The 111,229-nt window shown below is 65.6% G+C and carries 105 protein-coding genes, 1 other RNA gene and 1 riboswitch (2 of these 107 only partly in view); of the genes, 58 read left to right on the forward strand and 48 right to left on the reverse strand.

Translation table 11 applies throughout. The features are described 5' to 3' along the window. From AC1RUR_RS02200 to AC1RUR_RS02210, 3 genes are all read right to left on the reverse strand, one after another. A protein-coding gene (locus tag AC1RUR_RS02200; RefSeq protein ID WP_492840871.1) for a pyridoxamine 5'-phosphate oxidase family protein crosses the window boundary here: on the reverse strand, positions 1-271 show its 5' end (the start). Its footprint begins 332 nt before the window's first position; 271 of the gene's 603 nt are visible here — the first part of the coding sequence; its start codon is at positions 269-271; the stop codon falls past the left edge of the window. A 76-nt stretch (positions 272-347) separates the two neighbouring features. Then, the gene (locus tag AC1RUR_RS02205; protein ID WP_492840873.1) at positions 348-701 is read right to left on the reverse strand and encodes a hypothetical protein; all 354 of its coding nucleotides are present in this window, start codon (positions 699-701) and stop codon (positions 348-350) included. Between the two features lie 174 nt (positions 702-875). Next, positions 876-1,952, reverse strand: coding sequence for an alpha/beta fold hydrolase (locus AC1RUR_RS02210; RefSeq protein WP_492840875.1), 1,077 nt, complete (start codon positions 1,950-1,952; stop codon positions 876-878). Between the two features lie 125 nt (positions 1,953-2,077). Between AC1RUR_RS02210 and AC1RUR_RS02215 the strand changes: the two genes are divergently transcribed. Continuing rightward, positions 2,078-2,344 (forward strand): DUF2277 domain-containing protein, encoded by a 267-nt coding sequence (locus tag AC1RUR_RS02215; protein WP_492840877.1) that lies wholly within the window; start codon positions 2,078-2,080, stop codon positions 2,342-2,344. Between the two features lie 96 nt (positions 2,345-2,440). Then, on the forward strand, positions 2,441-2,656 hold the full coding sequence (locus AC1RUR_RS02220; protein WP_492840879.1) for a hypothetical protein: 216 nt from the start codon (positions 2,441-2,443) through the stop codon (positions 2,654-2,656). A 9-nt stretch (positions 2,657-2,665) separates the two neighbouring features. On the opposite strand, the gene AC1RUR_RS02225 is transcribed toward AC1RUR_RS02220, so the two are convergent. After that, a complete protein-coding gene (locus AC1RUR_RS02225) occupies positions 2,666-3,184 on the reverse strand; it encodes a collagen-like protein (protein WP_492840881.1) in 519 nt (172 codons plus the stop codon). A gap of 158 nt (positions 3,185-3,342) precedes the next feature. Here AC1RUR_RS02225 and AC1RUR_RS02230 point away from each other — a divergent pair, with 158 nt between their 5' ends. After that, the gene (locus AC1RUR_RS02230; RefSeq protein WP_492840883.1) at positions 3,343-3,624 is read left to right on the forward strand and encodes a hypothetical protein; all 282 of its coding nucleotides are present in this window, start codon (positions 3,343-3,345) and stop codon (positions 3,622-3,624) included. Between the two features lie 21 nt (positions 3,625-3,645). Here the strand turns inward: AC1RUR_RS02230 and AC1RUR_RS02235 are convergent, their stop codons facing one another. Both AC1RUR_RS02235 and AC1RUR_RS02240 read right to left on the reverse strand, forming a co-directional pair. Then, complete coding sequence (locus tag AC1RUR_RS02235; RefSeq protein ID WP_492840885.1) at positions 3,646-3,894, reverse strand: helix-turn-helix domain-containing protein; 249 nt, start codon at positions 3,892-3,894, stop codon at positions 3,646-3,648. Positions 3,895-4,104: 210 nt separating this feature from the next. Next, positions 4,105-4,872, reverse strand: a complete 768-nt coding sequence (locus tag AC1RUR_RS02240; RefSeq protein WP_492840887.1) for an SDR family NAD(P)-dependent oxidoreductase — start codon at positions 4,870-4,872, stop codon at positions 4,105-4,107. 111 nt (positions 4,873-4,983) lie between these two features. Between AC1RUR_RS02240 and AC1RUR_RS02245 the strand changes: the two genes are divergently transcribed. After that, positions 4,984-5,469, forward strand: coding sequence for a J domain-containing protein (locus AC1RUR_RS02245; RefSeq protein ID WP_492840889.1), 486 nt, complete (start codon positions 4,984-4,986; stop codon positions 5,467-5,469). Between the two features lie 72 nt (positions 5,470-5,541). On the opposite strand, the gene AC1RUR_RS02250 is transcribed toward AC1RUR_RS02245, so the two are convergent. The 3 genes from AC1RUR_RS02250 to AC1RUR_RS02260 all read right to left on the reverse strand — a co-directional run bounded on the left by AC1RUR_RS02250 (position 5,542) and on the right by AC1RUR_RS02260 (position 6,830). Beyond that, positions 5,542-5,793 carry a hypothetical protein gene (locus AC1RUR_RS02250; RefSeq protein WP_492840891.1) on the reverse strand — a complete coding sequence of 84 codons (252 nt, stop codon included), beginning with the start codon at positions 5,791-5,793 and terminating at the stop codon, positions 5,542-5,544. Between the two features lie 239 nt (positions 5,794-6,032). Next, positions 6,033-6,293, reverse strand: a complete 261-nt coding sequence (locus AC1RUR_RS02255; protein ID WP_492840893.1) for a hypothetical protein — start codon at positions 6,291-6,293, stop codon at positions 6,033-6,035. Between the two features lie 153 nt (positions 6,294-6,446). Continuing rightward, positions 6,447-6,830 (reverse strand): RidA family protein, encoded by a 384-nt coding sequence (locus AC1RUR_RS02260; protein WP_492840895.1) that lies wholly within the window; start codon positions 6,828-6,830, stop codon positions 6,447-6,449. Positions 6,831-7,283: 453 nt separating this feature from the next. On the opposite strand from AC1RUR_RS02260, the gene AC1RUR_RS02265 reads away from it, so the two are divergent. Then, positions 7,284-7,718, forward strand: coding sequence for a hypothetical protein (locus AC1RUR_RS02265; RefSeq protein WP_492840897.1), 435 nt, complete (start codon positions 7,284-7,286; stop codon positions 7,716-7,718). A gap of 131 nt (positions 7,719-7,849) precedes the next feature. Here AC1RUR_RS02265 and AC1RUR_RS02270 read toward each other — a convergent pair whose 3' ends face one another. Beyond that, positions 7,850-8,497: a glutathione S-transferase family protein gene (locus AC1RUR_RS02270; protein WP_492840899.1), complete on the reverse strand. Its 648-nt coding sequence runs from the start codon at positions 8,495-8,497 to the stop codon at positions 7,850-7,852. A gap of 457 nt (positions 8,498-8,954) precedes the next feature. On the opposite strand from AC1RUR_RS02270, the gene AC1RUR_RS02275 reads away from it, so the two are divergent. Both AC1RUR_RS02275 and AC1RUR_RS02280 read left to right on the forward strand, forming a co-directional pair. Then, positions 8,955-9,650, forward strand: a complete 696-nt coding sequence (locus AC1RUR_RS02275; RefSeq protein ID WP_492840901.1) for a hypothetical protein — start codon at positions 8,955-8,957, stop codon at positions 9,648-9,650. Beyond that, positions 9,647-10,393, forward strand: a complete 747-nt coding sequence (locus tag AC1RUR_RS02280; RefSeq protein ID WP_492840903.1) for a pYEATS domain-containing protein — start codon at positions 9,647-9,649, stop codon at positions 10,391-10,393. The genes AC1RUR_RS02275 and AC1RUR_RS02280 overlap by 4 nt, the downstream gene beginning before the upstream one ends. A gap of 158 nt (positions 10,394-10,551) precedes the next feature. On the opposite strand, the gene AC1RUR_RS02285 is transcribed toward AC1RUR_RS02280, so the two are convergent. Then, positions 10,552-11,058: a mismatch-specific DNA-glycosylase gene (locus tag AC1RUR_RS02285; protein WP_492840905.1), complete on the reverse strand. Its 507-nt coding sequence runs from the start codon at positions 11,056-11,058 to the stop codon at positions 10,552-10,554. Positions 11,059-11,175: 117 nt separating this feature from the next. On the opposite strand from AC1RUR_RS02285, the gene AC1RUR_RS02290 reads away from it, so the two are divergent. Both AC1RUR_RS02290 and AC1RUR_RS02295 read left to right on the forward strand, forming a co-directional pair. Beyond that, positions 11,176-11,400, forward strand: coding sequence for a DUF6429 family protein (locus AC1RUR_RS02290; RefSeq protein WP_492840907.1), 225 nt, complete (start codon positions 11,176-11,178; stop codon positions 11,398-11,400). A 190-nt stretch (positions 11,401-11,590) separates the two neighbouring features. Further along, positions 11,591-12,040 carry a hypothetical protein gene (locus AC1RUR_RS02295; protein ID WP_492840909.1) on the forward strand — a complete coding sequence of 150 codons (450 nt, stop codon included), beginning with the start codon at positions 11,591-11,593 and terminating at the stop codon, positions 12,038-12,040. Positions 12,041-12,178: 138 nt separating this feature from the next. Here the strand turns inward: AC1RUR_RS02295 and thiC are convergent, their stop codons facing one another. The 6 genes from thiC to AC1RUR_RS02325 all read right to left on the reverse strand — a co-directional run bounded on the left by thiC (position 12,179) and on the right by AC1RUR_RS02325 (position 17,821). Then, a complete protein-coding gene (thiC, locus tag AC1RUR_RS02300) occupies positions 12,179-14,077 on the reverse strand; it encodes a phosphomethylpyrimidine synthase ThiC (RefSeq protein ID WP_492840911.1) in 1,899 nt (632 codons plus the stop codon). A 183-nt stretch (positions 14,078-14,260) separates the two neighbouring features. Next, a complete protein-coding gene (locus AC1RUR_RS02305; RefSeq protein ID WP_492840913.1) occupies positions 14,261-14,869 on the reverse strand; it encodes a thiamine phosphate synthase in 609 nt (202 codons plus the stop codon). Beyond that, positions 14,856-15,638: a thiazole synthase gene (locus tag AC1RUR_RS02310; RefSeq protein ID WP_492840915.1), complete on the reverse strand. Its 783-nt coding sequence runs from the start codon at positions 15,636-15,638 to the stop codon at positions 14,856-14,858. Before AC1RUR_RS02310 ends, AC1RUR_RS02305 begins: the two co-directional genes overlap by 14 nt. Before the next feature lie 166 nt (positions 15,639-15,804). After that, positions 15,805-16,002 (reverse strand): sulfur carrier protein ThiS, encoded by a 198-nt coding sequence (gene thiS, locus AC1RUR_RS02315; protein ID WP_438744595.1) that lies wholly within the window; start codon positions 16,000-16,002, stop codon positions 15,805-15,807. A gap of 7 nt (positions 16,003-16,009) precedes the next feature. Beyond that, positions 16,010-17,035 (reverse strand): FAD-dependent oxidoreductase, encoded by a 1,026-nt coding sequence (locus AC1RUR_RS02320; RefSeq protein ID WP_492840918.1) that lies wholly within the window; start codon positions 17,033-17,035, stop codon positions 16,010-16,012. Next, positions 17,023-17,151: riboswitch (TPP riboswitch) on the reverse strand. Its footprint overlaps the gene before it by 13 nt. A gap of 133 nt (positions 17,152-17,284) precedes the next feature. After that, positions 17,285-17,821: a transglycosylase SLT domain-containing protein gene (locus AC1RUR_RS02325; RefSeq protein ID WP_492840920.1), complete on the reverse strand. Its 537-nt coding sequence runs from the start codon at positions 17,819-17,821 to the stop codon at positions 17,285-17,287. A 230-nt stretch (positions 17,822-18,051) separates the two neighbouring features. On the opposite strand from AC1RUR_RS02325, the gene AC1RUR_RS02330 reads away from it, so the two are divergent. Continuing rightward, positions 18,052-18,279, forward strand: a complete 228-nt coding sequence (locus AC1RUR_RS02330) for a hypothetical protein (protein ID WP_492840922.1) — start codon at positions 18,052-18,054, stop codon at positions 18,277-18,279. A 16-nt stretch (positions 18,280-18,295) separates the two neighbouring features. Here AC1RUR_RS02330 and AC1RUR_RS02335 read toward each other — a convergent pair whose 3' ends face one another. Continuing rightward, a complete protein-coding gene (locus tag AC1RUR_RS02335; RefSeq protein WP_492840924.1) occupies positions 18,296-19,621 on the reverse strand; it encodes an ATP-binding protein in 1,326 nt (441 codons plus the stop codon). A 12-nt stretch (positions 19,622-19,633) separates the two neighbouring features. Beyond that, on the reverse strand, positions 19,634-20,374 hold the full coding sequence (locus AC1RUR_RS02340; RefSeq protein WP_492840926.1) for a response regulator: 741 nt from the start codon (positions 20,372-20,374) through the stop codon (positions 19,634-19,636). 180 nt (positions 20,375-20,554) lie between these two features. Here AC1RUR_RS02340 and AC1RUR_RS02345 point away from each other — a divergent pair, with 180 nt between their 5' ends. Together AC1RUR_RS02345 and AC1RUR_RS02350 are read left to right on the forward strand one after the other, a co-directional pair. Next, positions 20,555-21,124: a hypothetical protein gene (locus tag AC1RUR_RS02345; protein ID WP_492840928.1), complete on the forward strand. Its 570-nt coding sequence runs from the start codon at positions 20,555-20,557 to the stop codon at positions 21,122-21,124. A gap of 217 nt (positions 21,125-21,341) precedes the next feature. Continuing rightward, positions 21,342-21,875 carry a PRC-barrel domain-containing protein gene (locus AC1RUR_RS02350; protein ID WP_492840930.1) on the forward strand — a complete coding sequence of 178 codons (534 nt, stop codon included), beginning with the start codon at positions 21,342-21,344 and terminating at the stop codon, positions 21,873-21,875. A gap of 103 nt (positions 21,876-21,978) precedes the next feature. Here AC1RUR_RS02350 and AC1RUR_RS02355 read toward each other — a convergent pair whose 3' ends face one another. The 10 genes from AC1RUR_RS02355 to AC1RUR_RS02400 form a co-directional block, all read right to left on the reverse strand. Next, positions 21,979-23,190 carry an ABC transporter substrate-binding protein gene (locus AC1RUR_RS02355; protein WP_492840932.1) on the reverse strand — a complete coding sequence of 404 codons (1,212 nt, stop codon included), beginning with the start codon at positions 23,188-23,190 and terminating at the stop codon, positions 21,979-21,981. A gap of 290 nt (positions 23,191-23,480) precedes the next feature. Next, positions 23,481-24,311, reverse strand: a complete 831-nt coding sequence (locus tag AC1RUR_RS02360; protein ID WP_492840934.1) for an ABC transporter permease — start codon at positions 24,309-24,311, stop codon at positions 23,481-23,483. After that, positions 24,308-25,570 carry an ABC transporter permease gene (locus tag AC1RUR_RS02365; RefSeq protein ID WP_492840936.1) on the reverse strand — a complete coding sequence of 421 codons (1,263 nt, stop codon included), beginning with the start codon at positions 25,568-25,570 and terminating at the stop codon, positions 24,308-24,310. The genes AC1RUR_RS02360 and AC1RUR_RS02365 overlap by 4 nt, the downstream gene beginning before the upstream one ends. 259 nt (positions 25,571-25,829) lie before the next feature. Next, a complete protein-coding gene (locus AC1RUR_RS02370) occupies positions 25,830-26,888 on the reverse strand; it encodes an ABC transporter substrate-binding protein (protein WP_492840938.1) in 1,059 nt (352 codons plus the stop codon). A 56-nt stretch (positions 26,889-26,944) separates the two neighbouring features. After that, positions 26,945-28,054, reverse strand: a complete 1,110-nt coding sequence (locus AC1RUR_RS02375) for an ABC transporter ATP-binding protein (protein WP_492840940.1) — start codon at positions 28,052-28,054, stop codon at positions 26,945-26,947. Between the two features lie 129 nt (positions 28,055-28,183). Then, entirely contained in the window at positions 28,184-29,752 is a 1,569-nt protein-coding gene (locus AC1RUR_RS02380) for a DUF4403 family protein (RefSeq protein ID WP_492840942.1), read from the reverse strand. 116 nt (positions 29,753-29,868) lie between these two features. After that, on the reverse strand, positions 29,869-30,498 hold the full coding sequence (locus tag AC1RUR_RS02385; protein ID WP_492840943.1) for a GNAT family N-acetyltransferase: 630 nt from the start codon (positions 30,496-30,498) through the stop codon (positions 29,869-29,871). Positions 30,499-30,623: 125 nt separating this feature from the next. Continuing rightward, positions 30,624-30,956 carry a GIY-YIG nuclease family protein gene (locus AC1RUR_RS02390; protein WP_492840945.1) on the reverse strand — a complete coding sequence of 111 codons (333 nt, stop codon included), beginning with the start codon at positions 30,954-30,956 and terminating at the stop codon, positions 30,624-30,626. Positions 30,957-31,158: 202 nt separating this feature from the next. Beyond that, positions 31,159-31,578: a c-type cytochrome gene (locus tag AC1RUR_RS02395; protein ID WP_492840947.1), complete on the reverse strand. Its 420-nt coding sequence runs from the start codon at positions 31,576-31,578 to the stop codon at positions 31,159-31,161. Between the two features lie 114 nt (positions 31,579-31,692). Beyond that, entirely contained in the window at positions 31,693-32,409 is a 717-nt protein-coding gene (locus AC1RUR_RS02400; RefSeq protein WP_492840949.1) for a L,D-transpeptidase, read from the reverse strand. Between the two features lie 274 nt (positions 32,410-32,683). Between AC1RUR_RS02400 and AC1RUR_RS02405 the strand changes: the two genes are divergently transcribed. The 3 genes from AC1RUR_RS02405 to AC1RUR_RS02415 all read left to right on the forward strand — a co-directional run bounded on the left by AC1RUR_RS02405 (position 32,684) and on the right by AC1RUR_RS02415 (position 35,267). Beyond that, on the forward strand, positions 32,684-33,736 hold the full coding sequence (locus tag AC1RUR_RS02405) for a glycosyltransferase family 4 protein (RefSeq protein ID WP_492840951.1): 1,053 nt from the start codon (positions 32,684-32,686) through the stop codon (positions 33,734-33,736). A 33-nt stretch (positions 33,737-33,769) separates the two neighbouring features. Beyond that, positions 33,770-34,459, forward strand: coding sequence for a class I SAM-dependent methyltransferase (locus tag AC1RUR_RS02410; RefSeq protein WP_492840954.1), 690 nt, complete (start codon positions 33,770-33,772; stop codon positions 34,457-34,459). 148 nt (positions 34,460-34,607) lie between these two features. Next, positions 34,608-35,267 carry a hypothetical protein gene (locus AC1RUR_RS02415; RefSeq protein ID WP_492840956.1) on the forward strand — a complete coding sequence of 220 codons (660 nt, stop codon included), beginning with the start codon at positions 34,608-34,610 and terminating at the stop codon, positions 35,265-35,267. Positions 35,268-35,446: 179 nt separating this feature from the next. On the opposite strand, the gene AC1RUR_RS02420 is transcribed toward AC1RUR_RS02415, so the two are convergent. Then, positions 35,447-37,111 carry an aminotransferase class III-fold pyridoxal phosphate-dependent enzyme gene (locus tag AC1RUR_RS02420; protein ID WP_492840958.1) on the reverse strand — a complete coding sequence of 555 codons (1,665 nt, stop codon included), beginning with the start codon at positions 37,109-37,111 and terminating at the stop codon, positions 35,447-35,449. Positions 37,112-37,146: 35 nt separating this feature from the next. On the opposite strand from AC1RUR_RS02420, the gene asd reads away from it, so the two are divergent. Then, positions 37,147-38,010: an archaetidylserine decarboxylase gene (gene asd / locus AC1RUR_RS02425; protein WP_492840960.1), complete on the forward strand. Its 864-nt coding sequence runs from the start codon at positions 37,147-37,149 to the stop codon at positions 38,008-38,010. 63 nt (positions 38,011-38,073) lie between these two features. Next, a complete protein-coding gene (locus tag AC1RUR_RS02430) occupies positions 38,074-38,643 on the forward strand; it encodes an NUDIX hydrolase (protein WP_492840962.1) in 570 nt (189 codons plus the stop codon). A 275-nt stretch (positions 38,644-38,918) separates the two neighbouring features. On the opposite strand, the gene AC1RUR_RS02435 is transcribed toward AC1RUR_RS02430, so the two are convergent. Together AC1RUR_RS02435 and AC1RUR_RS02440 are read right to left on the reverse strand one after the other, a co-directional pair. After that, entirely contained in the window at positions 38,919-40,376 is a 1,458-nt protein-coding gene (locus tag AC1RUR_RS02435; protein ID WP_492841576.1) for a FecR domain-containing protein, read from the reverse strand. A 267-nt stretch (positions 40,377-40,643) separates the two neighbouring features. Further along, entirely contained in the window at positions 40,644-41,405 is a 762-nt protein-coding gene (locus AC1RUR_RS02440; RefSeq protein WP_492840964.1) for a DUF2147 domain-containing protein, read from the reverse strand. A gap of 197 nt (positions 41,406-41,602) precedes the next feature. On the opposite strand from AC1RUR_RS02440, the gene AC1RUR_RS02445 reads away from it, so the two are divergent. Both AC1RUR_RS02445 and AC1RUR_RS02450 read left to right on the forward strand, forming a co-directional pair. Continuing rightward, positions 41,603-42,451, forward strand: a complete 849-nt coding sequence (locus AC1RUR_RS02445; protein WP_492840966.1) for a DUF2147 domain-containing protein — start codon at positions 41,603-41,605, stop codon at positions 42,449-42,451. Between the two features lie 345 nt (positions 42,452-42,796). Next, positions 42,797-44,026 (forward strand): extensin-like domain-containing protein, encoded by a 1,230-nt coding sequence (locus AC1RUR_RS02450; protein WP_492840968.1) that lies wholly within the window; start codon positions 42,797-42,799, stop codon positions 44,024-44,026. Positions 44,027-44,092: 66 nt separating this feature from the next. On the opposite strand, the gene AC1RUR_RS02455 is transcribed toward AC1RUR_RS02450, so the two are convergent. Continuing rightward, positions 44,093-44,434: a DUF6665 family protein gene (locus AC1RUR_RS02455; protein ID WP_492840970.1), complete on the reverse strand. Its 342-nt coding sequence runs from the start codon at positions 44,432-44,434 to the stop codon at positions 44,093-44,095. Positions 44,435-44,491: 57 nt separating this feature from the next. Beyond that, a complete protein-coding gene (locus tag AC1RUR_RS02460; RefSeq protein ID WP_492840972.1) occupies positions 44,492-45,127 on the reverse strand; it encodes a TetR/AcrR family transcriptional regulator in 636 nt (211 codons plus the stop codon). Positions 45,128-45,322: 195 nt separating this feature from the next. On the opposite strand from AC1RUR_RS02460, the gene AC1RUR_RS02465 reads away from it, so the two are divergent. The 5 genes from AC1RUR_RS02465 (at position 45,323) to AC1RUR_RS02485 (ending at position 53,354) form a co-directional block, all read left to right on the forward strand. Continuing rightward, complete coding sequence (locus AC1RUR_RS02465; protein ID WP_492840974.1) at positions 45,323-46,639, forward strand: HlyD family secretion protein; 1,317 nt, start codon at positions 45,323-45,325, stop codon at positions 46,637-46,639. 31 nt (positions 46,640-46,670) lie between these two features. After that, positions 46,671-48,254, forward strand: a complete 1,584-nt coding sequence (locus AC1RUR_RS02470) for a DHA2 family efflux MFS transporter permease subunit (protein ID WP_492840976.1) — start codon at positions 46,671-46,673, stop codon at positions 48,252-48,254. A gap of 492 nt (positions 48,255-48,746) precedes the next feature. Continuing rightward, positions 48,747-50,546 carry an ABC transporter ATP-binding protein gene (locus AC1RUR_RS02475; RefSeq protein WP_492840978.1) on the forward strand — a complete coding sequence of 600 codons (1,800 nt, stop codon included), beginning with the start codon at positions 48,747-48,749 and terminating at the stop codon, positions 50,544-50,546. 57 nt (positions 50,547-50,603) lie between these two features. After that, positions 50,604-52,010: an MATE family efflux transporter gene (locus AC1RUR_RS02480; protein ID WP_492840980.1), complete on the forward strand. Its 1,407-nt coding sequence runs from the start codon at positions 50,604-50,606 to the stop codon at positions 52,008-52,010. A 69-nt stretch (positions 52,011-52,079) separates the two neighbouring features. Then, positions 52,080-53,354: an O-antigen ligase family protein gene (locus AC1RUR_RS02485; RefSeq protein WP_492840982.1), complete on the forward strand. Its 1,275-nt coding sequence runs from the start codon at positions 52,080-52,082 to the stop codon at positions 53,352-53,354. Here the strand turns inward: AC1RUR_RS02485 and AC1RUR_RS02490 are convergent. Continuing rightward, entirely contained in the window at positions 53,351-54,094 is a 744-nt protein-coding gene (locus tag AC1RUR_RS02490; protein WP_492840984.1) for a sulfite exporter TauE/SafE family protein, read from the reverse strand. The genes AC1RUR_RS02485 and AC1RUR_RS02490 overlap by 4 nt on opposite strands. A 253-nt stretch (positions 54,095-54,347) precedes the next feature. Here AC1RUR_RS02490 and AC1RUR_RS02495 point away from each other — a divergent pair, with 253 nt between their 5' ends. After that, positions 54,348-54,608 carry a hypothetical protein gene (locus AC1RUR_RS02495; protein ID WP_492840986.1) on the forward strand — a complete coding sequence of 87 codons (261 nt, stop codon included), beginning with the start codon at positions 54,348-54,350 and terminating at the stop codon, positions 54,606-54,608. Positions 54,609-54,615: 7 nt separating this feature from the next. Here AC1RUR_RS02495 and AC1RUR_RS02500 read toward each other — a convergent pair whose 3' ends face one another. Further along, positions 54,616-55,986 (reverse strand): aminotransferase-like domain-containing protein, encoded by a 1,371-nt coding sequence (locus AC1RUR_RS02500; protein ID WP_492840988.1) that lies wholly within the window; start codon positions 55,984-55,986, stop codon positions 54,616-54,618. Between the two features lie 49 nt (positions 55,987-56,035). On the opposite strand from AC1RUR_RS02500, the gene AC1RUR_RS02505 reads away from it, so the two are divergent. Next, positions 56,036-56,500, forward strand: a complete 465-nt coding sequence (locus AC1RUR_RS02505; RefSeq protein WP_492840990.1) for a DUF983 domain-containing protein — start codon at positions 56,036-56,038, stop codon at positions 56,498-56,500. Between the two features lie 57 nt (positions 56,501-56,557). Next, positions 56,558-57,286 carry an alpha/beta fold hydrolase gene (locus AC1RUR_RS02510; RefSeq protein WP_492840992.1) on the forward strand — a complete coding sequence of 243 codons (729 nt, stop codon included), beginning with the start codon at positions 56,558-56,560 and terminating at the stop codon, positions 57,284-57,286. A 123-nt stretch (positions 57,287-57,409) separates the two neighbouring features. Here the strand turns inward: AC1RUR_RS02510 and rnpB are convergent. Beyond that, positions 57,410-57,841, reverse strand: an RNA gene (gene rnpB / locus AC1RUR_RS02515) — RNase P RNA component class A. Between the two features lie 149 nt (positions 57,842-57,990). On the opposite strand from rnpB, the gene AC1RUR_RS02520 reads away from it, so the two are divergent. Further along, entirely contained in the window at positions 57,991-58,341 is a 351-nt protein-coding gene (locus tag AC1RUR_RS02520) for a YciI family protein (RefSeq protein WP_492840994.1), read from the forward strand. Beyond that, a complete protein-coding gene (locus tag AC1RUR_RS02525) occupies positions 58,341-59,573 on the forward strand; it encodes an RNA polymerase sigma factor (RefSeq protein WP_492841578.1) in 1,233 nt (410 codons plus the stop codon). The genes AC1RUR_RS02520 and AC1RUR_RS02525 overlap by 1 nt, the downstream gene beginning before the upstream one ends. Positions 59,574-59,696: 123 nt before the next feature. Here the strand turns inward: AC1RUR_RS02525 and AC1RUR_RS02530 are convergent, their stop codons facing one another. Then, positions 59,697-60,479, reverse strand: coding sequence for an N-acetylmuramoyl-L-alanine amidase (locus tag AC1RUR_RS02530; protein ID WP_492840996.1), 783 nt, complete (start codon positions 60,477-60,479; stop codon positions 59,697-59,699). A 559-nt stretch (positions 60,480-61,038) separates the two neighbouring features. Between AC1RUR_RS02530 and rsmH the strand changes: the two genes are divergently transcribed. The 20 genes from rsmH to ligA all read left to right on the forward strand — a co-directional run bounded on the left by rsmH (position 61,039) and on the right by ligA (position 87,118). After that, positions 61,039-62,028, forward strand: coding sequence for a 16S rRNA (cytosine(1402)-N(4))-methyltransferase RsmH (gene rsmH / locus AC1RUR_RS02535; RefSeq protein ID WP_492840998.1), 990 nt, complete (start codon positions 61,039-61,041; stop codon positions 62,026-62,028). A 3-nt stretch (positions 62,029-62,031) separates the two neighbouring features. Continuing rightward, on the forward strand, positions 62,032-62,424 hold the full coding sequence (gene ftsL / locus AC1RUR_RS02540) for a cell division protein FtsL (protein WP_492841000.1): 393 nt from the start codon (positions 62,032-62,034) through the stop codon (positions 62,422-62,424). Continuing rightward, positions 62,421-64,175, forward strand: a complete 1,755-nt coding sequence (locus tag AC1RUR_RS02545; protein ID WP_492841002.1) for a peptidoglycan D,D-transpeptidase FtsI family protein — start codon at positions 62,421-62,423, stop codon at positions 64,173-64,175. Before ftsL ends, AC1RUR_RS02545 begins: the two co-directional genes overlap by 4 nt. 84 nt (positions 64,176-64,259) lie before the next feature. Continuing rightward, on the forward strand, positions 64,260-65,732 hold the full coding sequence (locus AC1RUR_RS02550) for a UDP-N-acetylmuramoyl-L-alanyl-D-glutamate--2,6-diaminopimelate ligase (RefSeq protein ID WP_492841580.1): 1,473 nt from the start codon (positions 64,260-64,262) through the stop codon (positions 65,730-65,732). Next, a complete protein-coding gene (locus AC1RUR_RS02555; protein ID WP_492841004.1) occupies positions 65,729-67,108 on the forward strand; it encodes a UDP-N-acetylmuramoyl-tripeptide--D-alanyl-D-alanine ligase in 1,380 nt (459 codons plus the stop codon). The genes AC1RUR_RS02550 and AC1RUR_RS02555 overlap by 4 nt, the downstream gene beginning before the upstream one ends. Before the next feature lie 168 nt (positions 67,109-67,276). Continuing rightward, positions 67,277-68,380 (forward strand): phospho-N-acetylmuramoyl-pentapeptide-transferase, encoded by a 1,104-nt coding sequence (mraY, locus tag AC1RUR_RS02560; protein ID WP_492841006.1) that lies wholly within the window; start codon positions 67,277-67,279, stop codon positions 68,378-68,380. A 7-nt stretch (positions 68,381-68,387) separates the two neighbouring features. Further along, entirely contained in the window at positions 68,388-69,788 is a 1,401-nt protein-coding gene (gene murD, locus AC1RUR_RS02565) for a UDP-N-acetylmuramoyl-L-alanine--D-glutamate ligase (RefSeq protein WP_492841008.1), read from the forward strand. 34 nt (positions 69,789-69,822) lie between these two features. Continuing rightward, positions 69,823-70,116 carry a hypothetical protein gene (locus AC1RUR_RS02570; protein WP_492841010.1) on the forward strand — a complete coding sequence of 98 codons (294 nt, stop codon included), beginning with the start codon at positions 69,823-69,825 and terminating at the stop codon, positions 70,114-70,116. A 101-nt stretch (positions 70,117-70,217) separates the two neighbouring features. Continuing rightward, entirely contained in the window at positions 70,218-71,369 is a 1,152-nt protein-coding gene (gene ftsW, locus AC1RUR_RS02575; protein WP_492841012.1) for a putative lipid II flippase FtsW, read from the forward strand. 155 nt (positions 71,370-71,524) lie between these two features. Then, positions 71,525-72,625, forward strand: coding sequence for an undecaprenyldiphospho-muramoylpentapeptide beta-N-acetylglucosaminyltransferase (gene murG, locus AC1RUR_RS02580; RefSeq protein WP_492841014.1), 1,101 nt, complete (start codon positions 71,525-71,527; stop codon positions 72,623-72,625). Positions 72,626-72,764: 139 nt separating this feature from the next. Then, positions 72,765-74,168 (forward strand): UDP-N-acetylmuramate--L-alanine ligase, encoded by a 1,404-nt coding sequence (gene murC, locus AC1RUR_RS02585; RefSeq protein WP_492841016.1) that lies wholly within the window; start codon positions 72,765-72,767, stop codon positions 74,166-74,168. A gap of 4 nt (positions 74,169-74,172) precedes the next feature. Further along, positions 74,173-75,093 (forward strand): UDP-N-acetylmuramate dehydrogenase, encoded by a 921-nt coding sequence (gene murB, locus AC1RUR_RS02590; RefSeq protein WP_492841018.1) that lies wholly within the window; start codon positions 74,173-74,175, stop codon positions 75,091-75,093. Between the two features lie 20 nt (positions 75,094-75,113). Next, positions 75,114-76,100, forward strand: a complete 987-nt coding sequence (locus tag AC1RUR_RS02595) for a D-alanine--D-alanine ligase family protein (protein ID WP_492841020.1) — start codon at positions 75,114-75,116, stop codon at positions 76,098-76,100. A gap of 340 nt (positions 76,101-76,440) precedes the next feature. Beyond that, complete coding sequence (locus AC1RUR_RS02600; protein ID WP_492841022.1) at positions 76,441-77,469, forward strand: cell division protein FtsQ/DivIB; 1,029 nt, start codon at positions 76,441-76,443, stop codon at positions 77,467-77,469. Further along, on the forward strand, positions 77,466-78,788 hold the full coding sequence (gene ftsA / locus AC1RUR_RS02605) for a cell division protein FtsA (protein WP_492841024.1): 1,323 nt from the start codon (positions 77,466-77,468) through the stop codon (positions 78,786-78,788). Before AC1RUR_RS02600 ends, ftsA begins: the two co-directional genes overlap by 4 nt. A gap of 87 nt (positions 78,789-78,875) precedes the next feature. Further along, on the forward strand, positions 78,876-80,663 hold the full coding sequence (gene ftsZ / locus AC1RUR_RS02610) for a cell division protein FtsZ (protein WP_492841026.1): 1,788 nt from the start codon (positions 78,876-78,878) through the stop codon (positions 80,661-80,663). Between the two features lie 360 nt (positions 80,664-81,023). Beyond that, positions 81,024-81,986, forward strand: a complete 963-nt coding sequence (lpxC, locus tag AC1RUR_RS02615) for a UDP-3-O-acyl-N-acetylglucosamine deacetylase (RefSeq protein WP_492841028.1) — start codon at positions 81,024-81,026, stop codon at positions 81,984-81,986. A gap of 245 nt (positions 81,987-82,231) precedes the next feature. Further along, positions 82,232-83,122 (forward strand): outer membrane protein assembly factor BamD, encoded by an 891-nt coding sequence (locus AC1RUR_RS02620; RefSeq protein ID WP_492841030.1) that lies wholly within the window; start codon positions 82,232-82,234, stop codon positions 83,120-83,122. Positions 83,123-83,135: 13 nt separating this feature from the next. Then, complete coding sequence (recN, locus tag AC1RUR_RS02625; protein ID WP_492841032.1) at positions 83,136-84,809, forward strand: DNA repair protein RecN; 1,674 nt, start codon at positions 83,136-83,138, stop codon at positions 84,807-84,809. Positions 84,810-84,970: 161 nt separating this feature from the next. Next, the gene (gene ligA, locus AC1RUR_RS02630) at positions 84,971-87,118 is read left to right on the forward strand and encodes an NAD-dependent DNA ligase LigA (RefSeq protein ID WP_492841034.1); all 2,148 of its coding nucleotides are present in this window, start codon (positions 84,971-84,973) and stop codon (positions 87,116-87,118) included. Between the two features lie 114 nt (positions 87,119-87,232). On the opposite strand, the gene AC1RUR_RS02635 is transcribed toward ligA, so the two are convergent. After that, positions 87,233-88,504, reverse strand: a complete 1,272-nt coding sequence (locus tag AC1RUR_RS02635; RefSeq protein ID WP_492841036.1) for a multidrug effflux MFS transporter — start codon at positions 88,502-88,504, stop codon at positions 87,233-87,235. Positions 88,505-88,805: 301 nt separating this feature from the next. Next, positions 88,806-90,635: an aminopeptidase P family protein gene (locus AC1RUR_RS02640; protein ID WP_492841038.1), complete on the reverse strand. Its 1,830-nt coding sequence runs from the start codon at positions 90,633-90,635 to the stop codon at positions 88,806-88,808. A 188-nt stretch (positions 90,636-90,823) separates the two neighbouring features. Between AC1RUR_RS02640 and AC1RUR_RS02645 the strand changes: the two genes are divergently transcribed. Beyond that, positions 90,824-91,003 (forward strand): hypothetical protein, encoded by a 180-nt coding sequence (locus tag AC1RUR_RS02645; RefSeq protein WP_492841040.1) that lies wholly within the window; start codon positions 90,824-90,826, stop codon positions 91,001-91,003. Positions 91,004-91,056: 53 nt separating this feature from the next. Here the strand turns inward: AC1RUR_RS02645 and AC1RUR_RS02650 are convergent, their stop codons facing one another. Beyond that, the gene (locus AC1RUR_RS02650; protein ID WP_492841042.1) at positions 91,057-91,944 is read right to left on the reverse strand and encodes a 50S ribosomal protein L11 methyltransferase; all 888 of its coding nucleotides are present in this window, start codon (positions 91,942-91,944) and stop codon (positions 91,057-91,059) included. Between the two features lie 163 nt (positions 91,945-92,107). On the opposite strand from AC1RUR_RS02650, the gene AC1RUR_RS02655 reads away from it, so the two are divergent. Then, complete coding sequence (locus AC1RUR_RS02655; RefSeq protein ID WP_492841582.1) at positions 92,108-92,263, forward strand: Flp family type IVb pilin; 156 nt, start codon at positions 92,108-92,110, stop codon at positions 92,261-92,263. Positions 92,264-92,551: 288 nt separating this feature from the next. Here AC1RUR_RS02655 and AC1RUR_RS02660 read toward each other — a convergent pair whose 3' ends face one another. Then, positions 92,552-94,162 carry a phytoene desaturase family protein gene (locus tag AC1RUR_RS02660; protein WP_492841044.1) on the reverse strand — a complete coding sequence of 537 codons (1,611 nt, stop codon included), beginning with the start codon at positions 94,160-94,162 and terminating at the stop codon, positions 92,552-92,554. A gap of 229 nt (positions 94,163-94,391) precedes the next feature. Between AC1RUR_RS02660 and AC1RUR_RS02665 the strand changes: the two genes are divergently transcribed. Beyond that, a complete protein-coding gene (locus AC1RUR_RS02665) occupies positions 94,392-96,671 on the forward strand; it encodes a spermidine synthase (RefSeq protein ID WP_492841046.1) in 2,280 nt (759 codons plus the stop codon). A 134-nt stretch (positions 96,672-96,805) separates the two neighbouring features. On the opposite strand, the gene AC1RUR_RS02670 is transcribed toward AC1RUR_RS02665, so the two are convergent. After that, positions 96,806-97,789 carry a glycerophosphodiester phosphodiesterase gene (locus tag AC1RUR_RS02670; RefSeq protein ID WP_492841048.1) on the reverse strand — a complete coding sequence of 328 codons (984 nt, stop codon included), beginning with the start codon at positions 97,787-97,789 and terminating at the stop codon, positions 96,806-96,808. Between the two features lie 172 nt (positions 97,790-97,961). Here AC1RUR_RS02670 and AC1RUR_RS02675 point away from each other — a divergent pair, with 172 nt between their 5' ends. Genes AC1RUR_RS02675 through AC1RUR_RS02685 form a run of 3 tightly spaced genes read left to right on the forward strand, consistent with a single transcriptional unit; the run spans position 97,962 to position 101,336 of the window. Further along, the gene (locus AC1RUR_RS02675) at positions 97,962-98,921 is read left to right on the forward strand and encodes an acyl-CoA desaturase (protein WP_492841050.1); all 960 of its coding nucleotides are present in this window, start codon (positions 97,962-97,964) and stop codon (positions 98,919-98,921) included. A gap of 47 nt (positions 98,922-98,968) precedes the next feature. Next, entirely contained in the window at positions 98,969-100,351 is a 1,383-nt protein-coding gene (locus AC1RUR_RS02680) for an MBOAT family O-acyltransferase (RefSeq protein ID WP_492841052.1), read from the forward strand. Further along, the gene (locus tag AC1RUR_RS02685; RefSeq protein WP_492841054.1) at positions 100,326-101,336 is read left to right on the forward strand and encodes a hypothetical protein; all 1,011 of its coding nucleotides are present in this window, start codon (positions 100,326-100,328) and stop codon (positions 101,334-101,336) included. Before AC1RUR_RS02680 ends, AC1RUR_RS02685 begins: the two co-directional genes overlap by 26 nt. Positions 101,337-101,339: 3 nt before the next feature. On the opposite strand, the gene AC1RUR_RS02690 is transcribed toward AC1RUR_RS02685, so the two are convergent. Further along, positions 101,340-103,037 carry a fatty acyl-AMP ligase gene (locus AC1RUR_RS02690; RefSeq protein WP_492841056.1) on the reverse strand — a complete coding sequence of 566 codons (1,698 nt, stop codon included), beginning with the start codon at positions 103,035-103,037 and terminating at the stop codon, positions 101,340-101,342. A 25-nt stretch (positions 103,038-103,062) separates the two neighbouring features. Continuing rightward, on the reverse strand, positions 103,063-103,317 hold the full coding sequence (locus tag AC1RUR_RS02695) for an acyl carrier protein (RefSeq protein WP_492821383.1): 255 nt from the start codon (positions 103,315-103,317) through the stop codon (positions 103,063-103,065). Positions 103,318-103,536: 219 nt separating this feature from the next. Here AC1RUR_RS02695 and AC1RUR_RS02700 point away from each other — a divergent pair, with 219 nt between their 5' ends. Together AC1RUR_RS02700 and AC1RUR_RS02705 are read left to right on the forward strand one after the other, a co-directional pair. Beyond that, on the forward strand, positions 103,537-106,725 hold the full coding sequence (locus AC1RUR_RS02700; protein ID WP_492841058.1) for a CHAT domain-containing tetratricopeptide repeat protein: 3,189 nt from the start codon (positions 103,537-103,539) through the stop codon (positions 106,723-106,725). Between the two features lie 61 nt (positions 106,726-106,786). Beyond that, positions 106,787-108,049, forward strand: coding sequence for a hypothetical protein (locus tag AC1RUR_RS02705; RefSeq protein WP_492841060.1), 1,263 nt, complete (start codon positions 106,787-106,789; stop codon positions 108,047-108,049). Between the two features lie 2 nt (positions 108,050-108,051). On the opposite strand, the gene AC1RUR_RS02710 is transcribed toward AC1RUR_RS02705, so the two are convergent. Beyond that, on the reverse strand, positions 108,052-108,843 hold the full coding sequence (locus AC1RUR_RS02710; RefSeq protein WP_492841062.1) for a L,D-transpeptidase: 792 nt from the start codon (positions 108,841-108,843) through the stop codon (positions 108,052-108,054). 343 nt (positions 108,844-109,186) lie between these two features. Between AC1RUR_RS02710 and AC1RUR_RS02715 the strand changes: the two genes are divergently transcribed. Further along, positions 109,187-109,510 carry a hypothetical protein gene (locus AC1RUR_RS02715; protein WP_492841064.1) on the forward strand — a complete coding sequence of 108 codons (324 nt, stop codon included), beginning with the start codon at positions 109,187-109,189 and terminating at the stop codon, positions 109,508-109,510. Between the two features lie 52 nt (positions 109,511-109,562). Here the strand turns inward: AC1RUR_RS02715 and AC1RUR_RS02720 are convergent, their stop codons facing one another. Both AC1RUR_RS02720 and AC1RUR_RS02725 read right to left on the reverse strand, forming a co-directional pair. Beyond that, positions 109,563-110,324: an ABC transporter permease gene (locus AC1RUR_RS02720; RefSeq protein WP_492841065.1), complete on the reverse strand. Its 762-nt coding sequence runs from the start codon at positions 110,322-110,324 to the stop codon at positions 109,563-109,565. Beyond that, positions 110,321-111,229, reverse strand: partial view of an ABC transporter ATP-binding protein gene (locus AC1RUR_RS02725; RefSeq protein WP_492841067.1) — the 3' portion only. 15 nt of this gene lie beyond the right edge of the window; only the last 909 of its 924 coding nucleotides appear in the window; its start codon lies off the right edge, out of view — the gene reads right to left on this strand; its stop codon occupies positions 110,321-110,323. Before AC1RUR_RS02725 ends, AC1RUR_RS02720 begins: the two co-directional genes overlap by 4 nt.

Raw genomic sequence — 111,229 nt, forward strand, 5'->3', positions numbered from 1 at the left:
CGACGTTGCGAAAACTGTCGATCCGGTTGTTGCCGGAGCGGTCGGGCATCAGCAGCTGGTTGGGGCCGGCGACGTGGACGAACCCGATGCCGCCGCCGCGCGGCGAGGCATCGACGTTGCCATCCGCGCCTGACGTCGCGAGCACGCAGAACGGCGACATCTCGATGAATTTCTTCGCATGCGCGTCGATCGCAGGACGTGCCTTCGCGATCACGCGCGGGCTGGGCTTGGCATAGATGGTGGCGAGGTCGTCGGCGCAAAGATCGGTCAATGGCGTGCCTCCGTATCGGCTGGCCTCAAACTAGCCGATCGAGCCGGCTCCAGCCAATGGAATCCATCAAGACGCCTCACACGGCGTCGGCCGGCACGAAGCAGCTGATGATGATGGTGCCGCGGTGGTGGACGTACCACACCACGGCCTGGCCGACTGGATTGCCGCGATCGCGGATGATGGCGCGCTCGGGCACCGCCATCCATTGTCCCTCGATCGGTACCCAATAGGCGCCGTTGCGCACGTCATACTCTGTACGATGACCGTCGGAGATGTCGCAGCAGGGCACGCCGTTCGGCGCGATCACGCTCTTGAACCAGGCGCGGATGTCGGGCGGGACGTGATCATATTGCCCGTTGTCGAACGCAAACGCGGCGCTCGTCAGCGCCGTCATCGCAGCCAGCCAAACGCACAGTGCGAGCCTGCGCATGCGATCCTCCTCATCGCGTGTCGTGCCTGTGGCGCGCGATTGTCCCGCGCGTCGATTCGTATCGTTGGCGCGATTAAGCCCGAGCTGTCTGCGCATTGCATGCTCAAATAATATGCGGCGCGCGAGGCGCCGCACATGATGCATTGCGATATGGTGATCTGCAGTCCGCCGACTCTACATCGTCCGTTGCGGCGCGGTCTGCAGCAATTGCCTGACCTGCTCGCTGTAGAACTTTGCATTGCCGGTGGTGCCATGGCCGCGCGTCTCGGTGCTGGCGGGGATCAGATACAGGCGGCCGTTCTTGACCCGCTTCATCGCGGCGTCCGTGATGCCGGTCTCCGGCGGGTTGCGCTCGTCGTCGGCGGAATTGATCAGCAGCAGCGACGCTTCGATGCTCTCCAGCTTCTCGCCGGCATTGTAGTCGTGCGAGGACTCCCACTGGTAGATGAAGTCGTTGGCGTCCGCCGTGATCGGCGTCGCCAGCCGCTCGTCGACGATCTTGTCGGCCTTGGCCGCGGTCGGCGCCTGCGATTGATAGGCCAGCGTTCCGCCGATGCTGGCGATGCCATAGGCGGTGACGGCGTATTTCATCATGCGCGGCTGGCTGGTGTAGTTGCCGCCGTTGTAGTCGGGATCGCTCCGGATGGTGTCGAGCATGATCCGCCGCAGCATCCAGTTGCGCGAGGCCATCTCGGTCGGCTGCGAGGCCATCGGGATCAGCGCGTCCATCGCCTTCGGATATTTCTCGCCCCACAGCCATGTGTGCATGCCGCCCATCGAATTGCCGATGACGAGGCGCAGATGCTTGACGCCGAGCCCTTCCGTCACCAGGCGGTACTGCGCCTCGACCATGTCGTCGTAGTCGTATTTCGGAAAGCCCGTCTTGATGCCGTCGGACGGCTTTGACGACCTGCCATGGCCGATGCTGTCGGGAATGATGATGTAATATTTGGCGGCGTCGAGCGGCTGCCCGGCACCGAACAGCTCGCCGGCAAAGCTCGGCGTCAGCATGCTTGCGCCCGAGCCGCCCGTTCCGTGCAGCACCAGCACCGGTTGGCCGGTTGGCTCACCCACGGTGGTGTAGTGCAGCCGCAGCTCCGGCATGGTCTCGCCGGTGTGGAACTTGAAATCCCTGGCGATCCAGTCGCCCTGCTTGGGCGCCGGATAATCGGCAGCCATGACTGGTAAAGAGGTGGCAGACAACAAAACGAACAGCAGAACGGCTGATAGCGCCGCGCAAAAAGCCTTCATGTTTCTCTCCCCATGCGGCTCGTATCCGGCGGCCGCTTTGCGAGGAACCTTAGCAGAAACGTCCGGAGCAATGTAGGATTTTGGTTCCGCCAATCGTCCTCGAGGGAAACATCGGGAGAGGCTGCATGTGCCGCAACATCAAGACGCTGTTCAACTTCGAGCCGCCGGCGACGGAGGACGAGATCCACGCCAGCGCGCTCCAGTTCGTGCGCAAGCTGTCGGGCTTCAACAAGCCGTCGCAGGCCAACGAGGCGGCGTTCGACCGTGCCGTGGCCGAGGTCTCGGAGGCGGCGCGAACGCTCCTCGCCTCGCTGCACACCCATGCGCCGGCGCGCGACCGTGAGGTCGAGGCGGAAAAGGCCAAGGAGCGCTCGCGGTTGCGTTTCGGCTAGTGGATCCACTCAGCGGCTCCGTGATCTGACTCACGGTACGGGGCGTCGCGACTTGCCATGATGTCTGCCGGGGTTTTGCCAACCCGGAGCACGATCATGAGCCGCCCCCTTATTCCCCTCAAAGCAGGTGCCATCATCCTCACGCTGCTGTGGACCGCGTGGATGATGTGGTGGAGCGGCTCGTTCTCGAGCGCGAACGTCGTCATCCTGGCCTTCTGCGGCGCGGCGGTCGGCTATCTCTGGTATCGCGCCATGCGCTGGCAGTTCGAGCGCATGGGCATGCTGCCGCGACGCGAGGATCGGGCGGAATAGGCCTGACCGCTAATCCTTGTGACCGTGCTTCTTCTTTTTCTTTTTTCTCTTGTGATCATTGTCTTCGCCGTCGTCGTTCTCGTCATCGGCGATCGGCTCGCCGGTTTCCTGCACGGCAGCCTCCAGTGCCTCGCGCTCGGCGGCTTCACGCTCGCGCTGGCGGCGGCGTTCGTCCCAGGCGTCGAAGAGCTGCTCGAGCCACGGCAGCACCTGCTCGATCGACGGCAGCTGGCCGGGCGGTCCGGCTTCGCCGCGCGGGCCTTGCGGCCCCGCCGGCCCCTGCGGGCCGACAGGTCCCTGCGCGCCGCCAGCGCCGCGCGCACCGGTCTCGCCCTGCTTGCCTTGCGGACCGGGCTTGCCGGCCGGTCCAGCCTTTCCGATCGGGCCCGGCTTGCCCTGCGGTCCTGGCTTGCCGCGCGCACCATCGGGGCCGCGTCGGCCGGGATGACCCTGCGGCCCCGGCCGTCCCGGTTCGCCCTGTCGCCCGCGCGGTCCCTGAGGTCCCTGTCGTTTTTGTTCGTCTGCCACGCCGCTGCTCCCTTGACCGGAAGCAAGCTACTTAGCGGCGTTTGACGACAGCAGCAATTCCGTCCGCATATCGCACCACGCTTGATCAACATCAATCGGTGGCACGCGACGGCGTGTCATGGAACGGCGCGCGGCCACAACCTCACGAGGAGCGACCGATGCGCGAAGCGTGGAAAATGTTCTGCTTGGCTGCCGTCACTTTTGCCGCGGCGGTCGGTCTTGCGCAGCTGTTCGTGCCCGATATCGTGCCGGTCGCTTTCGCCGAAGAGCCGCAGGCGCCATGGGCTGTCATGACGGCGTTCGTTCTCCGCGCGATCGAGCTGATCGCGGCCGCGGTCGCGATCATCGCGCTCGCGGTTCTCGCCGGCGCCTACCTGCAGCAGGAGCTGCGCCGCTTGTTGCGCAGCACATCGTCGCGCCGGGCATCGCGGGCGGACTGATCGACCTCGCGCAGCCACGCGCTAGTCCTGATAGGCGGGCACGTCGATGCCGGAAGCGGCATAGATCCTGATCTTGTTGCGCAGCGTGCGCACCGACAGGCCAAGCACGCGCGCGGCGCGCGTGCGGTTGCCGTCGCAGCGCGCGAGCGTCTGGAGCACGAGCTCGCGCTCGACTTCGTCGACGGTCGCGCCGATCAACAGCGGAACGATCTGGTTGGGTGCTAGGAAATAAGCGCCCGGCTCGGACGCAGCGACATGAACAGTGGTCATCAACACACTCCCGATCAACGCCCGCTTCCCTCTTTGGAAGCGGATCGAGCACAAACGACCCCCAAGCCGTAAATCTACGGTGGGCGGGTTTGGTTAACGAAAGGTTAATGACGGGCGATCGCACCAATTGACCTTGGGAATGCCGCGAAGCCGCCGCGATTGGTGCGATCGCCCGCCTTCGCGGGCGATGAAAGGGTGAGGCCGTCGCACTCACACCGTCCGGTACCCGCCGTCCACCATCACGATCGTTCCCGTGACGTAGGCCGACAGATCCGAGGCGAGGAAGATCGCGGGGCCCACGATGTCCTCGGGCTTGCCGGTGCGGGCCAGCGGGGTGTGGTCGACGAAAGCCTGCACCAGCGCCGGATTGCTGGCGCGCACATTGGCGTTGATGTTGGTCTCGATGAAGCCCGGCCCGATCGCGTTGACGCGCACGCCTTCCTTGCCGAGCTCGGCCGCGAGCGCCTTGGTGAAGCCGAGCACGCCGTGCTTCGAGGTGGTGTAGGCCGCAGAGCTCGGCGTGCGCAGATGCACGAAGGACTGGATCGAGCCGATATTGACGATGCGGCCCTTGCTCGCGCGCAGGGGCGCGAGGAAGGCCTGCGTCATGTTGAAGACGCCGTTGAGGTTGAGCGCGATGATGTCGTTCCAGTCCTTCGCCACCGTCTCCGTCTCCGCGGTGAAGGCGTTGCGGCGGGTGATGCCGGCATTGTTGACGAGGATCGTGACCTGCCCGACCTTGTCGGCGACCTGCTTGGCCAGTGCAAAGCAGTCCTCGCGCCGGGTCACGTCGAGCGCAAAGCTCTCGGCCTTGCCGCCCGCCTTGCGGATCTCCTGCGCGGCGTCCGCCACCGCGTCGGCGTTGACGTCGAGCAGCACCACCTGCGCGCCTTCGCGGGCGTAGCCGGCCGCGATCGCCCGGCCGATGCCGGAACCGGCGCCCGTGACGACGGCGATGTGGTTTGCAAGCAATGCCATGACATTTTCCTCCCGGATTCGTTTCGAAGTTTCATGAAAGGCTAACTCGAAATTAAGGGGTCGGAAACGGCGGCCTTGGCATACTGATCTTCATTGCTAAACGTTGCGCGCATGATGGAACGGCTTGAATCCTGGAAATTGGCGCTCGAGCGCCTGCGGTCGACGGAGTCTGCCGATTGGGCCGAGGCAGGCCGGCTCGTCGCCGAGATCGCGCGGATGAGCACGGATGCCACGTTGCGGCAGGCCGCCGAGCAGGCGCTGCCGGTGCTGCGCCAGGCCGCGGGCAATGACGATCACAGCGTCACGCTGGCGGCCCGGCGCCGGATCGGTGTGGTCCTCGACGTCGTCCATGATCTGACTGCGCCGCGCTTCGGCCGCCGCAACGCCATGCCGAAGAAACTCTCGAGCGAGGATCGCGCCCGCAAGGTGCTCGGCCTGCCGCTCGCGGTGCAGCTCACCTGCGAGGACATCAACCAGGCCTATCGCCGCGCCGCCAAGGGCATGCATCCCGACCGGGGCGGCAGCGCGGAAGCGTTCATCGACCTTGCCGCCGCACGCGACCTCCTGATCCATCCCGGCGCCCACAAGGACGCGTGACGGGCGACTGCACAAAGCAAACGGGCAAGGACGCTTCGCGCCCTTGCCCGTTCTTCGTCCGCCGATCGAGTCTTACCAGCTGCAGTGGCCGTTCTTCAACGCGTGGTCCTTCAGCGCGAGCGCGTCGACGAAGGTCGGCACGGTGGGGGTGACGCGGGTGTAGTCGGAGGGCCACGGCGTGGTCGGGATGCTCTCGTCCCAGATCTGGCAGAAGCCGCCGTTCTGCCAGCGGATCAGATGATAGCCGGCTTCGGCCTGGCTGGTGGCCGCGAAGGCCGCGATGGCAAGACCGGCGGCAGCGCACAGCACGGAAATACGACGCATGATCATCTCCTCAAAATGAAAGTTGTGACGCGCCTCCCGACAATGAGGGGAGGGGTGGTGCGGAGCGCTTTTGCGATGTCGCCCCGGACAAGATGTGAGTAGTTCCGCCTGCTGGTCAGGTTCAAAGCGCCCGCGCTGGAAATGCGGGATTCTGGCTGGAAAACGAGCGCCGTCCGCCAAAAGAAAAGGGCGGATCGCGCGCGCGACCCGCCCTTCGAATCCGATCCGTCGCGAAAGGCTCAGAGCGTGCAGCGGCGCTCCGCGCGCAGCTTGATCTGGAGGTCGGAGGCGGCGGTGAAGGTGGGCATCGGCTTGCTGACGACCTTGTAGGTCGAAGCGCCCCACTGGAACGGCTTGTACTTCAGGTCCTCGTTCCAGACCTGGCAGATGCCGGTGTTGTCCCAGCGGATCACGTAATAGCCGGGCGCTGCGGACGCGGGCACGGCAAACACGGAACTAGCGATGCCGGCAACGGCACAGAGGGCGAGAACGCGACGCATGAAGATCTCCTTGTGGGGACGTGTGACCCGAAAATTCGTGCGGTAAAAGCAGGGCCTTTGCAAGCCGGGGAGCGGCCGTTCACGGATATGTCAGACGCAGCCGGCCACTTGGTTTGGCCGCGTGCCCGACAGGTCACACGCGCAAGGCGCGGCTCACGTCGAAAGCGACGCCACCGCCTCGATCTCGATCAGCATCTTCGGATCGGGCAGCGCCTGCACCACGCAGGTCGTGCGCGCAGGGTAGGGCGGCGGGCCGAAGGCGCCGGCATAGAGCGCGTTCATGGCGGCAACGTCCGCGGCGCGGGTCAGGAGCACGTTGACCTTGACGAGATCGCGGACGGTCGCGCCGGCCTCGTCCAGCACGCGCTTGATGTTGACGACGACATTGGCGAACTGCGCATCGAAGCCGTCGGGCAGCGCGCCATGGGCGTCGAAGCCGGGAATGCCGGAGACGAACAGGAGATCGCCGACGCGCGTCGCAAAGGACAGTGGCGGCGCCTTGACGTGCGGCGGGGGCGCGAAATGCTGGATCGGCATGGGATCACCTCGGACGACGGGGCTGCGATGCGTGAGCCTAGCGGCATGCCGGGCCTCCGCAAAACAAAAACCGCGAAAACAACCCCATGCACAGTAGGAGCCAGGCGGAAATCATTGAACGATTTAGAATTCTGAAAAAAAGAATTATTCGCTTGCTCCGTCGGGCAAAACAGGGGCACAATGGCATGATGGCGGTGGTGCCGGTGTGCAGCCCCAAACTCCGCCGTCATGCCCCGGCCTGACCGGGGCATCCGGTACGCCGCGGCCTCTCGTTCAACCACAGCCGTCTCTGGAATACTGGATCGCCCGGTTAAACCGGGCGATGACAGTTGAGTGTGTTGCTGCAGGCCACGACTGACGGCCACCCCATCATGTTGCCGCCGCGATCCATCGGATAGATTGGCCGCGTCTGATTCGATTCCTCCCTTGAAAAATAGCCCCCGGAGACGCCCCATGAAGATCGCATCCACCTTTCGCGCCGCGCTGGTCGCCATCGCCGCTCTTGCCGGGCTCTCGACCTCGGCGCTGGCCGACGGCGGCACCGTGGTGCTGACGATCTACAAGGCGGGCTGGATCATCGGCGGTTCGGGCGGAAGCGGCGTGTTGAACTTCCGCGGCCGCTCCTACGGGCTCTCCACCGGCGGGCTCGACTACGGCCTCGTCTTCGGCGGTTCCAAGACCGTGCTGCGCGGCCGCGTCTCCAACATCAACCGTCCCTCCGACGTCGCCGGCGTCTACGGCGCCGCCGGGGCCGGCCTCGCCGTCGGCCGCGGCGCCCGCGCCATCGTGCTCACCAACCAGAAGGGCGCGGTGCTGGAGCTGTCGGGCTACCAGACCGGTCTGATGGCGAACGCGGATCTCAGCGGGCTCGCGATCACGATGCGATAGGGGCGGCTTGCGGGTGGGCAAAGGCGCGCAAGCGCCGTGCCCACCGTCTCTCACCGCGCAGGGTGTGCGCGCGGCCATCCTTCGAGACGCGCGCAAGAGCGCGCTCCTCAGGATGAGGTCTGTGATTCCAGCTACGAACGCGCTGCCGCGTTGAACACCGCCAGTTGCGCATCGAACGCGCGCATGAAGGCGGGGCGCGCTTCGCCCCGGGCGACATAGCCGGCGATGTCAGGGTATTCGCCCAGCAGGCCAGATGTGTTCAGCCGACGCAGCACCGTCACCATCATGAGATCGCCGGCGCTGAATGCGCCGTCGAGCCAGTCGGCTCCGCCGAGACGACGGGACAATTCACCGAGCCTGGTACGCACGCGATCCCGCAACATCGGCAGGCGCGCCGCGTACCAGCTCTTGTCGCGTTCGAACAGCATGGCCATCCCGAGCTCGACGATCGGCGGCTCCAGCGTGCTGAGCGCGGCGAACATCCACGCGATCGCGCGGGCTCTCGCATTCGCATCCTTCGGCAGCAAACCATCGTGGCGCTCGGCAATGTGGAGCACGATCGCACCCGACTCGAACAAGGCGAGATCGCCGTCCTCGAAGGTCGGGATCTGCCCGAACGGATGCAGCGCCAGATGCGCGGGCTCCTTCATCGCCTTGAACGACACGAGGCGAACGTCGTAGGGCTGGCCGACCTCCTCCAGCGCCCAGCGCACCCGCATGTCGCGCGCCTGTCCCCTGCCGCGGTCGGGCGAGCTTTCGAAGGCGGTGATGGTGGGCATGGGGAGGCTCCGGGGTGGTGTGTATCCAGAGGACGAACGGGCCACGTGGATTCCGACAGCTCGCCTTCCACCAATTTAGTCGCACCATCCTGCCAAACCCGCAGTGTCGTCCCGGCGCAGGCCGGGACCTCAGCGCGAGCACTTGCGCTCGTCGCGATACCCCCAGGGAGAAATTTGGCGATGACTCGTCGTTCGGTACCGCGACCATCCGCGCCGGATAAATCACGCGGTATGGATCCCGGCCTTCGCCGGGATGACGCCTGAGGACGAGGTGCCGTCTGCAGCCGACTTCACGCCCACGCTGCGAACTCCCGCCAGGGCCCCGGACCGGGCGTATGCGGGGCGAGCGTCGGGTGCGCAAACGCGCTTGACGGTCGATCGAAATCCGAACATCATCGATGTTCGTGTTTGAGTAGTAATTTTATTTTGCCTCACCCCGTCATTCCCGAGGATTGACGTGAACAAGATATTTCTCGCTTACGCGTTTCGCGACTACAACGAGCAACTGGTCAAGGACGCTGACCGGATCATTCGCAGTCACGGACTCGTGCCTGTGACGGGTGAAATCCTCGGCGGTGGCCAGGTGACACCGGAAGTCCTGGCTCGCATCAAGCAATGCGATGCACTTGTCGCGCTCATGACGCGCGAACTTCAGCTGCAGGGACAGAACGCCTGGCTGCCGACGCAATGGGTCGTGAGCGAGTACGTCCTGGCGCGCGGCAGAAATCAGTTCGCTATCGCTATCCTGGAGAACGACGTTCAACTCAACGGCGCCTTCTCCGAGAATGAGGCGATCAAGCTCGATCGCACCGCCCCGTGTGCGGCGATGATCCGTCTGTCCGAAACGCTGGGATATTGGCGCGCCGAAGCGGGACGATCGCTCGAGATCCGGCTGGTGCCCCAGCAGGCGGCGCAATTCGCATCCGGCGGAGCCGCGACATGCCGATACAAGCTGGTGTCGCCCAATCTGCCGACGCCCAACGATTGGCAGGAAGGCCGGCTGGCGGAAAAGCCCGGCGGCGTGTTTCTGGTCGTGCCAGGTGTCAAGGCCGAGCACTCGATCAAGGTTCAGCTCCTCGAGGGCAACGTCCCGAAATGGAACTCGGTCGAGTTTCCGCAGTGGGTTCACATCGAGCTGGCGAGCGTGACATGACGGCCATCAGCATTGCACAGGCTTCCGAACAAACCGATCGATCGCACTGGCGATGGTCGGTCTGGCTCGATGCGCCTGCGGACGAGATGGCAGAAATCGAAGAGGTGACCTGGAAGCTTCATCCGAGCTTCTCGCCGCCCGAGGTGCGCGTGTCGGATCGCGCCAGCAGCTTCCGCCTCAACAGCAGCGGCTGGGGGGAATTTCAGATTCGTGCGGATGTTCGCTTGCGAAGTGGCGAGACGTTGATGCTTCGTCAATGGCTGCGCCTCGGTCGCTCCGCGCCGAAAAGATCGGACATGGTCACGATGCGGGAAGCGGCCCCGATGTCGATCGAACCGGGCGAACGCCCGCCCATGGTGTTTCTGTCCTATACCAGTTCGGATGCCCGGCTTGCCGGTGCGGTGGCGCAGGAATTGAAGCGCAACAATATCGACGTCGCCGTCGACGTCGACATTCCCGACGGCGCCAACCTGCGCGACTGGATTTCGGAGCAAATCGCCCAGAGTGATGCGACGGTTTTCCTGCTTCCCAATGCGGATTCCAGTGAATTGGCAAACAGCTTCACGAATTACGAGCTGGGCGTAGCCGAGAAGTCGGGCAAACCGGTCATCCCGGTGCTGCGAGCGCAGGGCGACGTGCCGGACCTGCTGAGCAAGTTCAGCTCCATCGTCGTCGAGGCCGGTCAATCCTCCGAGGGCGAAGTGCGGGCCATCGCCGGCTCCATCGCCGCCGCGGTGAGGTAGCTACAAAGACGGACGATGGCGGGTGTGCGGGGGAGCTGCCTGCCTCGCGAGCGGTCTCGTAGGGTGGGCAAAGGCGCGCTCTTCGCGCGCCGTGCCCACGGCTCTCCCGGATGACGTGGAGAGATGGTGGGCACAGCGCAAGGGCGCCTTTGCCCACCCTACGCAGCAACCCACGCCGCCAGCTCCCGCCACGGCTCGATCCTCCAATGCCCGGACGCCGCGCCGGACGGCGAGGGCAGCACGAAGATCTCGGGTAAACTCTCATCGCGCGGCTGCCGCCCCAGCGTAACTGCAGCTGACGGCCTGCCATAAAACAAGCTCGCCGCCTTCTTGCTCGTCAACGCAATCGTCTTCGGCCGATATTTTTCGATCTTGGCCCTGAACCCCGGCACGTCGATCGTCTCCACCGCGATCTGGTGATCCATCCCGGCCCCCGACTTGGAGAGATCGGTGAAGCCGATCCCGAGGTCGAGCAGCGCAGCGAACTCGCTCGGCTGATAGCGCCGCGGCGTGATCCCGGCCTCATGGATCGCGCGCCAGAAGCGGTTGCCGGAATGGGCGTAGTAGTGCCCGACCTCGGCCGAGCGCGTCGAGGCGGCGGTGCCGACGAAGACGAGGCGGAGGTCGGGGCGGAGCTGGTCGGGAAGGCGGTGGGGAGCAGGCATTTCGACCCGTTGAGCTCTTCTCAATTCGATCGCACATAGCGCGTGGGCAGGGCCATTGCGGATTGCATCCTGCCGAATAGGATAGCCTCAACAGTATGCGCCATGCGGGAGGTTACGATGGGCATCAATACGGACAAGATCGACGACGCGGCGTTGGCCTTGCTCTATCTCACCTTGCACGATGGGTATCGGGCATGGAAGGGCTTTGACTGGGATGTCCTCGGCCGGCTGCATGACAAGGGAATGATCGACGACCCTGTCGGAAAGGTGAAGTCCGTGGTGTTCACCGACGAAGGTCTCGAACGTGCGAAGACGCTGTTCAAGGAGTTGTTCGAGGAATGAGATCCTGTTGAAGGATCGACCGAGCGAGCAAGGTATTCCCTGCGGCTGTTTCCTGCATTCGTGAAATCTTGTAGGGTGGGCAAAGCGAAAGCGTGCCCACCATTTCGATGCGTCGATGTAAGATGGTGGGCACGGCGCAAGGGCGCCTTCGCCCACCCCACGAACTAGCGGTAATCGGGAAGAAAGCGAGATGGCGGTTGGTTTTACCCAGCGCTTTGATTTTAGCCCCATCATAGGATGGGAGCTCTATCAGGTGACAATCGACAAATATCACATCATGTTTTGGTTCGAGAACGATCATGCTTTGTTGAATGTTGCTGATCGTTTCTCATTCAGGTCCGCGGATGGCGCAGTCGATTTCCTTTACGAGATTTATGGCACTCAGAAATCTCTGAATATCGATCGCATTCTACGGACAAAAATAGTCAAGGCGAAAACTATCAGTAAGGCCCAGCTCGACCTGGAGTTCGAAAACGGGGACGTCCTGTCGATCTACGATAACCCGGAATTCCGGTCTTGGTGGTTTCTCGGAGGGCGCCAAAACGACCCGACTATCCAGAGAACGAATTGGTCCTTTGAAATCAGCGATCAAGAGTTGCAGGATCTTACGGAACAAGAGTACCAAGATCGACGAGATTAAGGAGCCGGAAGCTCTTCAACGCCGATCGACGCTCGCTCTTTGGCATTCTATTAGATCGAGTCTCTACCAAATGAAAAGAGGCCGAGCATTCGCCCGGCCTCCACAGTAGACCGATATTATGGGGGCGCGCTTTGCCCCTCACAACACCCGATTACTCTCCTTCACCTTCTCCGCATCCAGATACAAGCTCTCGCCCATCTCCTTGAACTTCGCGCTCATCTTGGCCATGCCATCCTCGGCGGTGCCGCTCATCGACATGCCGATGCTGTTCGGGTCATTCAGCGTTGCCGCGTAGTCCCGCACGTCCTGGGTGATCTTCATCGAGCAGAACTTTGGGCCGCACATCGAGCAGAAATGCGCGACCTTGTGGGCTTCCTTCGGCAGGGTCTCGTCGTGGAAGTTCTTGGCGGTCTCGGGGTCGAGGCCGAGGTTGAACTGGTCGCTCCAGCGGAAGTCGAAACGGGCGCGGGAGAGGGCGTCGTCGCGCAGCTGGGCTGCCGGGTGACCCTTGGCGAGATCGGAGGCGTGGGCGGCGATCTTGTAGGTGATGACGCCGACCTTGACGTCGTTGCGGTCGGGCAGGCCGAGATGCTCCTTCGGCGTGACGTAGCAGAGCATGGCGCAGCCGAACCAGCCGATCATGGCGGCCCCGATCCCTGACGTGATGTGATCGTAGCCCGGCGCGATGTCGGTGGTCAGGGGCCCGAGGGTGTAGAACGGCGCCTCGCCGCACTCCTTGAGCTGCTTGTCCATGTTGATCTTGATCTTGTGCATCGGCACGTGGCCGGGGCCTTCGATCATGACCTGGCAGCCCTTGTCCCACGCGATCTTCGTCAGCTCGCCGAGCGTCTCCAGCTCCGCGAACTGGGCGCGGTCGTTGGCGTCCGCGATCGAGCCCGGGCGCAGGCCGTCGCCGAGCGAGAACGAGACGTCATACTTGCGCATGAGGTCGCAGATCTCGTCGAAATGCGTGTAGAGGAAGCTTTCCTTGTGATGCGCCAGGCACCACTTCGCCATGATCGAGCCACCGCGGCTGACGATGCCGGTGACGCGGCTCGCGGTGAGGTGGATGTAGGACAGGCGCACGCCGGCGTGGATGGTGAAATAGTCGACGCCCTGCTCGCACTGCTCGATCAGCGTGTCCTTGTAGAGCTCCCAGGTCAGCTTGACCGGATCGCCGTTGCACTTCTCCAGCGCCTGATAGATCGGCACCGTGCCGATCGGCACCGGCGCGTTGCGCAAGATCCATTCGCGGGTGGTGTGGATGTTGCGGCCCGTCGAGAGGTCCATCACGGTGTCGGCGCCCCAGCGGATCGCCCACACCATCTTCTCGACCTCTTCCTCGACCGACGAGGTCACCGCGGAGTTGCCGATATTGGCGTTGATCTTGGTGAGGAAGTTGCGGCCGATGATCATCGGCTCGAGCTCTGAGTGGTTGATGTTGCAGGGGATGATGGCGCGGCCGCGCGCGATCTCCGAGCGCACGAACTCCGGGGTGATGAAGGCGGGCACCGACGCGCCAAAGCTCTCGCCGTCGGCGAGCGCGGCTTCGGCGCGTTCGAGCTGTTCCTTGCGGCCGAGATTTTCGCGGGCGGCGACGTAGATCATCTCCTTGGTGATGATGCCGGCGCGGGCAAATTCGAGCTGGGTGATCCTGTGGCCGTCGAGGCCGCGCAGCGGCTGGTGATAGGCGCTGAATGCGCGCGCGGCCTTGTCGGTGGAGAGGTTGCCGTTGTCCTCCGGCTTGACCTGGCGGCCCTGATATTCCTCGACGCCGCCGCGCTCGATCACCCAGGCCTTGCGGCCGCGGGGCAGGCCGGCGTTGACGTCGATGGTCACGGACGGATCGGTGTAGGGGCCGGAGGTGTCGTACACCGGCAGGTTCGGCTCGCCGGCGCCTTCGGACAGGATGATCTCGCGCAAGGGCACGCGGATGTCAGGCGCGGCGTCCGGCGAGGCGAAGATCTTGCGCGAGGAGGGCAGCGGGCCGGTGGTGACGGCGGGGACGGTTTTATCGGGATTGGAGCGGATGTTCATGGGATCCTCCTTAATTCAGTTCGTTGGCATCGCTGCACGAGAGACAAATACCGCCGTCATCCCCGCGAAAGCGGGGATCCAGTATTCCAGAGGCCGTAGTGTGGTACGGAGAGGCCGCGGCGCACTGGATCGCCCGGTCAAGCCGGGCGATGACGGCGGAGTGTGTGAAGAGAGCGAGGCGCATCACGCCGCCTCCGCGGACAGGCCGAGCCATTGCCGCACCCGCGCGTCGGGGTCGGCATTCTGGGTGACGTCGGACACCACCGCGATGGAATCGGCGCCCGCCGCAAAAATCTCCGCGGCGTGCTCGAACTTGATGCCGCCGATCGCGACCAGCGGGATGCTGCCGATGCGCTTCTTCCATTCCGTGATTTTGGGAATGCCCTGCGGCTCGAAGCGCATCGATTTGAGCGTGGTGAAGAAGATAGGGCCGAGCGCGACGTAGTCGGGTTTTGCGGCCAGCGCGGTTGCGAGCTCGGCGTCGTCATGGGTGGAGATGCCGAGCGACAGACCGGCTTCGCGGATCGCCTTGAGGTCGGCATCCGCAAGGTCTTCCTGGCCGAGATGCAGATATTTCGCGCCGGCGACGATCGCCGCGCGCCAATAGTCGTTCACGACCAGCTTGGCCTGCGTGCCCTCGGTGATCGCCAGCGCATCGGTGATGATCTGCAGCGCTTCGGCGTCGTTCAGGTCTTTGGTGCGGAGCTGAATCGTGCCGACGCCGAGCCTGGTCAGGCGCTCGACCCATTTGAGGCTGTCGACGACGGGATAGAATCGATCAGGATACGGCATGCCAGAACGGTGTCCCAACGACAGGGGTGGACGGGGAGGCGAAGTCGCGGGCGTTCATCAGCCCGGCTTCATAAGCGGTGCGACCGGCCTCACAGCCGAGGCGGAAGGCATTGGCCATGGCGACGGGATCGGCGGCTTTGGCGATGGCGGTGTTGAGCAGGACGGCGTCGTAGCCGAGCTCGAGCGCGTGGGCGGCGTGGGAGGGCGCGCCAATGCCGGCGTCGACCACCAGCGTGATATCAGGCAGCCGCTCGCGCAGCAGTTTTAGCGCATCGCGGTTGGTGATGCCTTTTGCGCTGCCGATCGGAGCTGCCCATGGCATCACCACCTTGCAGCCGGCGTCGACCAGGCGGTTCGCCACCGAGAGGTCTTCCGTGCAATAGGGGAACACTTCAAAGCCGTCCTTGATCAGGATGGTGGCGGCTTCGACGAGCCCGACGACGTCGGGCTGCAGCGTGTCGTTGTCGGCGATGACTTCCAGCTTGATCCAGCTGGTGCCGAACAATTCGCGGGCGAGCTTTGCCGTCGTCACCGCCTCGCGCACGGTGCGGCAGCCGGCGGTGTTCGGCAGCACGGTGACGTCGAGCTCGCGGATCAGGTTCCAGAACGCGTCCCCGGTCTTGCCGCCGGCGGATTCGCGCCGCAGCGACACCGTGACGATGTTCGAGCCCGCGGCGCGGATCGCCGCCTGCATGATCGCCGGCGAAGGATAGAGCGCGCTGCCGATGAGGAGGCGGGAGGCGAAGGTTTTGCCGTAGAAGGTCACCATGTGGAAGGTGTCTCCTCAGATATAGCCGTCGTCCCGGCGAAGGCCGGGACCCATACCGCGTGATCTATCTTGAGCCGCTCTGGCAGAGACCTTTCGCCACAATGGAGATTTGTGGTTATGGGTCCCGGCCTTCGCCGGGACGACGAGGGGAGAGAGTTTGCCATCCTCACCCTCCCTGCCGCGGCGTGATGATCTCGATCTCGTCGCCGGCCTTCAGGCTCGTCTCGGCCCAGCGGCTTTTCGGCACGACGTCGTAGTTCAGCGCAATGGCAAAATGGGTGCCTTCGTAGTCGAGCTCGCTGAGCAGCGCGTCGACGCTGGCCGAGTTCACCTCGCGCTGCTCGCCGTTGACGATCACAAGCATTGCACGATCACCTGCATTGCATCACCTCATTGTCGATCTGGCCGCGCTGGACGTATTGCAGCGTCAGCTCGGCCAGCGCCGGTGCGATCAGGAAGCCGTGGCGGTAGAGCCCGTTGACGGCAATGGTGTCGCCGCGGATGCCGATGCGCGGCAGGTTGTCGGGAAACGCGGGACGAAGGCCCGAGCCGAATTCGACGATGCGCGCCTCGCCGAACGCCGGGTGCACCGTGTAGGCGGCGCCCAGCAGCTCCAGCGCCGAGCGCACGCTGACGCCGGTGTCCTCGGCCTCGATCGAGGTCGCGCCGAGCATGAACAGGCCGGCTTCGCGCGGGATGACGTAGAGCGGCCAGCGCGGATGGATCAGCCGCACCGGGCGCGCCAGCTGCACCTCGCGGGTCTCGATCAGGATCATCTCGCCCTTGACGCCGCGAAGCTCCTTCTGCTCGTCGCGCGCGGACAGGCCGCGGCAATCGATCACGATGCCTTTAGGATCAAGGTTTGCGAGCTCCTTGGCGGTAACGTCGCTGTCGAACTTGATGGTGCCGCCGGCAGCCTTGATGCGCTCGTGCAGCTTCGGCAGCACGCGGCGCGGCTCGACATGGCCCTCGGTCGGGAAGAACAGCGCGTCGCGGAAGCGGCCTTCCAGCGACGGCTCGAGCTCGGCGAGGCCGGCGGCATCGAGCCGGCGGTGGCCCTCGGTCATCCCCGCAAAGCGCTCGAAATCGTTGCGCTCGCGCGGATGGGCGACGACGAGCGAGCCGTTGAAGGGCGTGTCGGGCAGCTCGCGCCGCCAGATGTCGAGCGAGCGCAGGCCGAGGCGGCTGATGATGGGTTCGGCGACCTCGGCCTCGCAATAGGGCGCCAGCATGCCGCCGGCCCAATGGCTGGTGGAATCCGTCATCGCGGCGTCACCGCGCTCGTGCAGGGTCACGGCGTGGCCGGCCTGCGCGAACAACAGCGCCTGCCAGGCCCCCGCAATGCCTGCGCCGATGATGGATACCGGGGAATCCGGTCGCTTGGTCGTCTGCAACATCCCTGTCCCTTCGCCGGCATGACCCGGATCAGGTTCAAAGGGTCACCGCGGTCCTGGGCGGGATCGCCCATTTAGCGGTATCTCAGCTCCTCCTCGGAGCACCCCTCGGAACGGTGCTAATGTATGCCAGTGGGACTGGGTGGTCAACGCGTTAACGGTCGTCATGCCCGGGCTTGTCCCGGGCATCCACGTTCTTGGGCGCGGATGCAAAGACGTGGATGGCCGGGTCAAGCCCGGCCATGACGGCGATTACTGAGCGGGAACCTGCGCCCGCGCGTTGCGAACGCGCTGGGCGAGCTTCTTGTGCGGCACCGTGGCGAACATCGGCTGCGGATTGCCGTTCGGCTCGAGCCAGGTTTCGCCGGCATTGGCGACCTGCACGGCCTCCTGACGCTGCCGCTTTGCAACGTAGTAATAGCCGCCCGCGAAATAACGCACGGCTCGGGTGTGGTCGCCATTGGCCGCGCGATAGGCGCCGGCGAGGTATTTGACCGCGTAGGTGAGGTTGGTGTTGGGATCGCGCAGGCCGGCGGCATCGCCGGTGTAGCCGACCCCGCGGGCGGTCGCGAGCTTGATCTGCATCAGGCCGATGGTGCCGCCACGGCCGACGAGGCCGGGCTGGTAGCGGCTCTCGCGCATGATGACGCGATGCACCAGCGCTTCCGGCACGCCGTTGGCGCGGGCATGGGCCGCGACCATCTCGGCATATTCGGCTTCGCCCGCGAATGCAGCCTGGGGCGACATCAGTCCGGCCGCGAGCAGCGCGGCAACGCGTAAAATTTTCATCAGATATCCCTGACGTCCCTGAGCCCGGCTGCCGTTAGGCCCCCTGAAGGCGGCGATGATGTGACCAAACGCCGCCACCGGCGATTTTGCGGCGCCGAGCCGCTGTTACGACTCAATGCCCGCGTAACGGTTCCGCAGAGGTCGAGACTCCGCTCGCGGCAGCACGCCTGTCTATTCGCGCCGGTGCGCGAAAGCGAGTATGTAGCGGCCAGCGAATCGGGAGAGGTGCCATGACAAAAACAACCATGGTCAACGCCATCACCGGCGACATCCCAAAGGACATCCCAAGGCAGAACCCCTGTGCCCAATGCGGCGCGCCGATCCCGCAGCCCGACTGGATCGAGCCGGGCGAGGGGCGCATCTCCTATCTCTGGACCTGCCGTGCCTGCGACTATCGCTTCGAGGCCGTGGCGATCTTCGACGAGATGCCCATCGCGCACCCGCCGCTTGCGGCCTGACCTGCTCTCTGAAGCCCTAGGCGGCCAGCCGCGGCTCCTGCCAGACCGGCAATTGCATCCGCACGATCAAGCCGTGCGGCTCGCGGTCGTGCAGCGAGAGCTCGCCGCCATGGGCGAGCGCGATCGCGCGCGCGATCGACAGGCCGAGGCCGAAGCCGGTGGACTCGTCCATGGTGCGCGCGTCGTCGCCGCGCACGAACGGCTCCAGCATCTCCTGCTTGCGCGCATCCGAAATGCCGGGGCCGTCGTCCTCGACGTCGATGACGAGCCGGGTGCCCGATATATCGAGGCGGATCGTCACCTCGGCGCCGAAGCGCACCGCGTTCTCGACCAGGTTGGTGACGCCGCGATGCAGATCGTCGGGACGCGCGGCGGCGGTTGCAGATAGCGGGCCGTCATAATGCACGACATGGCCCATGTCGCCGAACTGGTCGGCGACGAGCTGCAGCGTGCTGGCGATGTCGACCAGCGTCACCGCCTCGATCTTGCGGTCGTTGCGCAGCAGCGACAGCACCGATTCCAGCATCGAGCGCATCTGGTCGAGGTCGATCAGCATGCGCTTGCGGTTGCCCTCGTCCTCGATGAACTCGGCGCGCAGGCGCAGCCGCGTGATCGGGGTGCGCAGATCGTGGCTGATCGCGGCCAGCATCCGCGTGCGATCCGACATCAGCCCCGCGATCCGCTCATGCATGCGGTTGAGCGCGCGCGCCACCGAGCGGATCTCCTCCGGCCCGCGCTCGGGCAGGGGCTCCGCCCCGCCGTCCAGGCTGAAATTCTCGGCCGCCTTGGCGAAGGAGGACAGCGGCGCGGCCAGCGCACGCGCCGCCCACAGGCCGAGCACGGTGACGCAGATGAAGGTGGTCATCAGCGTCATCAGCCACGGTGCGCCCCAGAACCACGGCCGCGGGCCGCCATCGACATGGCCCGCGATCACGCTGCCGTCGGGCAGCTGCACGCCGATGCGGTGCTCGCCGCCTTGGGGTGCAAGCTGCACCACATTGTAGCCGCGGCCGAGGTGGCGGCGGATCCCGTGCAGGTGCTGGCTTTCGCTGTCCTCGACGATTGTCGCGGTGCCGGGCGCGAACGTCTCGATGTTGAGCTTCGGGAAGGCGCGCGCGAGATCCGCGACGAGGCGCGGCCGCTCGGCCGGCTCGGCCGAGCCGAGCAGCACCGCGGCGTCAGCCAATTGAGGCGCGCCGTCCGGCGGCGTGTCCGGGCGGTCCGGCCGGCTGATCAGGAAGGCGGCGGTGACGACGAGATGCAGTGCGACGGTGGAAGCCAGCACCAGCGCGGCGATCTGCCCGCCGATACCCTTGAGGTGGAAGAACCCGAACGGCTTCATCGTCGGCGTCCGTCAGCTGCTGAGGGCCGCCGCGACCGCTTCGGTTCTGGGCGTGAACAAATAGCCGCCGGAGCGCACCGTCTTGATGATGGTCGGATCGGCCGGATTGGGCTCGATCTTGCGGCGGATGCGGCTGACCAGCACGTCGATGGAGCGTTCGAACGAGCCGGTGTTGCGGCCCTGCGTGAGGTCGAGCAGGCTGTCGCGCGACAGCACGCGGCCGGGCCGCTCGCAGAACGTCCTGAGCAGGTCGAACTCGGCGCTGGTCACCGCGACCCGCGCGCCTTCCGGATTGCGCAGCTCGCGCAGGCGCAGGTCGATGCGCCAGCCCTCGAACGCGAGCGTGCTCGCGCCCTCGATCGAGCTCGCGGCTTGAGCGGCGGCCTGGCGGCGCAGCACCGCGTTGATGCGGGCGAGCAGCTCGCGCGGATTGAAGGGTTTTGGCAGATAGTCGTCCGCGCCCATCTCCAGGCCGACGATGCGGTCGACGTCTTCGCCGCGCGCGGTCAGCATGATGATCGGCGTCTGCGCCTCCGAGCGCACCTTGCGGCAGAGGCTCAAGCCGTCCTCGCCGGGCAGCATGACGTCGAGAATGATGAGGTCCACGCGGTGGTCGGCCATGGCGCGCGACATCTCGCGGCCATCGCTCACGGCGGTGACGTTGCAGGCGTTGTTGCGCAGGTACTTCGCAATCAACGTCCGGGTTTCGCGGTCGTCCTCGACGACCAGGATGTTGGGATTGAGAATGGCCATGCGCTTTGTTTGTCCAAGATTCGGGCCAAATGGCGAAGATTTTTGTTTCGTATTGTTTCTGAAGCCCATTCCGCAACACAGGGACACGCCTGGGTCGTGAAACGGCAAGGTCTCGTTAAGGCCGTTAACCATACCGTGGCGCGGTCAATTGAGAAACCCCGCAAAAACCACGGAGCGATCATGACCGCAATCTCGGCGGCGTCCGCAGGTAACTACCAGTCGCCCTTGCAGCGACTGCAGCAAGAATTGCAATCGGAAGTTTCGGCCGGCACGATCTCGTCGTCGGACCAGTCCGCGCTCTCGACGGCGCTGACCGACATCGACACGGCGCTCCAGCAGAGCCGCTCGAGCGACCAGTCGAGCGGCACGCGTCCCTCCAAGGACGGCATGAAGTCGAAGATCGACGACCTCATCTCGAGCGAGGTGTCGAACGGGACGCTGACCTCGGACCAGGCCGAAGAGCTCAAGGGCGTGTTTGAGGCCGCCTTCGCCGATGGTCCCGGCGGTGCGGGCGGACCCGGTGGTGCAGGCGGGCCGCCTCCCGGCCCGCCGCCGGACGACAGCTCCTCGGATTCCTCGTCCACGGACTCGACGAGCAGCACGTCGACCGAGTCCACCACGGCGGAGATCCTCCAGCAGTTTCTCGAGGCGCTCCAGCAGTCGCAATCGTCGAGTTCGTCCTACGCTGCCAACGGCAGCTCGTCGAGCAGCTCGAATTTCTCCGCACTCCTGATCGACTACAAGAGCTGACCTGCGCGACGCGGTCGGCGCATTCCCCGCCACGTTCGTGCTTCACCCAGGGCGCACGATCGTCGGCGGGGAACTGTGCATCCGGCACGTTCCCGCGCGTCGGAACTCTCGTCGCAATGCAGCGCCACGATGTGCGACGAAATTGCCGCAGCTCAGGAACTGCGCGTGATCGGCACCGTTCTCTCCACACGAGTTTTTGCTGAAGGAGAGGACAACAATGTTGATGAAATCGATCGCCGCCGGCCTCGCCGGCACCGCACTGCTTGCGACCGCTGCGTTTGCGCAGTCGCCGACCGCAACCACCGACAAGGCGCCGACCGCGGCCACCGCCACGACGACCACCACGACCGCGTCGGGTGAATGGCGTGCCTCGAAGATGGCGGGCCTGAAGATCTACAACGACGCGAATGAGAACATCGGCTCGATCAACGACCTGCTGATGGACAAGAGCGGTGCCATCAAGATCGCCGTGATCGGCGTCGGCGGCTTCCTCGGCATGGGCGAGCATCTGGTCGCCGTGCCCTATGAGAAGCTGAAGTTCGTCAACGAGGCCGTGGCCTACACCGGCGCCGGCACCAACCCGGGCGCCAAGCCGGCCGCGACCACGACGACCGGCGCTGCGACCGGCACCGAGAAGACTGCGACGACCACGACGGCTTCGTCCGGCTCGAAGTGGTATCCCGACCATGCCGTGTTCAACGCCAGCAAGGACGAGCTGAAGAACATGCCCGAGTTCAAGTACTCGGAGTAATGCGGTTCGTGCGACGACTTAAAAGAAGCGCGCCCGGTTTTCACTGGGCGCGCTGTCGTGTTCTCTTCACCTCTCCCCGCAAGCGGGAAGAGGGAGAAGGAGTTCAGTGCGTCACCAGCGGGCAGCCGCCCTTGTCGAGCGGACGGAAGGCTTCGTCGCCGGGCACGGTGGCGATCAGCTTGTAGAGGTCCCACTCGCCCTTGGACTCCTCGGGCTTCTTCACCTCGAACAGATACATGTCGTGGACCATGCGGCCGTCGATGCGGATCTTGCCGTTCCTGGCGAAGAAGTCGTTGACCGGCGTTGCGCGCATCTGCGCCATCACCTTCGGCGCCTCGTCGGTCTTGATGGCCTCGATCGCCTTCAGATAGTGCATGGTCGCCGAATACAGGCCGGCCTGGATCATGGTCGGCATGTGCCCGACCTTCTCGTTGAATCGTTTCGAGAACGCGCGGGTCTCCTCGTTCATGTCCCAGTAGAAGGCGTCGGTGACGATCAGGCCCTGGGTCGCCTTGATGCCGAGCGAATGGGTGTCGGTGATCTCCTGCAGGAGCGCGATCATCTTCTGGCCGCCTTGCGTCAGGCCGAATTCGGCGGCCTGCTTCAGCGCGTTGGTGGTGTCGCCGCCGGCGTTCGCCAGCGCGACCACCTTGGCCTTGGAGGCCTGGGCCTGGAGCAGGAAGGAGGAGAAGTCCGACGAATTGAGCGGATGGCGGACCTCGCCGAGCACCTTGCCGCCGCTCTCCTTGACCACGTTGGCGGCGTCGCGCTGCAGCGCCATGCCGAAGGCGTAGTCGGCGGTGACGAAGAACCAGGTGTCCTCGCCGCGCTTGACCATCGCCTTGCCGGCGACGTTCGACAGCGCATAGGTGTCGTAGGTCCAGTGCACCGTGTTGGGCGAGCAGGCAACGCCGGTGATGTCGGAGGAGCCGCCGCCGGAATTGATGTTGATCTTGTTCTTCTCACGCGTCAGCGCCGAGATCGGCAGCGCGACCGATGAGGTCGGCACGTCGAAGATCGCGTCGACCTTGTCGTTGTCGTACCAGTTGCGGGCGATGTTGACGCCGAGGTCGGGCTTGTTCTGGTGATCGGCGGCAACCACCTGAACCGGCTTGCCCGCGACCTTGGCGCCGTAATCGGCGACCGCCATCTCGACGGCGGCGAGCGAGCCCTTGCCGGTCGCGTCCGCATAGAGGCTCGACATGTCCGTGAGCACGCCGATCTTGACGACGTCGTCGGAAATCTGCGCCTGCGCCGTGCCGCAGGATGCTGCGAGCGCGAGACCGGCCGCGACCGCGGCGATGAGTTTTTGCATGTTGTTTCTCCCTGTGTGTTGTTGTTTGGGTTTTGTTGCGAGGACTGTTCTAGCGACAAATGGCCGTGGCAGCTAAGCCAAAGATGCGTGAGGGGGTGGAGAAATAAGCAGGGGGTGCACGGTGTTTCCTTCGCCTCTCCCCGCTTGCGGGGAGAGGCCGCAGCGCATCGAAGATGCGATGCGGGTGAGGGGGACTCTCCGCGAGTCTAACTGCCGCCGTCCTTGCGGAGATTCCCCCTCACCCCGACCCTTTCCCCGCAAGCGGGGAGGGGGAGAAGTTCTGCCGCCGCTCACACGCCGCTGCCCTTGAGCCGTTCGTTGCGCCGGCGCAGGCCTTCCAGGGTGGCGAGGAGGATGACCGACACTGTCGTCAAGATCACCGCCGCGGCCGTGATGGTCGGGCTGATGTTCTCGCGGATGCCGCTGAACATCTCGCGCGGCAGGGTGCGCTGCTCGGGACCAGCCATGAAGAGCACGATCACCACCTCATCGAAGCTGGTCGCAAAGGCGAACAACGCACCGGAGGCGAGGCCGGGCAGGATCAGCGGCAGGATCACGCGGCGGAACGCATACAGCGGCGAGGCGCCGAGCGAGGCGGCGGCGCGTGCCAGATTGGTGTCGAAGCTTTGCAGCGTCGCGCCGACCGTGATCACCACGAAGGGCGTCGCCAGCGCGGTGTGGGCCAGGATCAGGCCGAGATAACTGCCGGTCAGTCCGATCGGCGCGAAGAAGAAATAAAGACCGACCGCGGTGATGACGCCGGGCACGACGACCGGCGACAGCACGAAGGCCAGCACGAGCGGCTTGAACCGGCTCTTCCACTGCGCCAGCCCCAGCGCGGCCAGCGTGCCGAGAATCATCGACAGCAGGGTCGAGGCGACGCCGATGATCATGCTGTTCTTCAGCGAATTCATCCAGCGCGACGAATTGATGAAGTCGTCGTACCAGCGCAGCGAAAGGCCCGGCAGCGGATAGGTGAGATAGGAGCCCGAGCTGAACGACAGCGGCATGATCGCCAGGATGGGCGCAATCAGGAAGATGAACACCAGCGTGGAGATGACGATGGTCGCGGTCCACGCCATGCGCTGGCTGGGCGTGCGGAGGGAAGAATGATCGCTCAATTCTTCATTCCTCCCGTGACCTGCTGGCCCTGCACCAGCTTGCCGTAGACCAGCGCGAGCAGGATGGTGGCCAGCAGCAGCACCGCACCCAGCGCCGAAGCAAGGCCCCAATTGGCCGTCTCGGTGGTGTAGAGCGCGATGAAGTAGCTGATCATCTGGTCGGCGGCGCCCCCGACGAGCGCCGGTGTGATGTAGTAGCCGAGCGCCAGGATGAAGACGAGCAGGCTTCCCGCGCCGATGCCGGGCAGGGTCTGAGGCAAGTAGATGCGCAGGAAGGCGGTGAGGGGTGGTGCACCGAGCGAGGCGGCGGCGCGCATGTAAGCCGGCGAGATCGCCTTCATGCTGCTGTACAGCGGCAGGATCATGAAGGGCAGGAGAACGTGGGTCATGGCCACGCAGACACCGAAGCGGTTGTAGATCAGGCGCAACGGCTGGTCGATGATGCCAAGCCATTGCAGGGCATCGTTCACGACGCCCTTGCTCTGCAACAGCACGATCCAGGCGCAGGTGCGGACCAGAAGCGACGTCCAGAACGGCAGCAGCACGAAGATCATCAGCAGGTTCGACCGGCCCGGCGGCAGCGTCGCCAGGAGATAGGCGACCGGAAAGCCGAGGATCAGGCAGAGCACCGTGACGCTGAGGCTGATCAGGAAGGTGCGGGCGAAGACGTCGCGGTAGATCGCCTGATCCGGCGGCGCCGCGACGATCGCGCCGTCCGCGTTTCGCGTCAGGTCGAGCGCCGCCAGAAGGTAGAAGCCGGTGATCGGGCCGCCGGCGTCCTTGATCGTCGTCCAGGTGGTGCGCTCGCGCCAGGCCGGGTTGATCTTGCTAAGTGTCTCCCTGGCCGTGCCGGGCTCGGGCACGGTCTTCAGATTGCGCGCCGTGCTGGTCAGGATCGTGCGAAAACCGTTCATTGCGTAATTGAGCCGCTTGGCCGCGATGGCGATGGTGGCGGAAGCGCGCGCCGCCAGGATGTCGCTTGCCAACGCTGCGTAGGCCTGTTCGTCCGGCAGGTCCTTGCCGTCCCAGCCGGCGAGAGCAACGATCGTTTGCGGCAGAACCTGACGGACCTCGCGGTCGTCGATCGCGCGCCACAGCATGCCGGCGATGGGCCCGGCGAAGGTGAAGAGCAGGAAGACGAGAAGCGGCGCCACCAGCGCCAATGCCTTGACCTGGCGTGCCCGCTCCGCCCGCTTCAGGCGGCGCTTGAGGGGGACCTCTGCCTTGGCGTCGGCGCCGATCGGGGAGGCCGCGGTCATGGGGCGAGCCTCTTTGACCGGACGCGCCTTGCCATTTCAGGTTGGGAGCCGCCTGAGCAAGCGCCTCGTCCTTCGAGACGACCGCTTCGCGGTCTCCTCAGGATGAGGCTCATCGACATCGGTGCCCGTAAAGTCGTTACCACAGACTCAGACCTCATCCTGAGGGCCCGCCGCAGGCGGGCGTCTCGAAGGATGCGCCGCGGGCGAGCCATTCGCCACGTTTCGCTCCGCCCGCGCCGCACGCTGGTCGAGTCGCGCGTTATTTCGCGGCCCATTTGTTGAAGCGCTCGGTCAGGCGGTCGATGTTCTCGAGCCAGAAGGCAACGTTGATCTCGACGGCGTTCTTGATGTTGTCAGGCGCTGTCGGCAGGTCCTTCAGGACAGCGGGCGCAAGGCGTCCGGCTGCGTCCTTGTTCGAAGTGCCATAGGCAATGTTCTCCGACAGTTTTGACTGGTTCTCCGCTTTGCCTGCGAAGTCCAGGAACTTGTAGGCCGCGTCCTTGTTCGGGCTACCCTTCAGGATGACCCAGCTGTCGAGGGTGAAGAGCGCTCCGTCCCATACCATGCCGAAATTCTTCTTGTCGTTCTTGTTCGCGGTGTCGATGCGGCCATTGTAGACCGAGGTCATCGCCACCTCGCCGGAGGCGAGCAGTTGCGGCGGCTGGGCGCCGGCCTTCCACCAGACGATGTCGCCCTTGATGGTGTCCAATTTCTGGAACGCGCGATCGACGCCGTCGTCGGTCGCCAGTATCTTGTAGACGTCCTTCGGCGCGATGCCGTCGGCCATCAGGGCGATCTCCAGCGTGGTCTTCGGGCCCTGACGCAAGGCGCGCTTGCCCGGAATCTTCTTGGTGTCGAAGAAGTCGGCCCAGCCGTGAGGTGCCTCCTTCAGCTTGTCCTTGTCGTAGCCGAGAACGAAGTCGTAGAGGATGGCGCCGACGCCGCAGGGATTGACTGACGGTGGGATATAGGCGGCCTCGCCGCCGATCTTGGTATAGTCCAGCTTCTCGAACAGACCTTCCTCGCAGCCGACGGCGAGCTCGTCGCTCTCGACCTGCACGACGTCCCAGGTGGCGGCCCCACCCTGCACCTTGGCGCGCAACACGCCGACACCGCCGTCCCAGGACTCGTCGTTCATCGCAACACCGGCCGCCTTCTTGAACGGCTCGAAATAGACCTTCTTCTGCGCATCCTGATACGCGCCGCCCCACGACACGACGGTGAGGTCACGCGCCTGCGCGACCGTGGCCAGTGCAGCGCTGACGCTGAACACCGCGGCGAACCCCAAAACAATCTTGCCAGTCTTGCGCTTCAGCATGGTCCTTGTTCCTTCTTCATCTGCGTTGTGTTGAGGTTGATCGATGCCGGTCCGGATCAGACGGGATCGAGGGCCAGGCAATCCTCGGGACGGAAGGTGATGAACACACCTTCGCCAGGTGCGAGACTGTGATGCGCTCCCAACTGAAGCTTGACCATGAACTCGGCATTCCCTGCGACATCGAGCACGGCCAGCGCGTGGTCGCCGAGATAGATGGTGTTCTGCACCCTGGCCGGCAGCCGGTTTGGTCCGTCGCTGGAGGTGCTGTCAGGGATGATGGCGATCCGCTCCGGCCGCACCGACAGCGAGGTCGATGCGCCCACGCCCGATACATTGACCGCCCGCGCGGTCACGGTGCCGCCACCGGCCAGCGCGACGCGGCAATAGTCCTTGTCGACCGTCTCGACGGTGCCGGCCAGCACGTTGTTCTCGCCGATGAAGTGGGCGACGAAGCTGTTCACCGGATGCTCGTACAGCGCGTCGGGCCGGTCGATCTGCTGCACGATGCCGTCGTTGAACACGGCAATGCGGTCCGACATGGTGAGCGCTTCGCTCTGATCATGGGTGACGTAGACGACGGTGATGCCCATCGTCTCGTGCAGTTGCTTGATCTCCAGTTGCATCTGTTCCCGCAGGCGCTTGTCGAGGGCGCCGAGCGGCTCGTCCATCAGCACGAGTTGCGGATTGAAGACCAGCGCGCGGGCCAGTGCCACGCGCTGCTGCTGGCCGCCGGACAGCTGCCCGGGCCGCCGGTGCGCCAGAGTCTCCATCTTGATCATGCGCAACGCCGCGCTGACGCGCTCCTGCGCTTCCGCCTTGCCCGTCTTGCGAACGGATAGCGGGAAGGCGATATTTTCCGCAATCGTCAGGTGCGGAAACAAGGCATAGTTCTGGAACACCATGCCGATATCGCGCTTGTGGGGCGGCATGTTCTTGATCGGCCGGTCCGCGAGGTAGATCTCGCCATGGGTCGGAACCTCGAAGCCGGCCAGCATCATCAGCGTGGTCGTCTTGCCCGAGCCCGACGGGCCGAGCAGGGTGATGAATTCGCCCTTCCTGATGTCGAGATCGAGGTTCTTCACCACGAGGTGCTCGCCATCATAGGTTTTCTGAATGCCGGAAAACCGCACCAGTGCCGGCGCAGATGTGACCATGCCGGCTTCCATATTGTCCTCGCCTCATCAGCACCAGTGCTGTCAGGACCTCGTCCGAGGTCGCGAGGAACAGCTTAGCATCCTCGAATGAGAATGCCAGCGGTGCAAGCGACGCGCGCGGGCCCGGCAAGCGGGAGCGCGCTACATTCCCGACAGCTTCGTCACGTACACATTCAGCGAGCCGCCGGCTTCGGCGACGATGCGCAGCGTCTTGGAATCGAAGGCGATGTCGGCGAGCATCAGGCTGTCGATCTTCGCGTCGACCTTGAGGCCGTCCTCGCTCTTCTGGTAGTCGGCGATCGCAGCTGCGATCTTCTCGCGGGCGTTGGCGGCGATCGGCTTCAGGTCGAGCGTCGCCTTCTGCACCAGCGCCTGCTGCATCTGCGGCACGACCGCGCGCGCCGCCGCGCCGAGCAGGCCGAACGCGGCCTCGGATTCCACCGCGAGCTGGATGTCGGCGAGCCGCAGCGTCTGCTGTGCCTGGTCGAGCATCGGCCGGCCCCAGATGTGGACGGTCGCCTCGGCGCCGAGGCCGAGCCAGCTCTTCTTTTCCTTCGCGCGCACCAGAAGCGAGATCAGCAGGCGGTCGCCCGACGGAACCACGTTCACGCTCTTCACGGTGACGTCGACCGGGCCGGAGCCGTCCTCGGGATAGGTGTGGCCGACCATCTGCGCCGCGATCAGCTTGTTGATCTCGGTGAACGGCACGTCGATCGGCACGCCGATGTTCACGCCGGTGCCGGTCGGCGGCACGATCGAGATTTTTTCGGGGAACGGACAGTCCGGCTTGGACGGCGTCGAGGTCACGCGCGTCTCGAGCTCGAGGCCGAGCAGCAGCGTCACGTTCTGTGCGTCGACGCGCGGCTGCGCCGCGATGGCGCGGGTCGGCTTCATCTCGAGCCAGAGCGGCGGCAGCGCGGCGGACGAGCCCGAGCCTTGCAGCGGAAGCGAGCGGCAGGCCTTGGCCCATTGCAGCTTCGCGTTCTCGCGCAGCGAGGGATCGTTGCGGATGCGCTCGGAGACGACGTTGATCTGCTCGGCGACGTTCTTGTCGATCAGCGGCTTGACCTGCGCCGGCACGTTGACCTTGGCGCCGGCGACGTTGAGGTTGGTGTCGCCGAGATTGACCTGGGCGCCGAGATTGGGCTCGAGATGCCAGTTCGCCGCGAGCTTCGGCCGCGAGGTGACGACGACGTTGCCCCTGATCTCGGCGCTGGCGTTCAGATTCTTGATGTTGACCGCGCCGATCCGTTTGGCGGCGTCACCGCCGAGCACGCCGCTGAGCGCGTCGCCGAGCGCGCCGGTGGCTTTGGACGACAGCGAGCCCGTCACGTTGAGCTTGCCGGTGAGCGGCGTCGAGATCGTCAGAACGTCCTTGTCGCCGCTCGCCGCCATCGGCCCGCGCACCGCGGTCCAGCCGATGTCGGCATTCTCCAGGATCTGCGAGATCGGGTTGTCGGCCTTGCCGGCGAAATTGCGCGGCGCGGCCTTCTCGGCCTGCTCGCGGATCGCCGACACCGCGATGGCGACCGGCGCCACCACGATCGAGCTCTTCGAGGCCGGCGGGAGCGGCGGCAGCTGCGCGACCGGGGGCGCCGAATTCGGCGCGCGCGGTGACAGCCAGTCCATCGCCTTCAGGCTGATGAAGAACGACGCCGCGAGCACAGCCACGGCGATCACGATCGTCTTGAAATTCAACGTGAGTCGCATCAATCCCCCAGGCCGCCCCGGGGCAGGAGTCTACAGGGCAGGCGAGAGCCGCGCTAGAGCGCAGGGATGGGGTGGAATTGGGGCGGCGCGGGACCCGGTCCAGTGAATGTGATTGCTCAGCTGTCCCCCGAGCCCGGCGCGTTTGCCTCGACCGCCTCGGTCATCCGGTCGTTCCCGCCGACGACCCGTGCCATCAGGGTCTCATCGTAATATCGGCCGCCCCATTTCAGCGCCTTCACCCCGCGGCCGTATTCGACGAATCCTGCGGCCACATAGAGATGCAACGCGGCGTGGTTCTCGCTGACGACGACGAGATGAAGCTGCTCGACGCGCTCGGCGGCGTGCGCTGTGACCGCGTCGACGAGGAGCCGCCCCACACCGGATTTCCGCGCCTGCGGCCGCACATACATGCCCCAGAGAACGCCCTTGTGCGCGGTCTTCGCGCCGTCCTCCCGGCGAAAGCCGGCGGTGCCCACGAGCTCGCCCGCGATGAACGCGCCGAACACGTCCGATATCGCGAGGCGCTCCTCGAACCAGGCGAGGGGCTTGTCCTGCTCGCGTTCGAGCGTGCTGGTAAAAGCCTCTGGATGGTTCGCGAGCGCTTCCAGCCTGATCGCACGGAAGACCGCCGCGTCGGCGGGTGTGAGCCGTCTGATTTCTGCGATAGACGCTCGCGGACCGGATGTCATGTCTGGTCGTGCGTCCTCTGTCATCGTGCTCGCCTCGTCCTTCGAGACGCGCCGCAAGGCGGCGCTCCTCAGGATGAGGCTAACTGGCATTTGTCATGTGGTGCAAGCGTCGTGCATTGTCGGTCCGACGGGGCGCGAGAATTTTGCCTGACCTCTCCCCATGGATGCCGCGCATCCAGCCCTCATCCTGAGGAGCCCGCCACAGGCGGGCGTCTCGAAGGATGATGCGCGCCGCGCTTTGCCAGTTCATGCAGCTCGGCAAAATCGCCGCGCATGAAGGCCTCCTTCTTGGCGCGACTCCACTTCTTAAGCTTGCGTTCGCATTCGATCGCATCAGTGATCCCGTCGAACCATTGAGAGAAGACCAGCGTCACCGGCCGGCGCGACTTTGTGTAGCCGCTGAACGTACCGGCGTTGTGCTGTGCGATCCTGAGCTCAAGCTCGGTCCGTGTCGTGCCGATGTAATAGCTGCCATCGGCGCATTTGAGAATGTAGAGGTACGCTCCCTCGTTCATCGTGAACGCCTCGTCCTTCGAGACGACCGCTTCGCGGTCTCCTCAGGATGAGGCTAACTGGCATTCGTGCCTCGGTGCAATAGCTGCGTGAGCACTAGCTGCCGCGTACTCCGCCCTCATCCTGAGGAGCCCGCCGTAAGCGGGCGTCTCGAAGGATGCGCTGCGATTTCGCATGCAAGCCTCACACGCGGCGCCGACGCTACTATTGCCCGCCCGCCACCTTCAGATAAGCAACGATCTTGCCCGCTTCCTCCGCCGAAATCCCGCCATAGGGCTGCATCTTGTTGCCGGAGACGACTTCATCCGGCTTGACCATGAAGCGGGCGAGCTTGTCCTCGTCCCAGATGAAGCCGGCTTCCTTCATCGATGAAGAGTAGTTGTAGTCGGGCAGCGAGCCTGCCTTCCGTCCCACGATCTTGCTGAGATTGGGGCCGAGGCGATTGTCGCCCTCCTTCACCGAGTGGCAGGTGCGGCAGGAATTGTTGAAGGCCTGCTGGGCTGCCTCGTCGCTCGCCGGCTGCTGGGCGAGCGAGGAGGGCACGGACGGGAGCAGCGTCAATGCGGCGGCGCCGGTGATCGCGCGCAACCATCTGCTCGGCGACGTTGGCAGGCGGGATTGCATCTGCGCCTCCATCGGGGACCGCGCCGCAACACGCGCGCGCATCGGGATGCCGAGGGCCAACGAAAACGGCCCCGGAGGGTTCCGGGGCCGTTTGCGTCACAATGTCCTGTCGCTTTAGCGCGTCGCGGCGCCGAGGTCCGCGCGGCGTTCCGTCATCGGCAGCACGATCACCTTGGTGCCGACGTTGACGCGGGAGTAGAGGTCGGTGACGTCGTCATTGGTCAGGCGGATGCAGCCGGATGAGACGCGCTTGCCGATGGTCTCGGGGGCGTTGGTGCCGTGGATGCGGTAGATGGTGCCGCCCAGATACATGGCGCGGGCACCCAGCGGGTTGCCGGGGCCGCCGGCCATGTGGCGCGGCAGATAGGGCTGGCGGGCGATCATCTCCGGCGGCGGAGTCCAGGCCGGCCACTCGGCCTTCCTGGTCACCGACTGGACGCCGGACCAGGTGAAGCCGTCGCGGCCGACGCCGATGCCGTAGCGAACGGCCTGGCCGTTACCCAGCACGTAGTAGAGATAGGTGTTGGGCGTATCGATGATGACGGTGCCCGGTGCTTCGCGCGTCGCGTAGGCGACGGTCTGGCGGCGGAAGCGGGCCGGCATCTCGACCGCGTCCTGATCCTCGGACGGCTCGGTCTGGTAGCTCGGCGCCTGATAGGGCTGATAGGGTTGGAACGGCTGCGGCGCGGCCATCGGCGGCAGCGGCTGGAAGAAGGGGAAGAGCTGCACCGGCGCGGCCTTGGCGGGGCCTGCGAATGCGATCGCGGTGACAGCCACTGCGCTCAAAGCAACGGCGCGCGAGTACGTCTTGAAGGTGTCCAGATTGAACATGTGATCGCCCCTGTTTGCTCGGTGTCTTTGTCCACCGCGGCACCATTGCGGTGCTCTGTTGCGCAAATCACTAACGGCAATAAGTTTCGGGACGTTTGCGCGGAAAACCGAAAACGGTTTCATGGCGGCAAGGATTGTTTCATGACAGTTTCGTGGCTGCCCGTGTCCGGTACCCTACAAAACAGCCGGCGGACACTTCTGTGACGTCACACGCCTGAAATATCCATGGTTGATGGTCGAAAGCCGAGAATCATCAAACTCTCGGGATTTTCCCATGCGGGTATTAATCGCGACTGACGCCTGGCATCCGCAGGTCAACGGTGTGGTCCGGACGCTGACCTCGCTGGCGGGCGCGGCCAAGGCCCTCGATGTCGAGATCGACTTCCTCACGCCGGACGGTTTCCCGTCGTGGCCGCTGCCGACCTATCCGGGCCTGCGCATTGCGCTGCCGAGCCGCAAAGAGATCGCGCGGCGGATCGAGCAGGCCGCGCCGGACGCGCTGCACATCGCGACCGAAGGGCCGATCGGCTGGGCCGCCCGGGCCTATTGCCGCCGCAACCGCCTCGCCTTCACCACCTCCTACACCACGCGCTTTCCCGAATATGTCTCGGTGCGGACCGGCATCCCTGATGCCGTCGGCTATGCCGTGCTGCGCCACTTCCACGATGCCGCCGCCATGACCATGGTGGCGACGCCGTCGCTGCGGCAGGAGCTGTCCGAGCGTGGCTTCAAGCGGCTCGGCTTCTGGACCCGCGGCGTCAACACCGAGCTGTTTCATCCCGACTCTCCGGCGAGGCTCGACCTGCCGGGCCCGATCTTCATGACGATGGGACGCGTCGCCGTGGAGAAGAATCTCGAGGCGTTCCTCTCGCTCGACCTGCCCGGCACCAAGGTCGTCGTCGGCGACGGCCCGCAGAAGGCCGCGCTCGAAAGGAAATATCCCGATGCCGTGTTCCTCGGCGAGAAGAAGGGCGCCGATCTCACCGCGCATCTCGCCGCCGCCGACGTGTTCGTCTTTCCGAGCCTCACCGACACTTTTGGTGTGGTGCAGCTGGAGGCGCTCGCCTGCGGCACGCCGGTGGCGGCGTTCCCGGTGACGGGTCCGAAGGACGTCATCGCCGATCATCCGATCGGCGCGATCGATCACGATCTGCGCGCCGCGTGTCTGCGCGCGCTCGCCATGTCGCGCGAGACCTGCCGCAATTTCGCGCTGGAGCGTTCCTGGGAGAACAGCGCGCGCCAGTTCGTCGGAAACCTCACCTCACTTCAGCCCAGCCGCGTCCTGCGCGCCTCGCCTCGCATGGCGCGGCGGCCGGTGCGTGGGTGATCCACCCTTTGACCCACAGCGAGAACCTCATCGATGGCTAAGATCATGAACCTTGACGGCACCCAGCAGCTCGATCTCACCCGCGGCACGGTCGAGCAGGCTTACGACCGCTGGGCGCCGGTCTACGATCTCGTGTTCGGCGGCGTGTTCGCCAAGGGCCGGCAGGCGGCGATCGCGGCCACCAACAAGATCGGCGGCCGCGTGCTCGAAGTCGGCGTCGGCACCGGCATCTCGCTGCCGCTCTACGCGCCGCATCTGCGCATCTTCGGCACCGACATTTCGGAAGCCATGCTCGACAAGGCGCGCCAGCGCGTCACCGAGGGCAAGCTGAAGAACGTCGAGGGCCTCGCGGTGATGGACGCCGAGAAGCTCGAATTCCCCGACAATTCCTTCGACGTCGTGATGGCGCAATATGTCGTCACCGCCGTGCCGAATCCGGAAGTGGCGCTCGACGAGTTCGCCCGCGTGCTCCGTCCCGGCGGCGAGCTGATCATCCTCACCCGCGTCAGCGCCGACACCGGCGTGCGCCGCTTCATCGAGCAGAAGCTGCAGCCGGTGGTGCGTCCGCTCGGCTTCCGCACCGCCGAGTTCGCGTGGTCGCGCTATGCGAAGTGGCTGGCGGGTGCCAGCGGCATCGAGCTCGCCGAGCGCCGCCTGATTCCGCCGCTCGGCCATTTCTCGCTGGTGCGCTTCCGCAAGGTCGACATCGCCAAGGCAGCGTGAACGAGGCAGCTTGAGCAAGGCAACTTGAGCTGCGACTTCGCGTTGCGTCATCGCGCCGCTGCACATCGTCACATGACAAAATGATGATGTCACACGGCGTACATCGAATCCCTGTAATCCCGTACCCGAAAGCATTTTGGGGGAGAGCATGATCAAGAATTATCTCGAGCAGCTGCGGATCCAGCGCTGGGACGACCATCGCTACTATCACCACAGCCGCATCAATCAGAGCCTGCACTTCGTCAGCGCGCTGAGCTTCCTCTTCGCCTATGTCTGGCTGTTCGTCGACCCCGTGATCTCCGCGCTGGTCGGCTGGCTGGTCTCGATGACCTCGCGCCAGGCCGGCCACTTCTTCTTCGAGCCGCACACTTACGACCACATCAACCAGGCGACGCACGAGTACAAGGAAGAGATCAAGGTCGGCTACAATTTGCAGCGCAAGGTGGTGCTGATGGCGATCTGGGCGGCCTCGCCGCTGGTGCTGTTCGTCGATCCCACGCTGTTCGGCCTGTTCACGCCCTGGGCGAGCGCGACCGACTTCATGCGGCAGGTCGCCAAGATATGGCTCGTGGTCGGCGGCGGCGGTCTTCTGTTCCGCACCGTGCACCTGTTCTTCATCCGCGACGTCGAGACCGGCCTCGTCTGGATGACCAAGATCCTGACCGATCCTTTCCATGACCTGATGCTCTATCGCAGCGCGCCGCTCGCCCTGATGCGCGGCGAGCTGATGGACCCCGGCCTGCACCTCAACCCCGAGCACACGCTGGGCTTCATCGACGAGCCCGTGCTCGAGGAGCAGCACGCCTGATCCGGCCGTTGCCCAGACCACGAATGTCTATTGCTTGCGTCATGCCCGGGCTTGTCCCGGGCATCCACGTCTTGGAGCCGTTGGGCAGAGACGCGTGGATGGCCGGGCATAGGCGAGCGGAAGCGACGCCGTCCTTCGGACGGCTGTGTCCGGCCATGACGGCGTTGGAAGAGCCAGCCTCAGCGCCCGAAGCGCTTGGCGAGCATCTCTTTCAAAATCTGCCGCTTGATGGTCTTGTTGGTGAGCACGCCGTCGTGCCACCAGAAGCCGTCGGCCTTCATCTTCTCCGCGGCGCGGACGAACCGGTCGGCGACTTCGCTGAAGTCGGCGTCGGTGTAGTTGAGGCTGAAGATCAGCCGTCCGGTGCCGACCCAGCTCAGCGCCAGGCCCTCGGCGCGCAGGTAATATTGCAGCATCCAGTTGTAGCGGGACGGGGTGGTGTATTTCACCGTCCAGATCGACGAGAAGTTGGCGAAGCGCACCGGCAGGCCGGCGTCCGTCATCATCTGGTTGAGCTTCTGCGCGCGGCCGTTCCAGGTGGCGTCCAGCCCGTCATAGATGGCGCGGAAGTTCGGGCTGGCGAGGCGGCTCAGGAACTCGTCCATCGCCGTCATGACGTAGGGATGCGAGTTGAAGGTGCCGCGGGCAAAACAAATGTCGGCGGGCCGGTCGTCGCGGAAGCGGCGCATCAGATCTTTCTTGCCGCAGACCACGCCGACCGGCAGGCCACCGGCGAGGCTCTTGCCGTAGGTCACCATGTCGGCCTTGACGCCGAAATATTCCTGGGCGCCGCCGGCGGCGAGACGGAAGCCGACGAAGACCTCGTCGAAGATCAGCACGATGCCGCGTTGGTCGCAGACTTCGCGCAGCTGCTTCAGCCATTCGGTGTAGGCCGCGCGGTCGAAATTGCCGCCGCGAGAGGAATCGACCAGCGAGGAATCGCCGGGCGCGTTACCGTTCGGATGCAGACCCTGCAGCGGATTGACCAGCACGCAGGCGATGTCCTTGCGCGTGCGCAGCACGTGCAGCGTCTTCTCCGACATCTCGGCGAGGGTGTAGGTCTCATGCGCGGGAATCGGATTGCCGACGCCGGGCTGCACGTCGCCCCACCAGCCGTGATAGGCGCCGGCGAAACGGACGAGATGCGTGCGTCTGGTGTGGTAGCGCGCCAGCCGCACCGCCTGCATCACGGCTTCGGTGCCGGACATGTGGAACGAGACTTCGTCGAGGCCCGAGATCTGGCAGAGCCGCTGCACGTTTTCGAGGATGACGGGATGGTAGGGGCCGAGCACGGGGCCGAGTGCATGCGCCCGCTTCTCCGAGCCCTCGATGCACTCCTTATAGAAGTCGTTGCCGAAGATGTTGACGCCGTAGGACCCCGTGAGGTCGTAGGACGTGTTGCCGTCGACATCCGTGACGGTGACGCCGCGGGACGATTCCATGAAGGTCGAGGTGCCCAGGTGCTCGCGGACGAGACGCGAGAACTGGAACGGTACGCGGTAGGTCTCGGTGAAGTGCAGGTCGGAGATTCTCTCCGCCGCTTCCTTGGTCATCGCGCGACCCCTGGGGTAGTGCTCGGCGTAGAGTTTTGCGAGGCGGAAGAAGGCGTCCTTGCGCTGCTTCACCACGTTGTCAGGCGCGCCGTCGCAGCCGAAATATTTGTCGCCCTCGAACTCGTAGAACGGGAGCAGCTTTGCCACCCGCCGCGACATCTTGGAGTGCCCGGCGAGCGAGCGATGTTTGGCGCGGGACAGTTCGATCCGCGCCTTGAGCTTCGGGAGGACGGCGGCAGCAGACGCTGCGGCGGCCGCGGACATCGAGAGAATCGGGAGTGTCGTTTCCATGACAACAAGCGCTAATACTGCGAGCTGACAGATTCATGACAGTCAAAGCCCTCATCGCCTCTTTCACCCAGCAGGAAGACCTCAACTTCCTGTTGACCAACCGCATCCCCCGCGCGGCGCTGACCCGCTTCATGGGCTGGTTCTCCAAGATCGAGAATCCGCTGGTGCGGGACTTCTCCATCGCGCTCTGGAAGCTGTTCTCCGACCTCGACCTGTCGGAGGCGCGGAAGACGCATTTCAGGAGCCTGCACGACTGCTTCACCCGGGAGCTCAAGCCCGGCCTGCGTCCCTTTGATCCCGATCCGTCCATTGTCGCCAGCCCCTCGGACGGCATCGTCGGCGCCCATGGCCGGATCGCCGACACCGAGCTGTTCCAGGTCAAGGGCGCACCCTATTCGCTGCTCGACCTCGTCGGCGATTCCGCGCTGGTCGACCAGCACCGCAACGGAAGCTTCGTCACGCTGCGGCTGACCTCGAGCATGTATCACCGCTTCCACGCGCCCTATGACGGCCACATCGAGCGCGTCACGCTGATCCATGGCGACGTCTGGAACGTCAACCCGATCGCGCTGAAGCGGGTGGAACGCCTGTTCTGCAAGAACGAGCGCGCGGTGATCCGCACGCATCTTTCGACCGGCGAGGCGGTGACGCTGGTGCCTGTCGCGGCGATCCTGGTCGCGAGCATCCGCCTGCACTTTCTCGACATGGTGCTGAACGCGCAGACGAAGGGCCCGGTCAACTTCCCCTGCGACGTCAACGTGAGCAAGGGCGAGGAGCTCGGCTGGTTCGAGCACGGCTCGACCATCATCATCCTCGCGCCCGGCGATTTCACGTTTTGCGACGGCATCGCCGAAGGCACGCGCATTCGCGCCGGTCAAGCGCTGCTGGGAAGAAAGTAGCCTTCAATCCGCCGTCCCCGCCGCCTATATCGTCTGCGGGGACGAAGATACGGGACGTGGGTGATGGCGCGGGCGCCGGTGATGGCGGCGGGTGGGATTGTGCTGCGGCGTGGAGCTGTGCCGCTGATCGCGGTCGTGCGCCAGCGCAAGCGCAACGAATGGGTCTTGCCCAAGGGCAAGCTCGATGACGGCGAGACGCCGAAGCAGGCCGCGCACCGCGAGGTGCTGGAGGAGACCGGCCATGAGGTCGCCATCCACGAATTCCTGGGCACGCTCGCCTACCAGTCCGGCGGGCGCTCCAAGGTCGTGCACTTCTGGCGGATGGAAGCCGGAGACGGTCCGGTCCGCAAGCTGATGAACGACATCAAGGCGGTCGACTGGTTGACGCTGGAGGATGCGGTTGCGCGCCTGTCGCGCGAATACGAGCGCGCCTTCCTGATCCAGATCGGCCCGATCGCGATTGCGGCGGCGGGGCTAGCCTCTTCGCCTGCACCCGAGCCGACGCCGCCGCTTGCAGGCGACGACGTCGATGCCGCCTTACAGACCCTGACACCGGCCGAAGCCGCCTCGGTCGACGAGCTGCGTCACGGCCTGTTGCAGAAGGTGAGGGCGTGGCTGCGCGGCGAGGCGTGAGCTGTTTTCACCTCTCCCCGCCCTTCAGCGGGGAGAGGTCGGATCGCGCAAGCGATTCGGGTGAGGGGCACGGCACTCCGTTGCCAAAATGGAAGTCCATCCGACTCGCGCGACAAGCGTGGAGTTGAGTCCTCGATCCACAATTCAAATCGAGTACGCGGAAGCAGCCCCTCACCCCAACCCTCTCCCCGCATCCGCCTTCGCCCGAAGGCGGGCTACAGCGGACAAGAGAACGGGGCGAGGGAGCGCACCAGCGATGTGGCGCGCTCAATGTTCTACCGCCGCTCTTTCTTCTCCTTCGGAGCGGGTGCCGGCCTGCGCGGCGCTGCTGGACGTTGCGCGCCCGGCAGACGCTGCTGGAATCCGCCCTGGCGCTGGATTCCGCCTGGCTGCTGGGCCGCGGGCGGCTGGCCTGGCTGCAATCCGGTGTGCGGTGTTTGCGGCTGCGGTGTCGTGCCGGGCTGTGGCGGCACGGCGCCGCCAGGCTGCGCGGGAGTCTGGCCAGCGCGCGGCGGCAGGGCTTGCGGCGTGCCGCTGGGCTGCGCGCCGGGTTCGGCGCGCGGAGCGCCGGCCGGCCGGCCCGCACCTTGCCGCTGACCCTGTCGCTGTTGACCCTGTTGCAGCTGACCCGCGCGCGGCGTGCCCGGCTGCACGGCGCCGCCCTGTCCTTGTTGTCCCTGGCCCTGCCGCTGCGGCGGCTGAGCGCCTTGCCGGCCTGGCGCGCCCGGCTGCTGCTGACCCGGACGGTTGTTCTGGCCGGGCTGGCCGTTCGGCCGCTGCGGCTGCTGGCCCGGCGCCGTCGTCGGCCGCAATTGCTGCTGCTGCGGCGGCTGGGTGGGTCGCGGAATGCGGCTGATCGCGGCCGGATTGGCGCGGCGGAAGTCGCGCTGCTCGGTGACGATCTGCCGGCCCGTGGTCTGCGCCAGATGCACCTGGCTGACGAAGCCGCGGTCGCGCGCGATCTGCTGCGGGGCAATCGTGATCGGCACGGCGGCAAAGCGCATCACGCCGGCGGTGGCAGCGCCCGGGCGGATCGCAAAGCCGCTTGCGGCTTGCGTCAGCGCGCCGAGCCGCGTGCCGCTGGTGCGGTCGTTGACCTCGATGTGGCCGACCCGGCCGTCGGCGTCGGGATAGAGCTTGATGTTGACGTTGTTCGCCGCACTGGCCGCGGCGCCTTCGGGCACGTCGACCACGCCGGTGGTGCCGCGGATGCCGAGCGTCGCGGTCGGCGTCGCGATCTTCATGTCGCCGGTCTTCGCCACCGCCGCCGCGACGAAGGCGACGGTGCCCTTGCCGATGTCGAAGATCGCCGAATTCTGCTTGCCGCCGTCCTCATAGACGTAATTGTCGATGGTGATCTTCGCGCTGGCCGAGAGGTTGAACGTGGTCGCATCGTTGAAGGTGATGCCGAGCGCGGAGTTCGACGAGGTCTGCACGACGTCATTGAGATAGATGTCGTCGCGCACGCGCAGCGGATAGGAATTCTTGTCGCGGATCACCGTCGCGATCCCCGTCACGGTCGCAACGTTGCCGATCGGCTCGACAGCGGAGGATTGCGAATCCGCGGCCGGTGTCGGCGAGGCTGATGGCGTCGGGGAGGGGGCGGGCGCCGGTTGTGCCTGCGGCTGGGCCTGTGCAAGCTCGATTGCGTCGGATGCGAACGCCATGCTCGTGCCGGCCAGCGGCAAGGCCAGCAGCGGAAGCGCGAACACGAAGCGGCGCCAAGCCACCATCAAAGTCACGAAAAAGTCCCGGTGAGAAACACGAGGCGAGATCGGCCGATATCAGCCTGATACAGCTGAATGGCAGATGAACATGTGTCGCACGGGAGGGGGGACGTTCAAACCACGCTGCGCTGGTTTTGCGCTCAGTCTCTCCACATCGTCATGGCCGGGCTTGTCCCGGCCATCCACGCCTAGCCATGCGGCACGAAGAACGTGGATGCCCGGGACAAGCCCGGGCATGACGAACAGTTGTGTATGCCGTTGAGATCTCTGGCGTCAGCTCACGCGCTTCCAGGTCTGGCCGCCGCAGAATATGCCGCCGAAGGTGCAGCCCTGCACGCGCATCGCGTTCGGGCTCTTCATCGCGATGGTCGAGTCGTAGTCCTTGCCGGACTCGGGATCGTGGATGCGGCCGCTCCACTTGGCGCCGTCGGGCTTCATGTTGATCAGGATGCGCTCGTTGTTCTTCTCGGCGTAGCCGCACAGATTGGCGCCGCACTGCTCGACGCGGACGTTGCCCTTGTTCTCTTCGGTCGCCCAGACGCCGATCGGCGTGTTGGCGGCCGGCGCAGCGGCCACCGGGTCCGGTGCGGGCGCAGCAACGGGAGCCGCAGCGGGCGCGGGCTGCACCGTGTTGTCGAAGCCGACGGACGGAGCGGCGGCAACCGTCGTGGCGGGAGCTGCGGGGGCGGCGACCGCAGGCGCGGCCGGTGCGATCGCCTGGACCGGCGCCTGCTGCTGCACCGGAGCGGGGGCGGGCTGCGCGGTGGTGGCTGGAGCCGGCGTGGTGTCGACGTCATCGTCCTTGGAGCCAGAGTCTTTGGAGCCAAGGCCCTTGAGGTTGATGTTGTTCAGCTTGATCGGCTTGTCCGACAGGCCCGGCGCGACGATGGTCACGCAGCTGAGCGAGGCGCAGTTGTGCGGCGTCTCGATGCGAATTTGCTGGCCCTCGATTTGGAACGAGATCGAATTGCCGGCATGCGCCGCGGCGGTCGAAGCGAGGAAGAGTGCGGTGGCGGCGATGGTGAGCTTGTTCATGACAACCTCTGAAAAGCTGCGTGGTCCCGATATGGACTGAAGTCGCTGGTGGATGGCGCGTGGTTCGACCCTAGGCCGGGCCAGTCCCGCCTTCCGTGACGGACGTCACAGCGGATCGCGACGCTTGGGTGAGCCAACGCACATTCAGCCGCGATCCCTCTGCGTAACCTCGTCGCCACAAAGAGAGGGAGGCGCCGATGACACGGCTTGCGACTTCACTTGGCATATTGACCGCGCTGCTGGCGATTGCGCCTTCAGCCCAGGCCGGTTCCTATTCGTTCTCAGTTGGCGGCCAGAGGTTCCATGTCGAGGCGCCCCGGAATTGCCGATCCGCCTCCTGCGTCTCGATTTCCTCCAATCGCAGCCTTCGGCCGACCGAGGATGTCGCGACGACACCCGTTCCGCCCGTCCCGTCGCCGGTCGTCCAGGCACCGCCGCCGGTCTATCCGGCAACCCCGGCCCGGCCTCCACAAGCGGTTGTGGCCGCGCCGCCCGTCCTCGCTGCGACAACGTCGCAGCCCGTTGTGCCGCCGCCGGCGCAAAAACTCGAGGCACCAAGGATCGAGGCACAGAGCTCCAGTCCGCCACGGGTCGAGCTATCGCGCGTCGATCCGCCGCGCATGGAGCCGCCAGCCGTCGCGCCGAGGCCCGAGATGAATCAGGCTACGATCGCACAGCGCAGTGACGACGAGTGGCCCGGCATGCCGCTTGGGCAGTGGGAAAGCGACGGCGCCAAGGGTCTGGTCCGCATCGAACGCTGCGGCTCCATGCTATGCGGCTATGCGCTGACCGAGGCGTCGAGCAGGGGCGAGAACGTGCTCGTCAACATGAAGCAGAAGTCGCACGACGTCTGGACCGGCAGCATTTACAGCCGCTCCAGTGGCAACACCTATTATGCGACGATGAGGCTGAAGAGCCCCGGCAAGCTCTACGTCGAGGCCTGCGCGCTCGGCCGCTTCTGGTGCTCCGGCAACGACTGGATGCGCGTCGAGGAGCCACAGGAGCAGGTGACCACGACATCGCGGCAACGGAGCGCGCGGTCGTAGCGTTGCATTCGACTTGCCCTCCAGGGGAGGGTGGATGTCCGGTGTGATTGACGGCTGCTAGATCATGCCGAGCACGATGGCGCCGACGAAGGCCATGGCGAGGTACGCGGTGATAACGCTCAGTCTCCCGGCGAACGTCATGCCGTTGCTCCCAAGGATGCTTGCTCCCGCTGTCGTGCGCACCGCACACGACCGTCATGGTTAACAGAAAGTCTCCTTGCGAAAAAGTTAGCCTTGCTGTCGCTCGTCTCCAGGAGCCACCGCACGGCCGCGCCCGGCATGGTTAAGGAAGGCTGAAATCAACACGTTGAAGAGTCTTTAAGTAAATTCACCGAACCTGCGTGCATGACGCGCGGAGTTCGTTTGTATCTCGTCGGCTCCATCGTCCTTGTTTCGCTAGCGGGTTGCGGACGCGGCTTCTTCCAGGCCGAACGTGAACCGTGGCGGGCCGAGGCGGAAGCCGCATGCCTGAAATCCGGCGCGGTCAAGGAAAGTGCGGACATCGTCCGCATCGACCCGATCTCCGGGCCCGGCAGCTGCGGCGCGGAGTTTCCGCTCAAGGTCGCCGCCATCGGCGAGTCCTCGAGCAGCTACGGCTTTGCCGACGAGGAGCTGCGCCCGCCCGGCAGCATCGGCAGCCAGCCGCGCTGGCCGGTGTCGCAGCCACGATCGAATTATCCGCAGGGCCAGGCCTATCCGGCATCTTCCTATCCGGCATCCTCCTATCCGCAACGGCCGAACTATCCCGAGAGCGCGGTGCGCCAGCCGTCCGGTTACGGCGCCTCGTCCGGGCCGATGTCACTGAACGCGCCCGGCGTGGCGCCGCAGGAAGACGAGATCGATCTGCCGCCCGAGGGCACTGATGCGGCCGGAGCGGCGCGCTACATGAATGCGCCGAGCTATCCGGCGCGGCAGCCCGGTCCCGCACCTTATTCGCAGGCGCCCGCGCAGCAGCCGCTGCCGCGCCTTGGTCCCGCACAGGGCAATCCCGTCACCGCCGTCGGCCCCGTCGCGGTAAAGCCGACCGCGACGCTGGCCTGTCCGATCGTGTCCGAGCTCGACCGCTGGCTCGCCGACACCATACAGCCCTCGGCCATGCGCTGGTTTGGCGTGCGCGTCGCCGAGATCAAGCAGATCTCCGCCTATTCCTGCCGTGGCATGAACGGCAACTCGCATGCCCACATCTCCGAGCACGCCTTCGGCAACGCGCTCGACATCGCAGCCTTCGTGCTCGCCGACGGCCGCCGCGTCACGGTGAAGGACGGCTGGCGCGGCATGCCGGAAGAGCAGGGCTTTCTGCGCGACGTGCAGTCGGGCGCCTGCGCGCATTTCACCACGGTGCTGGCGCCAGGCTCGAACGTCTATCACTACGATCACATCCACGTCGATCTGATGCGCCGCGCCAGCCGCCGGCTGATCTGCCAGCCCGCCGCCGTTTCCGGCGAAGAGGTCGCCGGGCGCGCGCAGCAGCGCAACCCCTACGCGGGCAGGCGCGATCCCTATGTCACCGGCTCGCTCGGCACGCGCAAGAGCACGACGCGCAAGCAGGAAGAGGACGAGTACGCCGACGATTGAGCGCCTGGAGGTAAGGGTCCGCGCTGCCTCATGGGCGTCGTCCGGCGACGGCGGAATGTTGGACGACTATTTCGCGGTCGGCTTCGACGGTGCGGGCACCAGCCCCATGCACCGCTGCACCTCGCCCGGGACGTTGTAGGTGCGCATGATATGGCGGCTGTCGCGCAAGCCGGTCGCTTCACGCTGCACCACCAGCATCCAGAGCGCCTGGCCGGCTTCCAGCACCAGCTTGCGCCTGGTCGGTTGCATCGAGGCCGGCGTCCCCGAGGCTTCGCAGGCGGCGTCGAACTCGCGCAAACGCGCAAGGGCCTGTTCGAGTGTGCGGCCCATTCGTCCAAGCGCCGAGGCCTGTTCCTGGACGATCTCATAATGGAGGATATCGACGGGCGGGCGAAGGTCACGAGACATGGCCCAAAAATAACGCCGTGGGCCGGTCTGCGCAACGCGTCGCCGGCCGGCTTGCCGTTACTTCGCCCGGTACGCCGCCAGGAACATCCGCGTCGCGCTGTCGACCACCTCGGTCATGCGCTCTTCCGACGGCGGGGGCGCGGCCTGGAACACGAAGGGCAGGAAGAGCGAGGCCTTGCTCAGCTCCATGAACTGCGAGGCGGCAAGGTCGCAATCGTCGATCCTGAGATCGCCTGAGGCGACATGGATTTTGAGATATTCGGCGAGACGGTTGATGGTCTTGTCCAGCACGCGCGCATAGTAGCGGCGGCCGACATCGGGCATGCGTTCGGCGATCGCCATCACGGTGCGGATCGCCGATCCGCCGCCGGGACGGCAGAGCAGGTGGATGTAGGCCCGGCCGAAATCCTTCAGGGTGGTCTCGGCATCGCGCGCGGGATCGAAATTGAACACGACCTGGCCGTACTGGAGCGCTTCCTGCTCGAGGATGGCTTCGAACAGCGCGCATTTGTCGGCGAAGTAGACATAGAGCGTGCCCTTGGAGACCTGCGCCGCGCGCGCGATCTCGCCCATGCTGGCGCCGTCGAAACCGAGATCCATGAACACCTTACGGGCGCCGTCCAGGATCTGGCGGCGCTTGGAGCTGTCCTCCTCTTGGACGACGTGCAGATGTTCGCGGCCGGCTACAACCATTGGTTCAGGGTCTCGAAAGGTTTCTGGACGAGGTGCCGAACTATGAAACGCAAATAAAGGATTCGGGCCAGTAGGGTCCCGACGCGGGATATTATGTATATTGACCGAACCGTTCGGTCAATGATATTTGGGATCGGCGAGAGGAGCGGGCCGCAGGCGGCCGCCCTTGATCGCGCTTTTTTTGGGGAGGCCTTTATGGCCGTATCGAGAGACCAGGCTGCGCGCGTCCTTCGCCAGGACGCGGTGGAGACGCTTCCGGCCAATGGTGAACCCGCGACCGAGACGCCCGCTGTTCTCGCCGAGCAGCTACGCTCCCACGTCGCTGAGGAAACCAAGCGCCGCAGCGAAGCGCCGGAGAAGCCCGTGACCGACAAGCCGGCCGCACCTGGCTCAGACGCGCCCGCTGCCAGCGGCACGCCGAAATCCGGCAAGCGCAAATTCGTCCTGATGGGCGTCGGTCTGGTGCTGGCGCTCGCGGCCGCGAGCTATGCCGGCTACTACACGCTGGTCGGGCGCTTCTACATCGCCACCGACGACGCCTATGTCCGCGCCAACAACACCATGCTCGGCGCGCGCGTTGCCGGCCACGTCTCCGCGATCCTCGCCGGCGACAACACGACCGTGCGCGCCGGCGACGTCATCTTCCGCATCGACGACGGCGACTACAAGATCGCGGTCGATGCCGCCGCGACCAGGATCGCGACCCAGCAGGCCACCATCGATCGCATCGGCCGCCAGATTGCGGCGCTCGACAGCCAGGTCGCCCAGGCCAAGGCCCAGCTCGTCTCGGCCGAGGCGGGCCTCAAGCGCGCGGACCTCGATTATGAGCGCCAGCAGGCGCTGAGCAGCAAGGGCTTTGCCTCGCGCGCCACCTTCGAGAGCTCGGAAGCCGGACGCGACCAGGGCGCCGCCGCGGTCAAGGCCGCGCAGGCCGCCTATGACGTGGCCGTCAGCAATGTCGACGTCACCAAGGCGCAGCAGGCCGAAGCGAAGGCGCAGCTTGCCGAGCTCAAGACCTCGCTCGCCAAGGCCGAGCGCGATCTCGCCTTCACCGCGGTGCGTGCGCCGGTCAACGGCACGTTCTCGAACCGCCTGGTCAGCGCCGGCGACTTCGTCGCGGTCGGCCAGCGGCTCGGCAACGTCGTGCCGCTCGACGACGTCTATATCGACGCCAATTTCAAGGAAACGCAGCTCAAGCGCATCCGTCCCGGCCAGCCGGTGACGATCAAGGTCGATGCCTATGGGATGCGCAAGTTCTCCGGCGTCGTCGACAGCATTGCGGCGGGTGCGGGCTCGGTGTTCACGCTGCTGCCGCCTGACAACGCCACCGGCAACTTCACCAAGATCGTGCAGCGCGTGCCGGTCCGCATCCGCGTACCGAAGTCGGTGGCGAAGCAGAACCTGCTCCGCGCCGGCATGTCCGTCTATGCGACCGTCGACACCAACAAGGGCGCGGCCGACGCCGACAGCGAGGTCGACCTCGACGATGCCACCATGGTCCATCCGCAATAAACGCGCTCTCTGAGCGCTGCGAGGTCAGACCATGGCGAACGCCACGACTGCTCCACCTGCCATGATGGCGGACCCCGCTTCGGAGCGCATTGCGCCGAAGCGGCTGTTCGCCTTCATCATCATGGTGTTCGGGATGTTCATGTCGATCCTGGACATCCAGATCGTTTCGGCATCCCTCAGCGAAATCCAGGCCGGCCTGTCGGCGAGCTCCAGCGAAGTCTCCTGGGTCCAGACCGCCTATCTGATCGCCGAAGTCATCGCGATCCCGCTGTCGGGCTTCCTGTCGCGCGCCTTCGGCACGCGGCTGCTGTTCGCGATCTCGGCCGCGGGCTTCACCGTGTCGAGCCTGCTCTGCGGCTTCGCCACCACCATCGAGGAGATGATCCTCTGGCGCGCGCTGCAGGGCTTTCTCGGCGCCGGCATGATCCCGACGGTGTTCGCATCGGCCTACACCGTCTTCCCGCGCTCGAAATTCCACATCGTCGGTCCCATCATCGGGCTTGTCGCGACCCTGGCTCCCACCATCGGGCCGACGGTCGGCGGCTATATCACCGACCTGATGTCGTGGAACTGGCTGTTCTTCATCAACGTCGTGCCCGGCATCGCCATCACCTTGGGCGTGCTGGCGCTGGTGGATTTCGACGAGCCGCATTTCGAGCTGCTCGACCGCTTCGACTGGTGGGGCCTGCTCTTCATGGCCGGTTTCCTCGGCACGCTGGAATACGTGCTGGAGGAAGGTCCGCAATATGAATGGATGCAGGACACGTCGGTGGCGATCTGCGCCTGGATCTGCGCGATCTCGGCGATCGCCTTCTTCTGGCGCGTCTTCACGGCGGCCGAGCCGATCGTCAATCTGCGCACCTTCTCCAACCGCAATTTCGCGATCGGCTGCCTCCTGCAGTTCTGCATCGGCATCGGCCTCTACGGCCTGACCTACATCTATCCGCGCTATCTCGCCGAGGTGCGCGGCTACAGCGCGCTGATGATCGGCGAGACCATGTTCGTCTCCGGCATCACCATGTTCCTGGTCGCGCCGCTGGTCGGCCGTCTCATGGTGAAGTTCGACATGCGCTGGATGATCGCGTTCGGCCTCGTCGTGTTCGCGATCGGCTCCTACCAGATGACCTGGATCACGCGCGACTACGATTTCTACGAGCTCCTGGTGCCGCAGATCCTGCGCGGCGTCGGCATGATGTTCGCGATGGTGCCGACCAACAACATCGCGCTCGGCACGCTGGCGCCCGACAGGGTGAAGAACGCGAGCGGCCTGTTCAACCTGATGCGCAATCTCGGCGGCGCGGTCGGGCTCGCCGTCATCAACACCGTGCTCAACGACCGCACCGACCTGCACATCACGCGCCTCCAGGAGCGCGTGACCTGGGGCAATGCCACCGCGACCGAAACCCTGACCATGTTCATGCAGAAGTTTCAGGGGCTCGGCGATTCCACGCTGATGGCGATGAAGCAGCTCTCGCAGCTGGTGCACCGCCAGGCCGTGGTGATGAGCTTCGGCGATGCCTTCTTCATGCTGACGCTGTTCTATCTCGGCCTCAGCCTGCTGGTGACGCTGCTGAAAAAGCCGGCGTCGATGGCCGGCGGCGGCGACGCGCATTGACGCTACACCATCGGTGTCATCGCCCGGCTTGACCGGGCGATCCAGTATTCCAGAGACGTCAGTAGCTTAAAGAGAAGCTGCGGCGTACTGGATGCTCCGGTCAAGCCGGGGCATGACAGCGGAGAGTGGGGGAGCGGCGGTGCACACCACGGCACCCCGCACCAAATTGCAACACTCGTGCGTGATCTCGCGCGGGCCCCGTTGCAAATCACAAACGACACATCTATAAAGCGTACCTCATTCATTCGAACCGGGGAGAGATTTGCATGATTTCGTCGCTTTCGCAGATCGCGCGCCCGTGCTCGATGATGTTCTGGCTCGGTGTGTGCTCGACCTCCTAGAGGTCCTTTCCGCCAGCTTCGATTGGGCCCCAGGTCCCGATCGCTCAACTTCCCAAGTCAAAGCCAGTTTTAGCTGACGCCGTCTCGGCCCTCGCGGCCGGCCTGCGTCCATCGATGGAGCCGGCGCGCGCCAAAGCGGCCGGATGATGCCATGACCGCTCTGTCAAAAAAGCCCGCGGCGATTCGCGTGGTGCTGCCCTTCGTGTTCCGGCACTGGTTGAAGCAGCCGGGCCGCACCCTCGTCGTGGCCGGCGGCCTGCTGGGTGCCACCGTCGCCGACCTGTTCATGCCGGTGTTCTCGGGGCATCTGGTCGACGCCCTGACGCGCGGCCCGTCCGATCCCGCCGCACGCCACGCCGCGCTGGTGGCGCTGGGCGGAATCGTGGCGCTGGGCGCAGCCTCCATGGGGCTGCGGCTGACCGGCCTCCAGTCCATCGTGCCGTTTACGCTGAAGATCATGTCCGAGGTCGCGCAGGAAGCCTTCATGCGCGTGCAGCGCTTCTCGACCGACTGGCACGCCAATTCCTTCGCAGGCTCCACGGTGCGCAAGGTCACCCGCGGCATGTGGGCGCTCGACCTGTTGAACGACACCATCCTGATGGCGCTGGCGCCCTCGCTGCTGGTGCTGGTCGGGTCGATGATCCTGCTCGGGATACATTGGGCCTCGCTCGGCGCCGTGATCGCGCTCGGTGCCGTGCTCTACGTCACGATGACCGTGCTGTTCTCGACGCGCTACATTGCGCCGGCCGCGCGTGTCTCCAATGCCTGGGACACCAAGGTCGGCGGCACGCTGGCGGACGCGCTGACCTGCAATGCGGTGGTGAAGTCCTTCGGCGCGGAAGCGCGCGAGGACGCGCGGCTCGCCCGCGTCATCAACCGCTGGCGCGTGCGCGTGCGGCGGACCTGGCTGCGTTACAACTACACCAACCTGGCCCAGCTCTCGGTGCTGCTGGCCTTGCGTGCCTCCGTGATCGGCGGCTCGGTGCTGCTGTGGATGGCGGGGCATGCGTCGCCGGGCGACGTCACCTATGTGCTGACCAGCTATTACGTCATCCATGCGTATTTGCGCGACGTCGGCATGCACATCAACAACCTCCAGCGCTCGGTCAACGACATGGAGGAGCTGGTGGCGATCCATGACGAGCCGATCGGGATTGCGGATGCCGCCGACGCGCGGCCGATCGCGATCGAGGGCGGCGCGATCGTGTTCGACGACGTCACGTTCCACTATGGCGGCCATCGCGCGCCGCTGTACGACGGCCTGTCGGTCACGATCCGTGCCGGCGAACGGGTCGGCCTGGTCGGCCGCTCCGGCTCCGGCAAGACCACTTTCGTCAAGCTGGTGCAGCGGCTCTACGACGTCACGGGCGGCCGCATCCTGATCGACGGGCAGGATATCGCGAAGGCCACGCAGCAATCGCTGCGCAGCCAGATCGCGATCGTGCAGCAGGAGCCGATCCTGTTCCACCGTACGCTTGCGGAGAACATCGCCTATGGCCGGCCCGGCGCCAGCCTCGAGGCGATCGAGCAGGCGGCGCGGCTTGCGAACGCGCACGACTTCATCCTGCGCCTGCCGAAGGGCTACGGCACGCTGGTCGGTGAGCGCGGCGTGAAGCTGTCGGGCGGCGAGCGGCAGCGCGTGGCGCTGGCGCGCGCCTTCCTGGCGGATGCGCCGGTGCTGATCCTGGACGAGGCGACGTCGAGCCTCGATTCGGAATCGGAGGCACTGATCCAGCAGGCGATGGAGCGGCTGATGAAAGGCCGCACCTCGATCGTGATCGCGCACCGGCTGTCGACGGTGAGGAGCCTCGACCGGATTCTGGTGTTCGACCGCGGCGAGATCGTCGAGCAGGGCACCCACGCCATGCTCGCCGGCAAGCCCGGCGGCGTTTATCGCGGCCTGTTCGAGCGCCAGGTCGTGGAGCTCGGACACGTCGCAGCAGCGGAGTGACAGACGCACGGCTGTGGGACGAACTCCCGCTGTCACGCGGCCCAAGGATGGAATGAGATGAAAGACCTGACAAACGGCTCCATCGTGAGCCACATCCTGGGCATGGCGCCTCCGATCGTGGTCGGAATGATCACGATCATGATCTGCCAGCTCGTCGATCTGTATTTCGTGTCGGGTCTGGGCGAGGCGGCGATCGCCGGCGTCGCAGCGGCCGGCAACGCGGGCTTTCTGGTCAATGCGCTGATGCAGGTGCTCGGCGTCGGCACGGTTGCGCTGATGGCGCACGCCGTGGGGCGGAAGGACCGCGGCGACGCCAATCTGGTCTTCAACCAGTCGGTCGTCCTGTCGGTATTGTTCGGGCTGCTGACATTGGTCGCGGGCTTCGCGCTGTCGCGCCCTTACATGCGCGCGGTTGCAGCCAACGAAGCGACGGTCGAGGCCGGCACCGTTTATCTGCTCTGGTTCATGCCGGCGCTGGCGCTGCAATTCGCCACGCAAGTGATGGCGTCAGCATTGCGGGCGACCGGCATCGTGCGGCCGAGCATGGTGGTGCAGGCGCTGGCCGTGGTCATCAACATCGCGCTGGCGCCGGTCCTGATCACAGGCTGGGGCACCGGACATGCGCTCGGTGTCGCCGGTGCCGGACTTGCCAGCTCGATCGCCGTGTTTATCGGCGTGCTGATGCTGCTCGGGTATTTCCTCAAGCTCGAGCGTTACGTCGCGTTTCATCCTGCGCAATGGCGGCCGCAGCTTCGGCAGTGGAAGCGGATCCTCAACGTCGGCCTGCCGGCGGGCGGCGAGTTCGCGATGGTCTTCATCATCATGGCCGTGGGCTATTACGTGCTGAGCGTTTTCGGCCCGGCGGCGCAGGCCGGATTTGGCATCGGAACGCGTCTCCTTGGCTTGCTCCAGATGCCGGCGCTCGCGATCGCCCTCGCCGCAGGGCCGATCGCCGGCCAGAACTTCGGCGCCGGCAATGGCGCGCGGGTGCGTGAGACCTTCGTCAAGGCAGCGCTTATTGCCACTGCCGTGATGGTCGTTTTCCTGATCACCGCGCAGCTCGCGCCAGGTCTGTTGCTTGCCGGCTTCTCGAATGACCGGGAGACCATGGCGGTCGCGTCGCTCTTTCTGCGGATCGTCTCGCTCAACATGGTGGCGCAGGGGCTGATCTTTACCTGCTCCAGCATGTTCCAGGGGCTCGGCAATACAAAGCCGGTGTTGTTGACCTCGGCGATGCGGGTCCTCACTTATTCCCTGCCGTCGATCTGGCTCTCGACGTGGCCCGGCTTCCGGATGGAGCACGTATGGTATTTGTCGATCGCGACGACGACGCTGCAGGCCGCCCTGAGCGTCTGGTTGCTCCGTCGCGAGTTCAGCAAACGCCTTGCGTTGCCGCTGCAGGAGAAGGTCGTAGGGCCAGCGGTCGTCGAACCGGCCGTGCCACCCGTGCGCGAGCCTGCGTAGCGACGGCTTGTTCGATCCCCACGGCTCCGGCTAATTTGCGGGCGCCGTGGGGAAGGCTGAAGGGGTGCGATGACCGGAGTGACGAACGAGCAACTGCCGGCATCCATGCTCTCGGCGATCTGGGCGGCGCGCTATCGCACGCCGGCCCGCTTCGTCGCGCTGATCGCGCTGCTGCTGCCGTGGACCACGACCGGGCTGACTTTTGCGCTCATCCCCTGGCTGATCGCCTTTGCGTTCGTCGATCTCCGCGAATTCCCCCGTTCGCTGCTCCGCCCGATCTGCCTGCTGCCGATCGCGCTGGTCGTCCTCGCAACTGCGGGCACGCTCTGGTCGGACGCGCCCTGGCCGGAGCGGATCCATGCGATCGGGCCAACGGCAAAGCTGCTGGTGATCCCGCTGCTGATCTACCAATTCGAGCGCTGGCCCTACGGCAATTGGGTCTTCTCGGCGTTCCTGGCGTCCTGCGCGCTGCTGATGTTGTATTCCTTCGTCGTCGCGATCGATCCGAACGTCTCGCTGAAGCTTTACTTGTCGCGCGGGCCTTACAAGGTCGAAAGCGGGATCGCCGTGCGCAACTATATCGACCAGAGCCAGGAATTCGCGCTCTGTGCGCTCGCGCTGGTCTATCCGGTCGTGGCGCTGTTCCGCGCAGGTCGTGTCCGCGTCGCCGTGCTGTTCGCGCTGCTTGCGATCGGCTTTCTCGCCAACATGATGTTCATCGTGGTCTCGCGCACGGCGCTGGTGACGCTGCCGATCCTGGTCGTGGTGTTTGCGCTGCTGCATCTGCGCTGGCGCGCGGCTCTGGTTGCCGCCGGTGCGATGGGGCTGTTGGCGGTGCTGGTGTGGAACGTCTCTCCGCATCTGCGCATGACGGTCGCCAAGTTCAGCGGCGACTACGAGACCAGCATCGTCGGCAACGAGGTCAGTGGCATGGGCTCGCGTGTGGAGTATTGGCGGAAGTCCCTGCGCTTCGTCGCCGATGCGCCGCTGCTCGGTCATGGCTCCGGCTCGATCCGCGGGCTGTTCGCAAGCGTGGCTGGTGATGCGCAGACCGACCCGCTGCGGGGCGAGGTCGTCAGCAACCCGCACAATCAGACCCTCAGCGTTGCCGTGCAGTGGGGCGTCGTCGGCGTCCTGATCCTCTACGCGCTGTGGTTGGCACATCTCCTGATGTTTCGCGGCGCGGGGCTCGCCTGCTGGATCGGACTGCTGGTCGTGGTGCAGAACATGCTGTCCTCGCTGTTCAACACGCATCTGTTCGATTTCACCGCGGGCTGGATCTACGTGCTCGGCGTCGGCGTCGCCGGCGGCATGGCGCTCGCCGCGAGGAGAGAAGAGGGTTAAAGCGCGCCGATGCTGTTCCAGACGAGGGTGGCACCCGACAGGAACAACAGGCCGAGCACGACATCGCCAAAATGCTTGTCGCTCAGCGCGTGATAGACGCGCGCGCCGGCCCATGCGCCGATCAGCGTGCCGGGAAACGCGACAGCTGCGAGCCAGACCACCTTGAACGCAACGAGGCCCGACGCCGTCTGCAGCACCAGCGCGGTGGCGAGCACAGTGAAATTGAACAGTTGGAAGATGCCGCGCCGCTCATGCTTGTTCCAGCCGCGGATGTTGGCCCACAGGATCGGCAGCGGCCCGGACAATCCGGCAAGTCCGCCCAAAATGCCGCCCGCAAAACCGATCGCGCCGTCGGCGATCCGGCCGCCGAACGTGATGGCGAGCGGCCGCTTGTTCAGATAGAGCGCGGTCGAGAAGATCAAGAGCAGCACGCCAACGCTCAGCTTGAACACTTTTGGATCGGCGGAGGCGACCATCATGGTTCCGAGCGGCACGCCGATCAGCCCGCCAATCAGGAACGGCCAGACCAGCGAGAGGTCGAAGCTCTTCCACATCGACGGCAGCGTCGAGGTCTGTGCGATCACCGAGCAGATCAGCACCAGCGGCACCGCAAGCGAGGGCGGCAGCACGTAGAGCCAGATGCCGAGCGCCATCAGCGCCGTGCCGAACCCGGCCAGGCCCGAGACGAAGCCGCCGGCCAATGCACCGAACAGCAGCAGCGCGTAGGTGAGCGTTTCCACCAATCATGTCCTGTCGTTAGCGGCGACGTCGAACGGTCGATCGCCACTTGGCGTCTACCTTGGCGCATAGCACAGATGCGGCCGGAGAGGTCAATTTCAAAACCGCACGCAAGCGTGATCCCCAGGGGCGGGTCAGGGGCGGGCGTTCGCGGAAGACGCGCCTACATGATGGGCGTACTTCAATCCGGGGGCAGCCCTGCGCGATCATGCGCTTCGATTGGCCCGTCCCCGAATGAGATGATGGAGAATGACCATGACTCGCACGAACATTGCCGTCGCGGCCGCGCTGCTGTCGTCGGCGGCGTTGATGCCGACATTGGCGCAGGCGCAATTTTCCGAGCCTGCGGCCTATCAGGCCGCGCATCCCGACCGCGACGTGCTCAATGGCGGCCAGCTCACGCCGGCGGGCAGGGCGGCCCGTGGCGAGACGGCGGCACCGAGCGATGCTTATGCGGCATACCCGTCCGTCGCGACGCCGGCTGTTCGCCCGCGCCATCGCCGTCAGCATCAATAGGTTTTTGCTAGACGATTTGTCTCGTGTCGGCGGGCCTGTGCAGCGCGCCGACGAGGATGCGCAGCGCCTCCGTCAATTCCGCCCTGTTGCGCGCCGCGCCCAGCGAGACACGTGCCGCATGCGGCGGCGTTCCATCGACGGTGAAGGCATCGCCGGCGACGACCGCGAGTCCATTCCGCAGCAGATGCGCGGTGACGTCGGGCCGGCCCTCCGGCAGCCGCAGCCACAGATGGTGCGCAGCGGGCTTGGCCAGGAACTGAAGGCCCTTCAGTGCGCGCTGCGCCAACTGCTGGCGGCCGACCGCTTCGCTGCGAATGGCGGTGATGATGCGATCGGCGATGCCGGTCTCGATCCAATGTGTTACCAGCGCGACCATCAGCGGCGCCGGCATCTGGACGGTGGCCTGCAAAGAGCTGCGCATGGCCTGCTGCGTTTCACCGTCGGGCGTCACGAGATAAGCGACGCGCAGTGCCGGCGCGATGCATTTGGACAGCGTAGTGGCCAGATATGTCCGCTCCGGAATGAGGTTCGCGATCGGCGCTGCCGAGCGTTCGAGCAGCCCGTAGGCGTCGTCCTCGATCAGCACCGTGCCGGCATCGCGGATGATCTTTGCGATCGCGCTGCGCCGCTCGGGGAGAAGCGTCGCGGTGGTCGGATTGTGCAGTGTCGGGATGAGATAGACGGCTTTCGGCTTGTGGACGCGGCAGGCCTTCGCCAGCGCATCGGGCAGGATGCCGCCATCATCCATGGCGACGCCGACGAGCTCGATGCCGAGCCGCATTGCTGCGGCCTTGATGCCCGGGAAGGTCAGCGCTTCCGTGAGCACGATGTCGCCGGGCCGGGCGAGATGAGCGAGCAGGTTGAACAGGATCGTCTGCGTGCCGGGAAAGATCACGAGCCTGTCGGCGTTCGCGTGCGGGACGCGGGCGCGCATCCAGCGCGCCCCGACCTCGCGCTCGTGCGCGCTGCCGCCGGGCGGCTGGTAGTTGAGATGCGCCGTCAGGCCCGATTGCGCGCGGATGGCTTCCATCCCGGCGATGATGCGCTCGTCGAGCTGCGCCTCGAGCGGATGCGGCGGTACGTTCATCGAGAGGTCGATCGCGACGGGATGCGGCAGGTCGGCCGCGCGGCGCGCGCTGGTCTCCGACACGAACGAGCCCTGTCCGACGCGGGCTTCCATGATGCCGCGGCGCCGCGCCTCGGTGTAGGCGCGCGTCACCGTGGTGAGGTCGATGCCGAGCGCTTTTGCCAGTGCGCGCTGCGTCGGCAATTGCTGGCCGCGCACCAGCCGGCCGGCGGCGATGTCGGCCTCCATGGCCTCGACGATGCGCTGGTAACGCGGCCCGCTCAGCTCCGAGATTGTAGGGGTCCAATCCATGCAATTCAGGCCCATATCCTTTGAATGTATGGATGCAAGATATTATTGTATGGATCAGCGAAAAGGAAGAGGTGCTGTCATGGCAACCGGTTCAGTCTCTCTGTCGAAGGCGATGTGGCGCGGCTTTCTGGGCAAGTGTCCGAACTGCGGCGAAGGACACGCGTTCGGCCGTTTCCTGAAAGTGGCGGACAGCTGCGACCATTGCGGCGAGGAGCTGTTTCACCAGCGCGCCGACGACTTTCCGGCCTATCTCGTGATGGTCGTGGTCGGCCATCTCGTGGTGCCGGCGATCCTCGCAGTCGAGACCGCCTATGCCCCGGCGGTCTGGCTGCAACTGGTGGTCTGGCTCCCGGTGACGCTGTTCGCCTCGCTCGCGCTGCTGCAGCCGACCAAGGGCGCCATCGTCGGCCTGCAATGGCAGATCGGCATGCATGGTTTTGAGGCCGGCAAGCTCCGGCGCGAGGCCGGTGCGCTTGCGCCCGTCCTCGTGAAGGCGAACACGCGCGCGGCCTGAGCGGGGCGCGTTTACATCGCGCGGCCGCCCGCTACACTTCACCCACAAGCAAGAACGATGGAAACGCCGATGGCCGGACATTCGCCCAAGACCTTCCTGCTCTGCCATGGCGCGTGGTCCGGCGGATGGGCCTGGAAGAAGATGCATCCGCTGATGGCGCAGGCCGGCCACCGTCTGGTCGCGCCGACCTATACCGGGCTCGGAGAACGCGCGCATCTGGCCAATCCCGCGATCGATCTGGAGACGCATATCCAGGACATCCTCAACGTCATCAAGTTCGAGGACCTCAACGACATCGTGCTGCTCGGCCATAGCTATGGCGGCATGGTCGCGACCGGTGTCGCCGACCGCGCGCGCGAGCGCGTGATGCAGCTGATCTATCTCGATGCCTTCGTGCCGCGCGACGGCCAGTCGCTGTTCGATCTCAACGAAAGCGGGCGCGAGCCGGCGCGCAAGGCGGCGGCCTCCGCGGATGGCTATCGCATTCCGCCGAACCCGCCGCCGCCGGATACGCCGCAGGCCGATCTCGACTGGCTCAACGCCCGCCGCGTCGCCATGCCGGTCAAATGCTTCGAGGCCAGCTTGAGGCTCGAACATGGCGAGCCGGCGATGCCGCGCAGCTATATCTATTGCAAGCGCATTCCGCCGGGCGATGTGTTCGGGCAGTTCGCACAGCGTACGAAGAGCGAGAAGGGCTGGCGCTATTTCGAGCTCGATGCGAGTCATGCACCGAACGTCACCGCGCCGGAGGCGGTGATGGGTGTGTTGAACGAGATCGTTGCCTGACCCGCGGCCTGCCAGACATGGTGAGGGGCCCGATGCGCTGACACCGAGCCCCCCGTTACTTTCTTAGCAAGACGCGTTTTCTTCACGCGAACCGGAAACCCACTTCGCTCGAAAACGCTTTAGAATATCAGCCGGCCTGTAAGCCGGGTTCTGTAGGGCACCGTCCGCTTGCGCGCACGATACGTGACGGCCATTCCTCTGGGACCATGTTCGCACATGGCCTCGAGCAACCTACCCGGACGGCGGGCCTGACATCGCCCCGCGGCGTTATCGCTTGCGCGATCGGCCCGCATTTGCCGTCCCTATTCGGTTTTGCTCCCGGTGGGGTTTACCATGCCGGCTCCGTTGCCGCAGCCGCGGTGCGCTCTTACCGCACCTTTTCACCCTTACCTCGCCGAAGCCCCGAAGGGGCGAAGGCGGGCGGTTCGTTCTCTGTGGCACTTTCCCTGGGGTCGCCCCCGCCGGACGTTATCCGGCACCGCATGTCAAGGGAGCCCGGACTTTCCTCCCCGGCGGCCTTTCGGCCGTTGCCGGAGCGGCCGTCCGGCCGACTGACGGGGCAGGCATGGGCATTTATGACGGTTTCGTCAAGCTGATATCGCCGCGCACGTTTTGCCGGGAATAATTTATCCTGAAGATGTCGTTTGGTGCGCGCCCCGTTCGACTGGATGTCGGCAACCCAGCCGAACAACAGGAGTCTAGCCATGCAGTATCTGCTGCTGATCTACCGGAACGAAGCGGAATTGAACAAGATGAGCCCGGCAGACCGTCAGGCGATGTCGGCGGAGTACGGCACGTACACGCAGTCCATCGTCCAAAGCGGACATTTCAAGGCCGGTGACGGACTTCAGCCGACCACGACGGCGACCACCGTCCGCGTGCGCGAGGGCAAGACCCTGACGACCGACGGTCCGTTCGCGGAGACCCGCGAGCAACTCGGCGGCTACTATCTGGTCGAGGCGAAGGATCTCGACACCGCCATTGGGCTGGCTGCGCGGATCCCCGGAGCCAGGGAGGGCTCGATCGAAATCCGGCCGGTCATGATCTACAAGTGATCTCTCCTGCCGACATCGACAAGATCTTTCGCGACGAGGCGGGGCGGGCGCTGGCCACGCTGATCCGCCTCGTCGGCGATTTCGATCTCGCCGAGGACGCGCTCCAGGAGGCCTTTGCCGTGGCGCTGGAGCGGTGGTCGGCGGGCGATGCGCCCGACAATCCACGCGCCTGGCTGGTCAACGTCGCCAAGCACAAGGCGATCGACCGTGTCCGCCGCCAGATTGCCTTTCGCGGCAAGCAGCAGGCGCTGGTGCACGAGCTGGAGCTGAATGCGCAAACGCCGGACGAGCCGCCGGCGATGCTCGACGACGACATGCTGCGGCTGATCTTCACCTGTTGCCATCCCGCGTTCGCGCCCGAAGTCCAGGTCGCGCTGACGCTGCGCACCGTCTGCGGGCTATCGATCGCACAGGTCGCGCGCGCCTTCCTTGTCGGCGAAGACGCGATGGCGCAGCGGCTCGTCCGTGCCAAGCAGAAGATCAGGCTCGCCGGCATCCCCTATGAAGTGCCCGAGCGCGATGCGCTGGCGCCGCGGCTCGATGGCGTGCTTGCCGTGATCTATCTCGTCTTCACCGAAGGCTATGTCGCAACCGCAGGCGCAGACCTGATGCGGCCGGATCTTGCGGCGGAGGCCATCCGGCTCGGCCGTTTGCTCGACCGGCTTCTGCCCGATCGCAGCGGCGTCAAGGGCCTGCTGGCCTTGATGTTGCTGCACGATGCGCGCCGCGCCGGACGCGAGACGTCGGCCGGCGACATCGTTCTGCTGGAAGAGCAGGACCGCACGCTCTGGGATCGCGTGCAGATCGAGGAGGGGCTGCATCTCGTGGACGACGCCTTGCGCGTGCCCGGCCGGCCGCAGGCCTATGCGGTCCAGGCCGCGATCGCCGCGCTGCATGCGCGCGCGCCGAGCTTTGCGGAGACCGATTGGCCGCAGATCGCCGGGCTCTACGAGGTGCTGCTGCGCATCAACCCGTCACCGGTGATCGAGCTCAACCACGCGGCCGCAATCTCGATGGTCGACGGCCCGGCGCGCGCACTCGATCTCGTCGATGCGATTGCCGCGCGCGGCGGACTGGATGGCTACGAGCTGCTGCCCGCGGTGCGCGCGGATCTGTTGCGACGGCTGGGGCGCAAGGACGAGGCGATGATGGCGTATCGCGCGGCGACGGCGGCGACGCAGCTCGAGCCGTTGCGACGGCTCTATGCGCGGAGGATGAGGGAGATGGACTGAGTTTCCGTCATGGCCGGGCCTGTCCCGGCCATCCACGTTCTTCGTGCGCGGAGACAAAGACGTGGATGCCCGGGACAAGCCCGGGCATGACGGAGCAAGAGGTCACAGTCTCGAAGACGTCTGCTATTTCGACGCGATCGCCGTTCCCTCCGCCGGCAAGCTCGCCAGCAGCGCCTGCAATGTCGTCAGCGTCGAATGATCCGCGACCCCATCCAGCCGCGCCGGGCGGAAGTGGCGCTGGAAGGCGGTGACGACTTCCATCGTCGCGGCGTCGTATTTGCCTGATAGCGGCACGCCGTAGCCGTATCTGGCGAGCGCCTGCTGAAGGCTCAGCACCTCGTCGCTGATGGTGCCGAGCATCAGGCTCTCGCCGCGCACGACTGGCGCGGGCGTGACCCAGTGGCCGACGCCGGAATTGGCCAGCGAATGCCAGGGAAATTTCTCGCCGGGATCCTTCTTGCGCGCCGGCGCGACGTCGGAATGGCCGAGCACGCGGTGCGCCGCCACCTTGCGGCGGAGCATGATGCCGCGGCACAGCGCGATCACGGCCGCGATCTGGCGCAGCGGAAACTCCGGATAGCCCCAGTCGTGGCCGCGATTGACGATCTCGATGCCGATCGAGCAGGAATTGACGTCGTCCTCGCCGGCCCAGGACGAGACGCCGGCGTGCCAGGCGCGCCTCGCCTCGGGCACGCATTGCACGATGCGGCCGTCCTCCAGCACGACGTAATGCGCCGACACGTCCGTGCCCGCCGTGCACAGCCGCGCCAGCGCGCCCTCGACGTCGGGCATGCCGGTGTAGTGCAGCACGATCATGTCCGGCTGCCGTCCCTTGTTGCGCTCGCCATGGTTGGGCGAGGGGATGATGTCGGAGACGATCGAGGAATCCGGCTCGAACGTCCGCATGTTCGCCGCGGCCTTGGGAACCGGGAGAACACGTTGACGCTTCGAATCAGTTCCAGATGGCGTGGACGAACCGGACGACATAATCAGCTCAAGTCGGGCAGGAGAGTGGGCCAAGCCCTCATCTTTACCATTCCTTTACCCTCCGCCGTGCGCAATCGCGTGTCGCGGTTAACGGATACATTTTGGGCGGGTGTGTGGATGGGGCATCACCGGCAAGTCTCCTGATCGGACCAAATGACCTTTTCGACTTGTAACGGGCCGATCAACGCTTTCTTAACGCTAAGGGCCGTTACTGAGGGATGAAGAGCCGACCCGCGTCCGGAGGCGGCCAAAGCGTATTTTGGCTCGAAATCCCATGGCTGCCCGACAAATTCCAAGGGGAATACTGGGTTTGCGGCCCGGGACGACCGGGCTCGGTAACCATGTTGGACGAGGGCTTGGTCGTGGAACCGCCGCGACGCGGAATTATTCGAGGCGTGATGGGCTTGCTCGTCCCCGATCTCTTGTGGGCGTTCGGCAGGCTTGGCCTCAACAGGCTTGGCGTCAGCAGGCTTGGCGCATGAGCGCGGTTCCGCACATCCCCGTGCTCGGCCGTGAGGCCGTCGACCATCTCGCCCCGCGCACAGGCGGGATCTATGTCGACGCCACCTTCGGCGCCGGCGGCTACAGCCGCGCCATCCTCGACGTGCCTGGAACCCGACTCATCGCGATTGACCGCGACCGCACGGCAATCGCTGGCGGCGCCGAACTGGTTGAGCGCTCCGCCGGTAGGCTGACACTGGTCGAGGACCGCTTCTCCAATCTCGCCGAGGTCTGTGCGGCACAAGGCGCCGAGACCGTGGACGGCGTCGTGATGGACGTCGGGGTGTCCTCGATGCAGCTCGACCAGGCCGGCCGCGGCTTCTCGTTCCGCCTCGACGGTCCGCTCGACATGCGGATGGGGCAGGCGGGCCCGACGGCGGCGGACGTGGTCGCGCGCGCCTCGGAAGCCGATCTTGCCGACATCATCTATCTCTTCGGCGAGGAGCGGCATTCGCGCCGCATCGCCCGCGCCATCGTTGCCGATAGGCAGGAGACGCCGTTCACGACCACGCGCGCACTCGCCGATCTCGTCGGCCGGGTGGTGCGTTCGAAGCCCGGCGACATTCATCCGGCGACGCGGACGTTCCAGGCCCTGCGCATCTTCGTCAACGAGGAGCTCGAGGAGCTCCAGACCGCGCTCATTGCGGCCGAGCGCGTGCTCAAGCCCGGTGGCCGGCTCGTGGTGGTCTCGTTCCATTCGCTGGAAGACCGCATCGTCAAGAATTTCCTTGGCCTGCGGTCCAAGACCGGCGGCGGCTCGCGGCACCTGCCGGAAGTGTCGCAAACCGCCCCGAGCTTTCAGCTCCTGACGCGGCGGCCTGTCGTCGCCGGTGAGGACGAAGTTGCGCATAATCCGCGCGCGCGTTCGGCAAAACTGCGTGCCGCGGAGCGCACCGACGCGCCCGCGCACAAGGACGATGAGTCCTCGTCCTGGCCAAGACTTTCCGACGTGATGAGGGGAGGCTAGGGCATGCGCTTCATCCACCTCCTCGTCATCGGCGCGCTGATCTTCGCGGCGGCCCATGTCTACCGGATCAAGATGGACTCCACCGCGCGCACCGAGAAGGTGTTGCGGCTGCATGCGGAGATCCGCGAGCAGCGCGATGCGATCGCCTCGCTCCGCTCCGAATGGGCCAAGCTCGACGCGCCTTTGCGCCTGCAGGGCCTGTCCGACCGGCATCTGCCGCTCAAGCCGGTCAACGGCATGCAATATGATTCCTTGAAGAACTTGCCGGAGCGTCCGCCGCGGATGTTCAGGCCGGGCGAGCCCGACCCGATCGGGGCCATGCTCAACACCATCGAAGCCGCGAGCGATCCTGACACCGTGACGGGCTCCGTGCCTCAGCCCGAGGACAAGCAATGAGCGCTCTGACCCCGGCCAAACCGACCGAAAGGCCGACCGAACCGTGGCGGCAGCGGCTGATCCGCAGCCTGCTCTACGGGCGCAATGTCGATCGCGCCGCGAAGGCGCGTGCGCGCGTCGGGCTGGCGATGCTCGCCTTCGCCTCGGTCTATGCCCTGATCGGCGGCCGGCTCGTGATGTTCGCCATCGGTGCCGACGCTCACAGTGCGCGCCGTGCGGCGTCCCAGGAGGTGGTTGCGACCGCGCGGCCCGACATCGTCGACCGCAACGGCGCTATCCTGGCGACCGACGTCAAGGCGTCGAGCCTGTTCGGCGAGCCGCGGCGCATCATCGACAAGGACGAGGCGATCGAGCTTCTGACCGCCACCGTGCCCGACCTCGACGAGGCCGAGGTGCGCGAGCGCCTGAAGACACGCAAGGGCTTCGTCTGGCTGAAGCGCGAGATCACGCCGAAGCAGCAGCAGGACATCCACAAGCTCGGCATTCCCGGCATCGGCTTCCTGCGCGAGAACAAGCGCGTCTATCCGACCGGCAACGAGGTTGCCCACCTCATCGGTCTCGTCAACATCGACAACCAGGGCATCGCCGGCATGGAGAAGTGGCTCGACAATCAAGGGCTCGCCGATCTCCATCGCGCGGGCTTTGCCACCGATCGCCTGCAGAAGCCGATCGAGCTCTCGGTCGATCTGCGCGTCGAGCACGCGCTGCGCGACGAGCTCTTGAAGGCCAAGGAAAAGTATCACACCAAGGCCGCCTCCGGCATCGTCTCCAACGTCAAGACCGGCGAGATCGTCGCGATGGTCTCGCTTCCGGACTTCGACCCGAACAATCCGAAGGAAGCACACGACCCCGACCGCATCAACCGCCTGACCACCGGCGTCTACGAGATGGGCTCGACCTTCAAGGCATTCACGCTGGCGATGGCGCTCGATTCCGGAAAGATCAATCTGAACTCGTCGTGGGATGCGCGCGGAAACCTGCACTACGGCAAGTTCACCATCCACGACAGCCACGCGCTCGGACGGTTCATCAACACCAAGGAAGTGTTCACCTATTCGTCCAACATCGGCGCGGCGCGCATCGCGCTCGGCCAGGGCGTCGAGGCGCACAAGGCGTTCCTCGCCAAGATGGGCCAGCTGACGCGGCTGCGCACCGAGCTGCCGGAGAGCGCGGCGCCGCTGATTCCGCGCCGCTGGGGTGAATTGAACACGGTGACCATCGCGTTCGGCCAGGGCATGTCGGTGGCGCCGCTCCAGGCGGTGATGGGCATCAACGCGCTGGTGAACGGCGGCTACCTGATTCCGCCGACCTTCATGAAGCGCAGCGAATCCGAGGCGGCGGCGATGGCCAAGCGCGTCATCAAGACGGAGACCAGCGACAAGATGCGGTTCCTGATGCGGCTCAATGCCGAAATCGGGACTGCCAAGACCGCGGACGTCAAGGGCTACTATGTCGGTGGCAAGACCGGCACGTCCGAGAAGGTCATCAACGGCCGCTATGCCAAGAAGCGCGTGCTCAACTCCTTCACCGCGATCATGCCCTGCGACGATCCGAAATATCAGATCCTGATCATGCTGGACGAGCCGCAGGCGATCCCTGAAACGAAGGGTTTCATCACCTCGGGCTGGAATGCGGTGCCGACCGGCGGCAAGGTGATCGAGCGGATCGCGCCGCTTCTGGGCGTCGAGCCGCGGTTCGACCTGCCGCCGTCCGAGCGCCTTATTCTTGCAGCATCCAGGACAACCCAGTAATCAACCGGGGTGGCCATCGCCGCCGCTGAGTCGGGATTTTCCCGGGAATTCGGCTTTCCGGCAGGGCATGTCGACTGGAAGACCATGAAGCTGCGCGACCTCTCAGGTCAGGATGTTCTGGGCAATGATGCCGTCATCGCGCCCGCCGTCGCGGCGCTCGAGGTGACGGGGCTTGCCCTCGACAGCCGCGTGGTCAGGCCGGGCGATCTCTTCTTCGCGCTCGCAGGCAGCAAGACCGACGGCGCACGCTTCATCGACGCTGCGATTGCCGCAGGTGCGGTGGCGGTGGTCGGCGATCATGCGCCGGAGGGCGGCAAAGTGCCGTTCATCGCGGTGGCCAATCCGCGCCGCGCGCTGGCGCTGGCGGCGGCAAGATTCTTTCCGGCGCAGCCCGCAACCATCGCCGCGGTGACCGGCACCAGCGGCAAGACCTCGGTCGCGGCGTTCACGCGCCAGATCTGGCAGCGGCTCGGGCACGCCTCCGCCAGCATCGGCACCATCGGCCTCGTCTCGCCCAAGCGCACGGTCTACGGCTCGCTGACCACGCCGGATCCGATCGCGCTGCACCGGCAGCTCGACGAGATCGCGCGCGAGGGCGTCACGCATCTCGCCTTCGAGGCGTCCTCGCACGGGCTCGACCAATATCGCCTCGACGGCGTGCGCGTCTCCGCGGGCGGCTTCACCAATCTGTCGCGCGACCACATGGATTACCATCCGACCGTCGCGCATTATCTTGCGGCAAAACTCCGGCTGTTCCGCGAGCTGGTCCCGCCTGATGGCGCGGCCGTGATTTCGGCCGATCATGATTGCTCGGCGGAAGCGATCGACGCCGCGAAGGCACGCGGCCTGCGCGTGATGGCGGTCGGCCGCAACGGCGACGGGGCAGGCGAGGGCATCCGTCTCGCCGATGTCGAGGTCGAGGGCTTCTCGCAGAAGCTCGCACTTGAACATCGCGGCAAGCGTTACGTGGTCCGGCTGCCGCTGGCCGGCGAATTCCAGATCGAGAACGCGCTGGTGTCCGCCGGCCTCGCGATCGGCACCGGCAGCGATGCTGCAGGCGTGTTTGCGAGCCTCGAGCACCTCGAAGGCGCCAAGGGCCGGCTCGAGCGCGTCGGCGAGCGCAACGGCGCGCCGATCTTCGTCGACTATGCGCACAAGCCGGATGCGCTGGCGAAGGCGCTCCAGGCGCTGCGTCCTTACGCGAAGCGCAGGCTGGTCGTCGTGTTCGGCGCCGGCGGCGACCGCGATGCCGGCAAGCGTCCGATCATGGGCGGGATCGCGGCCGAGAATGCCGATGGCATCATCATCACCGACGACAACCCGCGCAGCGAGAAGCCGGAAGCGATCCGTGCCGCGATCCTCGCCGCGGCGAAAGGCGCGCGCGAGATCGGCGACCGCGCCGAGGCCATTCGCGCCGCGATCGAGGAGCTGGAAGAGGGCGATGCGCTGCTGATCGCCGGCAAGGGCCATGAGACCGGGCAGATCGTCGGCGGCGAGGTGCTGCCCTTCAGTGATCACGAGGCGGTTGCCGCCGCACTAGCATCGAGGGGCGCATGAGCGGGCCACTATGGACGGTTGCGGAGGTGGCGCGTGCGCTGGGTGTTGCCGGATCATTCCCGGACACGCCGATCGACTTCGTGACGCAGGACAGCCGCCTGGTGAAGCCGGGCAGCCTGTTCGTCGCCTTGAGCGGCACGCCGAGCGGCGGCTTCATCTCGGCCTTCGCCAGCGCGCGCGACGGCTGGGAGTTCGCCGACAAGGCGGAGGCTTCCGGCGCGGTCGCGATGATCGTGCCGCACGAGATCGCGGGCATCGGCATTCCCCAGATCGTCGTCAAGGACACGCTGATCGACGGCCTCTGGGGCCTCGCGCGCGCCGCACGCGCGCGTTTCAAAGGCCCGGTGATCGGCCTCACCGGCAGCGCCGGCAAGACCAGCACCAAGGAATTCCTGGCGGCCTATCCGAACGCCTATGCCAGCCCGTCCAGCTTCAACAATTTCTGGGGCGTGCCGCTGACGCTGTGCAATGCCAGGCCCGACGCCAGCCTCTGGGTCGTCGAGATGGGCATGAACCAGACCGGCGAAATCGCGCGGCTCAGCGAGTTGACGCGGCCGACGGTTGCGCTCGTCGTCAACGTCCAGCCCGTGCATCTGGAGAAGCTCGGCTCGCTCGAGGCCATCAGGCGCGAGAAGGTCTCGATCGCGCTCGGCCTGCCCGAGGATGGCGTGCTGGTGCTGCCCGCCGGGCTCAAGGCGTCCGAATGGAAAGGCAAGGTCATCCGCTTCGGCGAGAAGGCCGAGGTGCACGAGGTCAAGCACGCGCCGCATGGCGAGGGCTGGCAGGTGCTGGCCGCGATCGGCAAGAAGGAGATCGCCTTCAGCCTGACGCCGGGTGCGCCGCACCGCGTCCAGAATGCGCTCGCCGCGCTCGCTTCGATCCGCGCGGCGAATCTCGATGTCGCGACGCTCGCGATCAAGCTCGACCGGGTCGGCATCATGACCGGTCGCGGCGTCGAGCAGGCGGTCGGCGGCGTCACCGTGATCGACGACAGTTTCAACGGCAATCCGGCCAGCGTGGCTGCTGCGCTGCAAAGCCTCCAGGCACGTCACATGACCGGCGGCCGCCGCATTGCGGTGCTCGGCGACATGCTGGAACTGGGCGATGCCGCACCGAGCTACCACACCGGCCTTGCCAGGCACCTCGAAGGGATCGATGGCGTCTATTGCGTCGGCCCCCTGATGCGTCATCTCTATGACGTATTGCCATCAGGCAAGGGCCTCGGCTGGCACGACGATCCCGCGACGCTGAAGCCGGGCGAGGTCGCGAGCCTGCTGAAGGCAGGCGATGTGGTGGTTGTCAAGGGCAGCAAGAAGATGTTCTGGGTCAACAAGTTTGTGCCGGGCCTAGTGGCCGCCTTGCAGGCAAAGGCATAAACTGCTTGGAAGGCGCTGTTCCCAATCCGACTCTTTGCGGCGCGAAGCCGTCCGGTTTCCCAGAGGTCGCCCGACCCCACAATGAAGACCAGCGAATGCGCGTGAGGCAGGTCGAGGCCGAAGGCCGAGAACAAGACCGCGTGCGAAAGGCGCCATAGGACCGACTGAATGTTTTACTGGCTGATCGAGCTCTCCAATACATTTCCGGGCTTCGGTGCAGTTCGCACCGTTCTGAACGTCTTCCGCTACATCACCTTCCGCACCGGCGGCGCGGTCGTCACCGGCGCGCTGTTCGTGTTCCTGTTCGGGCCCTGGATCATCGATCACTTGCGCATCCGCCAGGGCAAGGGCCAGCCGATCCGCACCGACGGCCCGCAATCGCATCTCAGCAAGAAGGGCACGCCCACCATGGGCGGGCTGATGATCCTGTCCGGTCTCACCGTCGGCACCGTGCTGTGGGCCAATCCGCTCAATCCTTATGTCTGGATCGTGCTCGCCGTGACGCTCGGCTTCGGCTTCGTCGGATTCTACGACGACTATCTCAAGGTGACCAAGCAGACCACGACCGGCTTCGGCGGCAAGCTCCGCCTGCTGATCGAGGCGGCGATCGCGCTGGTTGCCTGCTACGCACTGGTGCGGCTGAACCGCGATCCCGCGTCCACCGCGCTGACGATTCCTTTCCTGAAGGACACCGTGCTGCATTTCGGCTGGTTCTTCGTGATCTTCGGTGCCTTCGTCATTGTCGGCTCCGGCAACGCGGTGAACCTCACCGACGGTCTTGACGGTCTCGCCATCGTCCCCGTGATGATCGCGACAGCGAGCTTTGCGATGATCGCCTATCTCGCCGGCAACGCTGTGTTCGCCGAATATCTCCAGATCAAATATGTCGCCGGCACCGGCGAACTCGCGGTGCTCTGCGGCGCGCTATTGGGCGCTGGCCTCGGTTTTCTCTGGTTCAATGCTCCACCAGCGTCGATCTTCATGGGCGACACCGGCTCGCTCGCGCTCGGCGGCATGCTGGGCGCGATCGCGGTCGCGGTGAAGCACGAGATCGTGCTCGCGGTGATCGGCGGCCTGTTCGTGCTGGAAGCGGTCTCCGTCATCGTGCAGGTGGTCTCCTTCAAGCTCACGGGCAAGCGCATCTTCCGCATGGCGCCGATCCACCACCATTTCGAGCAGCTCGGCTGGACCGAGCCGCAGATCGTGATCCGCTTCTGGATCATCTCGGTGATGCTGGCGCTCGCCGGCCTGTCGACGCTGAAGCTGCGGTGATCGATCGATGATCCCGGTCACTTCCTTCGCCGGCAAGACGGTCGCGGTGTTCGGCCTCGGCGGCTCGGGGCTGGCGTCCTGCCACGCCTTGAAGGCCGGCGGCGCCGAGGTGATCGCTGCCGACGACAATGCAGAGAACGTCGCCAAGGCCGCGCAGGCCGGCTTCATCACCGCCGATTTGCGCAATGTCTCCTGGGCGAATTTTGCCGCGCTGGTGCTCGCGCCCGGCGTGCCGCTCACCCATCCGGTGCCGCATTGGAGCGTCTTGAAGGCGCGCGAGGCCGGCTGTGAGGTGATCGGCGACATCGAGCTGTTCTGCCGCGAGCGGCGGCGGCACGCGCCGGATGCGCCGTTCGTCGCCATCACCGGCACCAATGGCAAGTCGACCACGACGGCGCTGATCGCGCATTTGACCAAGGTTGCCGGTTACGACACCCAGATGGGCGGCAATATCGGCACCGCGATCCTGTCGCTGGAGCCGCCGCGCATGGGCCGCGTCCACGTCATCGAGATGTCGTCCTACCAGATCGACCTCACGCCCTCGCTCGATCCCTCGGTCGGCATTTTGCTCAATGTCAGCGAGGACCATATCGACCGGCACGGCACCATCGCGCACTATGCCGCGGTGAAGGAGCGCCTCGTCGCAGGCGTCCAGGCCGGCGGCACCTCGATCGTCGGCGTCGACGACGGCTTTTGCCGCGACATCGCCGACCGGCTCGACCGCGCCGGCAAGAATGTGGTGCGCATCTCCGTCAAGAACCCGCTGGCGAGCGGCATCCATGTCGAGCACGGCACCATCGTGCGGACCGCGGGCGGCGCGCGCAGCGAGGTCGCCGCGCTCGGCGGCATCGGCTCGCTGCGCGGCCTGCACAACGCGCAGAACGCAGCCTGCGCGGCGGCTGCCGCGCTGGCCATGGGCATCAGCCTCGACGTGCTGCAGGACGGTCTGCGCAGCTTTCCGGGCCTTGCGCACCGCATGGAGCAGGTCGGCCGCCGCGGCAATGTGCTGTTCGTCAACGACTCCAAGGGCACCAATGCGGATGCCACCGCGCATGCGCTGTCGTCCTTTGCCGACATCTTCTGGATCGCCGGCGGCAAGCCGAAGGCGGGCGGTATCACCAGCCTCACGGGCTTCTTCCCGCGTATCCGCAAGGCCTATCTGATCGGCGAGGCCGCGCAGGAGTTTGCCGGAACGCTCGGTGCGCAGGTGACGCACGAGATCAGCCAGACGCTCGATGTCGCAGTCGAGCACGCCGCGCGCGATGCGGAGGCATCAGGCCTCACCGACGCGGTCGTGCTGCTGTCACCCGCCTGCGCGTCGTTCGACCAGTACCGCAACTTCGAGATCCGCGGCACAAAATTCCGCGAGCTGGTGCAGGCACTGCCGGGTGTGAAGCCGGTGGTGTGAATACGCCGAAATCAACGGCCAAGTGGGATGACGTATGAATTTGGTAGGCGCGTGGCTGGTTGATGAGACCGATCAGTTGGCTCTGACCCGCCTAGGGAGTGTCCTGCTTGAGTTCGATGAAAGTGGTGGGCTGCGCTACACAATTCGCGAGCAGGACAAGCGTCAAATTGTCAATCTTCGATATCGGGTGGAGGGCTCGACGATTGTCACCGACCAGCCCTCGGCGCCACAGGTTGAGCGCACGCAATTCTCGTTTGCGAAGAATGGTGTTCTGACCCTCGCCTTTGGCGGTGTGCCGTATCGGTTTGTCAGAGCGCCTTGTCCGTAGTCCAGTCCGAGTACTTCCCTCAAAAGTTACCCTCCGCATTAACCCCCCGGTAACCAACCTCGGCGACCAATGGACCGACCTCTGTCCGAAAGCGGCCGCCCATGCTCTCCCGTGAAGAACGCACCCCCTTTTCCGAGTGGTGGTGGACCGTCGACAAGCCGCTGATGGGCGCCATTTTGGCGCTGATGCTCACCGGCGTGATCCTGTCGCTGGCGGCGAGCCCGCCGGTTGCGACCCGCATCGGGCTCGATCCCTTCCACTTCTTCAGCCGCCACGTGATGTTCCTCCTCCCGTCCTGCCTGGTGCTGCTCGGGGTCTCCTTCCTGTCGCCGCGCGCGATCCGCCGCTCGGCGCTGATCATCTTCGCAGCCAGCATCATCCTGATCGTGCTGACGCTCGCGATCGGCCCCGAGGTGAAGGGCTCGCGGCGCTGGATCACGCTGCTCGGCGTCAACATCCAGGCCTCCGAAATCGCAAAGCCTTCGTTCGTGGTGATCGCCGCCTGGCTGTTTGCGGAATCGACCAGGCGGCCGGAGATGCCGGCGACCTCGATGGCGCTGGTGTTGCTGATGATGCTGGTCTCGCTGCTGGTGATGGAGCCGGATTTCGGCCAGACCATGCTGATCCTGATGGTGTGGGGCTCGCTGTTCTTCATCGCGGGCATGCGCATGATCTGGGTGTTCGGTCTTGCGGGCGCCGCCGCGGCCGGCCTGTTCAGCGCCTATCTGTTCGTGCCGCACGTGGCGGGACGCATCAAACGCTTCATGAATCCGGCCTCGGGCGACACCTTCCAGGTCGATACCGCCATGGAAGCGTTCTACAACGGCGGATGGTTCGGGCTCGGACCGGGCGAGGGCATCGCCAAGCGCAGCCTGCCGGACAGCCACACCGACTTCGTGTTCGCGGTCGCGGCCGAAGAGTTCGGCATCATCCTGTGCCTGGCGATGCTGGCGCTGTTCGCCTTCGTCGTCATCCGCACGCTGTCGCGCGCCTACGCCAATGAGGACATGTTCTCGCGCTTCGCGGCCTCGGGCCTTGCGATCCTGTTCGGCGTGCAGGCGGCGATCAACATGTCGGTCAACCTCCAGCTCATCCCCGCCAAGGGCATGACGCTGCCTTTCATCTCCTACGGCGGCTCCTCCATCGTCTCGCTCTCCTATGGCGTCGGCATGATGCTGGCGCTGACGCGGCTGCGCCCGCGCACCGAGGTCGAGGCCAGCGGCCACGCCGAGGCGATGCGCAGCTACGCGTAGTCGTCAATGTGGACGCGTAGCCCGGATGGAGCGAAGCGCAATCCGGGAAAGTCTCACCGCGGATAGACCGCCCCGGATTACGCTTACGCTCCATCCGGGCTACGAACTCTTCGCTGCGCTCGCAATGACGGCGGAGGCCTTGTAAAAGGGCGTCCATGGACACCTCCCCCCTGATTCTTCTCGCCGCGGGCGGCACCGGCGGCCATCTGTTTCCGGCCGAGGCGCTCGGCGTCGAGCTGATCCGGCGCGGCTTTCGCGTCCGTCTCGTCACGGACGAGCGCGCGCTGCGCTATAGCGGGCTGTTCAGCAAGGACATGATCGACGTCGTCTCGAGCGAGACCGCGCGCGGCCGCAATCCGTTGCAGCTCGCCTATGCCGGCCTCACGCTTGCCATGGGCACGCTGTCCGCCTACGGCCTGATCAAGCGATTGAAGCCGGTCGCCGTCGTCGGCTTCGGCGGCTATCCGACGCTGCCGCCATTGGTCGCGGCGAAATTCGCCGGCGTGCCCGGCATCATCCACGACGCCAATGCGGTGCTCGGCCGCGCCAACCGGTTCCTGTCGAGCCGCGTCCGCGCCATCGCGACGTCGCTGCCCGGCGTGCTCGACCGCGACCCCGCGCTGTCAGGCAAGACCACGACCGTCGGTACGCCGATGCGGCCGGCGATCCTCGCCGCAGCCGCCGTGCCCTATGTCGCGCCGGAAGCGAACGGGCCGCTGCGCCTGCTCGTCGTCGGCGGCAGCCAGGGCGCGCGCATCATGGCCGACATCGTGCCGGGCGCGATCGAGCGGCTCGAGCCTGCGCTGTGGAGCCGGCTCGTGCTGACCCAGCAGGTCCGCTCCGAGGACATGACTCGCGTCCGCGCCGTCTACGACAAGCTCAAGATCAAGGTGGAGCTGGCGCCGTTCTTCACCGATCTGCCGGCGCGGCTCGCCTCCAACCATCTGATTGTGTCGCGCTCCGGCGCCGGCACCGTCGCCGAGCTCGCTGCGATCGGGAGGCCCTCGATCCTGGTACCGCTGCCGGGCTCGATCGACCAGGACCAGTTCGCCAATGCCGGCGTGCTGGCCAAGGTCGACGGTGCGATTCGCATTCCGCAGACCGAGTTCACCTCGGATCGGCTGGCGTCCGAAATCTCCGCCTTCGCCGCCGAGCCGGCGCGCCTTGCCGCCATGGCTGCGGTCGCGAAGGGGGCAGGGCGGCTCGATGCCGCCGAGCGGCTGGCCGATCTGGTGGTCAAGGTCGCGGGACTCTGAGCGTAAACGGACCGATTTTCGTATTTTTGCCGTCATGGCCGGGCTTGTCCCGGCCATCCACGTCTTGCATGAAGTAGCTTGGGATTCGTGGATGCCCGGGACGAGCCCGGGCATGACGACGGAACCCATGGGATAAAACATGAGACTGCCGCGCGAGATCGGACCCATCCACTTCGTCGGGATCGGCGGGATCGGCATGAGCGGGATCGCCGAGGTGCTGGTCAATCTCGGCTATGCCGTGCAGGGCTCGGACGCTTCCGACAATTACAATCTCGACCGCCTGCGCAAGAAGGGCGCCAAGGTCTCGGTCGGCCACAAGGCCGAGAATGTCGACGGCGCCGAGGTCGTCGTGGTGTCCACCGCGATCAAGCGCGACAATCCGGAACTGATGGCGGCGCGCGAACGGCGCATTCCCGTGGTGCGCCGCGCCGAGATGCTGGCCGAGCTGATGCGGCTGAAGAGCTGCGTCGCGATCGCCGGCACCCATGGCAAGACCACGACGACCACGATGGTCGCGACGCTGCTCGACGCCGGCGGGCTCGATCCCACCGTCATCAACGGCGGCATCATCAATGCCTACGGCTCCAATGCGCGGCTCGGGGCCGGCGACTGGATGGTCGTGGAAGCCGACGAGAGTGACGGCACGTTCCTGAAGCTGCCGACCGATGTCGCGATCGTCACCAATGTCGATCCTGAACATCTCGATCACTTCAAGACCTTCGAGGCGGTGCAGGACGCCTTCCGTCATTTCGTCGAGAACCTGCCGTTCTACGGCTTTGCCGTGATGTGCATCGACCATCCCGTGGTGCAGAGCCTCGTCGGCAAGATCGAGGATCGCCGCATCATCACTTATGGCGAGAACCCGCAGGCCGATGTGCGGTTCGTCGATCTCACCCCGATGGGCGGCGGATCGAAATTCAAGGTCGCGTTCCGCGATCGCAAGACCGGCGCGGTGCACGAGATTTCTGATCTGATGCTGCCGATGCCGGGACGTCACAACGCGTCCAACGCGACCGCCGCGATCGCGGTCGCGCGCGAGCTTGGCGTCTCGGACGAGGCGATCCGCAAGGCCATCGCCGGCTTCGGCGGCGTCAAGCGCCGCTTCACCAAGACAGGCGAATGGAACGGCGTCACCGTGATCGATGATTACGGCCACCACCCCGTCGAGATCGCGGCGGTGCTGAAGGCGGCGCGGGAATCCACCAACGGCAGGATCGTCGCCGTGGTGCAGCCGCATCGCTACACCCGCCTGCAATCGCTGTTCGAGGAATTCTGCACCTGCTTCAACGATGCCGATGCGGTTGTCGTCGCCGACGTCTATGCCGCCGGCGAAGCGCCGATCGACGGCATCGATCGCGATCATTTCGTCGAAGGCCTCCGCGCGCACGGGCATCGCGAAGTGGTGCCGCTGCCCGCGGCGCCGGAGCTCGCGGGCATCGTCAAGGGACTGACGAAGTCCGGCGATCTCGTCGTGTGCCTCGGCGCCGGCAACATCACGCAATGGGCGTATGCGCTGCCCGGTGAATTGAAAGCGCTGGGTTAGGGCGGTGGAATATCCCGACATCACGCCGGAGCTGAAGGCGGCGATGCCCGAGCTTCGCGGCCGGCTGCTCGCCAACCAGTCGCTCGCCGAGCTGACCTGGTTTCGCGTCGGCGGTCCCGCGCAGGTGCTGTTCACGCCGGCGGACGAGGACGATCTCGCTTATTTCCTTGCGCACCTTGCGGCCGACATTCCCGTCTACGTCGTCGGCGTCGGCTCCAACCTGATCGTGCGCGACGGCGGCATTGCCGGCGTGGTGATCCGTCTTGCGCCGCGCGCCTTTGGCGAGGCGAGCGCGAGCGGCGATATCGTCACAGCGGGCGCGGCCGCACTCGACAAGCGCGTTGCGGAGGTCGCCGCCTCCGCCAATATCGGCGGGCTCGAATTCTATTTCGGCATTCCCGGCACCATCGGCGGCGCGCTGCGCATGAATGCGGGCGCCAATGGCGGCGAGACCAAGGACGTGCTGATCGAGGCGCGAGGCGTGGCGCGCGACGGCACGAAGCACACCTTCTCCAACGCCGACATGAAGTTCGTCTACCGCAACAGCGGCGTCGACCCATCCGTCATCTTCACGTCCGCGCGCTTTTGCGGTGAGGTCAAGGATGCGGAGGCGATCCGCGCGCGCATGGCGCAGGTGCAGAGCCATCGCGAGACCGCGCAGCCGATCCGCGAAAAGACCGGCGGCTCGACCTTCAAGAATCCGCCCGGCCATTCCGCCTGGAAGCTGGTGGATGCCGCCGGCTGCCGGGGCTTGCGCGTCGGCGGCGCTGAGGTCTCCGAGATGCACTGCAATTTCCTGATCAACACCGGGGACGCCACCGCGCACGACATCGAGACGCTCGGCGAGACCGTGCGCGAGCGCGTGAAGGCCAATTCCGGAATCGAGCTGCACTGGGAAATCAAGCGGATCGGGGTTTCCGGCTAACCTGGACAAGCGACGAGAACATGCGCATCACCATCCTCTTCGGCGGCTCCAACCGCGAACGTCTGGTTTCGGTCGCCTCGGCCCAGGCGCTGCATCAGGCGCTGCCCGAGGCCGATCTCTGGTGGTGGGACGTCGAGGACAAGGTGCACGTCGTGCCGTCGAAGCAGCTGCTCGAGCATGCCCGCCCCTTCGAGGACGAGTTCAAGCCGGGCACATCAGGCATTCCACTGGCGCAGGCGCTCGACCGGGCCAAGGCGGAAGATCGCGTGCTGGTGCTCGGCCTCCATGGCGGACGTGCCGAGAACGGCGAATTGCAGGTGATGTGCGAGGCCCGCGGGGTGCCTTTCACCGGCTCGGGCTCGGCTTCCTCGCATCTCGCCTTCGACAAGATCGCGGCCAAGCATTTCGCCGCGCTCGGCGGCGTGACGCCGCCGGCAAACATTGCGCTCGATGACATCGACGAGGCTTTCGCCGAATACGGAAGGCTGATCGCAAAGCCGGCGCGGGACGGGTCGAGCTACGGCCTGATCTTCGTCAACGCCAGGCAGGACCTCGTCGCGGTCCGCAATGCGGCGAAGCACGAGGAATATGTGATCGAGCCCTATATCGCCGGCATCGAGGCAACCTGCGGCGTGCTGGAGCGCACCGACGGCTCGATCGTCTCGCTGCCGCCGATTGAGATCATTCCGGGCGAGGGCAATTTCGACTACGCCGCGAAATATCTTCTGAAGTCGACCCAGGAGATCTGCCCCGGGCGTTTCTCGTCCGAGATCACGGCTGCGCTCAAGGAGCAGGCGATGCTGGCGCACCGGGCGATGTCCTGTACCGGCTATTCCCGCTCGGACTTCATCGTCACGGCCAAGGGCCTCGTCTATCTCGAAACCAACACGCTCCCCGGGTTGACCAAGTCCTCGCTCTACCCCAAGGCGCTGAAGGCCGAGGGCATCGCGTTCGTCGACTTCCTGCGCGGTCTGGTCGAGCTCGCCGAGCGGGATGTGCGGAAATAGTTAGGACTGGTTAACGGCCAAACGGGCGAAACGGCCCGGTTCGGGCCCCAAATCCGGTAAAATGCCGGGTATCGCGGCATAAATGCCTCACAGGGCTGGGCAAAAAGCGTCCGGCGTTAACGAACTTTACCTTTTGTTTACCAGGACATCCGAAGGTTAACGCTGGCGGCGCATATGGCGCTTTGGCTGCCGGCGCGTGAGCTGTTGCGGGTGATGTCACCTCCAGCGAACGCTTTTGACGGGAGAGGCTTCGTCTGCTGATCCGGCCCGGCACGTCCGAGACGTCATGTTCGCCAGGACCCGCGCGATGTCGCGGGCAAACTGTTGACGAGCTCGTGCAATGGATGGTGCAGGAAGCCTCACCCGGTCGTTTCTGAGATCGCTGAGGCCCCAAGCTGATCTGAAGGCGGCCGCTATCGGAGCGGTCGTGCTTCTGCGCGAGTGGGTGCAGGAGAAGCGCGTCGAGGCGCGCGATGCCGCCAAGGACAAGACCAGGGCCAAGGCCAGAGCCAAAGCCGTCGTCGAGCGCGAGCCGCCGCCGCGCGTGGTCGCGCTGGTCGAGCGCTATCTGCCCCGCCGGGTCGGGATCAGCATGACCGTGCTGCTGCTGATCGGCAGCTGCGGCTTCGGCATCGTCAAGGGCGGCCATCTCCAGGATTTCATCACCGCGGTCAGCGATGCCCGCAACGCGATGGCCAATTCCGCCGGCTTCCGCATCACCTCCGTCGTGATCAACGGCCGCAAGCAGCTCACCCAGGACGAGATCCTCGCGATCGGCGGCGTCAGCGGTCGCTCCTCGCTGCTGTTCCTCGACGCCGATGCGGTGCGCGACAAGCTCAAGGCCAATCCCTGGATCGCGGATGCGACCGTGCTCAAGCTCTATCCGGGCCAGCTCATGATCGAGCTCACCGAGCGCAAGGCGTTCGCGCTGTGGCAGGAGGCGGGCCGCCTCTCCGTCATCGCCGACGACGGCGCCGTGCTCGAGCCCTATGTCTCGCGCCGGTTCCTGTCGCTGCCGCTCGTGGTCGGCAAGGGCGCCGACACGCAGGCCCGCGATTTCCTCGCGCTGCTGGCGCGCTATCCGCAGGTCAACTCGATCACCAAGGCTGCGATCTATGTCGGCGAGCGGCGCTGGAACCTGAGGCTCAAGGACGGCCTCGACATCCGCCTGCCCGAGCAGGACGTCGGCAACGCGCTTGCGATGCTGTCCAGGCTCGACAAGGAGGACAGGCTGTTCTCCCGCGACATCGTCGCCGTCGACATGCGCCTGCCCGATCGCCTGGTGGTGCAGCTGTCCGAGGACGCCGCCAAGGCCCGCGAAGAGCAGTTCAAGGACAAGAAGAAAAAGAAGGCCGGGGACGCAGCATGACCGGTCTTGATCGCACCCAGACGCCGAAGACGCGCCAGATGCCGCACAAGCGCGGCGGCCTCGTCGCCTGCCTCGACATCGGCACCAGCAAGATCGCCTGCATGATCGCGCGGCTGAAGCCGTCGGCGCCGAGCGAGGCGTTGCGCGGCCGCACCCACGCGGTGGAGCTGATCGGTTACAGCCAGATCCAGTCGCGCGGCATGAAGGCCGGCGCGGTGGTCGATCTCGGCGAATGCGAGCAGGCGGTGCGCCAGGCCGTCGGGCTTGCCGAGAAGATGGCCAAGGTGCGGGTCGAGTCCGTGCTGCTCTCGGTCTCCGGCGGCCGGCTCTCCGGCCAGCTGGTCGAAGCCGCCGCCGACATCCGCGGCGGCGCCGTGACGCCGGCCGACGTCAGCCGCGTCACCTCCACCGGCATGCGCCACGCCACCGGCGAGGGCCGCACCGTGCTGCACGCGCTGCCGGTCGGCTACACGCTCGACGGCGTCAAGGGCATCCGCGATCCCCGCGGCATGGTCGCCCATCAGTTCGGTGTCGACATGAACGTCGTCACCTGCGACGCCACCGTGGCGCGGAACCTGATGCTCGCGGTGGAACGCTGCCACATCAATGTCGAAGCCATGGCGGCGAGCCCCTATGTCGCCGGCCTGTCGGTGCTCACCGACGACGAGGCCGATCTGGGCGCGGCCGTCGTCGAAATGGGCGCGGGCACCACCACGATCGCGGTCTATTCCGGCGGCCGCTTCGTGCATGCGGCCGGATTTGCGGTCGGCGGGCAACACATCACGATGGATCTGGCGCGCGGACTCTCCGCGACCATTGCCGATGCCGAGCGAATCAAGACGTTATACGGGACCGTCATCACCGGCGGATCGGACTCGCGTGAGCTGATGTCTGTACCGACAGCCGGTGACGAGCAGGATCTGCCGCAGATCGTTTCCCGCGCTACCATCGCCAACATCGTCAAGCACCGTGCCGAGGAAGTCTTCGAAATGGTTCGGGACAAGCTGAAGGATTCGCCGTTCGCCTCAGAGCCGAACGGCCGCGTCGTGCTCTCGGGCGGCGCCTCGCAACTGACCGGCCTCGTCGAACTCGGCACACAGATTCTCGGCCGGCCCGTGCGGGTCGGACGTCCGCTCGGCTTCGGCCGGCTGCCCAACGAGGCGAAGAACGCCGCGTTCGCGGTGCCGGCCGGACTCCTCGTCTACCCGCAATATGTTCACCAGGAACATGTCGAACCGCGGCATACGCGGCAGCAGGTCAGGACAGGGACCGGCGGTTATTTCGGAAAGGTTGGACGATGGCTACGCGAGGGCTTCTGATGACTCCTTTCCGCAATTCCCGATTTTCACCAACTCCCGCGGCCGCCGGCCGGGGCGAACCCACGCGCGCGTGATCGAGAGGCAAACATGACCATCAGCATCAATGTTCCTGATATTCACGAACTGAAGCCCCGGATCACCGTGTTCGGCGTCGGCGGCGCCGGTGGCAACGCCGTCAACAACATGATCACGGCGGGCCTCCAGGGCGTCGACTTCGTGGTCGCCAACACCGACGCGCAGGCGCTGACGATGTCGAAGGCGCAGCGCATCGTGCAGATGGGCACGGTGGTCACGCAAGGCCTCGGCGCAGGTTCGCAGCCGAACGTCGGCGCCACCGCGGCGGAAGAGGTGATGGACGAGCTGCGCGACCATCTCTCCGGCGCCAACATGGTGTTCGTCACCGCCGGCATGGGCGGCGGCACCGGCACGGGTGCTGCTCCCGTGATCGCCAGGATCGCGCGCGACATGGGCATCCTCACCGTCGGCGTCGTGACCAAGCCGTTCCACTTCGAGGGCGCCCGCCGCATGCGCACGGCTGAGGCCGGCATCGCCGAGCTGCACAAGGTCGTGGATACGCTCCTGATCATCCCGAACCAGAACCTGTTCCGGGTCGCCAACGAGAAGACCACCTTCGCCGACGCCTTCGCGATGGCCGACCAGGTGCTCTACTCGGGCGTTGCCTGCATCACCGACCTGATGGTCAAGGAAGGCCTGATCAACCTCGACTTCGCCGACGTGAGAGCGGTGATGAAGGAGATGGGCAAGGCGATGATGGGCACGGGCGAGGCCTCCGGCGACAAGCGCGCGCTGACCGCCGCTGAAGCTGCGATCGCCAACCCGCTGATCGACGATAGCTCGATGAAGGGCGCCAAGGGCCTGCTGATCTCGATCACCGGCGGCAAGGACCTCACCCTGTTCGAGGTCGACGAAGCCGCGACCCGCATCCGCGAGGAGGTCGACCAGGACGCCAACATCATCGTCGGCGCCACTTTCGACGAAGCCCTCGACGGCCTGATCCGCGTTTCCGTCGTTGCCACCGGCATCGAGCAGGCGACGATCGCCCGCAACAGCCAGGCCACCAGCGCTCCGGTTGCGAACGCGGCGCCGCAGGTGCAGCAGGCTCCTGCTGCTCCGGCCGCCGCTGCCGAGAGCCGTCTTGCCGACCTGACCGCGCGCCTCCGTGCCGACAATCAGCGCCTCGCCGAGCGCGCCCAGAAGCTGGAATCGCAGGTCCCGGCCGCTGCTGCGCCGATGGCGCCGCGTCCGAACGTCGAGCGTGCGGCGCTCGCCGCCATCGCGGCGGCCGTTGCTGATGTCCCGCAGACGCAGGCGCCGATGCAGACCTATGGCGACGTCACCGTGCGCCCGATCGCGCAGAAGCCGACCCTGTTCCCGGAGCCTGACATGGCCCCGGCCGCGATGCAGGAGCCGATGACGCCTGAAAACTTCATCCCGCCGCAGGCCGAGCGTCCGCCGGTCCGTGCGCCGCGGATGCCGCGTATCGAGGAACTGCCGATGCCGGCCCAGGCCGAGATTCGTCAGGCCCGCGGCGAGGTTGAAGAAGAAACCCCGCAGAAGAGCCGCCTGTCGCTGCTGCAGCGCCTCGCCAATGTCGGTCTCGGCCGCCGCGACGAGGAGAGCGAGGCGCCGATCGCGGCCCGTACCGCCGGTCCCGCCATGCCGCCGCTGCCCGATCGCCGGCCGCAGAAGACCGTGGCGCAGCAGATCGCGGCGACCGAGCCGGTATCGGAGTATGCCCGCCGTCCCGCGCCGCAGGGCCTCGACATGCACGGTCGTCCCGCGCCTGTTGCGCCGGCGCCACAGGGCGACGACCATCTTGATATCCCGGCCTTCCTGCGGCGTCAGGCGACCTGAGGATTGTTACAATAAGGCGGACGCAAGAAGGCCCCGGCAGCAAGCTTGCCGGGGCCTTTTTACGTCTACCAAGCATGCTCGGGGTGCATGGCCAAGCAACTGATTTTAAATCATTAATTATGTATTCGGTGGTTCAGTAAAACCGCCGGCAGCGGCCCAAAACATCGGCGCAATTTGGTTAAGCCTTGGCGCGAATACGGCAGGTTTGGGGTAACAATCGGTAAAAAAGCGTGAGTTGGCGCTGTTTGAGGCAGTGACTATGGTTTGCCGTGACTTGGGGATACGGATTCGGACGGGCGGCCTTGGCCGGTCAGTCGGGTCAAGTATAAGTCGCAGTTGGTCGTAGTGGGGCGGTTCCTGATGAAATTTAGCCGGCAAACAACGCTTCGTGCGCAAGCCACCGTGGCCGGCGTCGGCGTTCATTCCGGTCTTCCCGTCACCCTCACGCTCGGACCTGCGCCTGTCGACGCAGGTTTTGTTTTTGTCCGCACCGGCCTCGAGGGAAGCGACCGCGAAGTTCAGGCGACGGCTGAGCAGGTGGTTGCGACGGATCTGGCGACCGTGCTGGGCGACAGCGAGGGACCGCTGGTCTCGACCGCCGAGCATGTGCTTGCTGCACTGCGAGGCATGGGCGTCGACAACGCCACCATCGAGGTCGATGGCGCGGAAGTGCCGATCATGGACGGCAGCGCGGCGGCTTTTGTCGCGGCGATCGATCAGGCCGGCATCGTCACCCAGTCGGCGCAGCGTCGGTTCATCCAGGTTTTGAAGCCGGTTTCGGTCGCAAACGGCGACTCCTACGGCGAAGTGCGGCCCTACGCCAACGGCTTCCGCGCCGAGGTCGAGATCGACTTCGCCAATCCCGTGATCGGTCGGCAGACTTACGCGCTGGAGCTCGTGCCGGAACGCTTCCGCCGCGAGGTCGCTCGTGCCCGGACTTTCGGTCTGATGTGCGATCAGGCGCGGCTGTGGGCCGCGGGCTATGGTCGCGGTGCTTCCTTCGACAACACCGTCGTGTTCGACGAAGAACGGCTGCTTAATCCCGAGGGCCTGCGCTACGCCGACGAATGCGCCCGCCACAAGGTGCTGGACGTGATCGGCGACCTCGCGCTGGCCGGCCTGCCGCTGCTTGGCGCCTACCGCTCGGTGCGCGGCGGCCACAAGCTCAACCACGCCGTCCTGACTGCGCTGCTCGCCGACCGTACCGCCTGGCGGGTGGTCGAGGGCGAGGCGGCCCGTCGCACCACGCGTCCCGTGGTCGAAACCGGTCGCGGCATCGTCGGCGGCCGGATCGCGGCGGCTTACGGGCCGGACGTATCCTGACGAGACCGGTAGCCGTTGGCGTCTGGCGGCGGCTTCTCCGGGAAACTCCTGGTAACCATGATCGACTAGCATTGCGGCACGTTCGCCTTAATCCGGGCGGAATGCCTGCCTATCCGGTTGGTTAACGATCGTTTTTCGGATACATCGGCGTGGTTGCGTGGCAGGCACCATGGCTACATTTCGCGCCCGTGACGGGGTTCATGGGCTGGCGGGCACCGCATCACAGGGCGTCAGGGCTTAAACTCATGTCGGCACAGCGTATGACGCGCGGATATCTCTCGGTCTCGCCCTTCGCCCGTGGGCTGCTTCAGGCTGTCACCTTCATCATGCTCGCGCTGCCGCTGGCCGGCTGCGGCACCGGCTCGCTCTGGGACAAGTTCACCGCCAAGGACGACACGTTCGTCGAGGAGCCCGCCGACAAGATCTACAATGAGGGCCTGTACCTCATGAACGAGAAGAAGGACATGAAGGCGGCGAACAAGAAGTTCGAAGAGGTCGACCGCCAGCATCCTTATTCCGACTGGGCCCGTAAATCGCTGCTGATGTCGGCCTATGCGTCCTACCAGGGTGGCGACTATGACGGCTGCATCGGCGCGGCCACCCGCTACGTCACGCTGCATCCCGGCAGCCCGGACGCGGCCTATGCGCAATATCTGATCGCCGCCTCGCATTACGACCAGATCCCGGACATCAGCCGCGACCAGACCCGCACCGAGAAGGCGATCGCCTCGCTGGAAGAGGTGATCCGCAAATATCCGACGTCCGAATATGCGACCTCGGCCAAGGCCAAGATCGAGGGCGCCCGCGACCAGCTCGCCGGCAAGGAAATGAACGTCGGTCGCTATTACGCGCAGAAGCGCGACTACACGGCGGCGATCAACCGCTACAAGGCGGTGGTCACGCAGTACCAGACCACGCGCCATGTCGAGGAGGCGCTCTACCGGCTCACCGAGGCCTATATGGCGATCGGCATCGTCGGCGAGGCGCAAACGGCGGCGGCCGTGCTTGGCCACAATTTTCCTGACAGCCGCTGGTACAAGGACGCCTATAATCTTGTAAAATCCGGCGGTCTCGAGCCGAGCGAGAATCAGGGGTCCTGGATCAGCAAGACCTTCAAGAAGATGGGTCTCGGCTAGGAAATTTGGTTCCATGCTGGCGCGTCTGTCGATCCGCGACATCGTCCTGATCGAGCGGCTCGATATCGAATTCGCCACCGGGCTTGCGGTTTTGACCGGCGAGACCGGTGCGGGCAAATCCATCCTGCTCGATGCCTTCGCGCTGGCGCTCGGCGGCCGCGGCGACGCCGGCCTCGTGCGCCATGGCGCGGAGCAGGGGCAGGTCACTGCCGTCTTCGATATCCCCAAAAATCACCCCGCAATGAAGATCCTGGCCGAGAACGGCCTGGATGACACCGGCGAAATGATCCTGCGCCGGGTGCAGCTTGCCGACGGCCGCACCCGCGCCTTCATCAACGACCAGTCGATCAGCGTGCAGACGCTGAAGGCGGTCGGCGCCGCCCTGGTCGAGATCCACGGCCAGCACGACGAGCGCGCGCTGGTCGATGCCGCCACCCACCGCCGCCTGCTCGATGCCTTTGCCGGCCTCGAAAAGGACGTCGCGGCTGTCGAAGCCCTCTGGGACGCGCGCCGCGCCGCCAACAGCGCGCTGGAGGAGCATCGCGCCGGCATGGAGCGTGCCGCGCGCGAGGCCGATTATCTGCGCCACGCCTCCGACGAGCTGAAGCAGCTCGCGCCGAAGGACGGCGAGGAGACCTCGCTGGCGTCCCGCCGCACCACCATGATGCAGGGCGAGAAGATCGCCTCCGACCTGCGCGAGGCGCAGGAGGTCGTCGGCGGCCACAATTCGCCGGTCGCGGCCCTCTCGGCCGCGGTGCGCCGGCTGGAGCGTCGCGGCGTCAATTCGCCGGCCCTGGTCGAGCCCGCGGTCAAGGCCATCGACGTCGCGATCAACGCGCTGGAGGAGGCCGATCAGCATCTCCTGGCCGCGCTCGCCGCGACCGATTTCGATCCCTCGGAGCTCGAGCGCATCGAGGAGCGCCTGTTCGCCTTGCGCGCCGCCTCGCGCAAATATTCGACGCCGGTCGACGGGCTCGCTGCCCTCGCCGCAAAATATGCTGCCGACGTCGTGCTGATCGACGCCGGTGCCTCGCGGCTGAAGAAGCTGGAGCAGGCCGCGATCGAGGCAGATAGCCGCTATGCCGCTGCCGCGAAGAAACTGTCGACGGCGCGGCAGAAATCGTCCGAGAAGCTCAACAAGGCCGTCAATGCCGAGCTCGCGCCGCTCAAGCTCGAACGCGCCAGGTTCATGACGCAGGTCGAGACCGACGAGAGTTCGCCGGGGCCGCAAGGCTTCGACCGCGTCGAGTTCTGGGTGCAGACCAATCCGGGCACCAAGCCGGGGCCGATGATGAAGGTCGCCTCCGGCGGCGAGCTGTCGCGCTTCCTGCTGGCGCTCAAGGTCGTGCTGTCCGACCGCGGCTCGGCGCCGACGCTGGTGTTCGACGAAATCGACACCGGCGTGGGCGGTGCGGTCGCGGATGCCATCGGCGCGCGGTTGGCGCGGCTTGCCGGCAAGGTGCAGGTGATGGCCGTCACCCACGCCCCGCAGGTCGCCGCGCGGGCCGACCAGCATCTCCTGATCTCCAAGGATGCGCTGGACAAGGGCAAGCGCGTCGCCACCCGCGTCAACGCGCTGGCCGCCGACCACCGCCGCGAGGAGATCGCGCGCATGCTCGCCGGCGCCGAGATCACCGCCGAGGCGAGGGCGGCTGCGGACCGGCTGCTCAAGGCGGCCACGGCTTAGGTTCACTTGTCCCGGACGCGCGTACCGCGAGCCGGGACCCGGAATGCCTCTCCATGGGCCCGGCTCGGCAGCGCACCGCTCAAGAAGCGCTGCGCTGCGTCCGGGGCACGAGATGTCCACGCACCTTTACCGTCCCACCCGCTCTGTAATATTCAACCACCATGGCAAGAGCAGCAAGATCCAAACCGCCTCGCGACGTCGCCGATCTCACCAAGGCACAGGCCAAGGTCGAGCACATGCGGCTGGCGCTCGAGATCGAGGGGCACAACGAGCGCTACTATCAGGAGGACGCGCCCACTATCACCGACGCCGAGTATGACGAGCTGCGCCAACGCTTCAACGCGATCGAGAAACGCTTTCCTGAATTCGTCAGCGCCGACTCGCCCTCGCAGAAGGTCGGTGCCGCACCCTCGGGCCGCTTCAAGAAAGTCCGGCACTCCGTTCCCATGCTGTCGCTCGACAACGCCTTTGCCGAAGAGGACGTGCGCGACTTCGTCGGACGCATCGTGCGTTTCCTCAAGCTCGATGACGACAAGATCGACTTCTCGGCCGAGCCGAAGATCGACGGCCTCTCGATGTCGCTGCGCTATGAGGGCGGCGAGCTCGTCACGGCGGCGACACGCGGTGACGGTGCCGAGGGCGAGGACGTCACCGCCAATATCCGCACCCTCGAAGACGTGCCGCAGAAGCTGAAGGGGCGTAACGTCCCTGATATCTGCGAGGTGCGCGGCGAGGTCTATATGACCAAGAAGGCCTTCCTGGCGCTCAACGAGCGGCAGAAGGCTGCCGGCGACACCATCTTCGCCAATCCGCGCAATTCGGCCGCAGGATCCTTGCGCCAGAAGGATCCGACCATCACCGCCTCGCGTCCGCTCGGCTTCTTCGCCTATGCCTGGGGCGAGATGAGCGCGATGCCGGAGGAGACCCAGAGCGGCATGATCCACTGGTTCGAGCGCTGCGGCTTCAGGACCAATCCGCTGACCAAGTTGTGTCATTCGGTCGAAGAGCTGATCGCGTTCCACCAGAGCATCGAGGAAGAGCGCGCCGAGCTCGACTACGACATCGACGGCGTCGTCTACAAGGTCGACCGCATCGACTGGCAGGAACGGCTCGGCTTCGTTTCGCGTACGCCGCGCTGGGGCATCGCGCACAAATTCCCGGCCGAGCGCGCCATGACGGTGCTGCGCGACATCGAGATCCAGGTCGGCCGCACCGGCTCGTTCACGCCGGTGGGCAAGCTCGAGCCGGTCGGCGTCGGCGGCGTGATCGTGCAGAACGTCACGCTGCACAATGAGGACTACATCAAGGGCATCGGCAACAAGGGCGAGGTGCTGCGCGAGGGCCGCGACATCAGGATCGGGGACACCGTCGTGATCCAGCGCGCCGGCGACGTCATCCCGCAGGTCGTGGACGTCGTCCTCGACAAGCGGCCCAAGGGCGCCAAGGAATTCCACTTTCCCAAGAAATGCCCGTGTCCGCTGCACACCGACGTCGTGCGCGGGGAAACGGCCGCCGGCGAAGAAGAAGCCCGCGCTCGCTGCACCGGCGAATTCGCCTGCCCGTATCAGAAGATCGAGCACCTCAAACTGTTCGTGTCGCGGCGCGCCTTCGACATCGACGGGCTCGGCGAGAAGCAGCTTCAATACTTCTTCGACGAGGGTTTTGTGAAGGAGCCCGCCGACATCTTCACGCTGGAGAAGCGCAATTCAAAGCTCAAGCTCGAGGAGATCGAGGGTTACGGCGAAACCTCGGTGCGCAACCTGTTCGGCGCCATCGAAAGCCGGCGCAAGATCGCATTGGAGCGCTTTGTCTATGCGCTCGGCATGCGCCATGTCGGCGAGACCACCGCGCTGGCCCTCGCACGCGGCTATGGCTCCTGGGAGGCGTTCCACGATGCCTGCCTCAAGGTCGCCAAGGGCGACGAGGAGGCGATGGCGGAGATGGATGCGCTCGACCAGATCGGCGACACCGTGATCAAGAGCATTGCCGATTATTTCGGCGAGAGCCACAATCGCGGCATCGTCGAGCGCCTGACGAAGGAAGTCGAGATCGTCGACGCCGAGAAGCCGAAGAGCAATTCGGCGGTCGCCGGCAAGACCGTAGTGTTCACGGGCTCGCTGGAAAAGATGACGCGCGACGAAGCCAAGGCCACCGCCGAGCGGCTCGGTGCAAAAGTGTCGGGCTCGGTGTCGAAGAAGACGGACCTCGTCGTCGCTGGCCCCGGCGCGGGCTCGAAGCTCGCCGAAGCTAACAAGCATGGCGTCAAGGTGCTGACCGAGGACGAGTGGCTGACGCTGATCGGGGAGTGAGGTTTCTCAGCGTCATTGCGAGGAGCGAAGCGACGAAGCAATCCAGACTATGTCCGCGGTGACAGTCTGGATTGCTTCGCTTCGCTCGCAATGACGGGGAGAGGGGGCCGCCCCTTACATCATCCCGCTCTCTTCTTCCGCCTGCTCGATCAGCGTCTCGCTCACCACCACCTCCCGCCGCGGCACGACGAACATCATCATGCAGGCGCAGAGCAGCGAGATCGCGAGCACCGCGGAGGTCAGCGGCAGCGTCGTTGCGGAATGGCCGCCGAGATAGGCGCCGAATTGCGACATCAGCGCGCCGATGCCCTGCTGGAGGAAGCCCATCGCGCCTGACGCGGTGCCGGCAGCCTCGGGGCGGATACTGATGGCGCCGGCAGCTGAATTCGCCATCACGAAGGCATTCCCGGCCATCACGATCATCTGCGTGCCGAACAGCCAGGCGGGCGCTTCGTTCCACCCCGTAAAGCTCCAGAGCAGGTTCAACAGGCTGCCGCTGAGCTGGAGGCCGAGCCCGAACCAGATCAGCTTTTCCAAAGCGTGGCGCGGCGCAAAGCGCACGCAGAGCAGATTGCCGACGAGATAGGCAAAGCCAGACGTCGCGAACCATGCGCCGTACTCGGCGCTGCTGCGGCCCATCTGCGTCACCACGATGTAGGGGCCGCCGCCGGCGAAGGTGAAGATGATCTGCGAAGCCAGCACCTGGCACATCACGTAGCCGACGAAGGCGCGGTTTCTGATCAGGACGCCGATGTCGGCGCGAAAGCCGCTGCCGGCGGCGCGGGTGCGGCGCGTCTCCGGCAGCGCCACGGCGATGCCGACGGCGACCATGATCGCGCCGATGGTGATGGCGTAGAAGATCGCGCGCCAGCCGAATGCGGTTTCGATCAGGCCGCCGGTGAGCGGCGAGAGCATCTGCCCGATCATCAGGGCCGCGATGACGAGGCTGATCATGGAGGCGACGCGCTGGCGCTCGTAGATGTCGCGGATGATGGCGCGGCTCACCACCATGCCGGTGGCGCCGCCCAGCGCCTGGAAGAAGCGCGCGGCGATCAGTTGCGGCAGGTTCTGCGCGAAGATGCAGGCAATGCTCGCCGCCACCATCAGCGCCAGCCCCGCGAGCAGCACCGGACGCCGCCCGAACTTGTCCGACAGCGGCCCCATGATGAGCTGCGAGCAGGCGATACCGACCATGAACAGCGACACCGTCATCTGCGCGACCGAGATGTCGCTGCCGAAATTCGTCGCCAGCACCGGCAGCGCCGGAACCAGCATATAGAGCGAGATCGGCGCGATCCCGGTCATGACGACCAGCAACAGCAACACCACGCGTGAGGTCGCGATGTTCTTCGCCGCTTCCGGCGGCCTGTTGATCGTGCCGTGCATAAGGTGTCCGTCTTTCGAATTCGAATCGACTGTAGCGTGCTCACGCAAGACGGATATCGGCGTTTCGGAATGCGGCTATACGGATTTCGGGACGGTTATGATGAGGGCACAATGGCGACCGATTGGGCGCGTTGCGCGTGCAAAAAATTCGGTGTCATTCCACGCGAAGGCGGGGAATCCAGTATTCCAGAGGCAGTCGTGATTGAATCGTGAGGCTGCGGCGTACTGGATGCCCCGCCTTCGGGGCATGACAGCCATGGCGAGGAGAGAGCCTTGCGCAAATCGCGTAGCGCTATGCGCGCTACGGCTTCAGTTCGGCCGTCGCCTGAACGAGCCACGCCCTGGTCGCCTCATCCAGCGCCGGCCCGACCTCGGCCCTCACACGCGCGTGGTAGGTATTGAGCCAGTCGAGCTCGTCCTTGGCCAGCATGGCCACATCGATCAGCCGCCTGTCGATCGGCGCCAGGGTCAGCGTCTCGAACGCGTTCATCGGCTTCTCGGCGCCCTTGATGTCGGCGGCGACGACCAGTTCGAGATTCTCGATGCGGATGCCGAAACCGTCGGTCTTGTAGTAGCCGGGCTCGTTGGAGAGGATCATGCCGCGCTTCAGCGGCGTGGTGCCGAGCTTCGAGATCCGCGCCGGTCCTTCGTGAACACTGAGATAGCTGCCGACGCCATGGCCGGTGCCGTGCTCGAAATCGACGCCGGCGGCCCAGAGATATTGCCGCGCCAGCGTGTCGAGCTGCGCGCCGGTGGTGCCGTCGGGGAAGATCGCGCGCGCGATCGCGATGTGGCCGCGCAGCACGCGGGTGAAGCGGTCGCGCATCTCGCCCGTGGGCTCGCCGACCGCCATGGTGCGCGTCACGTCGGTGGTGCCGTCTTCATACTGCGCACCCGAATCGATCAGCAGCAGGTCGCCGGGCGCGATGCGCCGGTTGCTCTTGCGGGTGACGCGGTAATGCACGATGGCACCGTTCGGGCCGGTGCCCGAGATGGTCGGGAAAGATACGTCCCTCAAGGCGCCGGTGTCGCGGCGGAACGTCTCCAGCGCCTCGACCGCGTCGATCTCGGTCAGCTTGCCGCTTGCCGCCTCGCGATCGATGAAGGCGAGGAAGCGCGCCAGCGCCACGGCATCGCGGCGATGCGCCGTCTGCGTGCCCTTGATCTCGGTCGCGTTCTTGACCGCCTTGAGCAGCGCAATCGGATCGCTGCCGCGCACCGGCTTGCCGCCGGCGCCGGCGATCAGCCGGCTCAGCGCGTCGGCCGCGGTGGCATTGTCGAGCGCGATCGCGGCGCCGCTCCTGGCCAGCGCCATCAGCGTCGGCGCCATCGCGTCGGGCTCGCGCACGTCGGCCGACTGCTCGAGATGGTCGCGCGTCAGGTTGGAGAGTTTTCGGTGGTCGATGAAGATCGTCGGCCGGCCGTCCTTCGGCACCAGGGCGTAGGACAGCGGCAGCGGGGTATGCGCGACGTCGGCGCCGCGGATGTTGAAGGTCCAGGCCACCGCATGGCTGTCCGACAGCACCAAGGCGTCGGCGCCGAGCTTGGCGATCTCGCTTTTGATCTGCGCCAGCTTCTCGGCCTCGCCGATGCCGGCATGTTGCATTCCGTGCACCGCGACGGGGGCCAGCGGCGGCTGCGGCCGGTCGTGCCAGATCGCGTCCACCGGATTGCTGTCGACGGCCACCAGCTCGGCGCCGGCCTTGGCGCAGGCGGTGGCGAGGCGCTCGGCTGCCGCAAAAGTGTGCAGCCATGGATCAAATCCGAGGCGGTCGCCGGCTTTCAGCTGCGCGGTCACCCAGCTCTCCGGCGGCGGGTCGATCAGCGATTCCACCGCCCAGGCCTTCGCATCGACCTGCTTGGCCGCCTGGATCGTGTAGCGGCCGTCGACGAACAAGGCGGCCTCGTGGGTCAGCACCACCGCCAAACCCGCCGATCCGGTAAAGCCGGTCAGCCAGGCGAGCCGCTCTTCCGAGGGCGCCACATATTCATTCTGCTGCTGGTCGGCGCGCGGAATGACGAAGCCGGTCAGCTTGCGGCGGGCGAGTTCTTCACGGAGCGCGGCAAGGCGCGCCGTCAATGCGACGCCGGCCTCGGGCTCCTCGAATGTCTGGAAGTGTGCTTCGAACATGGTGGATCACTTTAGGATCATGGGGATCGCTCCGCAATGTGGACGCATTCGCGGCGCCATGTGGCATGGACTGTGCTTGAAAAGGTTCCATTCGAATTGAGTGGAGTACGGGATGCAGCTGTTGCGCTTCGTCCGCATAACAGGGAAATTCGAGCAGGTGGTTCATCTCAACGGCGAGGGGACACACGATGCCAGCGTTCACGTTTGAGAAGATTTCGCCGCCGGTGCGCCGCGCCCCGGCTGCCACGACACCGAAGAAGCCGCGCGGCCTCATCAGCCAGATGATCGACCGTTTCGCCGAGCGCCGCGCCCGTCGCGCCTTGCAAGGCGAGCGCGCGATACGCCGGGACGAGAAGCCGGCGGAGTAGCGGGGCGAGGGAGCGCACCGTCGCCGCGGATGCAGCTCACCTCACCTTGCAGCTCACCCTACCTTCCTCAGCAACAGACTGCTCCACCCCTCGATCCGCAAATGCCGCAACGGCACGAGGCCGCGCGCGCGATAGGCGGCGATCACGGCGGGGGCCTGGTGCGTCAACAGGCCGGAGAGGATGACGCGCGCGCCCGGCGCGAGGTGCCGCACCATCGGGCTCGCCAACTGCCGTAGCGGGTTGGCAAGGATGTTGGCCAGCACCAGGTCGAACGGGCCTGCGCGCGCAAAATCCGGCGCGGCGAAGCCGGTGGCGCGGATCACCCTGACATGGTGACCGACTTCGTTCAGCCGGGCGTTCTCGGCCGCCACCCGCACCGAGGGCGCGTCGATGTCGGAGGCAAGCACTGCACCATGCAGTGCCTTCGCCGCTGCGATGGCCAACACGCCGGTACCGGTGCCGAGGTCGAGCAGGCGCTTTGGCCGCGCGCTTTTAAGGACATGGTCAAGCAGCAGTAAACAGCCGCGGGTGGTGCCGTGGTGTCCGGTGCCGAAGGCGAGCGCCGCCTCGATCTCGATCTTGAGCTTGTTCGGCGCGACGCGGTCGCGGTCGTGGCTGCCGTGCACGACAAAGCGCCCGGCCGGGACCGGAACGAGATCTTCCAGGCTGGCCTTGACCCAGTCCTTGGCCTCGATCGTGTCGAAGACAAGCGTATCGGCGATGTCATTTCCGGCTGAAGTTGCAACGAGTTCGCGCAGCAAGACGTGGTCCGGCGCGTCCGCGAAATGCAGCGTGACGTCCCATTGTCCGTCCGGACGCTCGAACGCGGCGACCGCCGCGTCGCCCTCGAAGAACACCTCGGTGAGGACGTCCACGACACGCCTGGCCGCGGCCTCTGTGCCGATCGAAAAGCTGGCGCGATGGGTGGGAGAAGGCTGCATTCTAGGGTTCCGTCGCGTTCAATTTCTGGAACTTTTGTTCCCAATTTTCCGACAAGTTGCAATCGCAGGATTAACCGCGCCGTAGGTTGCGTCCCGTAGATTTCCGGGTGTTGGGGCCAACCAACACAGCTTGAAATGGAAATGGAGGCGAGTCTTGAAGCGCATGGTTTTGAAGTTCTGGTCTGACGAGTCCGGTGCGACCGCTATCGAATACGGCCTGATCGCGGCCGGTATTGCACTGGCGATCATCACCGTGGTGAACAGCCTGGGCAGCACGATGAACGAGAAGTTCGGTTCGATTAGCACCTCCTTGAAGTAATTTCCGCCTCCCATTTCCCAGCGGGGGCTACTTTCTTCATAGGCTGCATTTTTGACACGCGCCCGCTGGGGGAATTGCCCCCTGGCGGGCGAAGTCGTTTTGAGGCCGGTGCTTGGACGGTGTTCACAGGTTATCCGCCGTCTTGCATGGGGCTATCCACCGGCCTTTCCAGTCATTGTCCCGGAATTTTCCACCGGCTTTCCCCAGCCTGTCCCGATCGGTCTTTCGCAGACGTCCGCTGCTTGATCACAGCCCTGCCAACAGCCTGTCCACAGCTCATCCACAGACCTATCCACGGCTTCCGAACAGCGAGCGGTGATCCCTCAGGATCGCCTGGGCCGCGTTGTGGCCGGGGGCGCCGGTGACGCCGCCGCCGGGATGGGCGCCGGAGCCGCAGTGATAGAGGCCCTTCAGGGGCCCGCGATAATCGGCATGACCCAGCATCGGCCGCGCCGAGAACAGCTGGTTCAAGGTCAGCGCGCCGTGGAAGATGTCGCCGCCGAGGAGGCCGAACTGCCGTTCGAGATCGAGCGGGGAGAGGATCTGGCGGCCGAGCACGCTGGCCGCAAAGCCCGGCGCGTATTTGTCCACCGTTGCGATCATGAGATCGGCGACCTCGTCGCGATGATCGTCCCACGACGTTCCGTCGGGAAGCTCCGGCGCGACGTGCTGGCAGAACAGGCTCGCGACATGTTTTCCTTCGGGCGCCAGCGTGTCGTCGAGTGTCGAAGGGATCAGCATTTCCACGACAGGCTCGCGGCTCCAGCCCTCCGCCCGCGCATCGAGCCAGGCGCGGTCCATGTAGCCGAGGCTGGGTGCCAGGATGATGCCGGAGGAGAGATGATCGCCATCGCCTGATAGCGCCGTGAAGGAGGGCAGGCGGTCCAGCGCCACGTTCATGCGGAACGTGCCCGAGCCGTTCTTCCAGTGGCGGATGCGGGCGAGAAAGTCCTGGGGCAGGGCGTCGGCCGCGACCAGCCGCGTATAGAGCAATTTTGGATTGACGTTGGCCGCAACATATTTCGCGCGGATCGTCTCGCCGTTCTCCAGCACGACGCCGACGGCGCGGTCGCGCTCGACGATCACCTCGCGCACGCCGGCATCGGTGTCGATCGCGACGCCCCGGTCGCGCGCGGCACGCGCCATGGCCTGCGTGATCGCGCCCATGCCGCCGATGGCGTGGCCCCAGACGCCCTTCTTGCCGTTCACCTCGCCGAAGGCATGATGCAGCATCACATAGGCCGAGCCCGCCGCGTAGGGGCTCGCGTAATTGCCGACGATGGCATCGAAGCCGAACAGCGCCTTGACCAGATCGTGCTCGAACCGCTCGTCCAGCATCTCGCCGGCCGAGCGGGTGAAGAGATCGAGCAGGTTGCGGCTTTGCTCCAGCGTCAGGCCGCGCAGGATGTTGGCGCTCTGGAGTGCGTTCACGGTCTCGCGGATCGCGTTCGTGCCAAAACCGTCGAGCAAGTTCGGCGGCGCCCGCAGCACGAATTGCCGGAGCACGTCGGCGATGTCTTCCAGCTCCCGTGAAAACCCGTCGAGCGCCTTCGCATCATGCGCGCTGAGCCGCGCGACTGACGCCTTCGTCCGTCCCTCGCCGGTGAGGAGATAGCTGCCGTCCGGTGCCGGCAGGAAATTCTGCGCCCGCCGTTCGACGACACGCAGGCCATGCTCGGCAAGCTTGAGGTCGCGGATCACCTGCGGATTGAGCAGGCTCACGGTGTAGGCCGCGACGGAATTGCGGAATCCCGGGTGAAACTCTTCGGTGACCGCGGCCCCGCCGACCACCTTGCGGCGCTCGACCACGCGCACGCGCAGGCCCGCCATCGCCAGATAGGCCGCGCAGGTGAGGCCATTATGGCCAGCGCCGATGATGACGACGTCGGTTTCGCTCATGGGGTTCTGAATGTTCCGCGGTCGTTCCGGGATGGCCCGAAGGGCCGGACCTGGAATGACATCTCTATATCAAGCATTTCTCGCTGCAACATCACGAGACCCTTTATTGCCCGTTCAGGCGCCTTGTGCTCCATTGCGCCCGTCCGGCGCCCGCCGGAGCGTTATCCGACGCGTTTTCTCGCGCGAACCGGTGCCTACTTCGCTGCAAAACGCTTTTGCTGGAGCTTCCATGGATTCGATCGTGCAACCCGCCGCCACGGAGCAGCCGTCCTCGTCGCGCAACCGGCTGCTGCTGGCGGTCTACACTGCTGCGATCTTCGTCAGCGCGCTGCTGCTGTTCTCGGTGCAGCCGCTGTTCACGAAGATGGTGTTGCCGCGGCTCGGCGGCTCGCCGGCGGTGTGGTCGGTGGCGATGGTGTTCTTCCAGTCGCTGCTGCTGGCGGGCTATGCCTATGCGCATCTGTTGATGCAGGTCAGGAACCGTATCGTGCCGGTGGTGGTTCATCTGCTGTTGCTGGTGCTGGCCTTCGCGACCCTGCCGCTCGGCATCGCCACCGCTTATGGCGAGCCGCCCGCGTCGGGCTATGCGGTCTGGCTGCTCGGCCTGTTCGTGGTGTCGATCGGGCTGCCGTTCTTCGCACTTGCCGCCAACAATCCGCTGCTGCAAGCCTGGTTCGTCCGCACCGGCCATCCCGCCGGCCACGATCCCTATTTCCTCTATGCTTCCTCGAACATCGGCAGCTTCCTCGCGCTGCTGTCCTATCCGTTCCTGCTGGAGCCGATGTTCACGCTGCACACGCAGAACCGGTTCTGGACCGGCGGCTATGGCCTGCTGATTCTCCTGATCGCCGCCTGCGGCGTGCTGCTGCTGCGCTCGCCGAAGCTTGCGGTGGTCGACGCGCGAACCGAGGAGATCAATGCGCCGGCGCCCGGCCTCGTGACGCGGCTGCGCTGGATCTTCCTGGCCGCGGTGCCGTCGGGCCTGCTCATCGCCGTCACCGCGCACATCTCCACCGACGTTGCCGCGGCGCCGCTGCTCTGGGTGCTGCCGCTGTCGCTGTATCTGCTCACCTGGGTGGTGGTGTTCCAGTCGCGGCCGCTGCTGCCGCACAAATGGATGCTGATGCTCCAGCCGGTGGCGATCGCGGGCGTGGTTTTCCTGCTGGCCTTCGGCGGCGAACAGAATCTGTTGCTGACGCTCGGTGGTCACCAGCTCTGCTTCTTCGTCATCGCCATGGCCTGTCACGGCGAATTGGCGCGCACCCGTCCGGCCGCCAAATATCTCACCGGCTTCTATGTCGCGCTGTCGTTCGGCGGCATGGTCGGTGGCCTCTTTGCCGGCCTCGTTGCCCCCTTCACCTTCTCGTGGATCGCCGAATATCCGATCCTGGTCGCGCTCGCCGCGCTGTGCCGCCCGTCCGCCAACGAGCGTCTCGCCGGCATCGTCAAATGGTACTGGCTGGCGCTCGCCGCACTCGCGGTGGCGCTCGTTGCACCGTCCACCACGACGGGGGGCCTCTCGACCTGGTTCGAGGATCACCGCGTCTGGGTCGCCGGCGCCGTTGGCGTCCTCGCCGCGCTGCTGGCATTGGCGCTCAATGCCGGCCGCTGGAAGATTTTTGCCACCGTCGCGCTGGCGCTGGCGCTGATCCGCATCTATCCCCCGGACGAAGGCCGCGTCACCACCGTGCGCAGCTTCTTCGGCGTGCACAAGATCGTGGAGACGCCGGGCGGCTATTTCCACGTGCTGATGCACGGCACCACGATCCACGGCGCCGAGCGCTTCCGCAACAATGACGGCACGCCGGTCACCGGCCGGCCCGAGGCGATCACCTATTATCACAAGGACGGCGGCATCGGTCAGGCCATCACCGCGATCCGCGAGCGCAAGGGCGCGCCGCTCAAGGTCGCCGCGATCGGCGTCGGATCGGGCACGCTTGCCTGCGCCGCTGAGCCCGGCGAAAGCTGGAAATTCTTCGAGATCGACCAGTCGATGGTCGACGCGGCGCGCGACCCGAAGAATTTCCGCTACATCTCGAGCTGCCTGCCGGACCTGAAGCCGGTGATCGGCGACGCGCGCCTCACCTTCGCGAAGGAGCCCGACGGGGCCTATGATCTCATCATCGTCGATGCCTATTCGTCGGACGCGATCCCGATCCATCTTGCGACCGAAGAGGCGATGAAGATCTACAAGGACAAGCTCGCGCCCCATGGCGCCGTGGTGATGCATGTCTCGAACCGGCACCTCGACCTCGAGACAGTCGTGGTCGGCATTGCCGACGCCAACGATCTCAAGAGCTGGGTCTACAACGAGGATTCCGGGCGCGATGCCGACTACATCTTCTCGACCGACGTCGTCATTTCCGCGCGCGAGGAGGCCGATGTCGGCAAGCTCGCGTCGTCCAAGGTCTGGGAGCAGACCGAAGCCGACGACAGGGTGCGGGTCTGGACCGACGATTATTCCAACATACTGGGCGCGCTGTACCGGCGCTTGAGGGATGGGGAGTAGGGTATTCAATGGTACGCCGCGCAGATTTACGAGAGGTCGTCATGCCCGGGCTTGTCCCGGGCATCCACGTTCTTCGCACCGCGGGGCAAGGCGTGGATGGCCGGGGCAAGCCCGGCCATGACGGCGGATAGACCTTACGGCTCCACCGGCGTTCCCGCCGGCAGCGCAATGCCCTTCTCGCCGGCCACCTGCCGTAACAGGTCCGGCCTGTCCGAGATGATCCCGTCGACACCGATCTCGATCATGCGCGCCATGTCCTCGGGCTTGTTGACCGTCCAGACCACGACGCGCAGTCCGAGCCCATGGGCCTCGGTGATCAGCGCCGCGGTCACGTCGCCGAAATAGGGCGACCAGATCGCACCGCCCGCAGCCTTGATGGTGCGCGGCAGTGAGCCGCCGTGATCGGCCGGACTGAAACCCGCGGTCCAGTTGGTGGCCTTGTCGAGCGCGACCGTCTGGCCCGAGCCGCGCTGGAGCGTCAGGTACACCGTTGGCACGTTGGGCGCTTGCTGCTGGACGAGCTGCAGCGTCCGCCAGTCGAACGACTGGATCATGACGCGATCGGAAAATTTTTCGGCCGCGATCAGCCCGAGCAGCTTGGTGACGAAGCCTTGCGGGTCGAGGGATTCGTCCGGGTGGTTCGGGTCGATCTTGGTCTCGATGTTGAAGCGCACGCGATTGTTGCCGGACTTGCGCACCAGCGCGAACAGCGCGCTCAAGGTCGGAATGCGCGTTCCCGACACGGCGCGCTGCTGCGGGAATTGCCTGGCATAGGCACTGTCCGGACGGAGCTGGCCGACGTCATAGCGCCCGACCTCTTCGAGCCGCAGTTTCACGAACGGCGTGCCGGGCGACGCGACATAGGCGCCGCTCGCATCCCGTGTGATATCAGGGTTGAGCCCGCGTTCGTGCGAGATGATGACCACGCCGTCGGCGGTGACGCCGACATCGAGCTCCAGCGTATCCACGCCCATCGACAGCGCATTGGCGAAGGCCGGCAGGGTGTTTTCCGGCAACAGCGCCCGCCCGCCGCGATGCGCCTCGAGATCGAAGGCCATGCACTCTCCCCCAATCACGATCGAGATCGTCGCCAGGATTGCCGCACCACGTGACGTCATCACAGTCCGAAGGGCAAGAGGAAGGCGAGAGGAAGGGCCGATATTCAACCGCATTTCGGCGAGTTTGGCCTATCTTATAGGCTTTTGCGCCTGTTGAAACCTTGGGCTGTGGCTTGGGTTGCGTCCGTCCGGCTTGTATATACTCTTGGAGGCCGCCCTGGAATTTCCGACCGTGCAACAGAAACGCGATCACCGCATCATTCGCAGCCGGCATATTCACAAGATGCAGCGGCGGCATTTCATCATGTTCGACGTTTTGCCCTTCGTCGGCACTTTGGTTGCGCTGGGCTTGTTATTCTACCGATCGATCGGGGTGATGGAGCTCAGCCTGTTCTTCGGCCTCTGGCTGATCACCGGGCTCGGCCTCACCGTCGGCTATCACCGCCTGTTCACCCACCGCGCCTTCGCGACCTCCACGACGATGAGCGCGATCCTGATCGTCATGGGATCGATGGCGGGCCGCGGTCCCATGCTGTCCTGGGCGGCGATGCACCGGCGGCACCATGAATTGTCCGATCACGACGGTGACCTGCATTCGCCGCGGCTGCACGGCGACGGCGCCATTGGACGGCTGCGCGGCTTCCTGCACGCGCATCTGACCTGGATGGTCGAGCACGATTATCCCAACGTCGCGCATTACGTGCCGGACCTGATGGCGGACCGCAGGCTGATTGCCGTCAACAGCTACTACTACACCTGGGTTGCACTCGGCCTGCTGCTGCCGGCCGCAATCGGCGGCCTGGCTACCATGAGCCTATGGGGCGCGCTGAGCGGCTGCTTGTGGGGAGGCGTGGTGCGCATGTTCGTGGTCGAGCAGACCTTTTCCGCCATCAACTCGGTCATGCACACCTTCGGTGCACAGCCATTCGTCACCCGCGACGACAACAGCCGCAATCTCGGCTTGATGGCCTGGCTCGCCTGGGGCGAAGGCTGGCACAACAATCACCACGCCTTTCCCTATTCCGCGGCCTTCGGCCTGCGCTGGTTCGAGTTCGATCCCGGCTTCATCTTCATCCGCGCGCTGGAGGCGCTCGGGCTTGCCTGGGATGTCAAGGTGCCGAGCGAGGAGAAGATCGCGCGGCGCATGTCGCGGCAGCCGGGCGATGCGGCGCCCGACCTGGAAACAGGCTGAGCATCATCGGCCGGCGTGAACGCCGGTGATGATGCAGCTTTGAACCGATGCTGTTCAACGACTACCCCTTTCTCCTGATCTTCCTGCCTGCGGCGCTGCTGATCACCCGCCTGGCCGATCCCTATCCGCATTTGCGGATCGGCGTGCAGGTCGCGCTGTCGCTCGCCTTCTACGCCTGGGGCAGCCCGTCCTTCATCCTGCTTCTGGTCGCCTCGATCGCGATCAACTGGATCGCGTCGGTCGCCTATGGGCGGGTGAAGTGGAAGGCGGTGCTGACGCTGGTGATCGTGCTCGATCTCGCGGTGCTGGCGCTGTTCAAATACGCCAATTTCGTTCTCGCTAATCTCGGCCTTGTGCTCGGCACGACGCTGCCCGCACTCGACATCGGGCTGCCGCTCGGCATCTCCTTCTTCACCTTCCACCACATCATGTATCTGGTCGATCTGAAGCGCGGCCGTGCGCCGCTCTACACGCTCGACCGCTACACGCTCTACATCGCCTTCTTCCCGCAGGCGATTGCGGGGCCGCTGGCGCGCTGGTCGGAGGTGATGCATCAGTTCGGCCGGCAGGTTTATGTGCCGGGCTGGCAGCGCCAGTTCTGCATCGCGACCTGCTTCATCGCGCTTGGCCTGTTCGAGAAGGTGGTGATCGCCGACAGCATCGCGCATCTGCTCGATCCCATCTACGTGCAGGCAGCCAGCGGGCCGCTTGCGAGCGGCGATGCCTGGCTCGCCTTCTGCTTCTCCTTTCAGATCCTGTTCGACTTCTCCGGCTATTCCGACATCGCGATCGGCCTTGGCTTCCTGTTCGGCGTGCAGCTGCCCTGCAATTTCAATGCGCCGCTGCGCTCCACCAACATTCAGGATTTCTGGCAGCGCTGGCACATCACCCTGATGCTGTTCTTGCGCGACTACGTGTTCTATCCGCTGGTCAACATGCGCCTCTTGCCGCGTCGCTTTCTGCCGGTCCAGTTCTTCGGCGCGATGATGATCACCATGGCGCTGTGCGGCCTGTGGCACGGCGCGAGCTGGACCTTTGTCCTGTGGGGCGTGCTGCACGGCCTCGCGTTGGTCGTCTGCACGCTGTGGCGCCGCTATGGACCGGATTTCCCCTCGTGGCTGGGCTGGGCGCTCACCGTGCTGTTCGTGCTCGTAACGGGCGTGATTTTTCGCGCGGGGTCGGTGGAGGCTGCCTGGCACGTTTTCGTCGGGCTTGCTCAACCCTTGCCGCTCGCGCGCGGCGGACAATTGTGGCCGCTGGTGGCGGCACCGCCGGTCGCGTTCCTGCTGCCGGCGAGCCAGGACATCGTGGCATTCTTCACCCGCCGTCCGAATGTGCTGATGGCCGGCCTGCTCGGAATTGGCATTCTGGCGCTGCTGATTCAGATCGGCGAACGAGGGATACATGAGTTCGTCTATTTCCAGTTCTGACGTCTCACCCGGATGGGGCCGCAGCCTTGCTGCCTGCCTCGGCGCGCTCGCGCTCGGCGCCGCGTTGATCGCGACCCTCGTGATCCTTGTCGATCCCTATGACAGCGGCCGGTTTGGTGCCTTCGGCATTGTCGGTGTTGGGGACCGCAATCCGTGGACAGCCAATGTCAGTCGGGCACGCGACGGGCAATTCGATTCCGCCATCCTGGGCAATTCCACCGGGCAGTTGCTCGAGCCCGCAAGACTGGACCCCGCAACGGGTCTGCGTTTCGTTCAGCTCGTCGCGCCCGGTGCCGATCCGCGCGGCGATCTCGCGATCCTCGATTTCTTCGCCAGGCACCACCAGGCGATCCGGGCCCTGGTCGTCTCGGTCGATCAGCCCTGGTGCAACAACGCCCTGCTGCCGCTGTCGCAGGACCCCTTTCCGTATTGGCTCTATGAGGGCGGTACGCTGCGTTATCTCGGCAATCTCTTCACCTGGGCTGCGCTCGATCGATCCTTCCAGCGCATCGCTATCGCGCGCGGCGCACGCCAGCCGGTCCGCGCCGACGGCTACTGGAATTACGAGGAGCTATGGGCGCCCGGCGCGAAGCATCCCGACGCCGCGCAGCCGGCGAGGGCGGCGCCGTTCACGGGAAAAATCACGGGCAGTTTTCCCTATGCCGGCATGCTGGCGGCTGTGATCGCAAAACTTCCGCGCGATGTGTCGGTCGTGCTGGTGATGCCGCCGACCTTTTACACGGCGGTGCCTGTTCCCGGCAGCCGCGATGCCGCGGCTCATGCGGCTTGCAAGGACGCCTTCCGCGCCATCGTCAGCGGGCGCGCGAACAGCAATCTGATCGACTATCGCGTCGACAATGCGCTGACGCGGGATCCCGCCAATTTCGCCGACCTCGTCCACTACCGCGCGGCCATCGCGCGCAGGATCGAGCAGGGTATTGCAGCCAGCCTGCGTGCCGGCGAGAAGGCCGAGATCAGCTTCTGAAGCCTAGCCGATCTCCTCGAACCCGCCATCGAGCCAGAGTTTTCGCGCCAGCTTGCGCTGGATCTTGCCGCTGGTGGTCTTCGGCAGGCGACCTGGGCGGATCAGCGCGATGTGACGTGCGGAGAGCTCGTGGCTGTCGGCAACGGCCTCGCGGATCCGGCCCTTGATCTCTTCGCTGTCGATCGTGTGGCGTGCGGTGCGCTCGACCTCCTGCACGATGACGAGCGCTTCCTCGCCGTTCTCGTCCGGCACCGAGAACGCCGCGCCGCAGTTCTCACGAAGTGCGTCGTCGAGCGACTGCACCGTGCGCTCGATATCCTGCGGATAATGATTGATGCCGCGGATGATGATGAGATCCTTGATCCGCCCGGTGACGAACAATTCACCTGATCCATCGAGGAAGCCGAGATCGCCGGTGCGCAACCACGGTCCGTCCTCGCCGGCGATCTCCGGATTGAGGCTGTCGCGCGTCGCTTCATCATTGCTCCAATAGGCGCGGGCGACATTGGCGCCGGCGACCCAGATCTCGCCGACGCGGTCGGCGGGCAGCCGTTTTCGGTTCTCCGGGTCCACGATCGCGATCCGCTCATCGGTGAGCGCGCGTCCGCAGCCGACAACGATCTGCTCGTCATCGGCACCGGAAGGTGCCTCTGCCGCACGCGCCTGAAGCGCTGTGCGGCTGACGCTGCGCGTGACATGGCCGCGGCCGCGCATCCCGCCGGAAATCAGCAGCGTCGCTTCGGCCATGCCGTAGGCCGGGTACGTCGCGCGTGGATCGAATCCGTGTGGGGCAAAGGTCTCGACAAAGCGCTCGATCGTTTCGGCGCGTACCGGCTCTGCGCCGTTGAGCGCGATCCTGAGCGAGGAGAGATCGATGCCGTCCATCTGGTCGGCGCGATAGCGGCTGACGCAGAGGTCGAAGCCGAAATTCGGGCCGCACGCCACCTCCGCGCGGTAATGCGAGATCGCGCGCAGCCAGCCGAGCGGCCGCTGCATGAACGCATTCGGCGCCATCAGCACGCAGGTCGCGCCGACATAGAGTGCTTGCAGCGCGTTCAGGATCAGTCCCATGTCGTGATAGAGCGGCACCCAGTTGACATAGGTGGATCGCCTGGTGTTGCCGAGCGCAAGCCGGATCATCTCGAGATTGGCGAGCAGATTGGCATGACTCACCATCACGCCCTTGGGCTCCGACGTCGAGCCGGAGGTATATTGCAGGAAGGCGATATCGTCGGGCACCGGTTCGGGCAGATCGGCGATCCCGCCGTCACCGGCGAGATCGACCTCGATCCACCGGATGCTCTCTTGCGCAAAGCGCGCCTGCAGATCGCCGCGGAGCGCGAAGGCTGACGTGGTGAGCGCCAGCGACGGCGTGCAATTGGCGAGGATCGCGAAGCTGGCATCACGCGCGCCGTTTCGCCGTGGCATCATCATCGGCACGGCGATGATACCTGCCATCAGGCAGCCGAAGAACGCCACCAGAAATTCGAGGCCGGGTGGAAACACCAGGATGGCGCGCTCGCCGGGCCGCGCGACTTTGGTGAGGCGCGAGGCGAGCGCCGTTGCGGCGTCATGCAGTTCGCGGAAGGTGAGGGTGGCTTCCTCCGTTCCGCGGTCGGAGAGGAATACATAGGCGCGGTCATCAGCCTGCTCCGCCGCGCGCCGGGCCAGCACAGCCACCAGCGAGCGGAAAGTTTCCATCGGGCTGCGCCGGTTTCAGCCGCCCTCAGGCGGCGGTGCGGATCGCGCGCTTGTCGGCGAGAAATCGCGACAGCGCCTCGACGGTCGGATGGTCGTAAAAGTCGTCGGTCGACAATTCGATGTCGAGCTTCTCCTCAAGTTCCATCATGAGGTAGACGAGCATCGCCGAATCGAGGCCGAGGCGGTTGAACTTTGTGGCGGTGTCGACCCGATCCCTCGAGATTCGTAGGATGTTGGCCAGAGCGGTCACGCAAAAATCCGAAATCTGCTCGCGTGTCATGTCATTTCCCAGAAATAATGGAAAGACAATACGGACGACCCCAAGGTTGTCAATTTGGCGCAAACGCTGCGGCGTTGAAGGTTGGGGACTGTTGCACTCCTGCGTCGCCCGGCTGCTCAGTTCATGCCCAGGCTGGCGTGATTTCCTGCTGTCGACAGGGGCAAGGGCTGCCCGTATCCTCCGAGGATTGCCTTTTGATGCGCGTGACGGGATTTTTGCATGAGCCGCGCCCGCTTGTTTGCCGCTTTGTGCATTGTGGTCCTGATCTCCGGACCGGCTTTCCCGCAGCGCGGCAATGATTTCGATTCGCTGCTCGCGCAGATGAACGCGGCGACGCAGACCGGGCGCTGGGCCGACGGGCTCGCCGCCGCCCAGAAGCTCGAAAACCTGGTGCGCCGCCGGCAGGGTGCCGACAGCATGAACTATGCCGGCGTGCTGCACAACGAGGGCATGTTCCTGCACAATCTCGGCCGCTACCCCGAGGCTGTCGACAAGCTGAATGCGGCGCTCGCCATCAAGCTGCGCAACAACGACGTCGCCTCGACACTACGCACCTCGCACATCCTGGTCGGATCGCTCGGCATGCTCGACCGCCGCGCCGAGGCGACCAATGTGGCCGAACGCGCGCTTGCGCTCGGCACAAGCGCTTTCGGCGCCAATGACGTGCGCCTCGCGGACACGCTGGCCGCGCTCGGCGGCCTGGCGCGAGACAAGGAGAATTTCAAGGAAGCGGCGGGCTATTTCGAGCGGGCGCTCACCGCATTGCAAGTCGCCAATGCGCCGCCTGTCGATGTCGCCTCCGCGATGGACAGTCTCGGCGACGTTTACGGCCTGCTCGGTCGCTTCGACGACGGCGAGCGGCTGCTGAAGCAGGGGCTCGATCTGCTGGACCGCAGCCTCGGCGGAGGCGCCGAGGCCGCGCCGAACTATGACAAGATGCTCAACGACCTCGGCAACCTCTATTCGGACGCGGGCCGCCTGACGGAAGCCGAGGCGGCGATGCGGCGCTCGCTCGCGATCAGCCGGATGCGCAACGGCGAATCGCATCCGAACACCGCGGCGGCCATCGGCAATCTCGCAACCGTGCTCGAGCATGAGGCGCGCTATGCCGAGGCGGAAAGGCTCTACCAGCAGGCGCTTCAGGCTTATGAGCGGATCTACGGTCCCAACCATCCGACCACCGCGATCGGGCTGAACAATCTCGCCAATGCCTATTCGGCCCAGGGCAGGAACGAGGCGGCCGCAGGCCTTCAGGAACGTGTGCTCGCGATCTATGAGAAGGCCTTTGGCCCCGACAGCCCCGATGTCGGGCGCGCCCTGAACAACCTCGCCAACAGCTACGCCAGCCTCGGCCGCAACGATCAGGCGATCGGTCTCTACCGCCGCTCTCTGGCCGTGATCGAGCGCAAGTTCGGTGAAGGCAGCGGTCCGACCGCGCTGGCGATCGGCTCGCTGGGACGGTCCCTGATGGACGCCGGCCAAATGGATGAGGCCAGGCAATATCTCGTCCGCTGCCTCGAGATTGACGAGCGCGGGCTCGGTGGCAAACATCCGCGGCTCGTCAAGGATCTGCGCGCCGTCGCGCTGCTCGATCTCAAGACCGGTAATCTGGCGGACGCCCGCAGCCGGCTCGACCGCGCGCTGGCGATCGCGCAGGACAGGCTCGGTCCGCGTCATCAGGACACCATCGCAACCCTGATCAATCTCGCCGACGTCGATCGCCGCGAAGGCAAATGGCCGGACGCCCTGGCACGGCTGCGGTTGGCAGCCGCCGCGCTCAACGCGCAGCGGACTACGCAATTCACCCGCTTCACCGAGCTCGATCCCTGGCTGATCGAGGCGATCTGGCGCGTGACGGACGGCAGGCCCGACAACGCGGCAAAGGACGAGGCTTTTGGCGCCGCGCAACGCGCGCACGAGACCAGCGCGGGCGCCGCGCTGGCGCAGATGGCGGCGCGGTTCGGCGCCGGCAATGACGCGATCGCAGGGCTGGTGCGACGGCAGCAGGACCTGAAGGCGAGCCTGGCGACACTCGACAAGCGTGTGACCGTGGAGCTTGGACAAGCTGACGGCAAGCGCAACGACGCGCTGATCGCCAGCCTGCGTGCGCAGACGGCGCAGACGCAAAAATCGCTCGATGACGTCACGGCACAGCTCGACCGCAACTTTCCCGCTTATGCCGATCTGTCCAACCCGCAGCCGCTGTCGATCGCACAAACGCAGGGCCTGTTGAAGCCGGACGAGGCGCTGGTGGCGTTCATCGCGCTCAGTGACAAGACCTACGCCTTCGCCGTGACGCGCGAGACGAGTGTGCTACGCCAGATCGCGCTCGGCAGCCGCGAGATAAGCGACCGTGTCGCGCATCTGCGGCAGGGGCTCGCCGATCCGGAGGCGGCCAAGGCGTCGTTCGACCTCGATGCGTCTTTCGAGCTCTACGCCGCGCTGTTCGGTCCGATCTCGGCCGACATCGCCGGCAAGCCGAAACTGTTGATCGTCCCGGTCGGCGCGCTCACCAGCCTGCCGTTTCACGTGCTGGTGACGAAGAAGCCGGACACTGCGTCCGCCGATCGCTATCGGCAGGCGGCGTGGCTGCTCAACGAGCGCGCCATCACGGTGCTGCCGTCGGTGTCGAGCCTGCGCGCGCTGCGGAGCTTTGCCAAGGACTCGCGGGCGCAAAAGCCGTTCATCGGGTTCGGTGATCCCGTGTTTCAGCGCTCGCCGGGTGACAAGCGTGCCGGGCGCAACGTGCAGCCGTATCAGAGCTATTATGACGGCACCGCCGTCGATCTCGATCGGCTGCGCACTGGCCTGCCTGCATTGCCGGAGACGGCAGGCGAGCTCCAGGCCGTGGCGCGCGCGCTCGGCGCGTCGCCGCAGGACGACGTCAAGCTCGGCCCGGCGGCAACCGTGACCAGCGTGAGCACCTTGCCGCTCGATCAGTACCGCGTCGTCGATTTCGCCACCCACGGCCTTGTTGCCGGCGAGGTCAATGGCCTCAGCGAGCCGGCGCTGGTTCTGACGCTGCCCGAAAAGCCAACCAGCGACGACGACGGTTTGCTTACCGCCAGCCGCATCGCCCGGCTCAAGCTCGACGCGGACTGGGCGGTGCTGTCGGCTTGCAACACCGCCGCCGGCGACAGGCCGGGCGCGGAGGGTCTCTCAGGCCTCGCACGCGCGTTCTTCTATGCCGGCGCACGCGCGCTGCTGGTCTCGCACTGGCCGGTGGATTCCGATGCGGCGGTGCGCCTGACAACGGGAGCATTCTCGGAACTCACCGCGCATCCCGGCATCGGCCGCGCCGAGGCATTGCGCCGGTCGATGAAGGCGCTGATCGCCGACCGGTCGTCGCCGCGCAATGCCGATCCGGCGGTGTGGGCGCCGTTCGTGCTGGTCGGCGAGGGTGGTTGACGCCAGCCGCGAAGGGGCGAAACTGATCTTCAAAAGAAGATCGGTTCCGGGAGTGACTCTCATGCGGCTTATCTTCATCGCAGCGATGGCGGTGCTTATGGTTGGGCAGGCGGCAGCCAAGGATGTGCTTTCGGGCGCGAGCCTCTATGAAGATGTGAAGCGCTATGCGTCTTTCGGCCTGCACCGCTTCGGCTCACCCGGCGATCGCGCAACGGCGGACTGGATTGCCGGCGAGATGAGGCAGGCCGGCTTCGAGGTCAGCTTCCAGCCCGTCGTGCTCGGCCGGCAATATGTCGTCGAGCAGGCCAGCGCCGAGGCCGCCGGCACGGCTGTCGAGGCGACGCCGTTCTGGTGGCCGCCGGAGGACAAGGCCAGCTTCCATCTCGCCGCGCCGCTGGCGCGTGATGGCGATGCCGCCGGCAAGGTCCTTTTGCTCGATCTGCCGTTCGATCGCGGCGCCTATCTGGGGCCGACCCACCGTGCGGCGATCACGGAAGCCGCGGCAAGGAAGCCGGCGGCCATCCTGCTGATGATCGGCAATCCCGCCGACGATCGCTTCGCCTACAACGTCACCCAGGAGGATGCGCCCTGGCCGGTGCCGGTGATGGTGGTCGGTGCGAAGTCGCGTGGCGTGTTCGAACGCGCGCTCGCCTCAGGCGCGCCCGTTACCTTCGACGTCAAGGGCCATTACGAGCGCGATGTCGCCGGCCGCAACGTCATCGCCGAGACCGGGGCCGGCCACGGGCCGACCATCGTGGTCTCGACGCCGATGACCGGCTGGTACTCCTGCGTCTGCGAGCGCGGCCCCGGCATCGCCAATTTCCTTGCGCTGGCGCGCACCGTCGCCGCCGAAAAATGGCCGGCCCATGTCGTCTTCATCGCCACCGCAGGCCATGAGATCGGCCATGGCGGCATGGAGCTGTTCCTGAAGCACGGCGCGCCCGCGCCGAAGGACACGCTGGCGTGGATCCATTTCGGCTCGTCGAACGCGTGCTACGCCTTTGCGGAAGGCGCCCGCACCGAGCGGCCCGAGGAGGAGCGCTATCTCGTGCTGAGCAAATCCGCCGTCGCACTGACCGACGAGGCTTTCGCCGGGGTCGCGGCCAAACGCCTGGTGACGGAGAAGCAGGCGGTCGGCGAGTTGCGCGACGTGCACGCGGCGGGCTATGCCAATTTCCTCGGCATGGCCGGCCGCCATCGCACGTTCCACACGCCCTCGGACGATCTCGCCGCGACCGGGCCTGAGATCCTCGAGCCGGTGGCGCGTGCCTTCGTCGACGCTGCGCGAAAGATCGTCGAACGCGGCGACGCCGCGTTCAGATAGCATCAGTTCTGGTAGTAATAGCCGCGCGGCTGATAAACCTGCCGGGGCTGCGGCTGATAATAGGTGCCCTGCTGGCCGTAGCCTTGATTGTAATATTGCTGCTGTTGCGGCTGCTGCTGATAGACCTGCGCGTCATAGAGCGGGCGGCCGGCCGAGCGCGGCGCCGGATAGCGCGCGCCGGTGTCGCTGCCGTCGGCCGGATAGATGTAATTGTCGTCCTGCGGCATGTAGCGGCGGGCGGGCTGCGCCGGCGGTGCGAGGTTCACGGGATCGCCCGTGGTGGCGTACTGCTCCTCGGCCGGCTGCTGCGGGGCGCGCGCGACTGCAGTGTTGTTGCGGCCGCGCGGATTGCGCGCGAGCGCCACCTGCGCCGAGCCGGTCAGCGTCACCGTGGTGTTGAGCACGCCCTGTTGCTGCACCAGCGCGTAGAGCGTCGAGGCGTTCTGGCGCGACAGCCGCACGCAGCCGTGCGACGCCGGCGAGCCGAGTCGGCCGACCGAGTCCGTGCCGTGGATGGCGTGCCCGACCTTGGTGAAGAAGATCGCGTGCGGCATCGGCGCGTCGTCGAATTCCTTGGAGTAGTGGTCCTCTTCCATGCGGAAGGTGCGGAAGGCGCCATTCGGCGTTTCGCGGGAGGGGATGCCGGTCGACACCGGCCAGTGATAGCGCGCGACGCCGTCGACGGCGACGGTCATCTGCTGATTGTCCTTGTCGACGGTGATCTCGACCTTGGCCTGCGCGGTGCCCGCGCTCAAAAGCATCAGGGAGGTGAAAGCGATGAAATATGAACGCATCTGGAAACGCATTTGAGTCCTGAAACGCATTTGAGTCCTGGCCTCCGGCCTGTTCGCGCAGGCGCCGCGGCTCTCCGTCCCCCGGCGTGCACTATGCCTGCAATCCGGCTTTCGTTCCAGCGGCCCGCCTCCCCATCGTTAACGTGATGCCGGACGTAAGCAAGGCCGCTTCGTGCCGCGCCGCCAGCTGCGATGCTGACATTTTCGCGAGCGGACATGCGTTCACGACGCCGACAATTCGTCACAAAGGCGCAACCATTTGGCCGCTCCGAGCGTTGACGATGGCCTACCCTGACGGGCGGTTTTCGCCGCCGTTGACCTCTGTATTCCCTTGGGATCGAAGATGAACAAAGTCCGTATCGCCGCTGCGCCATTGCCGGCCGGTTTGCCTGTCCGCCTGCTTTTCGCCGCCGCCGCCATCCTGCTCGCGCTGATCTTTCTGCCGCAAGCCGGCCATGCCCAGGGCATCGTGCGCGGCGCCCAGGAAGGCGCCCATGAAGGCAATCGCATTGCCGGTCCGGTGGGCGGTGTGGTCGGAGGCGCGGTCGGTGCCGGTGTCGGCGGCGCCGTGGGCGCGGTGGAGGGTGTGTTCGGCATTCCACATCACCGCCATTACCGCTGCCGCGGGTATTATGACGGCTATCATCGCTTCCACTGCTATCGGTGACCTCACCGCCGTCAATTCCGGGTTCGCCCTTCGGGCGCCCCCGGAGTGACAGTCAGTTCTTCAGCCGGTACCCGGTGCGGAAGATCCACCAGATCGCGGCGAGGCAGATCACCAGGAACGCCGTCGTCATGCCGATGCTGACGGCGACGCTGACGTCGGCGATCTCGTAGAAGCTCCAGCGGAAGCCGGAGATCAGATAGACGACCGGGTTGAGCAGCGCCACCGTACGCCAGGTCGGCGGCAGCATGTCGATGGAATAGAAGCTGCCGCCGAGGAAGGTCAGCGGCGTCACCACCAGCATCGGGATCATCTGCAGCTTTTCGAAGCCGTCGGCCCAGATGCCGATGATGAAGCCGAACAGGCTGAACGTCACCGCCGTCAGCACCAGGAAGGTCAGCATCCAGATTGGATGGTGGATATGCAATGGAACGAAGAGGCCGGCCGTTGCCAGGATGATGAGGCCCAGAATGATCGACTTGGTCGCGGCGGCGCCGACATAGCCGAGCACGATCTCGACATAGGAGATCGGCGCCGACAGGATCTCGTAGATCGTGCCGGTGAACTTCGGGAAATAGATGCCGAACGAGGCGTTGGCGATGCTCTGCGTCAGCACCGAGAGCATGATCAGGCCCGGCACGATGAAGGTGCCGTAGCTGACGCCCTCGACCTGGCTGATGCGCGAGCCGATCGCGGCGCCGAACACCACGAAATAGAGCGAGGTCGAAACCACAGGCGAGACGATGCTTTGCAGCAGCGTGCGCCAGGTGCGCGCCATTTCGAACAGATAGATGGCGCGGACAGCGCGATAGTTCATGACGTCCTCACGAGGTCGACGAAGATGTCCTCGAGCGACGATTGGGTCGTGTCGAGATCGTTGAAGCGGATGCCGGCATTGCGCAGGTCGCTGAGCAGGCTGGTGATGCCGGTGCGCTCGCCCTTGGTGTCGTAGTCGTAGACCAGCGTCGCGCCGGAATCGCAGAGGTCGAGCTCGTAATGGCCAAGGCTCTCCGGCAGCACGCTGAGCTTGCTCTGCAAATGCAGCGTCAGCCGCTTCTTGCCGAGCTTCTGCATCAAGGTCGCCTTGTCCTCGACCAGCACGATCTCGCCCTTGTTGATGACGCCGATGCGGTCGGCCATCTCCTCGGCTTCCTCGATGTAGTGCGTGGTCAGGATGATGGTGACGCCGGACTGCTGGAGGGTGCGCACCACCTCCCACATGCCCTTGCGCAGCTCGACGTCGACGCCGGCGGTCGGCTCGTCCAGGAACAGGATCTGCGGCTCGTGGGAGAGCGCTTTCGCGATCATCACGCGGCGCTTCATGCCGCCGGAGAGCGTGATGATCTTGTTGTCCTTCTTGTCCCAGAGCGAGAGGTCCTTCAGCACCTTCTCGATGTGCGCAGGGTTCTTCGGCTTGCCGAACAGGCCGCGGGAGAAGCTCACGGTCGCCCAGACGCTCTCGAAGGCGTCGGTGTGGAGCTCCTGCGGCACCAGGCCGATCAGCGAGCGCGCCTTGCGGTAGGAGGTCTGGATGTCCTCGCCGCCGACGAGGACCTTGCCGTCGCTCGGGTTGGCGATGCCGCAAATGATCGAGATCAGCGTGGTTTTGCCGGCGCCATTGGGGCCGAGCAGCGCAAAAATCTCGCCGCGCTGGATGTCGAGATTGACGTTCTTGAGCGCCTTGAAGCCGGACCCATAGGTCTTCGACAAATTGGCGACGGA

This window comes from Bradyrhizobium sp. GW821-FHT12B03 (assembly GCF_058807535.1).

Coding starts and splice junctions, on each gene's coding strand:
- AC1RUR_RS02555 (WP_492841004.1), top strand. CDS start 65,729: ATGAGCGGGCCACTATGGACGGTTGCGGAGGTGGCGCGTGCGCTGGGT.
- AC1RUR_RS02475 (WP_492840978.1), top strand. CDS start 48,747: ATGACCGCTCTGTCAAAAAAGCCCGCGGCGATTCGCGTGGTGCTGCCC.
- AC1RUR_RS02370 (WP_492840938.1), bottom strand. CDS start 26,888: ATGCTGAAGCGCAAGACTGGCAAGATTGTTTTGGGGTTCGCCGCGGTG.
- AC1RUR_RS02645 (WP_492841040.1), top strand. CDS start 90,824: ATGCCAGCGTTCACGTTTGAGAAGATTTCGCCGCCGGTGCGCCGCGCC.
- thiS (WP_438744595.1), bottom strand. CDS start 16,002: ATGCTTGTGATCGTCAACGGCGAGCAGCGCGAGGTGAACTCGGCCAGC.
- AC1RUR_RS02705 (WP_492841060.1), top strand. CDS start 106,787: ATGCGGCTTATCTTCATCGCAGCGATGGCGGTGCTTATGGTTGGGCAG.
- AC1RUR_RS02715 (WP_492841064.1), top strand. CDS start 109,187: ATGAACAAAGTCCGTATCGCCGCTGCGCCATTGCCGGCCGGTTTGCCT.
- AC1RUR_RS02420 (WP_492840958.1), bottom strand. CDS start 37,111: ATGGAAACGACACTCCCGATTCTCTCGATGTCCGCGGCCGCCGCAGCG.
- AC1RUR_RS02350 (WP_492840930.1), top strand. CDS start 21,342: ATGTTGATGAAATCGATCGCCGCCGGCCTCGCCGGCACCGCACTGCTT.
- murD (WP_492841008.1), top strand. CDS start 68,388: ATGATCCCGGTCACTTCCTTCGCCGGCAAGACGGTCGCGGTGTTCGGC.
- AC1RUR_RS02485 (WP_492840982.1), top strand. CDS start 52,080: ATGACCGGAGTGACGAACGAGCAACTGCCGGCATCCATGCTCTCGGCG.
- AC1RUR_RS02270 (WP_492840899.1), bottom strand. CDS start 8,497: ATGCCCACCATCACCGCCTTCGAAAGCTCGCCCGACCGCGGCAGGGGA.
- AC1RUR_RS02210 (WP_492840875.1), bottom strand. CDS start 1,952: ATGAAGGCTTTTTGCGCGGCGCTATCAGCCGTTCTGCTGTTCGTTTTG.
- AC1RUR_RS02445 (WP_492840966.1), top strand. CDS start 41,603: ATGACACGGCTTGCGACTTCACTTGGCATATTGACCGCGCTGCTGGCG.
- thiC (WP_492840911.1), bottom strand. CDS start 14,077: ATGAACATCCGCTCCAATCCCGATAAAACCGTCCCCGCCGTCACCACC.
- AC1RUR_RS02355 (WP_492840932.1), bottom strand. CDS start 23,190: ATGCAAAAACTCATCGCCGCGGTCGCGGCCGGTCTCGCGCTCGCAGCA.
- ftsZ (WP_492841026.1), top strand. CDS start 78,876: ATGACCATCAGCATCAATGTTCCTGATATTCACGAACTGAAGCCCCGG.
- AC1RUR_RS02710 (WP_492841062.1), bottom strand. CDS start 108,843: ATGCGTTCATATTTCATCGCTTTCACCTCCCTGATGCTTTTGAGCGCG.
- AC1RUR_RS02695 (WP_492821383.1), bottom strand. CDS start 103,317: ATGACACGCGAGCAGATTTCGGATTTTTGCGTGACCGCTCTGGCCAAC.
- lpxC (WP_492841028.1), top strand. CDS start 81,024: ATGAAATTTAGCCGGCAAACAACGCTTCGTGCGCAAGCCACCGTGGCC.
- AC1RUR_RS02480 (WP_492840980.1), top strand. CDS start 50,604: ATGAAAGACCTGACAAACGGCTCCATCGTGAGCCACATCCTGGGCATG.
- AC1RUR_RS02320 (WP_492840918.1), bottom strand. CDS start 17,035: ATGTTGCAGACGACCAAGCGACCGGATTCCCCGGTATCCATCATCGGC.
- AC1RUR_RS02640 (WP_492841038.1), bottom strand. CDS start 90,635: ATGTTCGAAGCACACTTCCAGACATTCGAGGAGCCCGAGGCCGGCGTC.
- AC1RUR_RS02660 (WP_492841044.1), bottom strand. CDS start 94,162: ATGAGCGAAACCGACGTCGTCATCATCGGCGCTGGCCATAATGGCCTC.
- AC1RUR_RS02650 (WP_492841042.1), bottom strand. CDS start 91,944: ATGCAGCCTTCTCCCACCCATCGCGCCAGCTTTTCGATCGGCACAGAG.
- AC1RUR_RS02620 (WP_492841030.1), top strand. CDS start 82,232: ATGTCGGCACAGCGTATGACGCGCGGATATCTCTCGGTCTCGCCCTTC.
- AC1RUR_RS02260 (WP_492840895.1), bottom strand. CDS start 6,830: ATGCCGATCCAGCATTTCGCGCCCCCGCCGCACGTCAAGGCGCCGCCA.
- AC1RUR_RS02285 (WP_492840905.1), bottom strand. CDS start 11,058: ATGCCTGCTCCCCACCGCCTTCCCGACCAGCTCCGCCCCGACCTCCGC.
- AC1RUR_RS02205 (WP_492840873.1), bottom strand. CDS start 701: ATGCGCAGGCTCGCACTGTGCGTTTGGCTGGCTGCGATGACGGCGCTG.
- AC1RUR_RS02395 (WP_492840947.1), bottom strand. CDS start 31,578: ATGCAATCCCGCCTGCCAACGTCGCCGAGCAGATGGTTGCGCGCGATC.
- AC1RUR_RS02330 (WP_492840922.1), top strand. CDS start 18,052: ATGACAAAAACAACCATGGTCAACGCCATCACCGGCGACATCCCAAAG.
- murG (WP_492841014.1), top strand. CDS start 71,525: ATGGACACCTCCCCCCTGATTCTTCTCGCCGCGGGCGGCACCGGCGGC.
- AC1RUR_RS02235 (WP_492840885.1), bottom strand. CDS start 3,894: ATGACCACTGTTCATGTCGCTGCGTCCGAGCCGGGCGCTTATTTCCTA.
- AC1RUR_RS02215 (WP_492840877.1), top strand. CDS start 2,078: ATGTGCCGCAACATCAAGACGCTGTTCAACTTCGAGCCGCCGGCGACG.
- AC1RUR_RS02280 (WP_492840903.1), top strand. CDS start 9,647: ATGACGGCCATCAGCATTGCACAGGCTTCCGAACAAACCGATCGATCG.
- AC1RUR_RS02550 (WP_492841580.1), top strand. CDS start 64,260: ATGAAGCTGCGCGACCTCTCAGGTCAGGATGTTCTGGGCAATGATGCC.
- AC1RUR_RS02455 (WP_492840970.1), bottom strand. CDS start 44,434: ATGTCTCGTGACCTTCGCCCGCCCGTCGATATCCTCCATTATGAGATC.
- AC1RUR_RS02690 (WP_492841056.1), bottom strand. CDS start 103,037: ATGGAAACTTTCCGCTCGCTGGTGGCTGTGCTGGCCCGGCGCGCGGCG.
- AC1RUR_RS02430 (WP_492840962.1), top strand. CDS start 38,074: ATGGCGCGGGCGCCGGTGATGGCGGCGGGTGGGATTGTGCTGCGGCGT.
- AC1RUR_RS02245 (WP_492840889.1), top strand. CDS start 4,984: ATGATGGAACGGCTTGAATCCTGGAAATTGGCGCTCGAGCGCCTGCGG.
- AC1RUR_RS02520 (WP_492840994.1), top strand. CDS start 57,991: ATGCAGTATCTGCTGCTGATCTACCGGAACGAAGCGGAATTGAACAAG.
- AC1RUR_RS02375 (WP_492840940.1), bottom strand. CDS start 28,054: ATGGAAGCCGGCATGGTCACATCTGCGCCGGCACTGGTGCGGTTTTCC.
- AC1RUR_RS02405 (WP_492840951.1), top strand. CDS start 32,684: ATGCGGGTATTAATCGCGACTGACGCCTGGCATCCGCAGGTCAACGGT.
- asd (WP_492840960.1), top strand. CDS start 37,147: ATGACAGTCAAAGCCCTCATCGCCTCTTTCACCCAGCAGGAAGACCTC.
- AC1RUR_RS02415 (WP_492840956.1), top strand. CDS start 34,608: ATGATCAAGAATTATCTCGAGCAGCTGCGGATCCAGCGCTGGGACGAC.
- AC1RUR_RS02335 (WP_492840924.1), bottom strand. CDS start 19,621: ATGAAGCCGTTCGGGTTCTTCCACCTCAAGGGTATCGGCGGGCAGATC.
- AC1RUR_RS02325 (WP_492840920.1), bottom strand. CDS start 17,821: ATGAAAATTTTACGCGTTGCCGCGCTGCTCGCGGCCGGACTGATGTCG.
- ftsL (WP_492841000.1), top strand. CDS start 62,032: ATGCGCTTCATCCACCTCCTCGTCATCGGCGCGCTGATCTTCGCGGCG.
- AC1RUR_RS02500 (WP_492840988.1), bottom strand. CDS start 55,986: ATGGATTGGACCCCTACAATCTCGGAGCTGAGCGGGCCGCGTTACCAG.
- AC1RUR_RS02410 (WP_492840954.1), top strand. CDS start 33,770: ATGGCTAAGATCATGAACCTTGACGGCACCCAGCAGCTCGATCTCACC.
- AC1RUR_RS02340 (WP_492840926.1), bottom strand. CDS start 20,374: ATGGCCATTCTCAATCCCAACATCCTGGTCGTCGAGGACGACCGCGAA.
- AC1RUR_RS02495 (WP_492840986.1), top strand. CDS start 54,348: ATGACTCGCACGAACATTGCCGTCGCGGCCGCGCTGCTGTCGTCGGCG.
- AC1RUR_RS02595 (WP_492841020.1), top strand. CDS start 75,114: ATGCGCATCACCATCCTCTTCGGCGGCTCCAACCGCGAACGTCTGGTT.
- murC (WP_492841016.1), top strand. CDS start 72,765: ATGAGACTGCCGCGCGAGATCGGACCCATCCACTTCGTCGGGATCGGC.
- AC1RUR_RS02440 (WP_492840964.1), bottom strand. CDS start 41,405: ATGAACAAGCTCACCATCGCCGCCACCGCACTCTTCCTCGCTTCGACC.
- AC1RUR_RS02265 (WP_492840897.1), top strand. CDS start 7,284: ATGAAGATCGCATCCACCTTTCGCGCCGCGCTGGTCGCCATCGCCGCT.
- AC1RUR_RS02390 (WP_492840945.1), bottom strand. CDS start 30,956: ATGAACGAGGGAGCGTACCTCTACATTCTCAAATGCGCCGATGGCAGC.
- AC1RUR_RS02250 (WP_492840891.1), bottom strand. CDS start 5,793: ATGCGTCGTATTTCCGTGCTGTGCGCTGCCGCCGGTCTTGCCATCGCG.
- AC1RUR_RS02670 (WP_492841048.1), bottom strand. CDS start 97,789: ATGACGTCACGTGGTGCGGCAATCCTGGCGACGATCTCGATCGTGATT.
- AC1RUR_RS02435 (WP_492841576.1), bottom strand. CDS start 40,376: ATGGTGGCTTGGCGCCGCTTCGTGTTCGCGCTTCCGCTGCTGGCCTTG.
- AC1RUR_RS02465 (WP_492840974.1), top strand. CDS start 45,323: ATGGCCGTATCGAGAGACCAGGCTGCGCGCGTCCTTCGCCAGGACGCG.
- ftsW (WP_492841012.1), top strand. CDS start 70,218: ATGCTCTCCCGTGAAGAACGCACCCCCTTTTCCGAGTGGTGGTGGACC.
- AC1RUR_RS02635 (WP_492841036.1), bottom strand. CDS start 88,504: ATGCACGGCACGATCAACAGGCCGCCGGAAGCGGCGAAGAACATCGCG.
- AC1RUR_RS02295 (WP_492840909.1), top strand. CDS start 11,591: ATGGCGGTTGGTTTTACCCAGCGCTTTGATTTTAGCCCCATCATAGGA.
- AC1RUR_RS02505 (WP_492840990.1), top strand. CDS start 56,036: ATGGATCAGCGAAAAGGAAGAGGTGCTGTCATGGCAACCGGTTCAGTC.
- AC1RUR_RS02720 (WP_492841065.1), bottom strand. CDS start 110,324: ATGAACTATCGCGCTGTCCGCGCCATCTATCTGTTCGAAATGGCGCGC.
- AC1RUR_RS02240 (WP_492840887.1), bottom strand. CDS start 4,872: ATGGCATTGCTTGCAAACCACATCGCCGTCGTCACGGGCGCCGGTTCC.
- AC1RUR_RS02305 (WP_492840913.1), bottom strand. CDS start 14,869: ATGCCGTATCCTGATCGATTCTATCCCGTCGTCGACAGCCTCAAATGG.
- AC1RUR_RS02470 (WP_492840976.1), top strand. CDS start 46,671: ATGGCGAACGCCACGACTGCTCCACCTGCCATGATGGCGGACCCCGCT.
- AC1RUR_RS02290 (WP_492840907.1), top strand. CDS start 11,176: ATGGGCATCAATACGGACAAGATCGACGACGCGGCGTTGGCCTTGCTC.
- AC1RUR_RS02685 (WP_492841054.1), top strand. CDS start 100,326: ATGAGTTCGTCTATTTCCAGTTCTGACGTCTCACCCGGATGGGGCCGC.
- AC1RUR_RS02510 (WP_492840992.1), top strand. CDS start 56,558: ATGGAAACGCCGATGGCCGGACATTCGCCCAAGACCTTCCTGCTCTGC.
- AC1RUR_RS02230 (WP_492840883.1), top strand. CDS start 3,343: ATGCGCGAAGCGTGGAAAATGTTCTGCTTGGCTGCCGTCACTTTTGCC.
- AC1RUR_RS02400 (WP_492840949.1), bottom strand. CDS start 32,409: ATGTTCAATCTGGACACCTTCAAGACGTACTCGCGCGCCGTTGCTTTG.
- AC1RUR_RS02310 (WP_492840915.1), bottom strand. CDS start 15,638: ATGGTGACCTTCTACGGCAAAACCTTCGCCTCCCGCCTCCTCATCGGC.
- rsmH (WP_492840998.1), top strand. CDS start 61,039: ATGAGCGCGGTTCCGCACATCCCCGTGCTCGGCCGTGAGGCCGTCGAC.
- AC1RUR_RS02460 (WP_492840972.1), bottom strand. CDS start 45,127: ATGGTTGTAGCCGGCCGCGAACATCTGCACGTCGTCCAAGAGGAGGAC.
- AC1RUR_RS02665 (WP_492841046.1), top strand. CDS start 94,392: ATGGATTCGATCGTGCAACCCGCCGCCACGGAGCAGCCGTCCTCGTCG.
- mraY (WP_492841006.1), top strand. CDS start 67,277: ATGTTTTACTGGCTGATCGAGCTCTCCAATACATTTCCGGGCTTCGGT.
- AC1RUR_RS02365 (WP_492840936.1), bottom strand. CDS start 25,570: ATGACCGCGGCCTCCCCGATCGGCGCCGACGCCAAGGCAGAGGTCCCC.
- AC1RUR_RS02700 (WP_492841058.1), top strand. CDS start 103,537: ATGAGCCGCGCCCGCTTGTTTGCCGCTTTGTGCATTGTGGTCCTGATC.
- AC1RUR_RS02255 (WP_492840893.1), bottom strand. CDS start 6,293: ATGCGTCGCGTTCTCGCCCTCTGTGCCGTTGCCGGCATCGCTAGTTCC.
- AC1RUR_RS02545 (WP_492841002.1), top strand. CDS start 62,421: ATGAGCGCTCTGACCCCGGCCAAACCGACCGAAAGGCCGACCGAACCG.
- AC1RUR_RS02570 (WP_492841010.1), top strand. CDS start 69,823: ATGAATTTGGTAGGCGCGTGGCTGGTTGATGAGACCGATCAGTTGGCT.
- recN (WP_492841032.1), top strand. CDS start 83,136: ATGCTGGCGCGTCTGTCGATCCGCGACATCGTCCTGATCGAGCGGCTC.
- AC1RUR_RS02345 (WP_492840928.1), top strand. CDS start 20,555: ATGACCGCAATCTCGGCGGCGTCCGCAGGTAACTACCAGTCGCCCTTG.
- ftsA (WP_492841024.1), top strand. CDS start 77,466: ATGACCGGTCTTGATCGCACCCAGACGCCGAAGACGCGCCAGATGCCG.
- AC1RUR_RS02450 (WP_492840968.1), top strand. CDS start 42,797: ATGACGCGCGGAGTTCGTTTGTATCTCGTCGGCTCCATCGTCCTTGTT.
- AC1RUR_RS02600 (WP_492841022.1), top strand. CDS start 76,441: ATGGATGGTGCAGGAAGCCTCACCCGGTCGTTTCTGAGATCGCTGAGG.
- ligA (WP_492841034.1), top strand. CDS start 84,971: ATGGCAAGAGCAGCAAGATCCAAACCGCCTCGCGACGTCGCCGATCTC.
- AC1RUR_RS02680 (WP_492841052.1), top strand. CDS start 98,969: ATGCTGTTCAACGACTACCCCTTTCTCCTGATCTTCCTGCCTGCGGCG.
- AC1RUR_RS02530 (WP_492840996.1), bottom strand. CDS start 60,479: ATGCGGACGTTCGAGCCGGATTCCTCGATCGTCTCCGACATCATCCCC.
- AC1RUR_RS02380 (WP_492840942.1), bottom strand. CDS start 29,752: ATGCGACTCACGTTGAATTTCAAGACGATCGTGATCGCCGTGGCTGTG.
- AC1RUR_RS02220 (WP_492840879.1), top strand. CDS start 2,441: ATGAGCCGCCCCCTTATTCCCCTCAAAGCAGGTGCCATCATCCTCACG.
- AC1RUR_RS02655 (WP_492841582.1), top strand. CDS start 92,108: ATGGTTTTGAAGTTCTGGTCTGACGAGTCCGGTGCGACCGCTATCGAA.